Annotated in this window: 83 protein-coding genes, 6 tRNA genes and 2 other RNA genes (1 of these 91 only partly in view); 42 read left to right on the plus strand and 49 right to left on the minus strand. The window is 45.2% G+C overall.

The annotated features are described in order from the left end of the window. The 4 genes from CLV93_RS08590 to CLV93_RS08605 all read right to left on the minus strand — a co-directional run. A protein-coding gene (locus tag CLV93_RS08590; protein ID WP_106541768.1) for a sulfite exporter TauE/SafE family protein crosses the window boundary here: on the minus strand, window positions 1-111 show its 5' portion. Its footprint begins 639 nt before the window's first position; only the first 111 of its 750 coding nucleotides appear in the window; its start codon is at window positions 109-111; its stop codon lies off the left edge, out of view. A gap of 57 nt (window positions 112-168) precedes the next feature. Next, window positions 169-1,449 carry a serine hydroxymethyltransferase gene (gene glyA / locus CLV93_RS08595; protein WP_106541769.1) on the minus strand — a complete coding sequence of 427 codons (1,281 nt, stop codon included), beginning with the start codon at window positions 1,447-1,449 and terminating at the stop codon, window positions 169-171. A gap of 153 nt (window positions 1,450-1,602) precedes the next feature. Then, complete coding sequence (locus CLV93_RS08600) at window positions 1,603-3,375, minus strand: chloride channel protein (protein WP_106541770.1); 1,773 nt, start codon at window positions 3,373-3,375, stop codon at window positions 1,603-1,605. Between the two features lie 75 nt (window positions 3,376-3,450). After that, complete coding sequence (locus CLV93_RS08605) at window positions 3,451-5,151, minus strand: chloride channel protein (RefSeq protein WP_246187275.1); 1,701 nt, start codon at window positions 5,149-5,151, stop codon at window positions 3,451-3,453. A gap of 413 nt (window positions 5,152-5,564) precedes the next feature. Between CLV93_RS08605 and CLV93_RS08610 the strand changes: the two genes are divergently transcribed. Genes CLV93_RS08610 through CLV93_RS08620 form a run of 3 tightly spaced genes read left to right on the plus strand, consistent with a single transcriptional unit; the run spans window position 5,565 to window position 9,055 of the window. Beyond that, complete coding sequence (locus CLV93_RS08610; RefSeq protein WP_106541772.1) at window positions 5,565-6,518, plus strand: NAD(P)H-dependent flavin oxidoreductase; 954 nt, start codon at window positions 5,565-5,567, stop codon at window positions 6,516-6,518. Window positions 6,519-6,527: 9 nt separating this feature from the next. Next, complete coding sequence (locus CLV93_RS08615; RefSeq protein ID WP_106541773.1) at window positions 6,528-7,775, plus strand: M16 family metallopeptidase; 1,248 nt, start codon at window positions 6,528-6,530, stop codon at window positions 7,773-7,775. Beyond that, window positions 7,772-9,055: a M16 family metallopeptidase gene (locus CLV93_RS08620; protein WP_106541774.1), complete on the plus strand. Its 1,284-nt coding sequence runs from the start codon at window positions 7,772-7,774 to the stop codon at window positions 9,053-9,055. The genes CLV93_RS08615 and CLV93_RS08620 overlap by 4 nt, the downstream gene beginning before the upstream one ends. A gap of 44 nt (window positions 9,056-9,099) precedes the next feature. Here the strand turns inward: CLV93_RS08620 and CLV93_RS08625 are convergent, their stop codons facing one another. Together CLV93_RS08625 and CLV93_RS08630 are read right to left on the minus strand one after the other, a co-directional pair. Further along, the gene (locus CLV93_RS08625) at window positions 9,100-10,062 is read right to left on the minus strand and encodes a glycosyltransferase family 2 protein (protein ID WP_106541775.1); all 963 of its coding nucleotides are present in this window, start codon (window positions 10,060-10,062) and stop codon (window positions 9,100-9,102) included. Window positions 10,063-10,083: 21 nt separating this feature from the next. Next, window positions 10,084-10,635 (minus strand): DUF4199 domain-containing protein, encoded by a 552-nt coding sequence (locus CLV93_RS08630; RefSeq protein WP_170108901.1) that lies wholly within the window; start codon window positions 10,633-10,635, stop codon window positions 10,084-10,086. Window positions 10,636-10,834: 199 nt separating this feature from the next. On the opposite strand from CLV93_RS08630, the gene ffs reads away from it, so the two are divergent. The 7 genes from ffs (at window position 10,835) to CLV93_RS08665 (ending at window position 11,798) form a co-directional block, all read left to right on the plus strand. After that, an RNA gene (ffs, locus tag CLV93_RS08635) (signal recognition particle sRNA small type) lies at window positions 10,835-10,928 on the plus strand. Window positions 10,929-10,935: 7 nt separating this feature from the next. Beyond that, window positions 10,936-11,009: transfer RNA gene (locus tag CLV93_RS08640), tRNA-Thr, on the plus strand. Window positions 11,010-11,034: 25 nt separating this feature from the next. Continuing rightward, window positions 11,035-11,117 (plus strand) — tRNA-Tyr (locus tag CLV93_RS08645). A 195-nt stretch (window positions 11,118-11,312) separates the two neighbouring features. Beyond that, window positions 11,313-11,395, plus strand: a tRNA-Tyr gene (locus CLV93_RS08650). A 127-nt stretch (window positions 11,396-11,522) separates the two neighbouring features. Further along, window positions 11,523-11,595 (plus strand) — tRNA-Gly (locus CLV93_RS08655). A gap of 52 nt (window positions 11,596-11,647) precedes the next feature. Next, window positions 11,648-11,720: transfer RNA gene (locus CLV93_RS08660), tRNA-Gly, on the plus strand. A 6-nt stretch (window positions 11,721-11,726) separates the two neighbouring features. Further along, window positions 11,727-11,798: transfer RNA gene (locus CLV93_RS08665), tRNA-Thr, on the plus strand. Between the two features lie 35 nt (window positions 11,799-11,833). On the opposite strand, the gene CLV93_RS08670 is transcribed toward CLV93_RS08665, so the two are convergent. Beyond that, window positions 11,834-12,412, minus strand: a complete 579-nt coding sequence (locus CLV93_RS08670) for a hypothetical protein (protein ID WP_106541777.1) — start codon at window positions 12,410-12,412, stop codon at window positions 11,834-11,836. 19 nt (window positions 12,413-12,431) lie between these two features. Here CLV93_RS08670 and CLV93_RS08675 point away from each other — a divergent pair, with 19 nt between their 5' ends. After that, window positions 12,432-13,226 carry an aminotransferase class IV gene (locus tag CLV93_RS08675; RefSeq protein WP_106541778.1) on the plus strand — a complete coding sequence of 265 codons (795 nt, stop codon included), beginning with the start codon at window positions 12,432-12,434 and terminating at the stop codon, window positions 13,224-13,226. A gap of 85 nt (window positions 13,227-13,311) precedes the next feature. On the opposite strand, the gene CLV93_RS08680 is transcribed toward CLV93_RS08675, so the two are convergent. Both CLV93_RS08680 and CLV93_RS08685 read right to left on the minus strand, forming a co-directional pair. Next, complete coding sequence (locus tag CLV93_RS08680; protein WP_106541779.1) at window positions 13,312-13,968, minus strand: PQLLE family protein; 657 nt, start codon at window positions 13,966-13,968, stop codon at window positions 13,312-13,314. A gap of 285 nt (window positions 13,969-14,253) precedes the next feature. Next, window positions 14,254-15,036, minus strand: coding sequence for an NIPSNAP family protein (locus tag CLV93_RS08685; RefSeq protein WP_106541780.1), 783 nt, complete (start codon window positions 15,034-15,036; stop codon window positions 14,254-14,256). Between the two features lie 163 nt (window positions 15,037-15,199). Here CLV93_RS08685 and CLV93_RS08690 point away from each other — a divergent pair, with 163 nt between their 5' ends. Then, window positions 15,200-16,309 carry an acyltransferase family protein gene (locus tag CLV93_RS08690; RefSeq protein WP_211297783.1) on the plus strand — a complete coding sequence of 370 codons (1,110 nt, stop codon included), beginning with the start codon at window positions 15,200-15,202 and terminating at the stop codon, window positions 16,307-16,309. Between the two features lie 54 nt (window positions 16,310-16,363). Here CLV93_RS08690 and nifJ read toward each other — a convergent pair whose 3' ends face one another. Both nifJ and CLV93_RS08700 read right to left on the minus strand, forming a co-directional pair. Next, window positions 16,364-19,909: a pyruvate:ferredoxin (flavodoxin) oxidoreductase gene (gene nifJ / locus CLV93_RS08695; RefSeq protein WP_106541781.1), complete on the minus strand. Its 3,546-nt coding sequence runs from the start codon at window positions 19,907-19,909 to the stop codon at window positions 16,364-16,366. Between the two features lie 65 nt (window positions 19,910-19,974). Next, window positions 19,975-21,186, minus strand: coding sequence for an AAA family ATPase (locus tag CLV93_RS08700; protein WP_246187276.1), 1,212 nt, complete (start codon window positions 21,184-21,186; stop codon window positions 19,975-19,977). A gap of 442 nt (window positions 21,187-21,628) precedes the next feature. On the opposite strand from CLV93_RS08700, the gene phoB (CLV93_RS08705) reads away from it, so the two are divergent. Further along, complete coding sequence (gene phoB / locus CLV93_RS08705) at window positions 21,629-22,366, plus strand: two-component system response regulator PhoB (RefSeq protein ID WP_211297784.1); 738 nt, start codon at window positions 21,629-21,631, stop codon at window positions 22,364-22,366. A gap of 79 nt (window positions 22,367-22,445) precedes the next feature. Here phoB (CLV93_RS08705) and rho read toward each other — a convergent pair whose 3' ends face one another. After that, window positions 22,446-24,209 (minus strand): transcription termination factor Rho, encoded by a 1,764-nt coding sequence (rho, locus tag CLV93_RS08710; protein ID WP_106541783.1) that lies wholly within the window; start codon window positions 24,207-24,209, stop codon window positions 22,446-22,448. Between the two features lie 458 nt (window positions 24,210-24,667). Here rho and CLV93_RS08715 point away from each other — a divergent pair, with 458 nt between their 5' ends. From CLV93_RS08715 to ssrA, 3 genes are all read left to right on the plus strand, one after another. Further along, on the plus strand, window positions 24,668-25,537 hold the full coding sequence (locus tag CLV93_RS08715; protein ID WP_106541784.1) for a sigma-70 family RNA polymerase sigma factor: 870 nt from the start codon (window positions 24,668-24,670) through the stop codon (window positions 25,535-25,537). A gap of 162 nt (window positions 25,538-25,699) precedes the next feature. Then, complete coding sequence (gene rpe / locus CLV93_RS08720) at window positions 25,700-26,350, plus strand: ribulose-phosphate 3-epimerase (protein ID WP_106541867.1); 651 nt, start codon at window positions 25,700-25,702, stop codon at window positions 26,348-26,350. A 77-nt stretch (window positions 26,351-26,427) separates the two neighbouring features. After that, window positions 26,428-26,824: a transfer-messenger RNA gene (gene ssrA / locus CLV93_RS08725) on the plus strand. A gap of 54 nt (window positions 26,825-26,878) precedes the next feature. Here the strand turns inward: ssrA and cfa are convergent. From cfa to CLV93_RS08740, 3 genes are all read right to left on the minus strand, one after another. Next, the gene (gene cfa, locus CLV93_RS08730; RefSeq protein WP_106541785.1) at window positions 26,879-28,039 is read right to left on the minus strand and encodes a cyclopropane fatty acyl phospholipid synthase; all 1,161 of its coding nucleotides are present in this window, start codon (window positions 28,037-28,039) and stop codon (window positions 26,879-26,881) included. Between the two features lie 54 nt (window positions 28,040-28,093). After that, window positions 28,094-28,456 carry an Mth938-like domain-containing protein gene (locus CLV93_RS08735; RefSeq protein WP_106541786.1) on the minus strand — a complete coding sequence of 121 codons (363 nt, stop codon included), beginning with the start codon at window positions 28,454-28,456 and terminating at the stop codon, window positions 28,094-28,096. Window positions 28,457-28,544: 88 nt separating this feature from the next. Then, window positions 28,545-29,213, minus strand: coding sequence for a PP2C family protein-serine/threonine phosphatase (locus CLV93_RS08740; protein ID WP_170108902.1), 669 nt, complete (start codon window positions 29,211-29,213; stop codon window positions 28,545-28,547). A gap of 895 nt (window positions 29,214-30,108) precedes the next feature. Here CLV93_RS08740 and CLV93_RS08745 point away from each other — a divergent pair. Further along, entirely contained in the window at window positions 30,109-30,591 is a 483-nt protein-coding gene (locus CLV93_RS08745; protein ID WP_106541788.1) for an aminoacyl-tRNA deacylase, read from the plus strand. Between the two features lie 84 nt (window positions 30,592-30,675). On the opposite strand, the gene CLV93_RS08750 is transcribed toward CLV93_RS08745, so the two are convergent. Continuing rightward, complete coding sequence (locus tag CLV93_RS08750) at window positions 30,676-32,856, minus strand: hypothetical protein (protein WP_106541789.1); 2,181 nt, start codon at window positions 32,854-32,856, stop codon at window positions 30,676-30,678. A gap of 430 nt (window positions 32,857-33,286) precedes the next feature. On the opposite strand from CLV93_RS08750, the gene CLV93_RS08755 reads away from it, so the two are divergent. From CLV93_RS08755 to CLV93_RS08770, 4 genes are read left to right on the plus strand one after another with little or no spacing between them, the layout of a single operon-like run. Then, the gene (locus tag CLV93_RS08755) at window positions 33,287-34,552 is read left to right on the plus strand and encodes a KamA family radical SAM protein (protein WP_211297785.1); all 1,266 of its coding nucleotides are present in this window, start codon (window positions 33,287-33,289) and stop codon (window positions 34,550-34,552) included. Window positions 34,553-34,573: 21 nt separating this feature from the next. Continuing rightward, window positions 34,574-35,605, plus strand: a complete 1,032-nt coding sequence (locus CLV93_RS08760; protein WP_211297786.1) for a D-alanine--D-alanine ligase family protein — start codon at window positions 34,574-34,576, stop codon at window positions 35,603-35,605. Next, entirely contained in the window at window positions 35,565-36,524 is a 960-nt protein-coding gene (locus CLV93_RS08765; protein WP_106541790.1) for a D-alanine--D-alanine ligase family protein, read from the plus strand. The genes CLV93_RS08760 and CLV93_RS08765 overlap by 41 nt, the downstream gene beginning before the upstream one ends. Then, a complete protein-coding gene (locus CLV93_RS08770) occupies window positions 36,505-37,002 on the plus strand; it encodes a GNAT family N-acetyltransferase (RefSeq protein WP_106541791.1) in 498 nt (165 codons plus the stop codon). Before CLV93_RS08765 ends, CLV93_RS08770 begins: the two co-directional genes overlap by 20 nt. 38 nt (window positions 37,003-37,040) lie before the next feature. On the opposite strand, the gene CLV93_RS08775 is transcribed toward CLV93_RS08770, so the two are convergent. Next, a complete protein-coding gene (locus CLV93_RS08775) occupies window positions 37,041-39,356 on the minus strand; it encodes a GH92 family glycosyl hydrolase (protein ID WP_106541792.1) in 2,316 nt (771 codons plus the stop codon). Window positions 39,357-39,536: 180 nt separating this feature from the next. Next, window positions 39,537-40,115 carry an HdeD family acid-resistance protein gene (locus CLV93_RS08780; protein ID WP_106541793.1) on the minus strand — a complete coding sequence of 193 codons (579 nt, stop codon included), beginning with the start codon at window positions 40,113-40,115 and terminating at the stop codon, window positions 39,537-39,539. 180 nt (window positions 40,116-40,295) lie between these two features. On the opposite strand from CLV93_RS08780, the gene CLV93_RS08785 reads away from it, so the two are divergent. Beyond that, window positions 40,296-41,282, plus strand: a complete 987-nt coding sequence (locus CLV93_RS08785; RefSeq protein ID WP_106541794.1) for an isoaspartyl peptidase/L-asparaginase family protein — start codon at window positions 40,296-40,298, stop codon at window positions 41,280-41,282. Between the two features lie 67 nt (window positions 41,283-41,349). Here the strand turns inward: CLV93_RS08785 and CLV93_RS08790 are convergent, their stop codons facing one another. Then, window positions 41,350-42,444 carry a glycoside hydrolase family protein gene (locus CLV93_RS08790; RefSeq protein WP_106541795.1) on the minus strand — a complete coding sequence of 365 codons (1,095 nt, stop codon included), beginning with the start codon at window positions 42,442-42,444 and terminating at the stop codon, window positions 41,350-41,352. A gap of 17 nt (window positions 42,445-42,461) precedes the next feature. After that, complete coding sequence (locus tag CLV93_RS08795) at window positions 42,462-43,589, minus strand: carbohydrate-binding family 9-like protein (protein ID WP_211297787.1); 1,128 nt, start codon at window positions 43,587-43,589, stop codon at window positions 42,462-42,464. 301 nt (window positions 43,590-43,890) lie between these two features. Between CLV93_RS08795 and CLV93_RS08800 the strand changes: the two genes are divergently transcribed. The 7 genes from CLV93_RS08800 to CLV93_RS08830 all read left to right on the plus strand — a co-directional run bounded on the left by CLV93_RS08800 (window position 43,891) and on the right by CLV93_RS08830 (window position 56,906). Next, on the plus strand, window positions 43,891-44,409 hold the full coding sequence (locus CLV93_RS08800; protein WP_106541796.1) for a DUF4251 domain-containing protein: 519 nt from the start codon (window positions 43,891-43,893) through the stop codon (window positions 44,407-44,409). 310 nt (window positions 44,410-44,719) lie between these two features. Then, complete coding sequence (gene queC, locus CLV93_RS08805; RefSeq protein WP_106541871.1) at window positions 44,720-45,391, plus strand: 7-cyano-7-deazaguanine synthase QueC; 672 nt, start codon at window positions 44,720-44,722, stop codon at window positions 45,389-45,391. 14 nt (window positions 45,392-45,405) lie between these two features. Further along, entirely contained in the window at window positions 45,406-45,978 is a 573-nt protein-coding gene (locus CLV93_RS08810) for a 6-pyruvoyl trahydropterin synthase family protein (protein WP_106541797.1), read from the plus strand. A 6-nt stretch (window positions 45,979-45,984) separates the two neighbouring features. Continuing rightward, on the plus strand, window positions 45,985-46,854 hold the full coding sequence (locus tag CLV93_RS08815) for a 7-carboxy-7-deazaguanine synthase QueE (protein ID WP_106541798.1): 870 nt from the start codon (window positions 45,985-45,987) through the stop codon (window positions 46,852-46,854). Between the two features lie 29 nt (window positions 46,855-46,883). Next, window positions 46,884-47,771 (plus strand): NADPH-dependent 7-cyano-7-deazaguanine reductase QueF, encoded by an 888-nt coding sequence (locus tag CLV93_RS08820; protein WP_106541799.1) that lies wholly within the window; start codon window positions 46,884-46,886, stop codon window positions 47,769-47,771. A 107-nt stretch (window positions 47,772-47,878) separates the two neighbouring features. After that, window positions 47,879-52,681: an OmpH family outer membrane protein gene (locus CLV93_RS08825; RefSeq protein ID WP_106541800.1), complete on the plus strand. Its 4,803-nt coding sequence runs from the start codon at window positions 47,879-47,881 to the stop codon at window positions 52,679-52,681. Window positions 52,682-52,700: 19 nt separating this feature from the next. Beyond that, the gene (locus tag CLV93_RS08830; RefSeq protein ID WP_106541801.1) at window positions 52,701-56,906 is read left to right on the plus strand and encodes a hypothetical protein; all 4,206 of its coding nucleotides are present in this window, start codon (window positions 52,701-52,703) and stop codon (window positions 56,904-56,906) included. Window positions 56,907-56,918: 12 nt separating this feature from the next. Here CLV93_RS08830 and CLV93_RS08835 read toward each other — a convergent pair whose 3' ends face one another. Beyond that, window positions 56,919-59,351, minus strand: a complete 2,433-nt coding sequence (locus tag CLV93_RS08835) for a TonB-dependent receptor (RefSeq protein ID WP_170108903.1) — start codon at window positions 59,349-59,351, stop codon at window positions 56,919-56,921. A 419-nt stretch (window positions 59,352-59,770) separates the two neighbouring features. On the opposite strand from CLV93_RS08835, the gene CLV93_RS08840 reads away from it, so the two are divergent. The 3 genes from CLV93_RS08840 (at window position 59,771) to CLV93_RS08850 (ending at window position 61,870) form a co-directional block, all read left to right on the plus strand. Next, a complete protein-coding gene (locus CLV93_RS08840) occupies window positions 59,771-60,352 on the plus strand; it encodes a TetR/AcrR family transcriptional regulator (protein ID WP_106541803.1) in 582 nt (193 codons plus the stop codon). A gap of 27 nt (window positions 60,353-60,379) precedes the next feature. Next, window positions 60,380-61,330: a 3-oxoacyl-ACP synthase III family protein gene (locus tag CLV93_RS08845; protein ID WP_211297788.1), complete on the plus strand. Its 951-nt coding sequence runs from the start codon at window positions 60,380-60,382 to the stop codon at window positions 61,328-61,330. Window positions 61,331-61,573: 243 nt separating this feature from the next. Next, entirely contained in the window at window positions 61,574-61,870 is a 297-nt protein-coding gene (locus tag CLV93_RS08850) for an RNA recognition motif domain-containing protein (RefSeq protein ID WP_106541805.1), read from the plus strand. A 79-nt stretch (window positions 61,871-61,949) separates the two neighbouring features. Here the strand turns inward: CLV93_RS08850 and CLV93_RS08855 are convergent, their stop codons facing one another. Beyond that, on the minus strand, window positions 61,950-62,963 hold the full coding sequence (locus CLV93_RS08855) for an aldo/keto reductase (RefSeq protein ID WP_106541806.1): 1,014 nt from the start codon (window positions 62,961-62,963) through the stop codon (window positions 61,950-61,952). Between the two features lie 242 nt (window positions 62,964-63,205). Here CLV93_RS08855 and CLV93_RS08860 point away from each other — a divergent pair, with 242 nt between their 5' ends. Next, window positions 63,206-64,315 (plus strand): TlpA disulfide reductase family protein, encoded by a 1,110-nt coding sequence (locus CLV93_RS08860; protein WP_146141988.1) that lies wholly within the window; start codon window positions 63,206-63,208, stop codon window positions 64,313-64,315. 73 nt (window positions 64,316-64,388) lie between these two features. On the opposite strand, the gene CLV93_RS08865 is transcribed toward CLV93_RS08860, so the two are convergent. From CLV93_RS08865 to CLV93_RS08920, 12 genes are all read right to left on the minus strand, one after another. Next, the gene (locus CLV93_RS08865; protein ID WP_106541808.1) at window positions 64,389-65,579 is read right to left on the minus strand and encodes a hypothetical protein; all 1,191 of its coding nucleotides are present in this window, start codon (window positions 65,577-65,579) and stop codon (window positions 64,389-64,391) included. A gap of 171 nt (window positions 65,580-65,750) precedes the next feature. Further along, window positions 65,751-66,824: a 3-isopropylmalate dehydrogenase gene (leuB, locus tag CLV93_RS08870; RefSeq protein WP_106541809.1), complete on the minus strand. Its 1,074-nt coding sequence runs from the start codon at window positions 66,822-66,824 to the stop codon at window positions 65,751-65,753. A gap of 32 nt (window positions 66,825-66,856) precedes the next feature. After that, entirely contained in the window at window positions 66,857-68,365 is a 1,509-nt protein-coding gene (locus tag CLV93_RS08875) for an alpha-isopropylmalate synthase regulatory domain-containing protein (RefSeq protein ID WP_246187277.1), read from the minus strand. Window positions 68,366-68,412: 47 nt separating this feature from the next. Beyond that, window positions 68,413-69,006, minus strand: coding sequence for a 3-isopropylmalate dehydratase small subunit (leuD, locus tag CLV93_RS08880; RefSeq protein ID WP_106541811.1), 594 nt, complete (start codon window positions 69,004-69,006; stop codon window positions 68,413-68,415). A gap of 23 nt (window positions 69,007-69,029) precedes the next feature. Further along, window positions 69,030-70,436: a 3-isopropylmalate dehydratase large subunit gene (gene leuC, locus CLV93_RS08885; protein WP_106541872.1), complete on the minus strand. Its 1,407-nt coding sequence runs from the start codon at window positions 70,434-70,436 to the stop codon at window positions 69,030-69,032. Between the two features lie 38 nt (window positions 70,437-70,474). After that, a complete protein-coding gene (locus CLV93_RS08890) occupies window positions 70,475-71,992 on the minus strand; it encodes a 2-isopropylmalate synthase (protein WP_106541812.1) in 1,518 nt (505 codons plus the stop codon). A 110-nt stretch (window positions 71,993-72,102) separates the two neighbouring features. Beyond that, the gene (gene ilvC, locus CLV93_RS08895; RefSeq protein WP_106541813.1) at window positions 72,103-73,152 is read right to left on the minus strand and encodes a ketol-acid reductoisomerase; all 1,050 of its coding nucleotides are present in this window, start codon (window positions 73,150-73,152) and stop codon (window positions 72,103-72,105) included. A 43-nt stretch (window positions 73,153-73,195) separates the two neighbouring features. Next, on the minus strand, window positions 73,196-73,750 hold the full coding sequence (gene ilvN, locus CLV93_RS08900; protein ID WP_170108904.1) for an acetolactate synthase small subunit: 555 nt from the start codon (window positions 73,748-73,750) through the stop codon (window positions 73,196-73,198). 67 nt (window positions 73,751-73,817) lie between these two features. Continuing rightward, window positions 73,818-75,557: a biosynthetic-type acetolactate synthase large subunit gene (gene ilvB / locus CLV93_RS08905; protein ID WP_246187278.1), complete on the minus strand. Its 1,740-nt coding sequence runs from the start codon at window positions 75,555-75,557 to the stop codon at window positions 73,818-73,820. An 18-nt stretch (window positions 75,558-75,575) separates the two neighbouring features. Then, on the minus strand, window positions 75,576-77,408 hold the full coding sequence (ilvD, locus tag CLV93_RS08910; RefSeq protein WP_106541815.1) for a dihydroxy-acid dehydratase: 1,833 nt from the start codon (window positions 77,406-77,408) through the stop codon (window positions 75,576-75,578). Window positions 77,409-77,895: 487 nt separating this feature from the next. After that, a complete protein-coding gene (gene dacB / locus CLV93_RS08915) occupies window positions 77,896-79,320 on the minus strand; it encodes a D-alanyl-D-alanine carboxypeptidase/D-alanyl-D-alanine endopeptidase (protein ID WP_106541816.1) in 1,425 nt (474 codons plus the stop codon). A gap of 86 nt (window positions 79,321-79,406) precedes the next feature. Continuing rightward, window positions 79,407-81,599, minus strand: coding sequence for a patatin-like phospholipase family protein (locus CLV93_RS08920; RefSeq protein WP_170108905.1), 2,193 nt, complete (start codon window positions 81,597-81,599; stop codon window positions 79,407-79,409). A gap of 227 nt (window positions 81,600-81,826) precedes the next feature. Here CLV93_RS08920 and crcB point away from each other — a divergent pair, with 227 nt between their 5' ends. The 4 genes from crcB (at window position 81,827) to CLV93_RS08940 (ending at window position 85,005) form a co-directional block, all read left to right on the plus strand. Beyond that, window positions 81,827-82,207 carry a fluoride efflux transporter CrcB gene (gene crcB, locus CLV93_RS08925; RefSeq protein ID WP_106541818.1) on the plus strand — a complete coding sequence of 127 codons (381 nt, stop codon included), beginning with the start codon at window positions 81,827-81,829 and terminating at the stop codon, window positions 82,205-82,207. Window positions 82,208-82,244: 37 nt separating this feature from the next. Next, entirely contained in the window at window positions 82,245-82,610 is a 366-nt protein-coding gene (locus tag CLV93_RS08930; RefSeq protein WP_106541819.1) for a DUF190 domain-containing protein, read from the plus strand. 256 nt (window positions 82,611-82,866) lie between these two features. Then, window positions 82,867-84,168 (plus strand): phosphopyruvate hydratase, encoded by a 1,302-nt coding sequence (eno, locus tag CLV93_RS08935; protein WP_106541820.1) that lies wholly within the window; start codon window positions 82,867-82,869, stop codon window positions 84,166-84,168. A gap of 135 nt (window positions 84,169-84,303) precedes the next feature. After that, the gene (locus CLV93_RS08940; RefSeq protein WP_106541821.1) at window positions 84,304-85,005 is read left to right on the plus strand and encodes a YiaD family glycine zipper/OmpA-like lipoprotein; all 702 of its coding nucleotides are present in this window, start codon (window positions 84,304-84,306) and stop codon (window positions 85,003-85,005) included. 63 nt (window positions 85,006-85,068) lie between these two features. Here CLV93_RS08940 and CLV93_RS08945 read toward each other — a convergent pair whose 3' ends face one another. Then, complete coding sequence (locus tag CLV93_RS08945; protein WP_106541822.1) at window positions 85,069-86,427, minus strand: NAD-dependent succinate-semialdehyde dehydrogenase; 1,359 nt, start codon at window positions 86,425-86,427, stop codon at window positions 85,069-85,071. A 22-nt stretch (window positions 86,428-86,449) separates the two neighbouring features. Between CLV93_RS08945 and CLV93_RS08950 the strand changes: the two genes are divergently transcribed. Further along, entirely contained in the window at window positions 86,450-87,040 is a 591-nt protein-coding gene (locus CLV93_RS08950) for a DUF4268 domain-containing protein (RefSeq protein ID WP_211297789.1), read from the plus strand. A 25-nt stretch (window positions 87,041-87,065) separates the two neighbouring features. Here the strand turns inward: CLV93_RS08950 and CLV93_RS08955 are convergent, their stop codons facing one another. Then, window positions 87,066-87,452, minus strand: a complete 387-nt coding sequence (locus CLV93_RS08955) for a hypothetical protein (protein ID WP_106541823.1) — start codon at window positions 87,450-87,452, stop codon at window positions 87,066-87,068. Between the two features lie 275 nt (window positions 87,453-87,727). Here CLV93_RS08955 and CLV93_RS08960 point away from each other — a divergent pair, with 275 nt between their 5' ends. Further along, window positions 87,728-89,065, plus strand: a complete 1,338-nt coding sequence (locus CLV93_RS08960) for an alpha-L-fucosidase (protein WP_106541824.1) — start codon at window positions 87,728-87,730, stop codon at window positions 89,063-89,065. A 67-nt stretch (window positions 89,066-89,132) separates the two neighbouring features. On the opposite strand, the gene CLV93_RS08965 is transcribed toward CLV93_RS08960, so the two are convergent. The 13 genes from CLV93_RS08965 to CLV93_RS09025 all read right to left on the minus strand — a co-directional run bounded on the left by CLV93_RS08965 (window position 89,133) and on the right by CLV93_RS09025 (window position 107,099). Further along, on the minus strand, window positions 89,133-89,585 hold the full coding sequence (locus tag CLV93_RS08965) for an Hsp20/alpha crystallin family protein (RefSeq protein ID WP_106541825.1): 453 nt from the start codon (window positions 89,583-89,585) through the stop codon (window positions 89,133-89,135). A gap of 317 nt (window positions 89,586-89,902) precedes the next feature. Next, entirely contained in the window at window positions 89,903-91,684 is a 1,782-nt protein-coding gene (phoR, locus tag CLV93_RS08970) for a sensor histidine kinase (protein WP_106541826.1), read from the minus strand. 24 nt (window positions 91,685-91,708) lie between these two features. Then, window positions 91,709-92,395 (minus strand): two-component system response regulator PhoB, encoded by a 687-nt coding sequence (gene phoB / locus CLV93_RS08975; protein WP_106541827.1) that lies wholly within the window; start codon window positions 92,393-92,395, stop codon window positions 91,709-91,711. Window positions 92,396-92,451: 56 nt separating this feature from the next. Beyond that, the gene (gene phoU, locus CLV93_RS08980) at window positions 92,452-93,153 is read right to left on the minus strand and encodes a phosphate signaling complex protein PhoU (RefSeq protein ID WP_106541828.1); all 702 of its coding nucleotides are present in this window, start codon (window positions 93,151-93,153) and stop codon (window positions 92,452-92,454) included. An 88-nt stretch (window positions 93,154-93,241) separates the two neighbouring features. Next, window positions 93,242-94,027 (minus strand): phosphate ABC transporter ATP-binding protein PstB, encoded by a 786-nt coding sequence (gene pstB / locus CLV93_RS08985; protein WP_174821595.1) that lies wholly within the window; start codon window positions 94,025-94,027, stop codon window positions 93,242-93,244. Between the two features lie 92 nt (window positions 94,028-94,119). Next, window positions 94,120-95,004, minus strand: coding sequence for a phosphate ABC transporter permease PstA (gene pstA, locus CLV93_RS08990; RefSeq protein WP_106541829.1), 885 nt, complete (start codon window positions 95,002-95,004; stop codon window positions 94,120-94,122). Window positions 95,005-95,033: 29 nt separating this feature from the next. Further along, window positions 95,034-95,888, minus strand: a complete 855-nt coding sequence (gene pstC, locus CLV93_RS08995; RefSeq protein ID WP_106541830.1) for a phosphate ABC transporter permease subunit PstC — start codon at window positions 95,886-95,888, stop codon at window positions 95,034-95,036. A 20-nt stretch (window positions 95,889-95,908) separates the two neighbouring features. Continuing rightward, a complete protein-coding gene (pstS, locus tag CLV93_RS09000; protein ID WP_106541831.1) occupies window positions 95,909-96,982 on the minus strand; it encodes a phosphate ABC transporter substrate-binding protein PstS in 1,074 nt (357 codons plus the stop codon). Between the two features lie 57 nt (window positions 96,983-97,039). After that, on the minus strand, window positions 97,040-97,762 hold the full coding sequence (locus tag CLV93_RS09005; RefSeq protein ID WP_106541832.1) for a hypothetical protein: 723 nt from the start codon (window positions 97,760-97,762) through the stop codon (window positions 97,040-97,042). A gap of 690 nt (window positions 97,763-98,452) precedes the next feature. Then, a complete protein-coding gene (locus CLV93_RS09010; RefSeq protein ID WP_106541833.1) occupies window positions 98,453-98,881 on the minus strand; it encodes an RrF2 family transcriptional regulator in 429 nt (142 codons plus the stop codon). Beyond that, a complete protein-coding gene (locus CLV93_RS09015; RefSeq protein WP_106541834.1) occupies window positions 98,878-99,498 on the minus strand; it encodes a YceI family protein in 621 nt (206 codons plus the stop codon). The genes CLV93_RS09010 and CLV93_RS09015 overlap by 4 nt, the downstream gene beginning before the upstream one ends. A 165-nt stretch (window positions 99,499-99,663) precedes the next feature. Beyond that, window positions 99,664-100,800 carry a hypothetical protein gene (locus CLV93_RS09020; RefSeq protein WP_146141989.1) on the minus strand — a complete coding sequence of 379 codons (1,137 nt, stop codon included), beginning with the start codon at window positions 100,798-100,800 and terminating at the stop codon, window positions 99,664-99,666. Between the two features lie 470 nt (window positions 100,801-101,270). Next, window positions 101,271-107,099: an alpha-2-macroglobulin family protein gene (locus CLV93_RS09025; protein ID WP_106541836.1), complete on the minus strand. Its 5,829-nt coding sequence runs from the start codon at window positions 107,097-107,099 to the stop codon at window positions 101,271-101,273. 265 nt (window positions 107,100-107,364) lie between these two features. Between CLV93_RS09025 and CLV93_RS09030 the strand changes: the two genes are divergently transcribed. Genes CLV93_RS09030 through nadD form a run of 3 tightly spaced genes read left to right on the plus strand, consistent with a single transcriptional unit; the run spans window position 107,365 to window position 109,416 of the window. Beyond that, window positions 107,365-108,240 carry a YicC/YloC family endoribonuclease gene (locus CLV93_RS09030; protein WP_025863531.1) on the plus strand — a complete coding sequence of 292 codons (876 nt, stop codon included), beginning with the start codon at window positions 107,365-107,367 and terminating at the stop codon, window positions 108,238-108,240. A gap of 27 nt (window positions 108,241-108,267) precedes the next feature. Beyond that, window positions 108,268-108,837: a guanylate kinase gene (gene gmk, locus CLV93_RS09035; RefSeq protein WP_106541837.1), complete on the plus strand. Its 570-nt coding sequence runs from the start codon at window positions 108,268-108,270 to the stop codon at window positions 108,835-108,837. 9 nt (window positions 108,838-108,846) lie between these two features. Further along, window positions 108,847-109,416: a nicotinate (nicotinamide) nucleotide adenylyltransferase gene (nadD, locus tag CLV93_RS09040; RefSeq protein WP_106541838.1), complete on the plus strand. Its 570-nt coding sequence runs from the start codon at window positions 108,847-108,849 to the stop codon at window positions 109,414-109,416. Window positions 109,417-109,516: the final 100 nt, after the last annotated feature.

Genomic DNA, 109,516 nt, shown 5'->3' on the forward strand with positions numbered 1-109,516 from the left:
CAGAAACATCAGCATCGGGAGGGTTAGCATGGAACCGCCACCTGCAAGCGTATTCACAAATCCGGCTAGAAATCCGACACCAATTAAACCTGCGATTAAATACCATTCCATAAAAAAGGGGCTGTTAAAATCAGCCCCTAATTTCGAAAAAATATTTTAAGTCCCCGTTTACCAGGCGAAAATCGGGAAGTTTTTCATCATCTCATTCACTTTTCCGCGAACGCGTGTAATGGTCGCTTCGTCATCGATGTTGCTAATCACTTCATCAATCAGGTCAACGATTAATGGCATGTGCTCTTCTTTCAAACCACGGGTAGTAACAGCAGGAGTACCTACACGCAAACCGGAAGTCTGGAAAGGAGAACGGCTGTCGAACGGCACCATGTTTTTGTTGATAGTAATGTCGGCCAGTACCAGCGTATTTTCGACTTTCTTACCGGTAATTTCCGGGAATTTCGTTCGCAGGTCAATCAACATCGAGTGATTATCGGTTCCACCGGAAATCACTTTGTAGCCTTTGTCGATGAATGCCTGAGCCATCACTTTGGCGTTTTTCTGCACCTGCCCCTGATATTCCTTGTATTCCGGTTTCAGTGCTTCGCCAAATGAAACGGCTTTCGCTGCAATAACATGCTCCAGCGGTCCCCCCTGAATACCCGGGAATACAGCTGAATTAAGCAACGCCGACATCATCCGTACTTCACCTTTCTTCGTGGTAATACCCCACGGATTTTCAAAATCTTTTCCCATCAGGATGATACCACCACGCGGGCCACGCAGCGTTTTATGCGTAGTTGAAGTAACAATGTGCGCATATTTTACCGGGTTATCCAACAGTCCGGCAGCAATCAATCCAGCCGGGTGTGCCATGTCGACCATGTAAATAGCGCCAATCTTGTCGGCAATTTCGCGCATCCGTTTGTAATCCCACTCACGTGAGTAAGCCGAAGCACCGCCGATGATCAATTTCGGTTTTTCTTTCAGCGCCAGTTCTTCCATCTGGTCGTAATCAACCATACCGGTGTCTTCTTTCACTTTGTAGGCAATCGGATTGTAAAGAAGACCAGAAGAGTTCACGGGCGATCCGTGAGAAAGGTGACCGCCGTGTGCCAGGTCAAGTCCCATGAATGTATCGCCAGGTTTCAGAACCGTCATCAAAACCGCCATATTGGCCTGTGCGCCTGAGTGCGGTTGAACGTTGGCATATTCAGCATCAAACAGCTCTTTAATCCGGTCGATGGCCAGTTGCTCCACTTCGTCAACATGCTGACACCCGCCGTAATAACGGTGTCCGGGATAACCCTCCGCATATTTGTTAGTCAGGCACGAGCCCATAGCTTCCATTACCTCCTCCGAAACAAAGTTCTCCGAAGCAATCAATTCAATTCCGTTCCGCTGTCGCTGGTTCTCTTTTTCGATGATTTCAAAAACCTGGGTATCTTTTTTCATGGTAAAAATTTAATCTGTTTTGTGTTGGCCAAAGGTACAATTTTTCGTCCCTTGTTCAGTCGCGCCAAGATGTCACGAAATGCAAATTTAAACTATGGATAATCTCATGATTTCTCGGGCAACCTTATGTTCTATAATAGCTTTTATCGTTGATTATTCCGAAAAGTGAACGAGCACGTTGCGGTATGCATTAAAAATGGTCGCTTTCGAAATAAATCCAATGTATTTCCCATCTTCCAGAACCGGCAGGTTCCATGCACCTGTTTCATGAAACTTCTTCATCACACTTTCCATTCGTTCATCTTTCGAAACAGTCGCCGGCGGCATCGTCATCACATCCGTCACAAATGTCTTATCGTACATTTCGTTATTGAACATGATTTCCCGGATATCATCCAGCAAAACAATACCTTCGAACCGGTTATTTTTATCCACTACCGGGAAAATATTCCGATTCGATTTGGAAATCACTTTCACTAACTCCCCCAGGGTCGCATCTACCGAAACTGTTTGTAAGTCTGTTTCGATAACGTTTCGAAGTTTCAGCAATGTCAGAATTGCTTTGTCTTTGTCATGCGTAATCAGCTCTCCCCGCTGTGCCAGCCGTATGTGATAAATGGAATGCTGCTCAAATGGCATAATGGTGAGGTACGAAACGGCACTGGTTATCATGAGCGGGACGAACAAACTGAAGCCCCCGGTGATTTCAGCAATAAGAAAGATAGCCGTCATCGGCGCGTGCATGACTCCCGCCATGGCGCCGGCCATACCAACCAACGCGAAGTTACGTGCCGGCACCGAGATGTTTCCAAAGAGTAGCAACTGCGCCAGCAGAAAACCGGCCATTCCTCCCATAAACAAGGTCGGTGCGAAAATACCGCCAATTCCGCCGGCTCCGGTTGTAGCCGCCGAAGCAACCACTTTCATCACCAATATCACAGCAATGATTACCAAAAATAAAATTTGATCATTCTGCAACCCAACGAAGATGGAGTTCTTCAGAAGCTCAGCACTATGTTCATTCAGGATAGCATCGATGGAAAAATAACCTTCACCCCAAAGGGAAGGAAACAGGAAAACCAGAATTCCCAGGATACCGCCGCCAATCAACACTTTCATCAGCGGATTTTGAATCTTGTGGAATTTCCCCTCGATGTACATCGTTCCCCGGGTAAAGAGCAACGAAATAAAACCGGTGAAAACGCCCAGCAAAATATACCACGGTACGTTTGCAATGTCGAATGATTCGACCAGCTTAAAGGTGAAGTGATATCCCTGCCCCATGAAAAAGAAGGTGAGCGTGGCCGAAGTAACGGCAGATATCAATAACGGAATCAACGACGACATCGTCAGGTCGAGCATCAGTACTTCGATGGCGAACAGCAAACCGGCCAACGGCGCCTTGAAAATTCCCGCAATGGCACCGGCAGCACCACAACCAACCATCAACGTCATCATCCGGTAGTTGAGACGGAACATCCTGGCGATGTTCGAACCGATAGAAGAACCCGTCAGGACAACCGGCGCCTCAGCTCCCACCGAACCACCGAAGCCAATGGTAATTACACTGGCTATTATTGAAGTGAACGTGTTGTGGACCCGGATAATGCTTTTTTTGTTCGATATAGCAAACAGAATCTTGGATACACCGTGCCCGATATCATCCTTCACCACGTACTTTACAAACAGCATGGTAAACAGAATACCAATAAACGGATAGGCCAGATACTGGTAGCTCTGTCCATACGAAGAAAAATCATGCGTCAAATAATGATTGGCGAGATGAATAGCATTTTTTAGAAGAATGGCTGCCAGACCGCTCAATAAGCCAACGGTCAGACTAAGCAGAATGGTTAATTGTTGCTCGTTTAAGTGTTTTAGCCGCCATTCCCGAATACTAACCGGTATATCAGCTAATCTTTTCATGATGCGCAAAAGTAGGTTTAATTCATGTTACGCAACATGAATTTACGGTAATCTTTGTATTAATAAAAAACGGACTTAGTCGTGTGAAAAATGACGCAACATTTTCTGGTAAGCGGAGAAAACACGAGCTCTCGAAATGAATCCAACGTATTTGCCTTCATCAATTACCGCCAAATTATAACGCCCGCAGGAGTGAAACTTGTCCGCCACTTCCTGCATCGAGTCATTGCTCGACACGTAAAACTCCGGCATGTACATCAAATCCTTCACCTTGATCTTGTCGTATTTATCGGGTCGGAAAATCAAATGTCGCACGTCATCCATTTTCAGCATACCGCGCATGTTGTTTTCGTCATCTACGATAGGGAAAATATTTCGATGCGAAACTTCGATAATCTTTACCAAATCGCCCAGGCTGGCATCCGCGTGCACCGGCTTAAAATCAGTTTCGATGAGCTTGTTTACCCGCATCATCGACAGAACTGCTTTGTTTTTATCGTGCGTAAACAACTCTTTCCGTTGAGCGAGCTGATAGGTATAAACCGAATTTTTCACGAACAAGCGAACCGTCAGATACGATACCGATGCCACAATCATTAGCGGGACAAACATCTTGTATCCTCCGGTTATCTCTGCAATCAGAAATATCCCGGTTAAGGGAGCATGCAGCACCCCGGCAATCAATCCCGCCATCGCGATAAGCGCAAAGGTATTCTCATTCACCACATGGATTCCCGTGGTATTGAGGAAGAGCGCAAACAGCATCCCGGTGTGCACTCCCATGAACAAAGTCGGTGCGAAGATACCTCCTACACCACCGGCCCCGAAGGTAATACTGGTAGCAAAAATCTTCACCAGAATCAGCAAAATGATGAAAATAAATACGGTGTAGATATTTCCCCGCATGAAGTCGAATAGCGAATTGTCATACAAATAGCCCAGATGGCCTTGTAAACAACTGTTGATTGGGTTATAGCCTTCTCCGAACAAAGGAGGGAAAAGGAAAACAATCAGTCCCAACAGCACACCTCCGATCAACAATCGCTTCCACTCGTTCGACATTCCATCGAACCATTTACTGATAAGCCGGTAAATTTTGGAAAAGTAAGCTGAAACCAAACCTGTCACAACGCCCAGCAAAATATACCAGGGAAGATCTCCATGAGTAAAGGTTGCCTGAAACTTAAAAGGATACAACACATCCTGTCCCAGGAAGAAATAAGATGTGATCACCGCTGTTATGGATGAAACCAACAACGGAATCAGTGAAAAAGAGGTTAAATCAATCATGATCACCTCAACCGCAAAAACGATGGCCGTGATGGGAGCTTTGAAGATAGCCGCCATGGCAGCTGCCGACGCACATCCCAGCATCAGCATAATCTGTTTGTACTCGAGGTGAAAAAGGATGGCCAAATTAGAACCGATGGCGGCACCGGTTGCTACAGTTGGTCCCTCCAATCCAACCGAACCACCAAATCCCACCGTCAACGAACTGGTGATAATAGACGAAAACATGTTGTGCCGCCTGATTTTCCCGTTACGTTGCGAGAGGGAATAAAGTACATTGGGAATCCCGTGTCGAACAGGACGCTTGACCACATATTTGATGATGAATACCGTAAGCGAAAGACCGAAGATGGGAAATATGAAATTGAAATAGGAATGTATCTTTTCAGGAATGTAGGTATCAAGCAGCCCATCGATGAACCAAACCGAATTTTTAATGATTACTGCTGAAAAACCACCGCCAATGCCCACCAAAATACTGAGCATGATAATAAAGGTTCCCGGTTTTATATGAGTTAGCCTCCATTTATGAAATCGGGCCAATGGGGTATTCACGTACGACATGCTATTCCTATCTGCTATATTTTCCTTTTCTGAAAGCGCCATAAAATTAAGAAAAAACGAGTACGTTCAACATTTTAACCGGATTCGTACAACCTCCTGACTGTCATACACGACGACAAAAACTGTCTGCGGATTTGCCTCATTCATCTCCTTTTCCCCATCTCCGAGTAGCAATATTCAGCTCCGAGTTGAAAGATCAAGTTACAAAAACAAAAACTTTCGTGCCGAAAATGTGTCGCTATGGATTCGCCCCTCATATTACTTTTCACAACTAATTTACCATACATTTGAGGGAGGTTTGAATAAGCTATCTTTACCTTTTATTCAAGTAAAATATGGCACAAAATAAAATATGCGAACTCTTCAATATTGAGTTTCCCATCATTCAGGCAGGCATGGTTTGGTGCTCCGGTTGGCGTCTGGCTTCCGCAGTAAGTAACCATGGCGGATTAGGCATCATCGGAGCTGGATCAATGCACCCCGAGACATTGGAAGAACATATCCGGAAAAACCGAAAAGCCACGTCAAAACCATTTGGTGTAAATGTTCCGTTGCTCTATCCCGAGATGGATAAAGTAATGGACATACTGGTGCGTGAGAAAGTGGAAATTGTTTTTACCTCGGCAGGAAATCCGAAAAAATGGACTCCTTTCCTCAAGGAACACGGTATGACAGTCGTTCATGTGGTATCCTCGGCCAAATTTGCCTTGAAGGCGGAAGAAGCCGGAGTAGATGCAGTGGTTGCTGAAGGTTTTGAAGCGGGTGGTCACAATGGTCGCGAGGAAACCACCACCATGACCTTGATTCCTGCGGTTCGGAGAGCGACCAAACTTCCATTAATTGCAGCAGGAGGAATTGGAACCGGGCCAGCAATGTTTGCCGCTATGGCATTGGGTGCCGATGGCGTTCAAATTGGTTCGCGTTTCGCTGTAGCGGAAGAATCCTCAGCCCATCAAATGTTTAAACAACGCGTGGTCGATGCTGTTGAAGGAGACACGAAGCTGATGTTGAAAAAGCTGGCACCTGTGCGTTTAATGAAAAACCACTTTTTCGAAATGGTTTCGCAGGCTGAAGAGCGTTGTGACGATGCTGATGCCCTGAGAACGCTTCTTGGTAAAGGACGTTCCAAGAAAGGAATTTTCGAAGGTGATATGGAAGAAGGTGAACTGGAAATCGGGCAGGTTTCTTCTATCATCGACCGTATTCAGCCTGTATCCGAAATCATGGAAGAGCTGATAACTGATTACCGGAAAACGCTCATAACGCTTCAGCAACATTCACCTTTTTAATAACTGTATATGATTTCATTTGAAAAACATACACTCCCCAATGGCCTCAAAGTCATTGTCCATCAGGATAAAGTAACACCATTTGCGGCCGTTAACGTGGCATATAATGTGGGGTCCAAGCATGAAACCCCGGACAGAACCGGTTTTGCGCACCTGTTCGAACACCTCACGTTTGGCGGAAGCCGGCATGTACCCGACTTCGACACACCAGTGCAGCAGGCAGGAGGTTCGAACAACGCCTTCACCACGGTCGATCTCACTAATTACTACATCACACTTCCGGCCCAAAATATCGAAACAGCCATGTGGATCGAATCAGATCGGATACTGGAACCGGCCTTTACAAACGAAATACTGAGTAGAGAGAAAAAAGTGGTCATCGAAGAATTTAACCAGCGTTACCTCAACCAGCCATACGGTGATGTATGGCATTTGATTCGTGACCTGGCTTACAAAGTGCATCCCTACCGCTGGCCAACCATTGGCAGCACGCCCGACCATGTTGCTCAGGCTACCCTGGATGAAGTGAAACAGTTCTTTTACAATCACTACGCTCCCAACAATGCAGTACTGGTTCTTTCCGGCAATCTTGTTCCCGATAAGGCTTTCCGACTCGCCGAAAAATGGTTCAGCGAAATTCCCTTCCGTGAATTGATGAATCCTCCGCGTGAACCGGAGCCAGTGCAAACAGAAAACAGGGAGATAACCGTAGAGCGTGATGTTCCGATGGATGCTTTTTATATCGGATGGCATATGGGAGCTCGCGATGCCGACGACTTTTTTGCAGCTGATTTGCTTTCTGATATTCTTTCGAACGGAAAATCTTCGCGATTCCAGCAAAGGTTGGTGAAGGAGAAAAAACTTTTCAACGAACTGGATGCTTTCCTTTCGGGAGAAAATGACCCCGGCCTTTTCACGGTAGTGGGTCGGGTAAATCCGGGAATTGGTTTTGAAAAGGCCAAAAAGGCCGTACTCGATGAAATACAGAAAACGGTTCAGGAAAAACCGCTGGACTATGAGTTGGAGAAAGTGAAGAACAAAGTGGAAGCACATTTGCTTTACCACGAAGTCGGATATCTCGACAACGCCATCCAGCTGGCTAATTACGAACTACTGGGCGGCGCTGCCCAAATTAACGAACAGGTAGAGCACTACCGCAAAGTTACGCCAGACGATATCCTTCGTGTCGCCGGGAAAATATTCCGGGAAGGAAACATGAATACACTGAACTACTTATCGAAGAAAGACGGAAAATGATAAATCCCGATAGAAATCAACAACCGGATATTTCTCCGGTAGGAAAAATAAACTTTCTGGAACCGGAAAAACATCAGCTGAGCAACGGTTCATCGGTTTACCTGATGCATGGCGGTGAGCAGGAGATTGTGAAACTCGATTTTCTATTCCGCGCCGGCAGTTGGTACGATAAACGCAAGCTAGATAGCGTAATGGCGGCATCGATGCTGCACGAAGGCACTTCGTCAAGAACCGCAGCGCAGTTAGCAGATACGTTCGATTTTTACGGAGCGCAGTTCAATGCCAGTCCATATTACGACAACAGCTACGTTTCGTTCCTTAGCCTGAAAAAACATCTGCCAACGTTACTTCCGGTGGTGTCGGATATTCTCCGGGATTCAGTATTTCCGGAAAACGAATTTGAGATTCTGCGGCAAAAGCGGAAACAAAAAGCGCTGGTCGACTCGAAAACCGTTGGGATAACCGCCCAACGCACTTTTCTGCGCAAGGTTATGGGAAATCATCATCCTTATGCGCCCATCAGTTCATTCGATTTGTACGATAAGGTCACCCGCGATCATGCTCACGAATTCTATCGGAATCACTACACCTCGGAGCGAATGAATATCATTGCCTCCGGACTTGTGGATAAGGAAACATTGGCAATTCTGGAAGAATCGTTTGGTACACCATGGGGAGGTTCGACAAATGATGCCCCCGACATAAGCCTTTTACAGCTTCCGGCTCCCGAAAAGGTCGATATCCATAAAAAGGGAGCTTCGCAAAATGCCATTGCCATTGGCCGACTGATGCCCACACTAAATCATCCGGATTATCCTGCATTGAAAGTGCTGATTACCCTACTTGGGGGTTTCTACGGCTCGCGCCTGATGAAGAATCTCCGGGAAGACAAGGGATATACGTATTCGGTGCACACTTCGTCTATACCGTTTTTACACCAGGGCATTTTTCTGACTTTCTCGGAAGTGGGAACGGAAGTTTCAGCGGACGCCGTAAAACAAATTTATCATGAAATGGAACGGTTGCAAAATGAACTGGTTCCGGAAGATGAACTGGAAATGGTCCGCAGTTACATGATGGGACGTGTTTTGCGCGAATTCGATGGCCCCTTTGCCATGTCGCAAAGCTTTGAAACCATCTTTGAGTTTGGATTAACTTACGGATACTATGAAAGGCTTATCGAGACGATCCGGAATATTACCCCTACCGAAATTCAGAATTTGGCTCAGCAATATTTATCGCCCGATTCGATGACGCAAGTAGTTGCGGGACATCTATAAAAAAAGGGGCTCAAAAGCCCCTTTCCTATTTATTATCAAAGTAGTTATTCTTTCAGATCATCCGTTTTTGTTTCGATGAGATATACATTTCGTTCGGAGGCACTGCGGGAAATCAGTTCGCCCAAAAAGCCAGCGAGGAAAAGCTGTGTTCCCATCAGCATGAACGAAAGCGCCAGATAGAAATAGGGACTCTCCGTTACTTTGGCAGCATGAATGTCATTCGCCACACAATACAGTTTGTAACCGCCCAACCATAACGATGCCAGGAAACCGATGACAAACATAAAAGTGCCCAGCGTTCCGAACAAATGCATCGGTCGTTTTCCAAAGCGGGAAATGAAATAGATGGACATCAAATCGAGGTAGCCGTAAATAAACCGGCTCAATCCAAATTTGGTCTTACCATATTTCCGGGCACGGTGTTGTACGACCTTCTCTCCAATCTGAGTAAAACCAGCCTGCTTGGCAATGTATGGAATGTACCGGTGCATCTCACCGTACACTTCAATACTCTTCACTACCTTTTTCCGGTAAGCTTTCAAACCACAGTTAAAATCGTGCAGTTTGATTCCCGTTACTTTGCTCGCAGTGAAGTTATAGAGTTTGCTAGGTAGTGTTTTGGAAATCGGATCGTACCGCTTTTTCTTCCATCCCGATACTAAATCATATCCGCCTTCAATGACCATACGGTACAATTCCGGAATTTCATCGGGGCTATCCTGTAAATCGGCGTCCATGGTAATTACCACATCCCCTTTCACTTCTTCGAAAGCAGTATGTAACGCTGCCGATTTTCCGTAGTTGCGACGAAAACGAACGCCTCGGGCATGTTCATCTTCCCGGGCTTTTTGCTCAATCCATTTCCACGAACCATCGTTACTGCCATCATCCACATACACTACTTCGAATGAGAAGCCATTTTCGTTCATCACCCTCGTGATCCACTCGTGCAGTTCAGGCAGCGACTCTTCCTCATTAAATAAGGGTACTACAACCGATATATCCATCTGGTAAAAAGCTCTTTCTTTTTAATTCTGTTCTTCCTCGTTCACGACTTCACCGAAAGGATCTTCGGGATTTCGTTTAAAGAAAATTGCAAGAATCAAAGAAAAGATAAATCCGATTAAGGTCAAAGAAAAGACAGTCGATAATCCCATCGTCAGAGGCGACGTAAACTTCTTCATGAAATCCATAGTTGCTTCAACTTTATCTTCGGACATTCCGCTTTCCAAAGATTTTTGCTCCATGAATATGAAGTATTTATCCATCAACCCGCTATCAATAAATTTGTAAAGGATGAAAATAAAGAATCCCAATAAAATAGAGGCAAAAAAAGCTTGCGCCGTCCCCAGTCCCAGTGCTCTTCCGTAAGGCATTCCCTCAGCTCCACTTTTTTCACGGAATAAATACATGCCCCAGGCAATGCCTCCCAAAATAATGGCATAGGAAATATATCCACCGATTTGAGAGAATGGATTTCCACTGACGTAGAATATCACCTGCGATAATATAAGCGCAAGTCCCAAATACAATCCATAGGACATGGCAGAACTGAATACCGAATTACGTTGATTTTCCATGATCATGATTTTTCAATAAACATAAAACAAAGATACCCTTTTTAAACGAACGGGACAGCATCCAGTAAAAAGTTGCATCAAAAATTTGCAACAGATACAGAGCTGAAAATAAATTTCTTATTCTGTACAGCGAAAAAAAAACATACCCAATCCCCCCATTTTGTTTGGTGCGAATGCTTTTTTTTCTACTTTTGCCGCCGGGTAAGTCCTACGCGACCAGCTCCTGCTGAATTCCCCCAGGGTCGGAAGGCAGCAAGGGTAGGCGGTTGTAGCGGTGCGACGTAGATCGCTTACCCACTTGCCGGATTAGCTCAGTTGGCCAGAGCACGTGATTTGTAATCTCGGGGTCGTCAGTTCGAATCTGACATCCGGCTCAGAAAAGTTCTTTAAACGATTGTTGGGGAGATACCAAAGTGGCCAACTGGGGCAGACTGTAAATCTGCTGGCGTACGCCTTCGTAGGTTCGAATCCTGCTCTCCCCACACAGATGATGTTTCGATGTCGACAACGATTCATCATGATGTGCATAATGTAAGCCTATTTTCGAAGTGAAAGTAAGGCTTTTTTTTACGCCCTATTTGTGGCATTATGTTCTTAATTTTTTTGTCGGTATTGTTTTATTTATTTGCTTTGCATTCCGTTAAAAACGTGGCTTGACGAATAATTAATGCATCAACGGGGAGATACCAAAGTGGCCAACTGGGGCAGACTGTAAATCTGCTGGCTTATGCCTTCGTAGGTTCGAATCCTGCTCTCCCCACCGAAGCTCAGCAATTTACTGCTGAACGTTCATTTAATTGTTGTTTTCCGGAGAGTTGAAAAAAGGAAGTTTTCTCAACTGATTTCACCCGCCACAGGCTTATGAAAGCCTGGTAAAATATGTATCTGCGGGAGTAGCTCAGCTGATAGAGCATCAGCCTTCCAAGCTGAGGGTCGCGGGTTTGAATCCCGTCTCCCGCTCAATTTCTGCCAATGGAGCAGAATAGGGTAAATCATCCGGAAAACGACTTTTGCGGGAGTAGCTCAGCTGATAGAGCATCAGCCTTCCAAGCTGAGGGTCGCGGGTTTGAATCCCGTCTCCCGCTCAATTTGCCGATGTAGCTCAGGGGTAGAGCGCTTCCTTGGTAAGGAAGAGGTCACGAGTTCAATTCTCGTCATCGGCTCACGAAGCCTGGTTCAACCGACCGGGCTTTTTTGTTTATACCATCTGCATCAATCGCCCGATCCCCTTATTCCGCACAATGCGCTTCACCGGCGACAAACCAAGCAGCGACGAACGTATCTCATTTACAAAATCGACATTAAACCAATTTCCCGGCTGATCAGCACCTTTTATTTTTACCGCAATTACGGTGCGTAGTGTAGAACCACGTACCCGGAAAGCATGCTCGCTGTATTTTGCCGGATGAAAATGAATGTACCGGTCCGTATTTCTTCCTTCCAGTAATATCCATTTCGACGCATCAGGAAGTACCATAAAACGATATTTCTTCTCATTATTCAACCATTCCCGGTAGGATGACAAGTTGAACGTTTTTTTCTCCAAAAGTTCGGTTGAAACCGTGTCCAATATTTCCTGCACAGATAACGTCCCCAAATAAATATCGGTCATGGGAGCACCAATTCCCGAAAGGATTTCCTCTAATTCACTATCGCCTGGTTTGAGGTTGACTGCATCGGTAATGAATTGGCGAATGTAGCCTAGATGATGTTTCAGTGGATTGAAAATAAGCGGAGGCGGAACATCAAAATAATTATGTACTTTTAAACTTCCCATTTCAATAAATGTAAGCAATATGACGCAAATGCGATCGGAGGAGCATCAAATGTCATCCAAATTCCCGGTGGAGCTTTACGAGGTAATTCGTGTTATCCGAAAAGTACCGCTTTTACTGGAAGAGCACCTAAACCGGTTATATCAATCGGCCCGGTTGGCTGAGGTATATCATTTGCCCGGTCCGGTCGCACTGGAGGAAAAGTTGACTTCGTTTTTGCGCAACAGTGAGGTTACGGAAGGAAATATCCGGTTATCGTTAACCGTTCATTCGGAAGAAGATGTACCGGAGCCAACACTGGCATTTATTCCGCACCGTTATCCGGGAGACAAGGAGTATAATGAAGGAGTTCGATTAAGAACACTGATGGCTCAGCGTGAATTGCCTAATGCGAAAATCTATCGCCCGGTTTTACGTCAACGAACCGATGAAATCATCGCCGAAGGGAAATATTATGAGGTATTGCTGGTAAATCACGAAGGATACATCACCGAAGGAAGTCGTTCCAATGTATTTTTTATCAAAGGAAACCGGTTGTACACTCCTCCCACACAGCAAGTGTTGCCCGGTATTACCCGAAAAGTTATTCTTCGTTTATGCATCGAAAACGACATCCTGATAAGTGAAGAACCAATTAAACTGTTGGAACTGGACACTTTCGATGCGGTATTTATTTCGGGAACATCCGTCAAGGTTTTGGCCGTTTCCCATATCGATGACCACCATTTTGACAACGGGAATATGCTCGTAAAAAGAATCGGTCGCCTGTACGACGAACAGATTGAATCTTACATCCGAAATAAAATTATGCCTTGATTATTTTGGAGGCGATATTCAGCACAGCATAAAAAAGGTCCGCCTGAATTAGGCGAACCTTATGTTTGGTTATTAGTTACATTCTTTAATTCATCGCAACAGGAATACCCAGTATTTCGAGAGTCTGAGGCTCTGCTTCAAAAGCAATCCGGTTGATCTCTACAAACCGGTTGTACCAGTTCTCCAGGTCGCGAATTTTTTTCTCCAAATCCACCACCTCTTTTATTTCCGACCCCTTTTGCTTTCGGTATTCCCTGAAAACCTGTCGCATGACATCAATTAGATTACGTGCCTGTATTAATTCACTTTCCGGCACATTAACTTTCAGCATGGCTTCTTTTATTGACTCGTTTTCCAGTAACGAGCTATAAAAAATGTCGGCCTGTGAAAGCCATTTCTCATAGTCAGGATGTTCCGGATAAGTACGACTCCAGATACCCTTTGCTTTTGCATCTTCCATTTCCTGCACTAGCTGACGGTGCCGGTTATAGAAGTTTTCAAAATCGGTTTTAACTGTTTTAAATGACTCAAGTAATAAACGTTCTTTCCCGTTGTAATCATCCGGTAAGCGATTTAACCGGATAACTTCTTCCAGAAGATTACGTGCAGAATGCATCGCACCAAAATCGTAACCGTAATTTGCCAACCGCGTCATGATTTCGGGTTCACTCAGAATACGGTAAATAGAATTCTCAATTCTGGCCAGTGTAGTAGCCATTCTTTTGTCTCGGTTTGTAATCATAATGGGAAGTTTTTTGGGATGGATAACTAAACTTCAATGCGATCAAGTTACGCAATATATCATATGTAGTATGTCATTCTGTTAAGCACTTAACAATTGTTTCAATTTTTTTACATCCGATGAGCATTCTTGCCACATACCTATTTCGAATGGTTTATTCAATTGAATCTTAACTAACACCGCTCGTGTTTTTATTCTTACTTGAAATGCCACAAAAGGATACAAAAAAGAGGAAGTTTTTGTACCTCCTCTCTGTATTTTCATTCTTACTTGAATCTGCCGTCTCTATATCTGGGAATAACTCATCCGCTCATAATATCGGTTGACAACGTACGAAACACTGTTGGCATATTCGGGTTTGTCTTTCATTACTTGCCACTCTTCACTTTCATCAAATTTTTTCCACCGATTGTCGCGTTCTTCCATATTGTTAAAACTGAGCATATAGGTTAACGACGGCATGGTATCGCCCGCCAGCACTTTGGCAAAAAACAACGGAGAAAGTCCAACCTCGTTGAATAGTCCCAGTTCTTCATTATTGAACATCTCTATCTTTCTTTTCGCAGCGTCTTCGCTGTAACTTTGATAATTGCGCAATTCAAACACATTCTGTTCCCGGGAGGGAATTTTCAGTTCCGGAAAACCGGAAATAGCTTCCAGCAAATAGGTTGTATAGCGCGTATAAACAGAATCCTCAAGTGAAAGAGAATTATACTTCTTCGATGCTTCCTGGAATATCTTATTTTCGGCCAACTCTTCCTTTACCTTAAAAAAGTCTTTGCCAGAATCGTAGGGAATAAGCAACAACATCCGGCCAGGATACCTGGCTTTCATCTCTCTGAAAACACCTACAGGTTCGGCACCGGCCCTGTTTAATGCGGGAATCAATGCATACCTAAAATACTGGTCAAGGAATTCCTGTCTATTGAGACGAACCAGTTCATATTCCCGTAATTCGTAAAACTGCTTATGAGAAGAAGAGGCTTTTCCTGCTCCAAAAACACTCGTTGATACAGCCGTACCTACAGTTCCCAGCATGGCGGAACGAAGAAAGTTGCGACGTTTCATGGTTGTTTTATCAGTTTGGTTAATAGACTTATTAAGTTACACAGTTTGAAGAAGGATAGCAACTTTACTTTGTTTTCCAGCTTTTCACTTTTTGAAAATGAGAGTTTTATCTATCTTCAGGAATGCTTTTCTTCCTGAAAACTGACTAACTAACCGTAACACCATGAATCGACAAACAGCTACTACGCTGAAGACCGATCGCATTTTTGCTATCGATTTTTTCCGCGGGATCACCATGTTCCTGCTCATTGGCGAATCAACTCATTTGTATCATTACCTGGTTGCTCCGTCACTGGATGAAACCATTATCTCTGCCATTGGCACACAATTACATCATCATCCGTGGAATGGATTGCGCTTTTGGGATTTAATCCAACCATTTTTCATGTTTATTGTTGGCGTGTCCATGCCTTTCTCCTTCGGGAAGCGATGGCAACGTGGCGACAGTTGGAACCTGACCTTCCGCCATGCCCTAAAACGCTCATTCCTTCTGCTCTTTTTCGGCTGGGCCTTATACTGTATTGGTCCGGGAAAACTGACTTTCGAGTTATGGAATGTATTGGCGCAACTGTCATTTACCTATCTGGTCGCGTTTCTTTTGATGCGAAAATCAATTCCCACCCAAATCATCGTCACGTTTCTGTTTTTAATTGGATCAGAATTACTGTATCGCTTATTTTGGGTATCCGGATTCGACCAACCTTTTACACCCGATCACAATTTTGGCTCGTGGGTCGATTTGCAACTAATGGGGAAACTTTCGGGCGGACATTGGGTGGCCTTTAATGCTGTGCCCACCACCGCCCATACGATGTGGGGCGTATTGGCCGGCATGGTCTTGAAAAGCAGCCGTACCAACCGAAAGAAAATTCAAATACTGCTACTTGCCGGTATAATTGGAATTATCATAGGCTATGCGCTTAATCCGGTTACTCCGGTTATCAAGCGTATCTGCACCAGCTCTTTTGTTCTTGCCAGCGGAGGCTGGAGTTTCATCGCTTTGGCACTCTCCTTCTGGCTCATCGATGTAGTTGGTTTTAAAAAGGTACCTGCTTTTTTTGCCATTGTCGGGATGAATCCATTATTCATCTACTTACTGACCAATACCGGTGGTTCCCGATGGCTTTGGGGAATCGTCAAACCGTTTAGCTTTGGCATTTTCAGCTGGATGGGAGAAGTCCCGTCAGAAATAATCACCGCATCTATCGTTTGGTTTTTACTTTGGTATATCTGTTATTTCCTATACAAAAGGAAGATTTTTATTCGTATTTAAATCCATAAAAAAAGCCACCCGAAGGTGGCCTTTTTTATTATAATGAGCTTCAAATTATTCTTCAAGAGCCCAGTCCATGGCAGCCATACGTTGGTATGACCGGTAGCGCCATTTAGCATTAGCTTCGGCAGCTTTGAAAAGCTGATCGGCTTCAGCCGGGAACGACTTCTTCAGTGCTGTATAACGTACCTCACCGTTCAGGAAATCCTGGAATTTGCTCCAATCCGGTTCTTTCGAATCAAGCTGGAACGGATTCTTGCCTTCGTCCTCAAGTTGAGGATTAAAGCGGAACAGGCTCCAGTAACCGCTTTCAACGGCACGTTTTTCTTCTTCCTGTGAGCGTCCCATCGAGCTACGCAATCCGTGAGCAATACATGGTGCGTAAGCGATAATCAAGGATGGTCCGGGATAAGCTTCAGCTTCACGCAATGCTTTGAGGTATTGAGACTGACTTGAGCCCATTGCCACCTGAGCAACATATACGTAACCGTAACTCATGGCCATAGCTCCGAGGTCTTTTTTCCGGATTTTCTTACCAGAAGCAGCAAACTTGGCTACAGCACCAACCGGAGTTGATTTCGAAGCCTGTCCACCGGTATTCGAGTAAACCTCGGTATCGAGTACCAATACATTCACATCTTCACCTGATGCCAACACGTGGTCCAAACCTCCGTAACCGATATCGTATGCCCATCCGTCACCACCGAAAATCCACATCGACTTCTTCACAAGATATTGCTTCAGCGACTCGATTTCACGAGCATAACCGGCATCTTTTCCTTTGATGGCTTCAAGCACTTTCGCGGTAGCTTCTTCTGATTTCTCAGCATTAGCCATACCTTCCAACCATTCGGTGAAAGCTTCACGTTCTGCATCGTCAATACCATTATTGAGTGCTTTGCTCATCACATTGGCCAGACGCTCACGCTGTGCGTTCACACCTTCAGCCATACCGAAACCATATTCGGCGTTGTCTTCGAAGAGTGAGTTTGCCCATGCAGGTCCTTGTCCGCTTTCGTTGTTAGAGCAGTATGGAGTTGCCGGAGCTGAACCACCATAAATGGAAGAACAACCCGTAGCATTGGCAATCATCATGCGCTCACCGAAGAGCTGAGTTGTCAATTTTACGTAAGGAGTTTCACCACAACCGGCGCAAGCACCAGAGAATTCGAAGAGAGGTTGTGCAAACTGCGAGTTCTTCACTGTTTTGTTCTTGTCAACCAGCTTGTCTTTGTACGATACATTGGCGGCAAAGTAATCCCAACGCTCTACTTCCGGTTCCTGAGTTCCCAGCGGTTTCATCACCAGAGCTTTTTCCTTGGCAGGACAAACGTCAGCACAGTTACCACAACCGGTACAATCGAGCGGAGCAACCTGAATACGGAACTGTAATCCGGCGAATTGTTTTCCATTGGCTTTGATGGTTTCGGTTCCTTCTGGAACACCAGCCATTTCTTCCTCATTTACCAGGAATGGACGAATGGCAGCGTGAGGACAAACATAAGCACACTGGTTACACTGAATACAATTTTCCGGCACCCATTCCGGTACATCAACAGCAATACCACGTTTTTCAAAAGCAGTTGTTCCGGCAGGGAACGTACCATCTTCGATTCCTTTGAAGGTAGAAACCGGGAGGTCATCACCCTTTTGTGCATTGATAACGTCTACCACATTCTTGATGAAATCGGGACGATTTTCGGCATTGGCTTCACCATTTTTGCCCAGCTTGGCCCATTCAGCAGGAACTTCAATTTTCTGCACGTTTTTACCACCGGCATCAACGGCTGCAAAGTTCATGTTGACAATGGTTTCACCTTTCATACCATACGATTTCACAATCGCTTTCTTCATCTCGTCAACAGCCATTTCGTAAGGAATGACTTCGGTAATTTTAAAGAAGGCTGACTGCATGATGGTATTGGTACGGTTACCCAAACCAATTTCGGTAGCCAGTTTCGTACCATTGATGATGTAGAAACTAATGTTGTTCTCTGCCATGTAACGCTTCATGTGATCTGGCAGACGTTTCTTCGTTTCTTCTTCATCCCAGATGGTATTCAACAGGAAGGAACCACCTTTTTTCAAACCTTTCAATACTTCGTACTGATTCAGATAAGCCGGTACGTGACAGGCCACGAAGTCAGGAGTAGTAATTAGATAGGTCGAACGAATTGGTTCGTCACCGAAACGCAGGTGCGATGCGGTAAAACCACCGGATTTTTTCGAGTCGTAAGCAAAATATGCCTGACAGTATTTGTCGGTTGAACCACCAATGATTTTGATGGAGTTTTTGTTTGCACCAACTGTACCATCCGATCCAAGACCGTAGAATTTAGCTTCATACAATCCATCAGGAGATACTTTTACTTCAGGAAGCAACGGCAGCGACTTGAAGGTCACGTCGTCTTCGATACCAACGGTAAATTGATTTTTTGGTTCGGGCAATTCCAGGTTGTTGTAAACCGAAATGATTTGCGCAGGTGTAGTATCTTTTGATCCTAATCCGTAACGTCCACCAACTACCAGCGGGGCATCTTTCTGTCCGTAATAAATTTCGCGAACGTCCAGGTACAATGGTTCACCGTTGGCTCCCGGTTCTTTGGTACGGTCGAGTACAGCAATACGCTTAACTGATTTCGGCATTACATTGAGCAGGTATTTAGCTGAGAACGGACGATACAGGTGTACGGTAACCAAACCTACTTTTTTGCCTTGAGCAGCTAAATAGTCGATGGTTTCGCGAATGGTTTCGGTAACCGACCCCATGGCGATGATAATATTTTCAGCATCAGCTGCACCGTAGTAAGTGAATGGATGATATTCACGACCGGTAATTTTGCTGATCTCTTTCATGTAGTTCTCAACGATATCCGGAACGTCATCGTAGAAAACGTTAGAAGCTTCCTTAGCCTGGAAGAAAATGTCGGGGTTCTGGGCAGTACCGCGGGTTACAGGATGCTCCGGATTCAACGCACGATCGCGGAATTCCTGCAAAGCTTCCATGTCAACTAGTGGTGCCATATCTTCATTTTCGAGTACTTCAATTTTCTGAATCTCGTGAGAAGTGCGGAACCCATCGAAGAAGTGTACGAAAGGCACACGGCTTTTGATGGTTGACAGGTGAGCGATACCAGCCAAATCCATTGCTTCCTGAACGGAACCGGAAGCCAGCATTGCAAAACCGGTCTGACGGGCGGCGTAAACGTCACTGTGATCACCAAAGATTGACAGTGCATGTGTCGCCAGGGCACGGGCACTTACGTGGAATACTGTGGGTAAAAGCTCACCCGCAATCTTGTACATATTGGGGATCATCAGCAAGAGGCCTTGCGATGCGGTATACGTTGAAGTTAATGCACCCGACTGCAATGCTCCGTGAACAGCACCGGAAGCTCCACCCTCACTTTGCATCTCTGCCAGACGAACCGGTTGTCCGAAAATGTTTTCACGGCCTTTAGCCGCCCATTCATCTACACTTTCCGCCATGGGAGATGACGGCGTAATGGGATAAATACAAGCCACTTCGCTAAACATATAGCTGACGTGTGAAGCAGCGTAGTTACCATCACAGGTTATGAACTTCTTTTTGTTTGCCATTTGATTTTGACTTTAATAGTATAATAATCGTTTGTCGTATAATTAGTTGAATCGTAAATCCTTTTTCAATATAAAAAACCGAATAACCATAGTGGAATAATATTGCCGTCTCCTATTTCAATCATGTCGGCGGCACCGTATTGTCCCTGTTTTTCGGGCTGTGTATATTTTCCCCCTACCCAGAAATCGTATTTCCCGTTTACCCGGAAATCCGCTTCAGTAGTCGAGGTTAGTTTATGCTGGTATCCAACCTGATTGTAGAAAAATGTCTGCCTCAGGTTACGGTTGTTGATGTTCTCAGGAGCAATGGCATGCAGCAGGTTGGTATTGTGCAGGTATACCAAATCGGGTTTCTTCAGCTGACCGTTGTTACCATTGGGAAAAAGCAGGTTGATAAGCCGTGCATTTTTCAGGTAACGGAGGTAATTCAGAACGGTTGCCCGTGATGTCTCCACTTCGGAGCTCAATTTACTCACATTTGGCGCCAAAGGCATCTGAGCACTGATGATCTGCAACAGCTTTCGCAGTTTTGGCAGATATTTCAGCTCGATTTGGTTGAGATAAGTAACATCAATTTCCAAAGCGAGGTTCACGTGTTTCAACAGATTTTCCGTATAAAAAACCTGATTATTGATAAAGTACGGATAATAACCGAACTTCAGGTAATCGGGAAAATAAGCTAAAGGCCTCACTGAACTGATGATATCGCGGGCGATTTCCTCGTGACGGTTAATAATATCATCCAGGGTAACTTTCGTGAAATTTTTCCCTGTACGGTAATTCAAATACTCACGAAACGAAAGGCCTTCGAGATGATAAACACGGGCAATGTCTTTTAATGCTTCGTTACCTTCTATTACCCTAAGAACCGGTGAACCGCTGAAAATTACTTTCAACCCGGGCAATTCATCGTAACACTGCCGCAACTCTGTTGCCCATTCCGGGTACTTATGCACCTGATCGAGAATCAGAACTTTCCCTCCCCGCTTGTAAAATTCATCGGCAAATGAAAAAATACGGCGACGGGTGAAATAGAAATGATTCATGTTGACATACAGACAACTCTTGTCTTCGCCAAAATAATCTCTTACATACTGCAGCAGAAAGGTGGTCTTCCCCACTCCTCTGAATCCCTTAATACCAATCAGGCGATGTTCCCAATCAATATCCTTGACCAGCTCCCGGTGAATCAAATCATTTGACTCACGGACTAAATAGCGATGTGTGTTAAGAAAGTATTCCACCTTTAGTAAAGTATTTTCAACAAAAATAAACATTCACATCACCATTTTGCTATCTGTAGATTACAATTTCACCTTTCAGATGCAATTTATATCTGGTAAAAATAAATACAAGATTTCTTCTAGCTGAAAATTATGATATTCAACAAGGTAGAATTTTGAATTTCATCTGTCTCACTTTTCTCTCCGCACACTCGCTATTGCCTAAAATCAAACACGTTACACCTACCACCCTGATTTGTAATACAAATGATACATCTTTTTATCCTCAATGAAACAACATCATATTATTCTTGCTAATGGAAACTAACCGCACCGGTAGAAGATTCTGAAACGGAAATTCCTCATAGAAACAAACCTTCCGGAAAGACGCTCTTTAGCTTATAGTGTGTCGCGTGATTTTACAGGACAATGCGGTATAACTGAAACAATCACAGTTTCGAACAGCCCGGCTTCGGGTACCAATGACATTCAATGTATGAAAACAACAACAATTGAGCACCCCGTATCAATGAGACCTGACCTGATAAAAGCCAGCCACATATTAGTCGTCGATGATGAACCCGATCTGTGTGAAATTCTCCAGTTCAACCTGGAAAGCGAAGGTTTTAACGTGGATATTGCTTTCTCAGCAGAAGAGGCTCTTGAACTACCAATCGAAAAATATGACCTGATTTTACTGGATGTGATGATGGGCGAAATTTCCGGTTTTAAGCTGGCCAACATACTGAGGAAGGATGAAAGGCTTAAGGATATTCCCGTTATTTTTGTTACCGCTAAAACCACTGAAAACGATACTCTGACCGGATTTAATCTTGGGGCTGAAGATTACATTTCCAAACCCTTCTCGGTAAAAGAAGTCATCGCCCGTGTAAAAGTCGCACTCAGGCATGTAAAGGACCAGCGTGGGAAAAAACCTTCTGTTATCAGCATCAGTAATTTGAACATATTTCCGGAAGAAAAAAAATTGGTCATCAATGGTCACACCATTAACCTGACCAAAAAAGAATTTGAAATTTTACTGCTGCTTTGCAAACATCCCGGAAAGGTTTTCACCCGGGAAGAAATACTAACCCAGATTTGGGAGCAGGAATCTTATATTCTGGATCGAACTGTTGATGTAAATATTACGCGCTTGCGGAAAAAAATCGGAAACGACAGCAAGAAGATTGTAACCCGTCAGGGATACGGTTATTGTTTTGAACCAGACCGTTAAAAACGGAAATATACAGCGAAAAGAAAAAGGCGAATTCAACATCTGAATCCGCCTTTTATTATATCTGAAAAATCTTTGATTAGCTATCGTTCATCGACACCAGGAATTCTTCATTAGTCGATGTTTTCTGGAGACGATCTTTGAGGAATTGCATTGCCTCAACAGAATTCATGTCGGTGAGGTAATTCCGCAGAATCCAGATTTTATCCAGTGCATATTTGTCAAGCAGCAAATCTTCGCGACGTGTGCTGGACGCAGTAATATCCACTGCCGGGAAAATACGACGGTTCGACAGTTTCCGGTCGAGCTGAAGTTCCATGTTACCGGTTCCCTTGAACTCTTCGAAAATCACATCGTCCATCTTCGAGCCCGTTTCGGTAAGTGCAGTTGCCAGAATCGTCAGCGAACCACCTTCTTCAATGTTACGGGCCGCACCGAAGAAACGCTTCGGTTTGTGCAGTGCGTTGGCATCAACACCACCCGATAATACTTTACCTGATGCCGGCGCTACCGTGTTGTAAGCACGGGCCAGACGGGTTATCGAGTCAAGCAGAATTACCACATCGTGGCCACATTCCACCATTCGCTTTGCTTTTTCGAGTACCATATTGGCTACACGCACGTGGCGTTCAGCCGGCTCATCAAATGTCGATGAAATCACCTCGGCATTTACACTGCGGGCCATATCGGTTACCTCTTCCGGACGCTCATCAATCAGCAAAACAATCATGTAAACTTCCGGATGATTACCGGCAATCGCGTTGGCAATCTCTTTCAGTAATACGGTTTTACCGGTTTTCGGCTGAGCTACAATCAAACCACGCTGTCCTTTACCGATAGGTGAGAACATATCTACTACCCGGCTCGACAGACTTGAATAACCTTTTCCGGTAATATTGAATTTTTCATCCGGGAAAAGCGGTGTCAGGTGATCAAACGGAACCCGGTCACGAATGAATTCGGGACTGCGGCCGTTGATCTCAACCACTTTAATCAGCGGAAAATATTTTTCTCCCTCTTTCGGAGGACGAATCGCTCCCGTCACATTATCACCGGTTTTCAAACCGAAGAGTTTGATCTGCGACTGGGAAACGTAAATATCGTCTGGTGAATTCAGGTAGTTATAGTCTGAAGAACGAAGGAAGCCGTAACCATCCTGCATGATTTCAAGTACACCTGAGGCCTGGATAATTCCGTCGAACTCAAATGTTTTTTCGTTGTCACGCTGGCGTCCTTGCTGGTTTTGATTGTTGCGATGTTGTGCAGGCGCCTGGTGTTGTTGTTGCTGTCCCTGATGCTGATATTTTGGCTGTCTGCCTTGATCGCGGTCACCACGCTCCCTGCGGGAATCATCCCTTCGTGAATCGTCTCTGCGAGAGTCATCTCTGCGTCCTCTGGGAGAATCTGATGGCCCCGAAAAACGATTGTCCTGCGGTCTCGAACTTTCAGTCTGTCTTTTATCCGCCGGAGCTCCATTTTCCTGATCTTTGCTTACCCTTGGGCGACGCGAACGACGACGGTCATTTTTATCGTCATTTGATTTTGAACGTGGTCCTTCTGTAGCCGCAGGCGCAGCTTTCTTAGCCGGAGGAGTAGTTTCAGCCGGTTTTTCTACAGGTGTAACTTTTTTCTCTGCTTCAACCTTATCTGTCTTGGGACTCTTTTTGGGGGCGGGTTTCTTTTCAGCCTTCTTGCCTTCTGAAGCAATGATGGCCTGTGTATCCAGTATTTTGTAGATAAGGTCTTGCTTCTTAAATGACTCAACTCTTTTAATTTTCAACTCCTTAGCAATATCCCGCAACTCGGGAACCAGTTTCTTGCTAAGCTCAAGAATGTCGTACATGTTATTATGATTTAACTTAACATAAAGCCCTGATTTCCCACTGAGTATATATTTTGGGAAAGTGGCACATTAAAATTTCCTTATTGATTTATTGGAAGAAGAAAAAGGGACTTGTTTAGTAAAACGAATATCGAATTTTCTGCAATTATAAGTAAATGCTTTAAATTCACAAAGGTTCACGGAGTTTTTTTCAATTATGAGCTACTATTCATCCATTTAAAAAAGTTTACTTCTTCGTACATGCTCTTAAACAGCACAACAGGAAGCCAACGATTACGTTATAAGTTAAGAAATAAATTGCAATATGAATGACAATCTTTGATGAAAATCATTTTTTTGTATAAATTCACGTTCAATAACTTTAAACATCAACCGCTATAACCCTTTAGGCTTAATTGCCGTATATATTCTAAAAAAACCAAAACTGAAATTGTTTCGTCAAAGTCTTACATTCACCTATGAGGCAGCTAAAAATAACAAAACAAGTAACCAACCGCGAAGCGTTATCGCTCGATAAGTACCTCCATGAGATAGGAAAGGTAGAATTACTAACAGCCGAAGAAGAAGTAACCCTGGCTAAACGTATCAAAAAAGGTGACCGAAAAGCACTGGAAAGACTCGTGAATGCCAACCTCCGATTCGTCGTTTCGGTATCTAAACAATACCAGAATCAGGGACTTAGCCTCCCCGATTTAATTAACGAAGGTAACCTCGGCCTCATTAAAGCCGCGCAGCGTTTTGATGAAACCAGGGGATTTAAATTCATTTCCTATGCTGTTTGGTGGATACGTCAATCTATCCTTCAGGCATTAGCCGAACAGTCGCGAATCGTGCGCCTGCCGCTGAACAAGATCGGTTCGATTAACAAGATTAATAAAACGTTTGCTCAGCTCGAGCAAGAGTTTCAGCGTGAACCATCGCCTGAAGAAGTAGCTAAAATTCTCGATTTACATCCCAAAGTTGTGGAAGATTCCATGAATGCCAGCAGCCATCATGTATCAATGGATGCTCCGCTGAAAGAGGATGAAGATACCGGCAATAACCTTTACGACATCATGTTCAGCCAGGACTCACCAAGTCCGGACAACAAGCTTGTCAGCGAATCGCTGCGCGAAGAGATTGAACGTTCTCTGGCAACGTTGGGTGAACGCGAAGCAGAGGTGCTCCGTTACTATTTTGGCTTGAACGGATACCGTCCGCACACGTTGGAAGAGATTGGACAGGAGTTCGATTTAACACGTGAGCGGGTAAGGCAAATCAAGGAAAAAGCCATTAAGAAATTGAAGAATCAGTACCGAAACCGGTTACTGAAATCCTATCTGGGGTAACCCGAAAATATGTTGAAAGCCGGTACTTACCGGCTTTTTTATTTCCCTGCAGATTTCAACTATATTTGTGATGCTTTCGAATTGCTCGTTGGCTCTTCAACGTCTGCGAACAATCATGCAAAAAAACCGTTAGCTACCATAGAAATTATTATTGAAAACTACATGGAAAAACTGATAGCACCTTCCATTTTGGCTTCCGATTTCACCCGTCTGGGAAAAGAAATTGAAATGTTGAACCAAAGCGACGCCGACTACATTCATTGCGATGTAATGGATGGTGTTTTTGTGCCCAATATCTCTTTCGGAATTCCGGTTATCGGGCAGGTTAACCAAATTGCCCAAAAGCCTCTGGATGTTCATTTGATGATTGTCGACCCTGACCGGTACATCAGCGCATTTAAAAAAGCAGGTGCCGATATCCTTACGGTTCATTACGAAGCGTGCACACACCTGCACCGGACCGTTCAGGCCATTAAGGACGAAGGAATGCGGGCCAGTGTTTGCCTGAATCCGCACACGCCGGTTCATTTGTTGGAAGACATTGTCCACGAACTCGACATGGTTCTGTTGATGTCGGTAAATCCGGGGTTCGGTGGACAAAAATTCATTGAACACACCTACCATAAAGTGGCGGAACTGCGGCAACTGATCGAAAAAAGGAACGCCGATACGTTGATTGAAGTAGACGGTGGTGTGAACTACGAAACCGGTAAGAAGCTATTCGAAGCAGGTGCCAACGTATTGGTGGCCGGAAGCTTTGTTTTTGGTTCCGACAATCCGGCGGAAACCATTCACAACCTGAAAAAATTATAGGCCGGATTTCCTTTTTCTTTTCACGCGAACAAGGTTGACATCTGTGTAATATTTTGTAATTTTGTGTCCCGCATCTCGGGGCTGACTGGTTTTGACAGCGGGATGAAGAGGTGCGTAAGCATGCCGAGCATTGGAGGTTGGCTCGTAAATATCAATTTCCACACTCTTAATTGGCGAAAACAATTACGCTCTCGCAGCCTAATCGAAGCATAGTAGATAGGCATTTTCCGGCATAAGATGCCGGAACGAGACATCTCCCGGGTGCTAAAGTCCTGAGGCGGCCCGAACCGGAGGTGCAGAAAAATCGGGAATAGTAGGTGGCTCGCTCCGCGCTGCCTGCGAAATTAAGGGAGCTAAGGTGCCGGTTGGTGGCTTTGATCCTGCCGACACTCGAAAATCAAGTCAGAGCTAAGCATGTAGAAAGCGTATTGCTTCCTCGTTTGGACCGGGGTTCGATTCCCCGCAGCTCCACGAACAATTAACTGGGTATCCCGATTGGGGTACCTCTTTTTTTGCCCTATTTTTCGATTATCTTATTTTCTGTTCCAGCTCCATTTCCGATTTTCCCCGGTAACGGGGAGCCACATATCCGCCTTTGATGCCTTCCGGCGAAAGGACTACCTGCCACAGCTGGTTACTGCGAGCCCGAAAAGCTCCGGCACACATTAACAGGTAGTAGCGCCACATCCGGTAAAAACGTTCATCGTAATGTTCTTTTAACAGCGGCCAGCCTTTTTCAAAATTGTGATACCACGCCAGCAAGGTTTTATCGTAATCGTCTCCGAAATTGTGCCAGTCCTCCATCACAAATAAATCTTCTGCCGCGGCTGTTATTTGTCTGGCTGAGGGCAACATGGAATTCGGGAAAATATATTTGGCAATCCACGGATCATTCCGGGTCACCGAGCTGTTTCCGCCAATGGTGTGCAACAGGAACAATCCCTCCGGCTTGAGCAGTTCCCGCACCTTTTTCATGTAAGTCCGGTAATTCTTGTAGCCCACATGTTCAAACATCCCGATAGAAAAAATCCGGTCGAATTTTTCATTCATATCGCGGTAATCCTGTAGCCGGATGTCTACCGGTAAGCCCCGACAATACTCCTGTGCAAAATTGGCCTGCTGTTCCGATACAGTTATGCCGACCACCTCAACACTATACCGTTCGGCAGCAAAGCGGGCGGCACCACCCCAACCACAACCGATGTCCAGCACCTTCATTCCGGGTTTCAATTGCAACTTCCGGCAAACCAAATCGAGTTTGGCTTCCTGGGCCTCATCCACCGACGAAGCATCGGCCCAATAACCACAGCTGTATATCATGCGCTCATCCAACATGATTCGAAACAGATCATTTCCCGTATCGTAGTGACGCTTGCCGATCTGAAAGGCCCGCGAAGGTTTCTGCAAATTAAATATCCGTGCCACCAGTGCATCCCACCACCAGTCCCGTGCTTTGATTTTCTCATCGAGGCGGGAGCGTAACAACCGTTCAAACAGTTCGTCCAATGCCTCACAGTCCCACCAACCATCCATATAAGCCTCTCCGGCTGCGAGCGAACCACCGGCCCAAATCCGGCGGTAGAAACGCTCATCGTGGACCTGAATGTCCCATGCGCGACCACCATTTAACTTCACATTGGCCGCTTGCAACAATTCATTTAGTTTTTCCTGAAATCCTTTTCCAGCCATAAACTTCCTCCATCTTTCGTTGAAAATTATTCCAGTTCATTCGACCCATTAGGATTAACAAGTTGTATGAAACATACCGCAGGCCGGCTTGTCATATTTATTCCAATACTTTATGGCTTCCGGTGTAGGTAATACGATAAGCAAACAACCTTTATCACTCAGAAAACGAATGGCATCCTCCGAGAAGGTCACCTGATCGTATTGCCCTGAACCGACCACCATCCGTTCGGCTCCTTCCTCATAAATTTCGTGGGCTTCTTCGAGTGATATCCGGTGCGAAGTTCCATATTTCTCTTTCGATAGCTTCTTTTTCCGCTTCTCGATAGTTCCGTCGAGGCGGATGACCACATCATGTTCGTAACGTTGTCCGTTAATAGCGATGCAGCCAAATTCTGTGTAGTCAATAACAGGCTTCATTTCAGGTTGTAATTTTCGTTTGAGTCACTGTCAATGCGGTCTGTTGCATTAGGGGCATGCCGGGTTTTTAGGATTCCGGCTTCAGCTTCTATCCTATTCTTACTAGAATATATGAGGCGTCATCGCTGTTATTTCCTTCTACTAAGCGATGCAATTCTTCCTTCGTTTTGTCCAGTTCCGGTAACTTCAGTGCATGGTAAAAAGTTTCACTGTTTTGTTCCATCACTCCATAGAAGCCATCGGAACAGAGCAGGAACTGTTTGTCATATGCGACCTCTTCAGGTCTGAAGTCTTCTGCCGACAAATAGTCGTGTCCCACCCAGCGGGTAAGTATATTGGGCATTTCCGGCACATTATCGTCTTCAGTCAGGCTTACCATATTTTTCTTGCGGAAAGCATAAACGCGCGAATCTCCGATGCTAACCATCTCGGGCAGATGAGTTGTGTTTGGAATGAAAAGTGCTGAAATAGTTGTACTGCCCGCAATGAATGTTTTGCGGCAATGCAAGTAAGCCAGGTAAAGCAACTGTCCCAAGCCTTCCTTTTCATTATCGAGCCACTCATGGTGGTGCCCGTCCAGAAACTCCATAAATGTTTCGATATAGCGATAACTCTCCGGGTAGGAACTAACACCATCGAAAATCACAAACATTTGGTATCCCGGTTCGTCCAGCACATATACACGATCCTGATTCCGTTCGCGCTGTTTCCCCTTTACCGAGCCGGAGATGTATAAAAGCTTTCTTCCTCTGTCCAAACTTTTATGTTTTACTGACTTTCCCATTAGTACAAGTTACGGAGGCTTGGGGATACGACGCAACTCTGCCAGCCTGAAACTTCAATGATTTAATGTCATTTAACAGCATAAAAAATTTAATTAGTACAGATACACGATTCAATTTTTCCACCTAAATTTGATGAAGCCGGCCAGACAGATTATCACGGAACACCGGCAGATGATACCATCAACTATTATTCAAGCATTTTAATTTTGGATAACCATGGTAAAAGAAAAAGCTCCGGACAAAAACCGACTTTCTAGGAAAGAACCGGAAATGAACCTTAAGGAAAAACGCAGGGCGAAAAAGGCCAAACGCGAGAAAAAGGATTTCTAACCGCTTTATCAGCTGGTTCTCCACCGGTTGAACCAACAAAAAAACCGCCCCGTTGCCAAATGGCTCCGGGGCGGCACATTTGAAGCATACAGCTTCGACTAACCTGTTGTTTAAAAAGTTAAAAACTGAGTTTCATGACTTCCAATACTCTGAATACCAGATTAAATCAAAAAGAACTCAAACATTTTATTTCATTAAATTTAGTATGTAATAACGATAGATGATATTTATAAAAAAGTTAAGGCATTTTAGAGTAAAATACAATACATAATTTTCAATATTACTCTTTAGCATTTTCCCTTCGTCCGGTAGTTCCATCAGTTGCCTCGAAACCAGTTTTTTTCGTAACTTAACCTTGCACTCAACGCAAACCAACTAACCAGCCCAAATACTCAAAACCATCCTTCAATCCCGGCACGTGCGACATGTACTTCCCTCTTTAGTTCGCACCCGGATGTAGCAGGCAGGTTCGCCTAAAAAGAGCCGAACCCGACATTAAGGACATCTAAATTACCAATCAATAAAGGAGGATTCATCATGCCTGCAAAAAAGTTAAAAGAGTACCTCGACAGCCACCACATCCATTACGAGACCATCAGCCATTCCATGGCATTCAACGCCCAACGGGTGGCCGCAACCACCCACATTCCCGGAAAGGAGATGGCCAAAACCGTAGTGGTAAAAGTCGATGGCGAAATGTCAATGGCCGTGCTGCCCGCATCGTTTAAGATCGACCTCGACCAGCTGAAAATTGCCACAGGAGCCCGCCTGGTTGAACTGGCATCGGAAATGGAATTCAAAAGCCGTTTCCCCGACTGCGAACCGGGCGCTATGCCTCCGTTTGGCAACCTCTACGACATGCGCGTTTATGTAGCACACAGCCTTTCGGAAGATAAAATGATTGCGTTCAATGCCGGAACGCACATCGAACTGATTCGGATGGCTTACCGCGATTTCGACCGGCTGGTACACCCCACCGTGTTGAAATTCTCGAAACGTCCGATGGCTCATCATGCCTGACTTCGCTTTCCAAACAACCGAAAAAAAGCCCTGCCGTTTCCGGCAGGGCTTTCGTTACTAAATTAACCACCAACAGACAGCGAACTAATCGCTTGCCTGAAGTTTCTTCAGTTGCTTTTGCGGATAGGTTTCATCCGGTTTCAACTGCAAGGCCTTCTGATAATAAAACCTTGCCACGGTAGGATTTTGTTGATGAAACGCGGTATCCGCTTTGCGAATTTCTTCGTTGTATAAATTGTCGATGCTGCTTTGGCGCGCCCCGGCAATAATGGAGGCAATTTCCTTTAAACGATCGTCAGCCACGGTATCGGCTTTAATACCAGCCGCCCGCCTGTAATAGAAACGTGCCACTGCATATTCACCCTTATCAAAAGCATCATCGGCTTTTTCGATAGCAGCAGTAAACTGCCGGCGCTGTTCATCCGATTGCCAGTCCTGCATGGCCCGGTCAATCGCCTCGAGCTTCCGACGCGGATACTTTTCCCACGATTTAATATCCAACGCTTTCCTGTAATTCAACCTTGCGTTGGCATAATTTTCCTGCTGAAAACTTTTGTCACCATTGGAAATAAAAGCCAGGTATTTCTCCTGCATGTCGGCAGTGATGTGAGCAGCAATCAATTTATCGCATTCGTTCACGCGTTCTCCGGCATACGTGTCGCCGGGCTTTTCCTTCAGAGCCTCGAAGTAATAGAAACGGGCTCCCGACCACTCACCTCGCTTAAAGGCCTGGTCTGCCTGAGCAATCTGCTTCTGGTAATCGGCAGAAACGTGCGTCGGCTTTGAGGCAACAGTGCGAACGACCGATTGTGCAGAAGGCTGAGAGGCTGAAGCCAGTTGTTGCTGATTCAGCATGTGCTGTGCTTTCAAACCTTTTTCCCGGGCAACCGAATCTTTTTTCAGACTATAGGCCTGACCGAAGAAATTAACAGCCTGTTCGTAGCTGCCAGCAGCGAATGCCTGGTCTCCCTGCTCCATCAAACTACGAAAATGCTCTTCTTTCGCTCTGGCCTCGGCCAATGCACGCCGTTGCTCCTGCTGATTTTTCAACAGCACCGAAGCCGAATCGCGTAGCGCAGTCACAGTCGCGTCGTCTGGTTTCATGTTCAGTGCTTCGTTAAAAATATCGACTGCCGAGCGGTAATTCTTTGCATCCAGCTGTTGATTTCCCCTGGAAACTGCATCAGAAAAAGCTGCAGCCAAAGAAGCATTTCGGGCAATCAAACGGTTGATCTCGGCAATCTGCTGCTGCGGTTTTTCACTATTGGGTAAAATCGTCAGCGCCTGCTGGTAAGCCAGCTTTGCATCGGGATATTTCTTCAGACCCAAAAGACTGTCGGCTTTGCTCATCGCCTGACTGAACGCTTTGTCTTTTGCTGCCGCTTCGGCGAACAACCGGGCTTTCTCATCAGCTATCGCCTGCAAACGCTCATCTACCAACTTAATCTTGGCTTGCGCCAACGAATCACCAGGAATCAGATTTAACGCTTTCTGATAAGCATTTTTGGCGTCGTCGAACGATTTTGCGTTGAACCGGGTATCACCTTCGCTGATAAACATAGCATACTGCTGCCTGGCTACATCCGGTTTCTTTTCATTTGATTTCACCTCTTTTTCAGCCTCACGAATCTTCTTTTTCAAATCGGAATCGCGCGGATCGAGATTTTTAGCCCGCTCGATAGCTGCCATCGCCAGCGCCCATTGTCCCTCGGTCTGGTATTCCTCGGCCTGCGACAACTGCTCATTAACTTTGCGCTCCACATTTTCAGCGACAGCTTTTTCAATCTGATGATGAATTTTTTTATCGCTGTAAATTGCTTCTGCCATAAATCCATCTTCGTCTTTCGAGTAATGAATTTTAGCAATAGGCTTCCGACTGAATTCGGGATGTAATCCCTCGACAGCCGGATGGAGTGTTACCTGAAACCGGAATGGTTTGAAGTAGGGGTCAACCGACCAAACCTCTTCAGGCACAATCGTCGAGACTTCGAAAATTTTGGTGAAATAGCCTTCATCCTGAAAGCCAACTAAGTACTTCTTCTGATAAGAGAGTGTGATGTGAAAATACCCACGGTCATCGAGGTCAATTCCGGGCAGGGCTTTATTATCCGTTTCATTAAAAATGGTAATACGGATACCCTCCGAAACATTCCTATCCGTGGAGGCTCGTCCATCCAGAACAAATAAGTTCTTTTTCTGCGCTGTGGCTGTAGGGGGACCAAACAGGCATAGGACGGCCAACAAGATTAGTAAACGGGGTGTCATAAATCAGGTTTTTTAGCCGTATCCAAAAAGGAAAAAGCAAATTCACTTATACGAAGATACGACTTTCCGATAACTTATACTGATTTTAAACAATAACAAGTCATATTTCCCGTTACGGAAGAAGCATTTCCAGAGGCTCATCTTCTTAAAAATTCCAACCAACAGACGTTGGATTTTATAAAAAAAGATAAGTTATTACCCTCGACCAGCATCAAAACCAACAAACAGCTAATAACCAACACAATAACGCCTCACAAAAAAGTGATGCCTCCCCTCAAAATATTACCCCGAAATTGTACATCCAATTGAATTTTGCCATAGCTTTGTTTTGATAATCAAGGCCGCTGTCAGGCCCGTAACGAATTTAAATTGTGAGCAATGAATATACGACAGACACAAAAAACAACACTCAAGAAAATTATTTTTATCCATGAAATCAGAAATGACCACTGCAAGGAGTACTGCTTCTGGTGAGAATACTCAGGTCGACTCACCGGACGCACCTGTCCCGCTCGTCGTAGCAGGACAACACCCAGACCAACTGGAAAGAATGAGCATCGTCCCAAACTTTCCCTACGACGAATCTGTAACTCGATTTATCAACCAATTTTATCCCACTGCTACCATCCGTGACTGGAACAACTGGATCTGGCAACTAAAAAACAGCATCCACACAACACAACAGTTAACGGATATTTTGGGAAAAACAGAAGGAGAACTGATCTCCTCCCTCCCCGAAAATCATCTGCCTTTTCAGATTACACCTTATTTCGCCAGTTTGCTAAGCAGATTACCTGGCAGGCATCCGCTTTACCGGACCGTCATTCCTACGAAGGAAGAGCTAATTGTGAGTCCGGGTGAAGTTGCCGACCCACTCAACGAGACAGGTGATTCACCTACCCGACTGATCGTTCACCGCTATCCCGACCGGGTATTGTTCCTGGTCACTGGCTTTTGCTCGGCATATTGTCGTTATTGCACCCGCAGTCATATGGTTGGCAAACAGCATAAAAGCCACGCCTCAACCCGCGAATGGGATATGGGCATTGAATACATTGCTCAAAACAAGCAGATACGTGACGTGCTGATTTCCGGAGGTGACCCCCTCACCTTACCAGACTTCCGACTGGAATATCTGCTGTCAAAACTTCGGGCTATTCCGCATGTGGAAATTATCCGAATCGGAACCAAAGTTCCGGTCGTGCTTCCTATGCGCGTCACCAACTCGCTTACGCGGATGCTGAAAAAATACCATCCGCTGATGATGAGCGTTCACTTTGCACATCCTGACGAGCTTTCAGTCGAAACACAGGAAGCCTGCAATCGTTTGGCCGACGCCGGCATTCCGCTGGGTAGCCAGACGGTCTTGCTGAAAGGGATTAACGATGAAGTGGAAACCTTCAAAAAATTGAACCAGGGATTGCTGAAAGTCCGTGTTCGCCCGTACTATATCTACCAGTGTGACCCGATTCCCGGTTCGCTGCATTTCCGGACTCCGGTAAGTAAGGGACTGGAAATCATACAGGGATTACGAGGTTACACCTCTGGGTATGCAGTACCTCATTTTGTTATCGATGCCCCCGGGGGAGGCGGTAAAATTCCGTTGCTTCCCAATTATTTACAGAGTATCGAAAACGGAGAAGTGATACTGAAAAACTACGAAGGGAATACATATACCTATCCTGACATTGCTTAACACATCCGATAACGATCGAAAATGATTACTGTTGGTTTAACCTTCGATTTGAAGGATGATTACCGGCGCCTGGGATATTCAGAAGAAGCCATCGCCGAATTCGATGCAATCGAAACGATCGAAGCAATCGAGGAGAATCTGCGTGCGCTGGGTTATCATACACTTCGCATCGGGAACCTATTCGCCCTGGTACAATTTCTGGCCTCAGGCGAACGGTGTGACATGGTTTTCAATATCGCCGAAGGAATGCACGGCATTGCCCGGGAGTCCCAGATACCGGCACTTCTGGATGCCTACCAAATTCCTCATGTGTTCAGCAGTGCCACGGTAATGAACCTGACACTAGACAAAGCACTGACCAAAATGGTGATTCGGGAGGCTGGCATCCCAACAGCTCCTTTCACAGTGATTCACCATGTAGAGGAGCTCGACGATGTGAATTTGCCTTTCCCGTTGTTTGTCAAACCGGTGGCTGAAGGCACCAGTAAAGGCATCGATGGTTACTCACTAATTGACACGCGGGAAAAATTACATTCGAGCTGCGCATTTTTGCTAAATGCTTTCCATCAGCCGGTATTGCTGGAGACTTTCCTTCCTGGAAGAGAATTCACGGTAGGCATTGTTGGTTCGGGTAAGAAAGCACGTGCACTGGGTGTAATGGAGATTGTTTTCAATGACGCCTGCCCGGATAAAATCTATTCCTATTCGGTAAAAAAAGAATACGAAAAGTATGTGACTTACCGGCTTGCCAACGACAAACTGGCGAGACAATGTGCCAAACTGGCTTTAGCCGCATGGAACGAAATTGACGGTAAAGATGCCGGACGAGTTGATTTTCGCACCGACCGAATTGGCGTCCCGAACTTTGTGGAAGTAAACCCGTTGGCCGGACTCAATCCGACCTATTCGGATTTACCGATCCTGGCGCGGCTAAGCAATTATTCTTACCGGGAATTAATAGGAGAAATCATGCAATCGGCTCTTAAAAGAGCTGGCCTAAAGGAGGAAGCAAATGATGAATCAGGATACCAAACAAGTCATTATTCTGCATAATCCGCTTTCGCCCAATCCTACCGAAGATGAACGGGATGTATTGGATCAGGCTCATTTGGTAAAAGAAGCGCTGAAAGAACTTGGGTACCATTCACAACGGATGGAATTCAATTTGAATATTCCGTGGTTCATCGATGGTATTCGTAAAGTCGATCCGGCATTCATCTTCAACCTGGTAGAAACTGTTGATGGAAGAGGAAAGTTGAGTTTTATGGCACCCGCAATTCTGGAATCCAGAGATATTCGTTTCTCCGGTTCAGGTTCTACAGCCATGTTTCTGACCACGGATAAAGTGACGACCAAGAAAATTTTACGTTCAGAGCATATCGCCACTCCCAATTGGGCAACAACCAGCGAAGCCATCGAACCGGCAAAGGAATATATTCTGAAGCCAATTTCGGAAGATGGTTCTGTTGGTATTACCGATGAGCTCATATACATGGGAAACCGGATTGAACACATCCCGGAAGATTGGTTTGCTGAAGAATTTATTCAGGGAAGAGAATTCAATGTCTCGGTTTTAGCCGGAACAAGAGGCCCGGAAGTTCTTCCGCCGGCCGAAATGCGCTTCAGGAATTATACCGAGGATCGGCCACGTATATTAGGTTACAAAGCCAAATGGGATTCCGATTCATTCGAATATAAAAACACGGTACGCTCTTTCGCTTTTGAAGCGAAAGATGCTTCGTTGCTGGCCGAACTGAAACGCATCAGCGCGCAGTGCTGGTCCGCTTTCGGACTGATAGGTTATGCTCGGGTTGATTTTCGGATTTCGAATGAAGGAATTCCTTATGTCATCGAAATCAATGCCAACCCATGTATTTCGCCAGACAGTGGTTTTATCGCCGCCTGTGAGCAGGCCGGACTTGGAAATACTGAAGTGATTAAACGAATTATAGATGATATTGACCGAAAATAAGACAATTACCTTCCGGCAGGAAGTTCGCCCTTCGGATTACGATGCAGTGAAACGTATCTTGGCGTCAACGGGCTTTTTCCGTCCCGATGAGGTGGATGTGGCACTGGAACTCGTTCAGGAATATCTTACGAGAGGAGACGAAAGCGGCTATCATTTTTTCTTTGTGGATGTGGATGCCGAAACGGTTGGGTATACTTGTTATGGCGAAATTCCCTGTACCATAAAAAACTATGATTTATACTGGATTGCCATCGATTCGAGCCATCGCCGAGGCGGACTGGGGAGACAATTGCTTCATAAAACAGAAGACGCCATCCGGACATCCGGAGGGCGTTTTATCTACATCGAAACATCGGGACGTGCATTGTACCAGCCCACGGTAGAGTTTTATCTCCGCATGGGTTATGAATTGGTAGCTGAACTCAAAGATTATTATGATCGAAATGACAGCAAACTGATTTTCAATAAACAATTATAAAGCTGTGAAGTCGGGAACTTCCGATTAGATATCGTGTGTTATCTTTCCAACGAAAAGGGACGGTCCTCCGGGGCCGTTCCCCATTTCTTGTTGGGTTTGTCTCCCAACTTCATCTCCAGCACGCCGCCTTTTAAGATATCGGAATGCCGGATATAATTCTTATGGTATTTTTTCCCGTTCAACTTCACCGACTGAATATACAGCTTACCAGATGACGCACCCGGTGCCAGAATAGTAAACTTATTTCCGTTTTCGAGATTTAATGTGATTTTATCAAAAGCCGGGGTAAAAATCACATACTCCGGAACCGACGGACAAACCTGGTACAATCCCATGCAACTGAAAACATACCAGGCCGATATCTGACCGGCATCGTCATTTCCACTTAAACCACCGGGTCCGTTGCTGTATTCATTGTGCCGGATTTCTGCCACATGCTCTTGTGTTTTCCACGGTTCCCCGGAATAATTGTACAAGAACGGAATCTGATGTCCCGGTTCATTTCCATGCCAGTACTGACCTTTGGCAAAAAATTCATCGAGTTGCTGATTGAATGCCGCTTCACCGCCCATCAGCTTAATCAAACCACCAATATCCTGCGGAACGAACCAGGTATATTGCCAGGGCGTTCCTTCCGAGATGAACGAAGCACTCTTTTCGCGGTCAAAATCCTTACTCCAGGAACCATCGGCATGGCGCCCACGAACACTTTTTACCGTCGGATCGAATACGTTTTTATAATTCATTGATCGTTGCCGGAAAAGATTTTGGTCCTTCTTTTCACCCAACAAACCCGCGACCTGGCTCAGTGCAAAATCGTCGTAAGCATATTCCAGTGTTCGCGAAACCTGTTCGCGGTGATGATACGCATCTTTCACTTCATCTTCCAACGGAATGTAGCCATATTTCAAATAACTGGTCAGTGCCCGGCGACCTTTCCCGTTGACATAGTCAGCCGAATCAGCCGGCGTTTCCATCGCGTTCTTGCGAAGAAGCTCATAATCATCATCCGTTAAGTCAATGATGCCCTTCATGGCTGCATCGGCCAAAGTTGCCACAGCATGGTCGCCAATCATCTCGGACGTATAATTGTTCCAGGCCGGAAAAATCGGTAACCACCCACCACTGTATCCTTTTTCCAGTAATGATTTCATCATATCATAACTCCGACCGGGTTGCAGTAAATCGAGCAACGGATGTTCCGCCCGGAACGTATCCCACATCGAAAAGTCTCCATAATAAACAAAAGTCTTATCAGTCTCTATCTGATACTGCTTATCGAACTTCGGGAATGTGCCACCGTCATCGGAAAACTGGCGTGGCAACAACATACTGTGGTATAACGCGGTATAAAACTTCTCTTTGTCTTCGTCGGTACCGCCGCCCACATCGACCCGCTGCAGCACGTGATTCCAGATTTGGCGGCCTTCCTTCCGGACATAATCAAAATCATGGTCACCAATTTCCATCTCCAGGTTATCTTCTGCTGCAGCAAAAGAAGTAAAAGATGCTCCTATTTTCAGACTAACCGGGTCGCCTGCCGGCTGTGATAATTTTATCCAGACACCAATATTCTTTTCATCTTTCACGGTAGTAACCCCCGAAAGAACTGAGTCGCCTTTCCACACGCCAAAATCAGTAATCTTTTCAGGAAGTTTTACTATAAACCAACCGTTAAAACCGGCCGGTTCTCCCAATCCCTGGTAGATACGGTGAACCGGGTTGTAACATCGGATTTCGTTCTTTACCGTATCCACTTCAACAAAGCCTTGACCTTCGTCGGAGTTGGGATTAAACAGAATGTACTTGGCAGAGTCGGTCATCCAGGTAAATCGCAAAACAGACGAGTGATTTTCGGCTGTCAGTTCTGCATTCACTTTGTAGTCGTCGAGAAATACCTGGTAGTAATTAGCTTTGGCTGTTTCACGTTCGTGCGAAAAAGAAGAAGCTCTTTCTTTCACGTCCGGAATCACCTTTCCTGACAGGGGCATAATGGTCATGCTGCCATAATCCTGCGTACAGGAGCCACTCATCCAGTGAGTACCCGGAAATCCCTGTATTTTGGCATCAGCATAATAATACGGAGCCAGACAATGCGCCTCTGAAACACGCGTCTGTGGAGTCCATTGCGTCATCCCGAAAGGAAATCCAACACCGGGAATTACTTGTGCATGACTGGAATTACCACCACCAAATTTTTTTGAAGAGGGAGTTGTGGCATCGCCTGTTCCGATTAACGGGTTGACAAAGGCAGTCAGGTTGCCATGTTCCTCTTCAACAGCGTCATACGAAGGAGAGTGACAGGCAGTCATTAAAAACAATGGCAGGTATGCCAGTACACGAGCAAGAATCATGGCGTTTCAGAAATAGGATTAGAGAATCAATTATTAAGCACTTTCAGCGTCTGAATATAGCGAATTTCGCCTGAAACGCCTTAATTTCCTGATGGTTTCCTACTCTCTCCTCACTTAAAATTTCCTTAAGCTTTCACGGAAGGCAATTTGAAAAATAAAATTTAGTTGGTTTTCTGACAGTTACAGCTCCTCAAAATGTGTATCTGTCACCTCCTTTCCATGGTACGTTTTCGGTTGGCGACTTAGTTTCCATGACATGTACAACTCAGCTAGTCCGTAGATTAACAACAAAACTCCAATGAAAGTCAGAATGGTTTCTGCACTGCTAAAAGGATTGGCCAGCATAACGCCTCCTGCAATTATCACTAAAACTGAGATAATAAAGTAAATCCACGACCAGCCGTATTCGTGCCGCGCATTCAGCGCTCCCATCAACTGGAAAATACCGATAAACAGGAATCCAATTCCGAGTACAATCACAAATATTTTCACCATCGTTGCCGGAAGGGCCACAAACAGAATTCCAATGATCAGGTTGAAAACAGCCTGCGTCATGAGCATATTGCGGCCGGAAGGATTCTTGCTCCTGAGTGCAAATAACAACGACACCAATCCTCCCAACAGGATAAGCAAACCGATATATACAACAATACTTTGCAATGTGATATTCGGCACAAACACCGCCAATCCACCGGCAATCACGGCAATAACTCCGCGGACAAGCGCACCTCTGTAACTGGTAAACATACGGTTCTGCATACTTCACATATTTTGGTTACTAAACGCTTTTTGATTTAAAAAAATAACAATTTATTTTCACGAAGACCAATATCTACAGTAGAATCAATAAAAAGTACCCATAATTCCTTTTTAAAATTCATCTACTTTAGAAAAATTCTATATAAGTTGCCATTCGAATCTAAAATTGAAGGACAACTTATGATATCACGAAGGAAATTTTTAGCGGGTTCGGTAGTAGCAACGTCCGGATTACTTCTCAACCAGAAGGTTTCCGCTGCAGCGGAAAAAGTGGCTCCCACAACACCGTTGAAAGGAAAACCCATCATCATTTCAACATGGCGACACGGCTTGCCGGCCAATGAAGTGGCAGCTAAAATCCTGGTAGAAGGTGGTCGTTCGCTGGATGCTGTAGAAGCGGGTGCGCGTGTTCCCGAAGCCGATCCGAACATCATGACAGTTGGTTTGGGTGGTTATCCCGATCGTGACGGCTATGTTACGCTGGATGCCTGCATCATGGATGAAAAAGGCAATGCCGGTTCGGTTACGTTTCTGCAAGACATTGTACATCCTGTTTCGGTGGCCCGGAAAGTGATGGAAGATACGCCTCACGTGATGCTTTCGGGCGAAGGCGCTCTTCAGTTTGCACTGGAGAAAGGATTCAAAAAACAAAATCTTCTTACCGATAAAGCGAAGGAAGCCTGGGAAGAGTGGAAAAAGAAATCGAAATACGAGCCGGTCATTAACATCGAGAACCACGATACCATATCCATGCTGGCCATTGATGCCAACGGCGACCTTTCCGGAGCCTGCACCACCAGTGGAGCAGCATTCAAGATGCATGGCCGCGTAGGCGATTCACCCATCATCGGAGCCGGTCTGTTCTGCGACAACGAAGTGGGTGGAGCTGCCTCGACCGGTATGGGCGAACTGGTCATGAAAACCGTCGGTAGTTTTCTTGTAGTGGAACTGATGCGAAACGGGATGAGTCCTCAAAAGGCATGTGAAGAAGCCGTCCACCGAATCGCGAAAAAGATTCCGGGATACCAGAAGTTCCAAATCGGGTACATCGCCATTAACAAAGCAGGCGAAACAGGAGCCTATTGCATTCATCCGGGTTTCAACTATGCCTTGTGGAAAGATGGGCAAAACACCCTGACCGATGCAGAAAGTCTTTTTAAAAAATAAAAAATTAGCGGCACTGTATGCTCATCCAGTGCCGCTTTTGTTACTGCAATAAACGTATATAAACGGGTTAACTCAGGGTCTTTAATAAATTCCAGTGATTGTCCTTCATTCCATTATAATCGAATATGGCGATGCCGGCAGCCCCATTCTTTTTTGCAAAATGAATGGCACTTTCCATTTCTGCATCTGTTTTAAAAGCCGGTAGAAAAAGACCGGAAATTAACTCTGCATTTCCTTTCAAATCACGTACACCTTTTCGCGTGGCTTTCCCCACCCAACGTGCATCTTCATTATAGAAATTATTATAAATCATTGGGAAGAACATATCCAGATTCCAATCGTTCCACGACTGCCGGCAAATGGTACGAGCCAAATCCGGATAAGGAAAAACGGCTGCCGAAATCTTTTTCCCCTCCTGATGCACTTTTTCTGTCAACCGATTCACCAGGCGGGTTATTCTATCGTAACGGAACTGCCGCCAGTCTTTGCTCTTCGTCGGATCTTCCATCTCGTCCAAATCCTGGCCGTACTCATCTTTGAACTTTTGCTTGCAGGTATCGCAATAGCAGTAATCATACTCCGGGAATTCGTGATCCTGAACCAAATTGTATTTGGGCTGCAAACCGATCGGCAGAATTACATCCGGGTAACGGATATAATCGAGATGAACTGCGTCGACGCCATCAATTGCTGCCCGTGCCATCACCTGACTTTCGATATACTGATAAACCGCTTCCTGAGAAGGACACAGCCACTGGTAGTAATCAACGTACGGCCGTTTTTCCAGGCATGAATATCCTTCGCGGCTTACCTGGTACCATTCCGGATGTTTCTGCGCTTCCTTATCTCCGGGATGATTCATCGTTACATACCAAGCATGAAGCTGAAGTCCCAGCGACTTGGTAATCGGAGCTAGTCGTTCGAAATACTCCAAATCACCATTGGAACACACACCATCAAAACCATATTCCTTGATTTTAGCATAAGTGTCCTTGATCTGCTCGTCAGTCCAGTCACTCTTGCCTCCAATCCAAAGCCAAAGCTGATTTCCGTCTGCTTTCCTATGCTTAGGTTCAAAATTCCCGGCCAGCAATTGGTTACCCGAAAAGGTGACACCAGCTGCTACAGCCCCGATGGTTTTCAGAAAAGTTCGTTTGTCCATAGTTTATCGTTGGTTGGTTAATTGTCACTCCATGTTCTTCCTTCCTGGTTAATGTGCCAATTCTTTCCCGAAAAGGGTGATTGAATAATCGCTTCGTACATTTCGGGAGTCCTATATATTTTCACATTTAAAGAATCGGGCACTTCCCGAAGATCTGCAAGCTGGTTGACATCTGATGCATAACGATGATTGGTTGAGACATACCGTCGTTGCGCATAGTAAACCTGTCGCAAAGCCCATTTTACATCTTCATCACGGTTCCATTTGAAGGACGTTTTCCCTCCTCCGGAAGGAATATCCGAAAACTGCACAAAGCCCCACATTTCCGGCAGGTGCATATTAACTACTCCCTGTGGCGACCACACCCAATTATCTTCCGGGTACGAAAAACCTGTTGCCGGATTTATTTTCTTATGATATTTTCCATTAACTTTTTCAATCTGCCATTCCACGCGCGAGAAATTGACCCGCCATTGCACACCGCCAGCCGGCTTGCTTTTCAATTCGGCGTAAGCACTTAAAGGGAAAGCAATTTCGACTGTCCATTTTTTATCCCTATCAAACGGATTGTTCAATGTTCCGTCTACCGAAACGGCCGAAACGAGGCCTTTCAAATCGTAGTTATTTAGTACAAAATTCCGATCGCGGTACGGCTGTTCCAGCAGCAAATCCCAAACTGTATTGAGCGCATTCATTTCATACTCGGTGTAGTTGTGCGTGTCGCCATCCGGGTCGATGAATACCTCGAAATCATTATCATGAAAAATCACGGCATCCCGCTGTTTGATTGTTGCCCAGACGTCGGGTTCTTCTATCTCGGCTGCCACGTAAAAGAACTTGTCATCCCAAAGCATTTTGGCCCGGGTACGAAACCGTGGTACCGGCCGTGAACCACCTTCAATATCCTGAAAATCGTCCGTCCATTTGGCATGCTGCCAGGCTTCCTCATTCAGTTTTCCATCGATTACAATGGGCTCTGACGCACGATAGCAAACATATTCCTTAGGATGAAACGAACGAACAGGACTCATGAGCCGGCTTTTTCGCTCCTCTCTTGATTTGTTTCCGGCCAAAACATTACTGACGATGAGCAAAATCATCCCCACTCCTACCACATATCGAATCACCTTGATGTCACTGTCCATACCAAATATTCTCACCTGTTTTCTGGAAAATGGTTCATATTCACTCAAATTTACGTCAGGATTTTAATGAAATGGAAACTTTTAAAAAGTTTAATTGCAAGAATATTTACTTCTTTAATTTTAATAAGAAGTATTGTTTATTTCCACCCGTGAGATGAAGGATTAAAACGACGTTTTTCGTAACTTATAAGTTGCGTTCCTTAATTCTTTCAATTAATTCATAATTAGTGTTATAAATCAAAAACATGGCATGTCATTTGGAATATAAACGAAAGAACATGATGAATTAAAAACTTACATAATGATGAAAGGAAGAATCGTAGCATTATTGATGACATTAGCGTTGCTTGGAGCATCGGTTTATGCAGCAGAGAATCCTTCGAAACAGGATAAAAAGCAAAAACAGAAACAGCAAACAGAAAAGCTGGTGAACTCAAAACATTTTCAGTTTATTGCCAGACAAGCCATGCCTCTCGGCGGCAGAACCATGGACCTGACGACTAATCCCAATTTTGTCAGGTTTTATCCCGACAGTATTCAGGCAGATATGCCGTTCTTTGGACGAGCTTACAACGTGCCTTATGGTGGATCGGGAGGAATAAAATTTGACGGTAAGCCCAAAAAATTTACTATCACACCACAGAAAAAGGGCAAAGGATACCTGGTAGAGGCAACCGTTAACGATATAAGCGATAGTTATTCGATGACACTTTCGGTAAGCAACAATGGTTACGGTACGCTTACCATAAACAGCAACAACCGCAATTCAATCAGTTATTACGGACATATCAGTGCGCTGGAAAATAAGGAGAGCGAGTAGCCCCTTGAAACAGGTAACCTAATGGGCCGCGAAGAAATGTCGCTTCTTTACGGCCCATTTTTCATGCTGTTTGTTAAAAAAAGAAGCTTGCGGTAAGCCAAATGTTTCCTAACTTTGCGACGTTGATTACGTCAGCAGACAGTTCGAAACCATCCTGTCTATAAACAAAACTAGGGCCCATCGAGAGAGAAGATTTTCCCCTCCCTCTTCGAACTTTATGTTCGGATGTTACCTCGTATGTTTATTGCTTTTTCAGGAATACGGTTTCTCACTTCTGATGATTTTGGAAATATCTTATTTGTATCAGAATATGAAAAAAGCAATTGTCCTTTTATCCGGCGGCCTTGATTCATCGGTAGCTTTACACCTGGCCAAATCAAAGGGATTTGATGTTTATGCGCTTTCGTTCGACTATGGCCAGCGCCACGAACGTGAGTTGCAAAGTGCCCGCGAAACAGCCCAAAGTGCCGGGGTAAAAGAACATCACATTGTCAATATGCGACTGGATTTATGGGGAGGCTCTGCGCTGACCGATCAATCCATCGAAGTTGAAAACGGCGACGTTACCCGCACCGATATTCCGGTTACTTATGTTCCGGCCCGGAACATGGTCTTTTTGTCGGTTGCAGCATCGTACGCCGAAGCTATTGGCGCCCGTGATATTTTTATCGGGGTTAGCCAGGTGGATTATTCCGGTTACGTCGACTGCCGCCAGGAATTCATCGATGCTATGGAAGCCGCCATTAATAAAGGGACGGTTTGCGGTGCCGAGATGGACGATCCCATTCATGTACATGCTCCGTTTATCGACAAAACCAAAGCTGACGAAATCCGTCTCGGAATGGAATTGGGAGTTGATTTTGGCCTCACCTGGTCATGCTACCGGGGTGGCGAAAAACCGTGTGGAACGTGTGACAGCTGTCTGCTTCGCGCGAAAGCATTCGAAGAAGCCGGCTATACCGATCCGTTGTTGGAAAAATAAAAAAGCAGAGAGAGATGATTATCAGAAAAAAATTCCGGTTCGAAGGAGCCCATATTGTGCGCAATTGTTCATCGAAGTTGTGCCGCGAAAACATTCATGGCCATTCGTATGAAGTAGAAGTATTCATTAAATCGAACAAGCTGGACAAAGGATTTATGGTTCTCGATTTCATCCTGCTGAGTAAGGTGGGTGAATTCATCAACAGTTTCGATCACGCCTACTCGCTTTGGCAGGGAGAAAAGCCGGAAATCAAGGATGCCGTGTATCAAATCAACCAGAGAGTTGCTGAGATTCCTGTTTCGCCTTCGGCGGAAGGCTATGCTTTGATGTTTTTGTACGTGATTGACAAAATCATTCGAAACACTGAACGAAAAAACGGTGAAGGTGATATTCAGCTTCAATCGGTACGGGTTCACGAAACACAGACCGGTTATGCCGAAGCATTCACTGAAGATTTCGCACTGGTTGATTTTACGCTGGATGACATCAAGCTGAGTGAAGGCATCAGAACCGAATGGGACGACATGGATTGGTGGGAGGAATTGAAACAACAGAAAATTTTCAAAAACACTCATCTCGAAAATTAATTTCGCATGGCTGCGTCACTTCTTTTGGTCAATAACGGCATTTTCCCAATTACCCGGGATGCTGAAGGCAAGTTACTGACAGATGTGCCGGCCACCGGTCTGCAACATCCGGGAACCATACAGGGTGAAGGGAAATTGGTGGGCACGGCCTCGCTTTTCATTCGTTTATCGGGATGCAACCTCCGCTGCATGTGGAATATTCCGGGAGGCGGAGTAAGCGCTTGCGATACGCCGGACTCCTCGTTCGACGTGAGCAAAAACCAGCTGTGGAAAGTTGACGAAATCATCGAAACGGTAAGGCACAACCTGGGCGATATGTGCCATGTCGTGATTACTGGTGGAGAACCGACCATTCAGCATCGTTCCCTCAAAGAACTTTGCCGTCGGCTAAAAGAAGAATTTGACGTTCTCATTACCATCGAAACCAACGGCACCCTGTTCGATGAAGAGCTGGCCCGTCATATCGACCTGTTCAGTATTTCGCCAAAGCTCAGCGATTCGCTGGTGACCGAAGAGAAGCTGAAGCAGCTTCCTCAACAACTGGCTGAAAAAGTAGCTGCAGCTCCTTCTCAGAAAACACCATGCCCGGACGTCATTCAGCAGTACATCGATGTGTGCCTGAATTCCAATGGAGAAAAGGATTTCCAACTGAAGTTTGTGATGAGCGGATCCGAAAACACCGAATCTATTCACGAAGAAGTTCTGAATCATATTTCCGGCTGGAAACCTTCCGATATTCTGGCTATGCCGCTGGGAGGTAATCATCAGACGCTGGGGAAAACCAGCCTCCGGGTGCTCGAAACAGCCATTCAACATGGCTGGCGTTATTGTCCGCGCATTCACATCGATTTGTTTGGCGACAAACCGGGTGTTTAATTCCAAAATTTCCTGAGCAAACTATTACCATGAAAAATACGATCTCGACCGAAGATAAACTACTGGGCAAAAAAGTCGATTATCCAAAACAGTATGCGCCCGAAGTACTAGTTGCGGTTCCCCGCAAGGTAAACCGCGAACAATACGGTATCAGCGAACCGCCGACGGAGTTTATCGGACTGGATACCTGGCATGCTTATGAGGTCGGATTTCTAACAGAAAACGGTTTGCCTGTTACGGGTCTACTCAAGTTGGTTTATCCGTTCGATAGTCCGTTTCTGGTAGAAAGTAAGTCGCTAAAATTGTACCTGAACTCGTTCAATATGTCATCCTATGGAAATGATCCAAAATCAGGTATCGAACAGGTTACAGATATCATCAAAAAGGACCTGGAAGCGTTGCTAAAATGCGAAGTAAAGCTGGCATTTTTTGATAAAGAACCGGAAGTTGCAGCTCATGATTTTCAGGATTTCATGGTAATGGAAGAGGAGCTGGAACTGGGAAATATCCAGTTTAACGATTTCACAGAAAACCCGGAATTACTGAAATCAGCAAAATCAAACGAGAAGCAGTTAAAACTGGCGACGCATCTTCTGCGCAGCAATTGTAAAGTGACCCACCAGCCCGACTGGGGAAGTGCTTTTGTCCACATCAAAGGAGAAACATTGCCGGAACCAACAGGATTGCTCGAATACATTGTCTCCTTCCGGAATGAAAATCATTTTCATGAAGAAATTTGTGAAATGCTGTACAAACGGCTCTGGGACAAATTCCAACCTGAAAAACTGATGGTTACCTGTATTTACACCCGCCGCGGAGGAATTGACATTTGCCCGTCGAGAGTCAGTCACCCTGAGCTTTTGCCCTCAAATCTGACTTCCCCTGAGAAACTTTCGTCTAAATTACTGAGGCAATAATCTCAATATTTTAAGGTATTTCAACGTAAGGGAAGGCTATCTATTCTAAATCAACATATTGACATCTTGTACATAATCTCATATCTTTAATTGAAATAATTACAGATATGGGGACAGAAAAGATTGCTTTTTCCTCGCTTCGGTCCCTGATTCTAACCTCGAAAGAAAGCAGGCTACGAAGCAACAGCCGGCGCAATATGCTGAAAAAATTAGGCATTACGCTGGTTTCATGGAACCCGGCCGTCGACCTGATTAACGACACTCTCCACCAGAGACCGGTCCTCCACCATTCTCTTCACAAGCTCACCATCGCTTACAACCATCACAACTGGACCATTGACAAATCGTTGTTGGGGGGCCGTCCGCGTTATCGCGTTCAACAGAACGAAAAGGAAATCAGGATTCGTTTAAAGGGAAGCCGCTTCCCGGGACTCCAACTATCGCCTGATTTCACTGCCACCCTCAAATCTGGCACCTGGGGCTGGCAGCTTCATATCCGGTTCGATAAGCTGGGAATTGACCAACAGCTTTCGCTCGACGAGTGGCTGAATGGAAAAACCGTTCGCGGCAGTATTCCGATAGATGAAGTTATTAGGCTAGACCACTCCGATTCGATTTCCATTCGCTCGCTGGCAAATGTCGAAATCAGCTGCGACTGGCAACTTCATGCTCGCCTGCATTCCAAAATGAAACTGACGTTCTCCGGAGAATCACTCCAGTTTTCGGGATTTGAACTCTCCCCCAATCTTCAGGATACGAAACTAAAAAGCCCGGTTTCATTTTTGAATTTTACCCTTCCGGGAAAAGGGACCAGCAGACCTGTTCCTATCAATTCTGACAGGATATCGAATTCTTCAGAAAAAACAAGTCAGCAAATAAACGCGCTCCTGTTTGACAGAGAAAAATCGTATTATCAAAATACATTGCTGGCCTACTGTGGTAAAGAAAATAGCCCGGCTTACTACTATCATCCTTTCAGGAATGAGGCTTCGCTTCCACTAATCGAATCCATCGTCTCCGTTCATTACGGAGAGAGAAAATCGATCGAACTTCAGGGGAAGGTAGGCCATTCACCTTCTTGGATAAACATACCTGGTGCAGCCTTGTGCCTGCACGACGAACCGGAAGTCGACGATAATTTCCAGCTGACAATCGGCGATAATGGAAATGAATTGATTGCCTGTGCCGTTCCTTTGGCAGGAACCCGCATCGGCATTGAGGGTGCCGTGAGCCTGCCGGTACAATCGCTTCCGCAACAAATTATTCTTTCCGGCGAGGCGAATTCGAGTCCGAATATTCAAATCAATCCGCAGGTCAGATATACGCGACTCCAACTTGATGTCCCGATTCGTCTCTCGATGCTACGGGCTGAAGATTTAGTCGAACTATCATTCGAATTTTATAATTGTCGCTATACCAATAAGCAACAGCAATCCTATATCGAGTTGCGCGATGCCGGTAAGCCCGGATACATGGTGGTTTATTTTCCGCCACAACATGTTCTTGAGGAGGCTTTTTTCCGCACCAGCGAATTAAAGACCAACGAACCGGGTGCCAACGCAACAGGCAGTAATCAACCGGTAGCTCTTCCGGCTAAGTTTGAAACAGCAGGGAAAAGCCGGCTTGTTTTTGAGCTTTCCAAAGAATTCGAGGGCATGCCGCTAATAGTCAATCAACTGCTTAGTTGGGAACGCTTTAAGCTACGTATCAATCCCAGGGCCTGGCTTTTTACCGGACTGAATACCACACGGATGATCATTCCGGCCAATATCAGTCGTTTCAGGCAACCAGCGCAGATTTCCATTCCTAAAAATATGAAGCCTCTCAATATTTCCATTATCAGAAATACAGAGAAAGCCACGGAATCGGAAATTCGCATTGCGGCGCATTCGCGAAAGCAAGAGGTCTCTGAGCAACGCTATGAGGAGCAGAATGCCGGCAAGTTTCTTCCGGCACAGGTTCCCACGCTGACGCAGCTCAGGCAAATGAACTTTGTCAATATGCGACCTGTCAACTTCTTTGCTCCTCCCACCGGCATGGAAACATCGCTCGAAATCCCCGGAAGGTTGTTCATTTCACCTAACCAACTGGCAGGCTTCCGTCATATTCTCCAAATAATCAACTCGTATGACGACAGCTACCGACCAAAGACTTCGATACAATTAAAACCGATGATGGCCATGCGGCGAATCGGTTCATCGGCTAACTCTGAAGCGACACAGGAAGTTCCTTACCAGAATCAGATTTTCGAGTTGTGGCATACCCGTATGGGAGTTCAACTGAAAAGCGGTGAAGTCTCCGAAGAAGTTTTCAAAAACCTGAGCACGATACGGGCGATCTGGTCCAGGGATGTTTATAACGGCAAAAATCTTCAATATCCCGGGAACAATGTAGAAATTCCATTCAGAGCCTCACTCAATGCCAAAGACCGAAATGATTTGGTGCATCAAACTTCGCACTATGGAGCAGATTTCACGCCGAGAGCGGTGGCTGTAAACCGACTGATGCTTTCTGCGTTGGGAGGCTGGCTCGATGCTCACGGTAATTTTGATTATAAGGATATTCAGGATGCCGGATTCTCCCTCATCGACTGGAAACACCTGGCCACATTGGGTCGCGACCAATTTGTCAGGGTCGTTCGACGCGGCTACCTTTTCCCGTTCGGGCATGAAGCAGCACTCATTAAGATTACGCAGCGTGAATTCGATGAACCCACCCGTTCGGCAGCCGATATTCAGCGGATGTTCGTCGTGGTGAGAGAACCGGAGTTCTTCTATGACCCGTACACTGCGAATAATCAATTCAACGCCTTTCCATTCCAGTCCATTCGTCTGGTAAGTTTGGTTACACCTGCCATCGATTTGCCCACATCTCTGGTCAGTTCACCGGCACAGAACTTCCTGATTAATGTGGGCAGCAGTCCTTTCCGGTTTAAAATGGAAGCGGTTGATAAAGAAGGCACCACCATTCATTTCCGCTGCCCGATGGTGTTCATTGAGGATTATGCTGACTTTCTGGGACAACATATCAACGATGTCATAAAAATTTATAATCAAACAGATGAAAACAACAATAGTCAGGACGATATATATCAAAAGGTAAGAACCACGGAGTTAAACGGGCAGCAAATTGCTTATGCTGACAGTATTTTACCGGATGATACAAGCCTTGAGACCGTTACTCTGCGATTTAAAGCCAAACCTTACTCCTATCCGGGTACCCGCATGAATTTTTACCCGGAAATCGATTATGCGGAAGTTCTGGTTAAAGCCGCCGAAGAATTTACCGGTCAAAAACAACCTGTCAAAATTGAGTTGTATGACGACCGCAACGAAGGAACCGTTTGGTCGAAAATGTGGAAAGACGAAAAACTTCCCATCGATTTCAACGGTGGTGCCGATAAAACCGGAGGTTTTCTCTCCCCCAACATTTCGGTAAGTGGATTATCCAAGATTTTCGGCCCTGTTTCCGGAGACGTTAATTACATCGCCGGACTGAGCTTTGAGCCAGATAAATTTTTTCCAGATACACCGGACATTCCCGGATTCAACCTTCCTAAAATTTTTGGGGCTTTGCCACTGGGAAAACTCCTCAATCAGGTCAACCTGGGAGCAAGTGCGTTTAATCAGCTAAAAAATCAACTTTCCTCCTACCGGGAACAGATTGATGAAGTCAGAAAACAAATCCTACTGAAACAGGCCGAACTGGAGAAAGCCATTGCCGAAAATAAAACCGAGGATATTGCAAAGCTTAAAAATGAAATAGCCACAAAAACCAATGACTTACAGAGTCTCGCCAACCAGGTACGAGACTTCATGAACGGTCAGACGCCACGTATTCCAAATTTAAAAACCTACCGGGTAGGGAATTCATTTGTGGCCGAATACCGGTGGCAGCCCGAATTTAATAAAACGACTACGGTTTTCGACGGTTTTATCGCGCTCAATGCTGATGATCCGAATAATACGCTAACCATCAACAACCGGATGGTTAAGTCGATCGATGCACAAACGCCACCACAGGTCGAAGTGATGGCCAGCATGCAAAATTTCAATGTCTCGATTGGTGGTATGATAGCCGTTGATTTCCGGAAACTGACATTCAAAGCAGGAACACAAACCAAGAAAGATGTCAAAGTTCAGTTGGGTACAGTTCCGTTGCGTTTCCTCGGACCACTTTCGTTTGTTAACGGCTTGCAACAAATTATTCCGGCCGAGGGCTTTGGCGAGGGTGTCACCATCAAACTGGAAGGTGCTGGCATTCGTGCGGGATACGATTTGAAGATTCCACCCATCGAAGTCGGAATTTTCTCATTGGCCAACGTGTCGCTCGGAGCTTCGCTTTATCTTCCCTTTACAGGCGATCCGTTGACACTTGGATTTAATTTCTGCACCCGGCAAAATCCCTTCCTGTTAAGGGTTAGTCTCTTTGGCGGCGGAGGATTCTTCGCTTTGCAGACCTCGATTGCCGGATTGACCAAACTGGAAGCGGCCTTCGAGTTTTCTGCAGGCTTATCGCTCAATGTGGGTGTTGCCAGTGGCGGCGTACAGGTGGCCGGCGGCTTCTATTACAGCATCGAGTACGAAAACGACCAGTCAATCTCGAAACTCTCCGGTTACCTGCGTATCAACGGTAACTTATCGATATTGGGCATTATCACCCTGAGCATGGAGTTTTACCTGTCGCTGAACGCGATTATCGTCAACAAAATGATTAATGGCGAGACGGTAAAGAAAGTCGAAAAGATGATCGGTGAGGCCAGCGTCAAGGTAAAAATAGAGGTGCTCTTCTTCAGCAAAAGCGTTACCGTAAAAGTAAGACGCGAACTTCGGGCTGCTGATGCCGACCCATTATTCTCTGATACGATTCCGGAGCCGGCCTGGCTCGATTACTGCAAAGCATTTGCCTAACCCCTAATCCGAGCAAATCATGAAACAATCCATTCTTTTCACAGCGCTTCCTAACGGACGTACCAGCCAAAATGGTCAGGATTACCTGCGCTTGTCTTTGGCTATTGCCATTCAACTGGCGGGTTCGGGCAAATTAAAACTCAAGAATTTTCCTGATATACTGAAATGGCACGACGAGCTGAATGCAATGCAGTTTTCACTGAATATGGACGGTAAAGAAAGTGTCATTCAACCGGTTCAGGATAGACTCGATCCATTTCTTTGGAGTGATCTTTTCCACGAAGATATCAAGGTGGAGAGCTATAAAAAAGAAGACTATACGCTTTCGCGGATACACAGCTACCAGGTGGCGTCAATGAAAACCTTTCTGCTGAAAACGTACACGCAATTCGGAACAAAATCGCCGGAGATAGTTGTTCGCGGAAAAGTTCTATTGGAAAATACCGAGGTGAAGAACATCGGCCGTTTCAGACCTTTGCAGGAAACCCAAATCAGGCAATTCCAGCGACAACCCATCACCAACATCCGACCAATGGTTACCCGCGAACTAGTCAAAAATAACATGTTGGAAGAAGACCACAGTAAACTTCTCTCTGCCAGGAATTATAAAGAATTGAAATTACAGGCGAAGGTACCGGCATACAATTTTGTTCAGTTGCGTGATTTTCACAAGTACAAAATGAAAATGCTGCAAGCTCCCTTGCTAAAGATTGAAAAGCCGGAATTTGAGTTTCACGATATTCTGGCCGCTTTGGGAAGCTATCCGCAATTGCAACGGAAATTCGGGCTGGTACTCGATTTTCTCGTCCCGATTCCTGAAAATGTTGCCCCGGAAAGTACACTCAAGATCTATCCGTCGGTGACCGACTGGGAAGTAGAAACCGAAATTTCGACTCCCCGAACGGCTTATCGACTGACCAGTGACGGATTCTACGCCCGCGAAAAGAACGATGCGTTCCTGCACAACGGCTTTGTCAAAATCAACACTCCGGAATTCTCAGCTAACCAGATTGACACCGACGGAACAGCCGTCCAGCTATCTGAAATGGTCGACAACCAAATTGAAAAGAATTCCATCAGGCAGATTCAGGTTACGGAACAAAGTCAGCAAATCGAGCGCATGACCATCACCAATCTGGCACTGAATCTGGCACACGAAAAAGACGAGGAAGAAGATGACGAAGGGATGCCGCCCATGCGCAGTGCCGGAATTGGCATTATCAAAAACGACATCGATGTGTTTGTCGACCATCGGTTTCAGATCACACAAAAGCTCCAGGCCGATTTTTCCGCTACGCATTACCGAAAAAGAGAGCACAATATCATTGCGCCAGAAGAGATACTTTACGCTGAAGACGTAACGCTGGGATACCGGATGGACATCGCTTACAGCGAGCAACCGGATAAATGGTATTCGCTTCACCGGAAACAGGACAGGGTAAACTATTACGACGAAAACAACAATCCCACCGAGATAAGTGATATAGAGCCTGACGAAGGTTTTCTGCAGATGGCAGCCAGTCAGGATCCGGAAAACCCTGACGACTTTTTTGTCAGTGAAACACTCTTTCGCTGGGAAGGCTGGAGTCTTGCTGTTCCACGTCCCGGGTTGGCCATTAACGAAGCAGACGACTCGTCGCCCGACAAAAGTCATGATTACGTTCACCGGACCATGGCTGACGAACAAAAAAAGTTTGCGTTCGACCCAACATTGGATTTCAAATTGAATGTTCAGTCAGAAATCATTCCGGGTACGCTTCCGCGACTGCGTTTTGGAAAATCATACAATATTAGGGTTCGCACCGTTGACCTTGCAGGGAATAGTGTAGCATTGAAAAGCGAGACTGATAGTTCGGATAAATGCATCATTTCCGGATTTGTTTACCAGCGTTACGAACCGGTTTCCAATCCGCTGCTTCTGCTGGCAAACGCTTTGCGGCAGGGAGAAACACCTGAATCGCTGGTAATCCGGAGTAATTTTGACCAAACCGCCGAGGCATACGAACAAGCCGAGGGTACTGGAAATGGAACAACTGCCCGTCATTTGCTTCCGCCGGAAAACAGCCAGCTAATGGCCGAAACTCATGGACGCTTCGACAAAGCATTTGACGATAATCCAGACGCCGCACGTGAGATGTATCAGCTCATCGTGGGCCGGGAGAAATCACCGGAAGTGATGGCTGACGGGAAAGACAAAATCTACTCCGAATCGGAAGCTTCGATCCAATATATCCCCGATCCGGCTGCAGCCGGTGTAGCCATTTTCCTGGCTGACGGTTATGAAAAAACGCACGAAAAGACATTCGACCCACGCTATTTCAGCTTTTTCTCTTCCAGTGAACTCAATCCAACTAACAACACGGAAGGCGAAGGCGACTGGTTGAAATATCGCTCATTACGCATTCAGCTGGCTGAAGGTGACTTCGGGACAACCTGGAGTTCGGGCAACCGGATGTTGACCGTTCGTTTGCCGAAGGGCTACCGCCTGAAACTGAAATTCACCTCTTTCTGGCGCTCCACCGATTTGCAGTCGCTGTCGGGCGTTTGGAAGATGTTGAAAGAAGAATCACCCGGAGACCAGAAACTGAGACAACTAGCTTTCACCGGCAGGCACTGGATGCTCAGTCCCGGCCGTGAACTGGAACTGGTTCATGCCGTTCAACAACCGGTAGAAGAGCCGAAAATCGATGTAATACAACCAGCCAGAGATTTTGGCTCGACGGATGCCGATTTGAATACGAAGCTGAAAATTCATGCCCGCAGTACGGAAGAAATGTATGTCGAAGCACGTTGGAAAGACATGGACGACAATCCCTTATTGACGGAACCCAAAGAGGTAGATGCCAATTCACAACTCGACCAGTTTGTAGTTGGTTATCACGAATCCGAAAAGCAGTTTGGGTATATCAGTACCGCCAAAGAAAAGCCACAGATGAAACTGAGAATCGCCGGCCCCATGATCAAAAAAATAGAGCCCGATCAGAAGCCTGTCCAATTGTTCCGGATGAAACCTGATGTTACGTTCAAAACCATTACCTATCGTGGGTTTGTTTTGGCAATTCCCCCGTTGGTACATCGGTTCAACGATACCAAACACCGTTGGGTCGATTATCGCCCGGTAGGAACTTCGCGCTATGCGGAAATGTTTGTCCGCGAAAGCGACGAAACACCTAAACCGGTAAAACGCGAAGGTCCCTGGTTTGAGAAGGTGAATATTCTTTCCACCGCCAGGCCGGCTATTCCGAAAGTAGAATATGTTCTGCCTCTGATGCACTGGGAAAAATCGGATGGTAACAAAGTGATGATTCACAAACGAAATGGTGGTGGATTGCGTGTTTACATGGACCGTCCGTGGTTTTCATCCGGCGAAGGAGAGAAACTGGCCATCCTTTTAATGCCGCAAGGCAACAAAGATAAAACCGCCATGATGCGGGCGGCTCAGCGTTACAATCCCAACTTCACCATGTGGGGAATCGACCCGATTCATCCATCGACAAAACCCGATAAAACCGGGCCATTACCCGATGATTTTGGTTTCAATGCAGAAACCGTTCGAAATCTGGAGCACCCGGGAGTTAAAAATATCCGTACGGATGCGGTTATTTATCCGGTTCGGTTTGACAAGCAGCGGAAAAAATGGTACGCCGATATCAGCATTAGTACGCAGCGGATGTATTTCCCGTTCATCCGGTTGATCCTGGCTCGTTATCAGGAAAACTCACTGAAGGAAGGAAATCACGATGTTTGTCTTAGTGAACCTGTTACCGCTGATTTCATGCAATTACTTCCCGACAGGCGCACGCATATCGAATTCAACAACGACGCTAATAACTCGCGGTTTAGAATCACCATTTCCGGTTTGGTTTCTCATGTTTACCCCAACCATCCGGGTAGTTATTTCGAAATTACTTTTATCGACCCGGAACTGGCGCAACCCATTGATGCAATTTTAGATGATGACCGCACAGACAAAGCGCTTTCGCGATACAACTACACGATAGCGGTTTCAGAAAAAAACGTAAACAACGGATATTTTCGGTTGGTAAAAGACTTTAACTTGCCCGGAAAATACCGCTCCACTCCCTTCGAGATTATCATCCGGGAGTATGAGCGTTCCGGCGAGCAGTTAAAAACAACTCTTCGGCAACGAGGCGATGGACTTCCGCCCAACAACGAACCGCGTCTTGTTTATGCCGACGTCTTCAAAATCAATGTAAAAAAATAGACCGTTTTAGTGTTAATCCATATTCACTGTGGTCGCCTGTTTCCGCTTGTCGCGCTTGTAATTGTTGATACGATACGAGAGCGTTAAGCGGATGGGGTAATTGGGTTTCATAGACGTGGTTTGGTAAAAATTTGGCTCATCTATTTTTGTTACAATATCCGTTGTATGGAAAATATCGTAAGCCATCAACGTCAACGACAGTCTTTTTTTCAGGAACTGCTGGCGAAAAGATATGTAGGTGTAAAAAACATGCTCGTTACTACCCTGTGGTCTCTTCACGCCGGTTCCGTAGGTTGGCATGATCTGGAAAAAGGTATTATCACTGATTCTGAATGAATTCGACCAACGGATATTTACTCCTGCATCACCACGCGTGCCATAAATTGGAGCGAGTTCTCCCACCGTCTTCACCCTGAACTTATAAAAATTGAAGATGGGCATCATTGTCCAAAAGCTATTCATCTTAAAATTGAACGTGGCGTCCAATCCCAGCGCATCTTCATCTCCCACATTTTCGAATTTGTAATTAACAACGGTTCCAGCGTAAATGCTTTGCACTTTGAAAATATGGTTTTTATAATAATCATAATACCCTTTCAATGTGATGCTGTTACTCTTGAAGGAATTGGAATAAGTCAACGACAACGAGTTGTTATATTCGTTATCGAGGAATGGATTTCCTGATTGAACGTAGTCAAAATCAAACCACCTGGGATTGGCCTCCATTTGAATAGTCGTCAACCGATCAATTCTTCGCGAAAAAGCAAGATTCATCGTTTGCTTATGAGGCAAATGATAATTCAGAAAGAAAGATGGAAATAAATCCCACTTGTCGACTTTTTTCTGCCAGTTATCGGTCACACTGTTCAGCAATCGCGACGTATGCTCGGCTCGCAGTCCCAGCTGCAGTTCCATTTTCTCCCAGTTCTTCCGGTACTGGCTGTAGAACGCATGAATCTCACGACTTAAACTGCTCTTTGAGTCCCTAACTGAAAAAACAGACAACTCTGTACCCGCCTGAGATAAATCTGCCGTATACACTGATGATTCATTCTCTTTGCGGAACTGATACCCGGCTTCGAACTTACTTTTGTCGCCCAACGGCAAAGAATAATCCAGATTAATCCGACTATCATCATCGTTGCGCGAATCCTTCGTCTTCATCCAGTTGGTCAGTTTTCCGGCTTCGTCTTTCAACTCATTATGCATCCGGTTGTCAAACGAAGTATTGTTCCACTGCCCGGTGATTTCCAGTTTATGCCCTTTATTGTTAAACGCATGGGAATAGGATAACGAGGCTCCCCGGTAATCTCCGGGTCTCCGGTTTTCACCAACACTCATACGTTTTATATCATAGGAATCCGGACCGTTGGAAGAATAGGTCATATCGAAATCGGCATGATTCAATACATAATAAGTTCCGGCAGTTGCCGACAGTAACAGGTCATCTTTTTTCGATGGAGCAAATTCAATACCTCCTCTAACGCCTGTATTTTTTCGGTAAGAATAACGTCTGCCGTCCTGGTTACTCTGAAGCAAATAACCATTTTGGTAGTTCTTCACTACAGACGTCGCATCTCCTTCCATATTCCGCTTATTATGGTCGGCTCCCACGAAGAAGCTGAGTTTCCCGGCTTTATGATTGATGATAAAATCGGAAGCATAACCGCCTATCTGGTCATGGGCAAGCGTGACGTTACCATCCCAGCCTTCGCCGCGGCCTTTCTTCGTGATGATATTTAAGATGCCGGCTGTTCCATCCGAATCATATTTGGCGGATGGATTGGTAATTACCTCGACCTTTTGCACGTTGTCGCTGGGGATACTTTTTAATGCGTTATTGCCTTTCAGCGGAGATGGCTTTCCGTCAATCAGTACCAGAAAATTTTCGCTTCCCTTCAATGTCAGGTTACCGCCGGGCGTTACATTAACCGATGGAACACGCTGCAACAAGTCAACCACGGTTCCTCCGGCTCCTTCCATCCGGTTAGCAACGTTCACCACTGTTTTATCCAATTTGGTACTGACACCCCCGGTACGCTCAACAACATCGACCTCGCCAAGTTGCTTCACATCCGGCTCCAGAAATAAATCTCCCAGAATAAACGGATTTCGTTGTTGGGCAAGTTCTACATTCGTCATCACCCGCGGCGAATACCCCATAAAACGAATTTTCATGAAATATTTCCCGTAAGGAATATTCTTTAGCACAAACGAGCCGTTTCTTGCCGACGCTGTTCCGTTAATCAACACTGAATCAACTGAACGGAATAAGGCGATATTAGCATACTCAATCGGTTGTTTTGATTTCATATCGAGGATTCTTCCCCGAAGCTCTCCCGACTCATCATCTTTATCACTCTGTCCGAATAAGTATTGAAACGGGGTTAGTGCGAAGATAAAAAGTGCTAACAGAAACACTTGTTTCTTGCTTAAACGCCCCATAAATATTTTGGTCTTTGTTTTTAACTTCTGCGAATTTAACATTAAGTAACAATTTATCAATAATAAATTATTGCTTATTTACATGCCCTATAACCTAATCATCACACATCACCAATAAATACGGCATATTTAAAACATTTGCCCAGTCTAAATAATGATGAATATTTTTTAAAACTAGAAATAGCATTTATAACTTTCTTCTTAACATTTTATGGATAATATCGCACTTTTTAGCTCTCAGGTATTTTTTTAAATAATAATACATCATACAGCATTGTTAAATAACAACTTACCACCCCCCGATCGGAAAACACAACATTATCCCGTGATTATCAATGAATATTTGAGTATTAAATAACATCGGTCAACCGACAAATCACTACTTTTGCACACAGGAGACCAATGTGTGCATTTTTATTATGAAAGAAAAAACACGGTGCAATATATTGAATGTAGCCAGGAAACTTTTTGCCAACAAAGGCATCGGCAAAACCACGATGTTAGATGTGGCTCGTGCTTCCGGATTGGGGAGAAGAACGCTCTACATGTACTACAAAACCCGCGACGACCTATACCAGGCCGTTGTCAGAAGTGAAATTGAATTAATTGTCAAGCGCCTGCACAAGGTCGTAAAATCCAGCTTATCGCCAGAAAAAAAGTTTCTGCATTTTGTGGCTGTACGGATGCAAGCGCTGGAAGACCTCGTCAAAAGAAACCGTTCTCTTCGTTCCGATTTTCTGAATAACCAACCCCGAATTGAGGAAATAAGAAAAGAATTGGATATCCGGGAAAAAGCTTACCTGGCTGAAATTATTCGGGAAGGAAACAACTCGGGCTCTTTCAGTATCGAAAATCCCGATCTCACAGCAGATATTGCACATACTACCATCAAAGGTTTTGAACCCAAATTCATCAAAGACGATTTCGGCTCTAAATATCAAACTACGCTAAACCTTTGCACCAAAATTCTGTTTCAGGGAATCAAACCACAGACCAGATAGATATTTATTATATACCATCATCATAAAATGAAAATGTTTCTAAACACTGTATCACACTATTTACCCAAGGAAAGGGTTCCCAATGAATATTTCAAAGAGGTAAATGGTTTATCTGACTCCTGGATTTTTGAACGGACCGGAATCAAAACCCGTTCAAAGGCTGGGAAAGATGAAAACACCAACACCATGGCGGTGGAAGCCGTCAAAAATGCATTGCCTTCTCTCCCGTTCGATATCCGCGATGTTGATTTGATTGTCGGCGCCTCGTATTCTCCATACGACACGGTGGCCACCATGGGACACGTTGTTCAACGGGAATTTCATATCAAAGACGCACAGGTGGTATATATTTCATCGGCTTGTTCTTCTTTAGTCAATGCCCTCGAAATTGTCGAAGGGTACTTCGCCATGGGAAAATCGAAGCAGGCTTTGGTTATTGCTTCAGAGCACAACACCGCTTTCAGCGATGAAACCTGTGAAAAAAGCGGCCACTTATGGGGCGATGGGGCTACCGCCCTTTTCATCAGCGATGAGCCACTGGGCGATAAGCCTGCCGAAATCCTCAGCATCTACAGCCGCGGATTGGGCCACATCAGTAAAGGTCCGGAGGCGGTCTACCTGACGCCGGGACGCGACGGACTGCAAATGCCCGATGGCAGGGACGTTTTCATCCAGGCGTGCCAGTACATGCGCATTGCACTGGAAGAAGCTTCGGAACAATGCGGCTTGTCGGTCGACAATCTCGACTGGATTGTTCCCCATCAGGCCAATCACCGCATTATCAAAAACCTGGCAGGTCAGCTTTCGCTAAATGAAGACAAAATATTTACCAATATCCGTGAACTCGGTAATACAGGTTCAGCCAGTACCGGTATCTGTCTTTCACAAAATATGGACACCATTCAAAAGGATGCCCTTTTAGGAATCACCGTTTTTGGTGGTGGATATTCCGCCGGCGCAGCCATTCTTCGATTTTAACGATTTATTTAGAATAGTAGAAAACGCCGGATAATCCGGCGTTTATTTTTTATCTCAGCGGTATCACACCTGTATGAGGTCGGGTTGTCATATAAATATTTCCTTCAGAAAGTAACTGTAAAACATTTTAAATCAGAACAAAATTCATTAATTTTAAAGTTACGCGCTCTATTTAAACAAGTAGCTCCCGACAGTTTAGATTAATCTTATAACATAGCCTATACCAATCTTAAATACCTTGTTATGATGCTTTATGTAGGAAATCTTGATTACCGAATATCTGAAGAAGACTTGTACGAGCTTTTTTCAGAATACGGACATGTTACTTCTGTTAGAATTGTACGCGACAGAGGCTCGCACCGAAGTAAAGGATTTGGTTTTGTGGAGATGGAGCACGATTATGAAGCCAACAGGGCTGTCGACAATGCAAATGGTTTAATCATCGCCGACCGGAAAATGGTGGTTCGATTTGGGCACCAGGCCAGTGGAACCCGTTCTGAAAAAAGAATGAAAGCACCATCACGCCATTCTTACCAATAGAAAATACACTTAAAAACAGAAATGCCAATCGGTAACCAAGGTATTCCGATTGGCATTTTCTTTACCACTAATTTCAGACTCAAATCTTCTTATAGTATTCCACTTTACCTTCCTCTGCCAAATCAGCTACTTTATCCGCTAAATTCTTTCTGGTTGTTTCATCCATTTCCTGAAAAGCTTTAGCCAAAGCAATTTTTTCTTTAATGAAATCGGCATTCTCGGCTCCCGTAATCAAAACACTGATGGGCATCGACCAGGAGAAGAAAAGAGCATCCCGCATCGATATTCTTCCCGGGACAACCGGATCATCTGATTGCCAAACCTCATTTCCATTCATTACTTTCTTGCCGAAGAAACGGCCGTCTGCCAAAGTCTTCATGGCCAACACAGCCAGCCTATTGTCGATGGCTTTTGGTATTACTTTCCTGACAAAGGAATGTTCCGATGCAAAATCGACGAGGTTGACCGGGAACTGACTGGTGCTGAACAACTCCATTCCCCCAGTTTTCTCCAACATACGAAGATGTGCGTACGGATTCTGATGCCCGGTAAATCCGATATGCCTTGCTTTCCCCGATTCTTTAGCTTCCCGGACAACATCCAGCAAACCGTTGGCAATGCGAGTATCGACATCCTCAGGCGATTGCAGCGAGTGAATTTGCCACAAGTCGAGATGGTCAGTATTCAACCTACGCAATGAACCTTCGAGGTGCTCACGCGCTGTTTTAGCATCCTGCGTAAAGGTTTTCGTCATCAGGAAAATATCATCACGGTATTTGGGTACCAGGTATTTTCCGTATCGCCGCTCACTTTCGCCATCGGCATACGATTCGGCTGTGTCGAAAAACCGGATGCCTCCCTCCATAGCAGCTTCGATTACTTCCTGTGCGTCGCGCTCGGTCGTCCAACCAACATGGTAACCACCAACGCCCAACATTGTAACATTTTCTCCGGTAGTACCGAGTTTTCGTTTCGGTAAGATTTCGCCCCACTTATCGTTCGCCGAAAAATTGTTCCCCAGGCTCGGATAGGGAAGCATCATGCCGGCAGTTAAACCCAGCATGGTTTGGATAAATTCTCTTCTTTTTTTCATAGTCTAATCTGGTTCGTCAGTATTCACTATCGAAACACTCGTTTTTATAAATAGTTCACAATCTTTCCGTTTACTAAAGATTGTTAAACAATGATAATCAACACACAATCGATCAAACCATCAAAAATCGCAGTTGTTTACATGATAGTTTATAGTTAAGTTTAGACAAATTTTTAATATAAAATTACCCGAACAACATAGTGGCTGTGCCGGGTTTTTTCAAGAAATTAAATCGTTTCGTTATGAAGAAGCTAATTTATTTATTCGCCCTGGCGGCAATCGTCGCATCCTGTTCTACAAATCCGGCCTTTATGGTTGATGGAAGTATAAAAGGATGGAAAGATGGCCCGGTAACTTTAAAGAAAAGAATTGACGGGAACTGGATCACCGTTGATTCAACCCAAATGAAAAAGGGAAAATTCAGTTTCTCGGGCACGGTTGATGTACCCGGAATGTACTACGTTATACCGCCTTCCGGCCGGAAAGATGCAATTCCTTTCTTCCTGGAAAACAGCAATATTGAAATTACAGGTAATAGTGATGACCCGAAAGACGTGGAAGTACATGGGTCTGCGGCACAAGATGAATTCAGAAATTTCTACGACCGCGTTGACAGTATCAACAACCAAATGAGCTCGTATTACGAAAAATACGCGAAAGCCCGTTCGGAAAACGATACAACCACATCTGCCCACATCGAGAAGGAACTAAATGACTTGTACAAAATAGAGAACGATATTCAGAAAGCTTTTGTCCTGGACAATCCCAACTCGTTTGTCGCTCCCTACATCTTGCTACAAATCCAATACGGTATGGATGCCTCCGAGTTGAACAGCTACGTTGAAAATTTCTCTGCTGACGTGATGAAAACACCCAGTGCTCAAACGCTGAGCATGCGAATCAAAAAGCTGGAGAAGGTAGCCGTCGGACAACAGGCACCCGATTTTACAATGAATGATGCCGATGGGAAGCCGGTTAAGCTATCAGACGTTTACAAGCAACACAAGTACTTATTAGTCGATTTCTGGGCTTCCTGGTGTGCTCCCTGTCGTCAGGAAAATCCAAATGTGGTTGCCGTTTGGCAAAAATATCACAACGACGGATTTGGCGTCATGGGTGTATCACTCGATGCTAAAAAAGATGCATGGATGAAGGCAGTAAAAGACGACAACCTGACCTGGACCCAGGTATCGGATTTGGAAGGCTGGAAAAACTCAGCAGCCGACTTGTATGGTGTCAATTCCATTCCGTCTAATATCCTATTGGACCAGACGGGAAAAATCATTGCACACAACCTGCGCGGAGACGATTTGCAGAATGAAATCTCTGCCTTGCTGAATAATAAAAAGTAAGTCAATACGCTATTGCATAAAAAGGGTGTCTGAAAAATGCAGACACCCTTTTTTTATTTTCTATCTCATCAGACTAGTTATGAGCCCATCGGAAACGGTAACCGATAGACCACTCAACAAATTCGGCCTGCGAGAACTCCGATGCCCGCAACCGGACGCCGGCAAACATATCGTTATTCAGATGATACCTTACTCCTATCCGCTGATATAATCTCGGCTCGGCTTTAGGGACATCCTTATTCAACAGAAAAACGCCTAAATCACCCACAAGACTGATGCGATCCATTGAATACTCGATGGTTCCAAACGTTCCCAACATGAAATAATCGGAACCTTCAACGGTTACCGGTTTTTCAACGTCATTGTCGACCATCATTTCTGCTTTTATCGAAGCATCATAGCCCATATCAAATCCAAGTCCTGCTTTCAACGAATGACTCATGCCACTCAACCACGCAGCTGAGAAAGTTCCGACAAAGAAGTTCTTTCCCCAGTATTGCTCTGCCAACGACCGCGTATATCGCATCTGCTTGGCGCCGGCCGAAAAAGCCACAACCAATTCATCTTCGCCCTTAAATTTCTTCTTCTGCACAGGAACCATCACGGGTCGTGAATCGGACAAATGATAACGTAACTCAACTTTGGGGGCAAACATGTTCAGTCCTCTAGAAAGGACCGCTAACGTGGGATTGGAGTAATGTGTATATCCAATACCTGCTGCCACATCAAACCGCTGGCTCAGTTGGTACGCATATTCAAAACCCAAATGCATGTATATATTCTTCCGGGCCCCAATAATCTGTTCCCACGTACTGGCCGTATTGGAATCGAAATTGGATGATAATCCCATTCTCCACTCATAATTTATACCGCTGCGTTTCCATCTTTTGATATTCCCTCCATAGAAAAAGTAAAGGGCCGCAGGCTTTCCTACCTGGTATACATCGTCAAACAACGTAGCAGAAGTCAATCCAACTCCATAGTACGGATAGTTAGACAGTCCATGCCATACTTTAGAACCATTGGTCTGCCATCCCAGCCGGATATCTGCAGCATTATAATTAAAAAAACCATTTCCGGCCGGATATGAGTTATTCAGCTTGAATACTGTTCCGGCTTCGTAACTTGCGCCAATCCAGGCCTTATACTTTTTCTTTGCCCCTGTCGTGTCTATAACGGTCGAGGCTTCCTGCGCCACCACTTCAATTGAGAAGAGCAGCACAAATACAAGGGAGAGAACGGAGAAGGTTAGAGATTTGTACATGTTTTATGATTTTGGATGATTTATATGCCGATTGCACATTTTCCTGATAAGTATTATCACCAAAAGTCTGTAAAACTTTAATACTTTTGATTACTGTTAACTAATATACGAAAAAAGCGGGATAATCAATAGTTATGATTACCCCGCTATTATTATCGTTAAACGGAAATGTTATTTCTTCCGGATATACTCGACAATCCAATCTCCGACTTCGTCTGTACCTAATGCTTTCCCGCCTTCTCCAGCTAAATCTTCAGAAACGGCTTTCGCTTCAATCGAAGCGTTTACTGCCTCCGTTATAAGAGCAGCCTCGTCCTGTAGTTTGAACGCATATTCGAACATCATGGCCGCCGAAAGAATCGTAGCACACGGGTTAGCAATATTTTTGCCCGCTGCCTGCGGATAAGAACCATGAATCGGCTCGAACACCGATGTGTGAACCCCCATGGAAGCCGATGGCAACAATCCAAGTGAACCGGATATTACGCTGGCCTCATCGGTCAGGATATCACCGAACATGTTTTCAGTTACCATCACATCGAAACGTTTAGGCCACTGAATAATCTGCATGGCGGCATTGTCAACGAACATGTACTCGACTTCCACTTCAGGGTACTTCGGAGCCATCTCTTGTGAGATGGTCCGCCACAAACGAGAAGTAGCCAAAACGTTCGCCTTGTCGACAATCGTTAGTTTTTTGCGGCGCTGCATGGCAAATTCAAAGGCCAGCTTCAAAATCCGCTCAATTTCTTCACGAGTGTAAATGCTGGTATCGTACGCCGTATTTCCGTCTTCGGAACGTCCCTGCGGTTGACCGAAGTAGATACCGCCAGTCAATTCGCGGATAGCGACAAAATCGGCACCTTCGATGCGGTCGCGACGCAGCGGAGACATATCCAACAGCGACGGGAACGTGATGGTCGGACGAATGTTGGCATACAGCCCCAATTTCTTCCGCATAGCGAGAAGTCCCTGTTCGGGGCGCACTTTTGCCGACGGATCGTTGTCAAAACGCGGATGGCCGATTGCGCCAAACAACACAGCGTCAGAATCCATGCAAAGCTGGTGTGTTTCTTCCGGATACGGATTACCGGTTTCATCGATAGCAACCGCTCCCACCAAACCTGTTTTGGTGATTAGTTCGTGTCCGAAACGAGCGCAAATGGCATTGGTTACTTTGAGCGCCTGCTCAACTATTTCCGGACCAATTCCATCGCCGGGTAACACTGCAACGTTCAATTTCATATTATATCAATTCAAATTTTTCGGAATCCGAATCAGAAAACCTGATTGTCGTTTTCCACGATGTTTAACATTTTCATTGTCGCCTTGATGGCGGCAGCCGTTTGGTCAGGATCCAAACCACGTGTTTTGAACTCTCTTCCCATGCGCCAGGTAATCAACGTTTCGACCAGCGCATCGGTATTTCCACCAGGAGGAATGGTTACCGTATAATCGGACAATGCCGGAAAAGGCTTGTTCAGTTTATGGAAAATCCGGCGCAATGCATTCATAAATGCGTCGTACTGACCATCGCCGGAAGTAGCTTCTTCGTATTCATTTCCATCGATGGAGATGCGTACTGTTGCCATCGGACGAAGGCCCAATGCATGAGAAATAGCGTAATTCTTCAGCTCGATATGCTGAATAATGGACTCACTTTTCAAGACATCCGAAAGAATATAAGGCAAATCTTCTGCAGTAACGCTCTCTTTCCGGTCGCCCAGTTCGATGATCTTTTCGGTTACTTTCTTCAAATCATCCGGGTCGAGATGAACTCCCATCTCTTCCAGATTTTTCGCGATGTTGGCTTTGCCGGATGTTTTCCCTAAAGCATACTTCCGGGTACGGCCAAACCGCTCGGGAAGTAACTCGTTGAAGTACAACTGGTCCTTTTTATCGCCATCGGCATGGATACCGCTGGTTTGCGTAAAGACGTTCTCACCAATAACCGGTTTGTTCGTTGGAATCCGAACCCCCGAGAAACTCTCCACCAAACGGCTGACCATCGCTAACTTACGCTCGTTAACCGAGTTCGGTCGCTTCAGATGGTCGTTAAGCAGTGCAATCACACTGGCTAACGGGGCATTTCCGGCCCGCTCACCCAAACCATTCACGGTAGTGTGAACACAATTAATGCCGGCGCGTATCGCAGCCTCGACATTGGCTACCGAAAGATCGTAATCGTTGTGGGCATGAAAATCGAAATTCATTTTCGGGAATTTCTCAATCATCATACGGCAAAACTCGAACGTCTCCAGCGGCGACAAAATTCCAAGCGTATCAGGTAGCATGATGCGCTGAATTGGTTCATCTTTCAGTCCGTCGAGCAACTTCTCCACGTAATCGGGGGAATGGCGCATTCCGTTCGACCAGTCTTCCAGGTATATGTTTACCCGAATCCCCATCTCACCAGCACGACTAACGGTTTCCCGAATATCCTGAATGTGCTGCTCCGTCGATTTTTTCAATTGCTGAGTTAAATGGCGGTGCGAACCTTTGGTCAAAAGATTCATCACTTCGCCCCCAGCATCCTTAATCCAGTTGAGCGATGTCTCTCCATCGACAAAGCCAAGAATTTCGATTCTATCACGATAACCGGCTTTTGAAGCCCATTCGATAACTTTTTGAGCAGCCCGGAACTCCCCCTCAGAAACACGAGCCGACGCAATTTCGAGATAGTCAATTTTGACCTCTTCGAGTAGAATTTTTGCGATGTTCAGTTTCTCGATTTCCGAGAAAGAAACCCCCGAGGTCTGCTCGCCATCCCTCAGGGTTGTATCCATGATATAAACTTTTTTTGCCATAGCTCTGCTCATCAGTCACACTTGTTTTATCGTAGAGATTCTTCGAACCTGGCTACTTTGTCTTTTAGCGTAACCAGAAAATCGATATCGTCATAGCCATTCAACAGGCACTTTTTCTTGTAGGCATTGATTTCGTAATCCGTTGTTTCGCCGGTTTCGAGATTGGTGAAAGTCTGTGATTCCAGATCCACTTCAAACTCGGCATTCGGATTCGCTTCAATGGTTTCGAACAATTTCTCGAGGTATTCAGGCGAAACCTGTACCGGTAATAACCCGTTATTCAGCGCATTGTTCTTAAAAATATCGGCGAAGAAGCTCGATACAACTACGCGAAATCCGTAATCGTAAATTGCCCAGGCAGCATGTTCGCGGCTCGAACCACTTCCGAAGTTTTTTCCTGCCACCAGGATTTTTCCGCTGTAGCGGGATTCGTTCAGAACAAAATCAGGATTTGGCGTATCGCCACTTTTGTAGCGCCAGTCACGGAAAAGGTTATCACCAAAACCCTTGCGCTCTACCGCTTTCAGGAAGCGGGCCGGGATAATCTGGTCGGTGTCCACATTTTCAATAGGCAGTGGAACTGCCGGACTCCGAAATTTTACAAATTTATCGATAGGCATAATCAATCCATTCAAAGTTCACATTATAAAAATTCACGCGGATCGGTCACACGACCGGTAACGGCAGCTGCTGCAGCCATGATCGGGCTGGCCAGCATCGTACGGGCTCCAGGGCCCTGACGCCCTTCGAAATTTCGGTTCGAAGTAGAAACGGCGTATTTGCCTGCCGGGATTTTGTCTTCGTTCATGGCCAGGCAAGCTGAACAACCGGGCTGACGTAATTCGAAACCGGCTTCTTCCAGAATTTCGACCAGGCCTTCTTTCCGAATCTGGGCTTCAACCTGGTGAGAACCCGGTACCAGCCATGCCGTGATATTATCGGCTTTCTTCTTTCCCTTCACAAAATCTGTGAAGGTCCGGAAATCCTCGATTCGGCCGTTGGTACAACTTCCGATGAAAACATAGTCGACCTGCTTGCCCAGCATTTTGTCACCGGGATGGAATCCCATGTATTCCAACGATTTGTTGAAAGTAAAGCGGTCGCTTTTTCCCATGTCCTCGCCGGTAGGAATGGCTCCGTCAACACCAATGCCCATTCCGGGATTGGTTCCGTAAGTAATCATGGGAGAAATGTCAGCGGCATCGTACGTATATTCCAAATCGAAAACCGCATCGTCATCTGATTTCAGCGTCTTCCAGTAAGCCAGCTGCTTTTCCCACTCTTCACCTTTCGGCGCAAATTCACGTCCTTTGATATATTCGAAAGTCACCTCATCCGGGGCAATCATTCCACCACGGGCACCGCTTTCAATACTCATGTTGCAAAGGGTCATGCGCCCTTCCATGGATAAGCTCCGGATCGCTGAACCGGCATACTCGATAAAGTGCCCGGTACCACCCGAAGTGGAAATCTTGGAAATAATGTAAAGGGCAATATCCTTGGCTGTAACGCCTTTATGCAATTCTCCCTCAACATTGATCCGCATCTTCTTCGGTTTGGGCTGAAGAATACACTGGCTGGCCAGTACCATCTCCACCTCGCTGGTTCCAATTCCGAAAGCTATGCTACCGAATGCGCCGTGAGTCGAGGTATGACTGTCACCACAAACAATGGTCATTCCGGGCTTAGTGATTCCCAGCTCGGGACCAATCACATGGACAATACCATGGAAAGGGTGATTCAGGCCATAAAGGCCAATGTTGTGCTTTTCGCAATTCGCAGTAAGCGTATCGACCTGCTTACGCGAGAGCAATTCCTGAATCGGAAGTTCCTGTCCTTCAGTCGGAACGTTATGGTCGGGAGTTGCCACGGTTTTTTCCGGACGGAAAACTTTCAAACCGCGACGTTCCAAACCACCAAATGCAACTGGGCTGGTTACTTCGTGGATAAAGTGGCGGTCGATGTAAAAAACATCGGGGCCACCGTCCACATGCTCAACCACATGAGCATCCCATATTTTGTCAAAAAGTGTTTTTGGTGCTGAACTCATTTGAATATCATTCAAAATTAATACTGCTAAAAACTGAATCAGATTTTATTTCCTGAACCGTTTCCGATTTTGTTAATCGCATCGATAAAAGCTTCAACCGAAGCGGTTACAATGTCGGTGTGAGCGCCAAAGCCGTTGTAAATAACGCCGTCAGCTTCAACCTGCATGTGCACTTTACCAATATCGTCACTTCCGCGGGTAATCGCCTGGATAAGGAATTCTTCCAGAATTACCTTACGGTGAATAATATCTTTAACAGCTGAAATCGCCGCATCGACAGGACCATTACCCGATTCGGTGGCTGTGAATTTCTCGCCGGCAATATCCAGCTTCACGGTAGCCATCGGAACCATATTCTTTCCGGTCACCACCTGCAGGAAGTCAAGCTTAATCCGACGTTCTCCTTTACCCAATTCGCCGAGCAGTACCAACAGATCGTCGTCCTTGATCTGTTTCTTCTTATCGGCCAGTTTCAGGAAGTCTTCGTAAACTTCGTCCACCTTTTCTTTGTCCAGTTTGTATCCCAGAACTTCGAGACGGTGCTTCAATGCGGCACGACCACTACGGGCCGTCAGCAGGATAGAAGATTCGTTGATACCCACTTCTGCCGGATCGATGATCTCATAGTTTTCGCGGTGTTTCAACACACCATCCTGGTGAATACCACTCGAGTGAGCGAATGCATTCCGACCAACAATCGCTTTGTTCGGTTGCACCGGCATGTTCATCAAACTGGAAACCAGGCGGCTGGTTTTATAAATATTTTTGGTATTGATATTGGTATGCAGATCCAACTCCTTGTGAGAACGAAGCGTCATCACCACTTCTTCCAGCGAAGTGTTTCCGGCACGCTCACCGATACCATTGATAGTCACCTCTACCTGGCGGGCACCGTTCATAATGCCGGATACGGTATTCGCGGTAGCCATACCCAAGTCGTTATGACAGTGAGTCGAGATAATGGCTTTATCGATTCCTTTTACATTCTCTTTCAGGAAACGAATTTTTTCACCGAACTCATTCGGAAGACAGTACCCGGTTGTATCCGGAATATTCACAACTGTCGCACCAGCTTTAATCACAGCTTCGATTACTTTGGCCAGATAAACATTGTCGGTTCGGCCTGCATCTTCGGCATAAAACTCTACGTCTTCAACATACTTCTTGGCATATTTTACAGCAGCCACCGCACGTTCAAGAATTTCGTCCTGGTTGGAATTCAGTTTATATTTAATGTGATATGGTGATGTACCAATACCGGTATGAATTCGTCCACGCTTAGCATATTTCAGCGCATCGGCAGCTACATCGATATCTTTCTCCACCGCACGGGTCAGGGCACAAATGGTTGGCCAGGTAACCGCTTTCGACAGTTCGACCACCGAATGAAAATCGCCCGGGCTGGAAATAGGAAAGCCGGCTTCAATCACGTCGACCCCTAGCAGTTCCAGGGCCTTGGCTACTTCGATTTTCTCAATCGTATTCAGCTGGCAACCCGGTACCTGCTCTCCATCTCGCAGTGTGGTATCAAATACATATACCCTGTTATCATCCATGATTTTCTGTATTGAATTTTCTTAATCTACTTTTTCAAACTATTCCCGGCTTTGTTCTATTATGAAGAATGGAAAGAACCACGTTCTCTCCATTCACATATTGTTCGGTATTAGCCGTTATTTTCGGGACGCAATTGGCGCACGGTGGCACCTGCTTTCCACATTTCAGAATCGTGCAATTCCTTCAATTCCCCTTCCAACTTGACTCGATAGTCAGACTTGCTGTTGGAATCGATCGAACGTTGCGCTTCATTTCCGGCAGCGACTTCGCTGTACAGTTCTTCAAAGACCGGCTGGGTTGCATCGCGAAATTTCTTCCACCAATCCAACGCACCACGCTGAGCGGTAGTCGAACAATTGGCATACATCCAGTCCATTCCGTTTTCAGCCACCAAAGGCATCAAACTCTGGGTCAACTCCTCAACAGTTTCGTTGAAAGCCTCGGAAGGTGTATGTCCGTTTTTACGCAGCACTTCGTACTGAGCTGCAAAAATTCCCTGAATAGCGCCCATCAGCGTCCCACGCTCTCCTGTCAAATCGGAGTAAACTTCGCGTTTGAAAGTGGTTTCGAACAGGTAACCTGAACCAACGCCAATTCCCAGTGCAACAACGCGGTCTTTGGCTTTTCCAGTAGCGTCCTGGAAAATTGCGAAGCTGGAGTTCAGTCCACGACCTTCGAGGAACATACGACGCAAGCTGGTACCCGAACCTTTCGGGGCAACCAGAATTACATCCACATCTTCCGGAGGTATAATACCGGTACGTTCTTTATATGTTACCGCAAATCCATGAGAAAAGTAAAGCGCTTTCCCGGGAGTTAAATGCTTTTTCACGGTAGGCCACAAAGAAATCTGGCCGGCATCGGATAGCAGGTATTGAATAATTGTTGCTTTTTCGCAAGCCTCTTCCAGTTCGAAAAGAGTTTCACCGGGTACCCACCCGTCAGCGACAGCTTTATCCCACGATTTGGAATTTTTCCGCTGACCGACAATGACATTAAATCCGTTATCACGAAGATTTAGTGCCTGACCGGGTCCCTGTACACCGTAACCAAGTACGGCGATGGTTTCATCTTTGAGTGTTTCCTGCGCTTTCGCAAGGGGAAATTCTTCGCGGGTCACCACATTTTCTTCGACGCCGCCAAAATTCATTTTAGCCATTTTGATCTGATTTTTTAAAAGGTGTTGTTATAAGACTTTTTATTTAATTCGATTTCATTTCGATACTTGCCAGGAGTGCATCCCGCTCGGCAAGGAATTCCGAAAGACGCTCGTTTGCAGAGCGGGTAATGGCCACACGACCGGAACGAATAAATTGCAGAACTCCAAACTTATTGAGTCCTTCGAAGAGTTCCTGCGTCTCTTCCTTGTGACCGGTTTTTTCGATGACCGTGTAATCCTTGGTAATTTCAAGGATACGGGCATTGTGTTTCCGCACCATCCGTTCAATCTGGTCCGATTCCATCAGTGCCTGGGTAGGAACTTTGTACAAAGCAATTTCCTGAAAGATCATCTCCTCATTGGTGTGAAAATAGGCCTTCAGTACATCCACCTGTTTTTCAATTTGTTTCACAATGTTCTCCACTCTCGAACGCTCTTCACGCACCACGATGGTGAATTTGGAAATTCCACTCAGCGCCGACTCCGAAACGGTCAGACTCTCGATGTTGACTTTCCGGCGAGTGAATATAATGGTGATCCGGTTCAGCAAACCGATGTGGTTTTCGCTGTATGCCGATATGATAAATTCTTCTTTCATTTTCATGTGTTTTATTCTATTGCCTTTCCTTGTCCGCTTTCACGGAACCAGGAACAGTCAACAGAGATTATTCTTCAGCCGACAACAAAATATCTGAAACGGATGCGCCGGTTGGTACCATCGGGAAAATGTTGTCTTCTTTTTCCACCAAAACATCCAACAGGAACGGTCCGGGATTGTCAATCATCTCTTTCATCGCCACTTTCAATTCTTCACGGGTGGTTACCTGCTTACCAGGAATTCCAAAACCCTCGGCAATCTTCACGAAATCAGGGTTCACCATTTCGGTGAACGAATAACGGCGCTCGAAGAAGAGTTGCTGCCACTGACGCACCATTCCGAGGAAATGGTTATTCAAAACAACCAGCTTAACAGGAAGATTTTCCTGAGCAATGGTTCCCAATTCCTGAATGGTCATCTGCAATCCGCCATCGCCGACAAACGCAACCACTTCGCGATCGGGAGCACCTATTTTGGCACCAATCGCTGCCGGGAGACCAAATCCCATCGTTCCCAAACCTCCGGAGCTAATGTGACTGCGCGTTTTCGAAAATTTGGAGTAACGGGCAGCTGCCATCTGGTTTTGGCCTACATCGGCTACCACAACAGACTGGTTATTGGTTAGCTCGGATGACATCCGAACCACTTCGCCCATCGTTAATCCCGGTTTAACCGGGAAAAGGTCTTTCTGAATCACCTTTTCATTTTCAATATCGGCAGCCTGATGGAATTCATTCACCCAATCGGTATGCTCCTGCTTTTTCACCAGGCGAGTCAGCATTCGCAGTGATTTCTTGGCATCACCGAGGACGGCTACATCCGCTTTGATGATTTTATTAATTTCGGAAGGATCAATTTCCAGGTGAATTACTTTTGCCTGACGGGCATAACGTTTTACATCACCGGTCACCCGGTCGTCGAAACGCATTCCTACGGCAATCAATACATCACACTCATTGGTTTTGATGTTGGGACCGTAGTTTCCATGCATTCCCAGCATTCCGGTATTTAGTTCATGCTCGGAATCCAAAGCGGATAAACCAAGTAAAGTTCCTGCTGCCGGTATACCTGCCTTTTCTATGAATTCCTGTAATTCACGCTCAGCACCGGAAAGAACCACTCCCTGTCCGAAAAGCAGGAAAGGTTTCTTCGCACTGTTAATCAGGTCTGCTGCACTTTTCAAACTCTCTTTATCGAGCGGATATTCCGGAACATAGCTTCGGATCTTTTCACAGCGCTTGTAAGTGAAATCCACTTTACCAAACTGAGCGTCTTTGGTCAAATCGAGCACTACCGGTCCCGGACGGCCGCTACGAGCAATGTAGAACGCCTGTGCAATCGCAGTTGGAATTTCCTCCGGCGTCGTGATCTGGTAATTCCACTTGGTTACCGGCATGGAGATACCCACGACATCGGACTCCTGGAACGCATCGGTTCCCAAAAGCGGCGATGCGACTTGACCGGTGATACACACGAGAGGTGTGGAATCGATCATTGCATCAGCAATGCCGGTAATTAGGTTGGTGGCACCCGGTCCGGACGTGGCGAAACAAACACCTACATCTCCGGTCACACGGGCATATCCCTGTGCCGCATGAACAGCTCCCTGCTCATGTCTTGTCAGAATGTGCCGTACCTGCTTGTCGAAATCGTACAAGGCATCGTAAACCGGCATAATCGCCCCGCCAGGGTAGCCAAATATGGTTTCAACTCCTTCTTCCAGCAATGAACGGATAACTGCTTCAGCTCCCGTAATCTGCATGGCCTTCTGTTTCATTTCCATAAATTCTTTTGATGGTGCCGTCATGGCTATCTGGATTTAGTGTTAATCAATTAATCTTACTGCTCCTTCGTCAGCTGACGAAACAAGACTTGCATAGGCTTTCAGCGCCCGGCTTACCTGCCGATCACGGCTTTGCGGAGTGTAGGCTTGTGCTCCTCGCGTTTCTTCATCAACACGGCGTTTTTCAAGCTCTTCCTCTGAGACCATTAACTCAATCCGGCGAGCCGGAATATCGATTTCGATGGGATCTCCATCCCTGACCAGCGCTATTTCACCTCCGGCAGCTGCTTCGGGTGAAACGTGTCCAATAGACAGTCCTGAAGTTCCTCCGGAAAAGCGACCATCGGTTACCAATGCACATTGTTTATCGAGTCGAACTGATTTCAGGTAGGAGGTTGGGTATAGCATTTCCTGCATTCCGGGTCCACCTTTGGGACCTTCGTAACGGATGATAACCACATCGCCGGCCTGGACCGCATCGCCAAGGATTCCGCGAATAGCGTCATCCTGCGATTCAAAGACCCGGGCCGTTCCCTTGAATTGAAAAACAGAAGGATCAACTCCCGCTGTTTTTATGATACATCCTTTTCGTGCTATATTTCCGAACAGTACAGCCAATCCACCTTCCCTGGTGTAAGCGTGCTCTATATCGCGAATACAGCCCTCTTCCCGATCCAAATCGAGTTTTCCATAATGCATCTGCTGTGAGCCCATCACCAGGTTACGACCAATATTTCCGGGCGCAGCTGAATAAAGTTCCCGAGCTTCCGCATCAGCCGTATCGCGCAAGACATCCCACTTATCAATGGCTTCGCCCAGCGTATTATCCGAAACCCGGCTAACTGATCGATTGAGCAATCCACCGCGATCCAACTCACCGAGAATGCCGAGAATACCTCCAGCCCTGTTCACATCCTGAATATGGTAATGCGAATTGGGAGCCACTTTACAAATACAGGGAACTCTCCTCGACAGCTCATCCATATCTTTCATGGTAAAATCAACACCAGCTTCACGGGCAATGGCCAATAAGTGCAGTACGGTATTGGTCGAACCGCCCATCGCAATGTCCAGGGTCATCGCATTCATAAATGCCTCACGAGAGCCGATACTGCGGGGTAGTACTTTTTCGTTGCCGTTCTTATAATAATCGTAGGTCAGATCGACGATGGCTTCTGCTCCTTTAACGAACAATTCTTTCCGGCGGGCATGTGTTGCCACCACGGTTCCGTTTCCCGGAAGGGAAAGTCCCAGTGCCTCGGTCAGACAGTTCATCGAATTCGCCGTAAACATTCCGGAACAGGAGCCACAGGTAGGACACGCGTTCTGCTCGACATCCAACAGCACACTGTCGCTCACCGAATCGTCGGCAGCCATGACCATGGCATCAACCAGATCAAACTGGCGGCCCTGCGCCTCTCCAGCTTCCATGGGACCACCGGATACAAAAATGGCCGGAATGTTCAAACGCATTGCGGCCATTAACATCCCCGGAGTAATTTTATCGCAATTGGAGATGCAAATCATAGCGTCCGCTTTATGCGCGTTAACCATGTACTCAACACTATCGGCTATTATTTCCCTCGACGGCAATGAATACAACATTCCGTCATGTCCCATGGCAATACCATCGTCAACTGCAATGGTGTTAAATTCTGCAGCGAAGCAGCCCAGTTTTTCAATCTCCTTTTTCACCATCTGCCCAACGTCATGCAAATGCGCATGACCGGGCACGAACTGGGTGAACGAGTTGACAACAGCAATCAGCGGCTTGCCAAAATGTTCCTCTTTCATCCCATTCGCCCTCCACAGGCTTCGGGCACCTGCCATACGACGCCCGCGGGTTGTTGTTTCGCTTCTCAGTTTTTTTTCCATGCCTGGATTTACGTTTAAAAAAAAGCCTTTCTCGTTTTCTTGAGAAAGGCTTGTTCGTTTCGATTTATGCAATAGTCAACCTTTCTCAACTGGTACCGACGAGAATAATAATGTCCACGAGAAGAAGGTTATCGACTATTGTACGCATCATATCTAATTTTTTCTTTTATAATCTGAAAGAAAACCATTCTCCGAGAGAATGGTTATCATGGGGTTGATTACAAAAATACCGCTCAATGTCCGCAATAAAATTTCCTTAATCAATTATCGCTTATGAACTACAAAGGCAAATGTAGAAATAAACACAAAAAGACAAAACGAAAATGTAAGTATTTACACTGATTTAATAAATAATTAAAAGTAGAATTGACCCTGTAGTATAAAACAGAAGCATATAATTCTAACAAACTACATTTTTGTTCGAAAAATCAATCCTCTGTAAGCATCTAAAAATCGATAACTTACAGACGCTTTAATTAGAATTAGTCTAATAAAAAGTAAGCAACCAGGGCTCTAATTGCTTTCCCATTTCATAAGAAGAACCTGAGAAATTATTTACAATTACTGCAAAAAATAGTTGGTGTCCGTTACGATTTGTAAATTCCCCTGCGAAACTTCTCACCCGTTCCATCGATCCGGTTTTTGCCCGCAACGTTCCTTCAAGCGGAGTTCCCTGAAAAAAGTACTTCAAGGTGCCTTCTTTGCCAGCCAACGGGAGAGAATTAAAGAATATCTGGTCATCACCAGGCGTTCTGTACATATTCAACATCACCTCAACCAACGTTCTCGTACAGACAGCATTCGACCGGGACAGCCCACTGCCGTCGGTCTGATAAAAACCCTGCAAATAAACGCCCCGATCCTGCCAGTATGATTTCAAATCTTTCAATCCTTCGTCCAAAGTCGGCTTACCAGATACCTTCCGTCCAATTTCCCGAAGAAGGTGCTCAGCAAACAAATTGACACTTTCATGATTGGTTGTGTCAATGATATCTTTCAGTTTGGGCGATTTTTCTACGGCCATCTGACGGAACTCACCATCTTCGCCTGTAAAAACGGCCTTTGCCTGACCAGTGATTTCAATTCCTAACTTATTTACCACTTTTCGTAACGAATCGGCAGCTTCGAGCGGAGGATTCGGCATGGCGCCTTTCACTACAAAATCATTTCTCCCTTTCGGAATTTCGCCCGTAATCATCTGATGTTGCGCATATGGAGCGCCATACACATACGATTGATCGCTGTTTTTATTGGAAGAAACCACCCGGTTATCCAGTGAAAAACCCGGAGTTTCCGGTTGTACATACTTCACACGGGTTGGTTCTCCCGCCTCAGCCGGCGATTGAAAATGTATCCGGTACATGTTGTCAGCAAATGTGAGCCCGTAAATTCCTGCGCCGTAATAATTTCCCATGTCTTCCCAAATCCATCCGCCGGGAATGGCAGTATCGTCCAGTGCCGAGGCATCGCCAATAACGTCGCCATCTACTTGTTTTATTCCGAGTTGCTTTAATTGGTATGCCCACTGTTCAAAAACTCCTAAATAATGGGTTTTAAAGTATTCGGAATAAAAAGCCGGATCAGCTCCTCCTCTAATAATTAAATCGCCTTTCAATGTACCGGTCTTGTGATCGATTTTTCCGATGTAGCCAAACCGGGTCTTAAACCGAAAGTCCGGCCCGAGCAAACGCATGGCAGTCGCCGTTGTCACCACTTTTAATACCGAAGCCGGCGTCAGGCTCTTTTGCGGCGACTGGGCTACAACCTGTCCCGTTGTAGCATCATATACATAAAAACTGTATTCGGCTGTCTGCAATTCCGGCAAATATGGTAACGCAGAAAGTGTATCAGGTTGTGATTTAACTTGTGTAGAAACGAAAAGGAGAAATAATGCAATAATTAATCTGTTCATGAGAAAACATAGTTTTACTGATTACCCGAACTTTTAAGGTAACCATATATAAATGAAACAAAGATTGATTGACGAAAACAAGCCAACTAGAACCAATATCCAAGAGACAAAAAGACCGAAGGATCGTTCGATATATTCGAACTGCTCACCATTAACTCGACAGGTCCAACCATACTATCATACGACAATGTAACACCTCCACCAGCCAGAACATCACCTTTGGTCAGAAAGTCATTATCATTTCCGTAGAACCCAAGGTTTGTATTCAATGTCAAATAAATACTTTCCCAAAAGCGAAAGCGGAAGTCCATTTCACCGACAGCCACATTGCGGGTCATCAACTCCATCCGGCGTAAACCGATAAACGGAACCTGTGCATTCAAATAGTCGGTTTGCTCAACGCCTCCCACAAAGGATTTATAATATACCGGCTCTCCGGAACCAATAATGATTCTTCCTTTCGCTGACGGCAGTATTGTAAAACGGGAACCAAAGGATTTAGCAAACTGGATGTTCAATTTTACCGGCATAAATGGATTCCCTTCATTCAATAACCAACCGTTATCAGTCACTATTTTGGCTTCGCCTAATAATTTCCATCCCACCGTTGGGAAGTAAGCCCGGTTCATTTGATCCAGGTCAATCTGGGCATAATAATTTAAGAGCGTTTGATTACTAAGATTAACATCAGCAGGTATGGCACCAATCACCGATTCCACATTGAAATGCTCCAGTTCCGCACCTAACGAAACCCTAAATGCATCGAAATAAACCGAGTGGGTAGCCAACTGTGCCTTGTATAACTGGAGGTTGACCAGCGACGATTTGTCTCCGTTTACATACTGCGAGATAGTTTCGTCGTGGATACTGGCTCCGGCAAAAAGCCCCGGCTTCCAACCATTATCAACTGTATAGCGCACAGCAAATGCCGGGTTAGTTGCCAGAATTGCATCCATTGACAACTTCGCTCCGGTCTTCCGGCTATTTTTAAATGTAGTATTGATTAACAAAGCTGCTTTCCGGTCAGTGTCATAGTGAATTCCCAGGTTCAGGCGATCGTGAACCCGTTCTTTCACTGTCAGATGCAGCGTTTTGTTTTGATCCCCAAGTAAACGATAGCGAACGTAATCGAAGTTTCCGGAGCCATAAATCCGTTTAATTCCTTCACGCAGTTGACGAACCGTCATCACTTGCGGTGGATCAAGGTCCAATAACCCGAGGAAATAATTCAATCCCTGATTTTTGGCACCGTCAACTGTCACCCGTTCGATAGTCAAATTGCGGTCCAGACTTGGAATCTTCTCTGGCTTAATGGGATTCGGTTTCAGATGCAGTGAGTCGCGCAGATGAATCAGTTGTGGAAGAATCTTCCGGGCAGCTTCCTCTCCCCTTTTTATCAACTCATCGGCCGATGCGGCATCAAAACTGGAAGCGGAGTATCCTTTGATGTCGGGCTTAATGTAATAGTCAACCAGCTTCTTATTTTCTTCCGACTTCCGGTAGGACATCAGGTTAACCAACTGGTTCACCACATCCGGGATGGATTGTAGTTCTTTCTTATCCCGCAGCCCATATTGGATATCCACACCGATAATAATATCAGCGCCCATCTCTTTACAACGGTTCACCGGGAAGTTATTGATAATGCCGCCATCCACCAGCAGGCGCCCATCCACATCAACCGGAGAGAATGCCGTAGGAACTGACATGCTGGCCCGAATCGCCAACGGGAGATACCCGTGCTTCAGAACCACTTCTTTTCCCGTTTCGATATCGGCCGCCACACAAAGGAAAGAACGCGGAAGCTTTGAAAAGTCAGTTACATTTTGATAGTCGAGTGCCAAATAAGAGAATAGATCCTGAACATTCTGACCGCTCAAAGCTCCCGAGGGTAAACTAACACGTTTCGAACGTATAGGAAAACTCAGGTTGTAACGATCCAGCTCATGCTTGTCAAAAACCGGAATATAACGCCTATCTACCTGATCACTCAGGAGCGTGGTCCAATCCTGGCTCTTCACTATTTTTTCCAGCGTATTGGCATCATAGCCCATTGCATAAAATCCTCCGACGATGCTTCCAATACTGGTACCAGCAATATAGTCAATCGGTATTCCAGCTTCTTCCAGCACTTTCAATACCCCAACATGAGCAAAACCTTTCGCCCCGCCACCACTTAAAACCAATCCGATTTTAGGGCGATGATTTGTTTCCTGGGCATGAAGTGAATACCCTGGAAAAATCAAAAAGATAAGTAGTAATATTTCTCTTATTCTCATGCTCGGTTTAGTCTGTCGGAAAATTATCATCTCCGGAATAAAGTAATTTTTAAATAAGGCTCACGGAAGCTTTTGAATGGTTCAAGATAATTCTTTTCATGACTTGTTTTATTACTTTTACCAATGATTATTGTTATGTAAACGTAAAATAGTAAAGGCCGAAATAATTCAACTTGACAGAGTCGGCTGATTACAATCATTTTATCTGGTGACCGATTGAATAAGTTATGTGGAAAGAAGCATTAATTGTAGGTTTAGGAGGAGGTTTGGGAAGCATTTCCCGTTTTCTTTCGCAAAAAGGAGTTGAACGGTTTATGGATAGTTCCTTTCCAATGGGAACATTCGTAGTCAATATTGTTGGTAGTCTTATCATTGGTATTGTTTACGAAATGGCCAGCAGAGGCAACCTGCTAAGTCCCGAAGCCCGCCTTTTCCTTGCAGTAGGGTTTTGTGGCGGCTTTACCACTTTCTCATCATTTGCCTATAACAATCTCACGCTGATCAACGAAAAACTGTGGCAATACCTGTTCCTGAACGTCGGCGGAAGTCTCTTTACAGGAATATTGGCTGTTTATTTGGGAATTGTTCTGGTCAGAGTTATTTTCTGATCAACAAGTCTGTCGTTAAACCGAAAAATTCAATCATATGGAACTGTACGGAAAAGCTCTCAACCTCCGTATTCAATGCGGAGAAACCGATAAATACGAAAGTCAGCCATTGTACGAAGCCATTATATATGCCGCCCGGAAAGAAGGTATGGCCGGCGCTACGGCCTTTCGCGGTGTTATGTCGTTCGGTGCCAGCCACTCCATCCACACCATGAAAATATTCGCGTTGGGAGGCGACCTTCCTATATTAATTGACATTACCGATAACGAAGAACGAGTAAAGAAATTTATCCCTATCGTAGAAGAGATGATGGAGAAATCGGGCAAGGGGGGAATGATTACCACACACGAGGTAGAAGTTCATCGTTACCTTCCGGGGAAAAAGCACCGGAATGAATCGTGATTTGCTAGCCCGTGATATCTATTTTTCTATATATTAAAATACCCTGATTCCGAAAATTCACGATCGGAAAATACCAGTAAAATCAAGCCATTCGGTTCTTTATTAACTTAACTACAAATTTCATTTCTCCCCGATAAAAGGTAGACGTAATTCACAGGGAATGTTTATCTTTGTCAGGATTTATTACGCATAAAAATTATTGCTTGGCTGTCGTCCTGACAGCTAAAAATGTTGAACATAAAAACAGCAAAAAACAATGTTGATTTACAAAGTAGTCGGAAGAGAAATTCTGGATTCCCGCGGGAACCCAACCGTTGAAGTCGAAGTTACCCTCGAAAGCGGTGTTGTAGGTCGCGCTGCTGTACCGTCAGGTGCATCAACCGGCGAAAACGAAGCACTCGAACTTCGTGATGGTGACAAAGGCCGTTACCTCGGTAAAGGCGTACTGAAAGCTGTTGAAAACGTAAATAACGTGATTGCCGAAGAAGTTATTGGCATGAGCGCTCTCGATCAGGTTGCCCTCGACAAGAAATTGCTCGAACTCGACGGAACCAAAACCAAGTCTAAACTGGGTGCTAACGCCATGTTGGGTGTTTCGCTGGCCGTAGCTAAAGCTGCTGCTGCTTACCTCGATATGCCGCTGTATCGCTACATCGGTGGAACCAACGCCAAAACCCTGCCCGTTCCGATGATGAACATCATCAACGGTGGTTCTCACTCCGATGCTCCGATTGCTTTCCAGGAATTCATGATTCGCCCCGTTGGTGCTCCGTCTTTCCGCGAAGGACTGCGCATGGGTGCTGAAGTTTTCCATCACCTGAAGAAAGTGCTTAGCAAACGTAACCTCAGCACCGCGGTTGGTGACGAAGGTGGTTTTGCTCCGGCACTCGATGGTACCGAAGATGCTTTGAACAGCATCATCGAAGCTATTAAAAACGCAGGTTACAAACCAGGTCGTTTGGAAGAAGGTGGCGATGTTTCTATCGCTCTCGACTGTGCTTCTTCTGAATTCTACAGCGACGGAGTTTACGACTATTCCAAATTTGAAGGTGGTAACGGTGCAAAACGCAGCCGCGAAGAGCAGGTGAACTACCTGGCTGAACTGGTTGAAAAATTCCCGATTGATTCTATCGAGGACGGTTGCGACGAAGGCGACTGGGATGGTTGGGTAATGCTCAACAAAAAACTGGGTGACAAGTGCCAGTTGGTTGGTGACGACCTGTTCGTAACCAACGTTGAATACCTGCAGAAAGGTATCGAACTGGATGCTGCCAACTCTATCCTGATTAAAGTGAACCAGATTGGTACGCTCACCGAAACACTCGACGCTATCGAAATGGCTCACCGTGCAGGTTATACCAGCGTAACTTCTCACCGTTCAGGTGAAACCGAAGATTCAACCATCGCTGACATCGCGGTAGCAACCAACAGTGGCCAGATTAAAACCGGTTCTCTGAGCCGTTCTGACCGTATGGCTAAATACAACCAGCTGCTTCGCATTGAAGAAGAACTGGGTAAAAATGCCATCTATGGTTACAAAAAAGTGAAAAAAGCCTGATCCACTCAGGATTTTATCATACCCGAACCTCGCCTTGTAAGGCGGGGTTTTTTTATGTTCCGGAATAGGAATTTTTCTCGTTTTACTGTTATAGATTCTAGAAATATGATTCACCCATATTAAAAGAACAAGACCATGAACAATCAAAAATTATTTATCCCGAAAGGGAAGAAGTATGCAATCTTTATCCTTCTCCTCACCTTTCTTTTTACCGGATGTAAAACACTGAACAATGCCGAAAAAGGTGCCATGATTGGAACCGGAACCGGCGCTGCGGTAGGCGCCGGAATTGGAAAGCTGGCCGGAAATACAGCTATCGGAGCCATTATTGGTGCAGGAGTTGGTGGAGCAACCGGCGCTGTTATCGGTAATTACATGGACAAGCAGGCTGCCGAAATGCAGAAAGATTTGGAAGGTGCCAAAGTGGAACGTGTTGGTGAAGGAATCAAAATTACGTTCGATTCCGGTATTCTATTCGCACTCAACTCCAGTGCGCTGAATCAGCAGTCCAAAGACCAGCTTGCCAAACTCTCTCAGATTCTGAATAAATATGGTGATACCAATATTTTGGTAGAGGGTCACACCGACAATACCGGGACAGCGGAGTACAACCTGAAATTGTCGGAACGGCGGGCTGAAAGTGTAGCAACGTACCTGGAAGGACACAATGTGGCCTACTCCCGTATTACCACCAAGGGATACGGCGAGGAGCAACCCATTGTGGCTAACGATACGCCGGCACACCGGGCACTGAATCGCCGGGTGGAAATTGCCATTTTCGCTAACAAAAAACTGAAGAGGGCAGCCGAGAAAGGAACCATTCCGATTAACAACTAACAATCGAATGACATAAAAAAAGCGGTCTTCTCCAGACCGCTTTTCTTTTCAGTACGCTTTCAGCTATTTAATCCAAACTGTTTTGATATTCACAAACTCTTTTATCCCGTAACCGGAAAGCTCTCTTCCGTATCCGGAATTCTTGATTCCGCCAAAAGGCAGCCGCGGGTCCGATTTCACCAGGCCATTAACGAAGACAGCCCCGGCCTCAATCTTTCTCGCCAACTCCTCTCCTTTCTTCAAATCCGATGTCCAGAGCGAAGCCCCTAGTCCGTACAAACTATCGTTCGCCACTTCAATTGCCTCTTTTTCATCTTCTACCGGAAGTACAACTGCCACAGGCCCGAAGGTTTCTTCCATGTAAACAGGCATCCCTCGGCTTACATTCGTTAAGATGGTGGGAGAATAATAGTTGCCAATTCCTTCCACCCGGCTTCCGCCGGAAATAATCTGGGCTCCCTGCTCCACCGATTTCTTCACCTGGTTGTCGATATCGTCGACCAAATCGGGGCGGGCCAACGGAGCCAGCGACGTTTCCTCTTTCCCCGGGTCGCCTGGTTCATATGCTTCCATCAAGGCTTTCACTTTCTCAAGAAACGGTGCGGCAACATGCTGCTCCACGATGAACCGCTTTGCTGCGATACAGGTCTGCCCCGAGGTTATCATACGGGAGCCAACCGCTACTTTTGCAGCTTTCTCCAAATCGGCATCCGCCAGAACAATAAATGGATCGGAACCGCCCAGCTCGAGCACCGACTTCTTCAGGTATTTACCTGCCAGCGAGGCCACCTGACTACCGGCATATTCACTTCCCGTAAGGGTAACAGCTTTCACAGCCGGATGAGCAATGACAGCCTCCACTTTGGAAGAGGAAATTACCAACGTGCGAAAAATATTTTCCGGGAAACCGGCATCCCTGAACACCTCCTCGATGGCCAGAGCACAGCCCTGAACATTTGACGCATGTTTCAACAGGCCGGCATTGCCTGCCATAAGTGCTGGTGCCGCAAAGCGAAATACTTGCCAAAACGGAAAGTTCCACGGCATAACCGCCAGAACCGGTCCCAACGGATTGAAAACGGCCATGCTCTTCGTTGCGTCCGATTCCATCAGCTCATCCACCAGCATTTGCTCAGCGTTTTCCGCATAATATTCACAAACCCAGGCACACTTCTCTACTTCCGAATACGACTCTGCAATGCGCTTGCCCATCTCCGCGGTAATCAACCGCGCATATTCCTCCCTTCGGCTTCGCAACAATTCTGCAGCCTTCTGCATCCATTGCGAACGCTGGGCAAAACTTGTTTCGCGATAGCCCTTCCATGCTTCAAAGTTCAGGTCAACAACTTCCTTCACCTGTCCTTCACTCATTTCGGAATATTCCTTTATCAACTCTCCTGTTGCCGGATTTATAGATTTCATAACTCACTATTTTTTCCATTAAATGTACAAAATCATCAGTGCAACGCATAAGAAGAAGCCGCCTAATCCGGCCGGTTTCGTCAAATACTTGCGGAACATTATCTTTGCGGAAACTTTCCACACCCACATGTATACGAAAGAGGAGAAGAAAGAGTTAGTTAAACGTTTTTGGACCGAATTTGATGGCTACTGCAGCCAGCTTCCGGAACTGGCCGTAATGAAGAAGAAATGGGTTCTGCACCGAACTAAAATCAGCAATGTAGTCTTGAAATTTGAGGTCGGCCGGGAATTTGCCGATGTGATTCTGGAAATCAGCCATAAGAATGAAGCCCGCAGACTGGAAGTTTACGAACTGCTTGAGAAGTACCGGTTGCTGCTGGAAGACGGTTTCCCGGAAGGATTAATTTGGGATTTTGCTTTTGAGCGCGACAACGGACAGGAAGTTTGCCGCATTTACGAGCGAAAAACGGGATTTGACATGCACCGTCAAAAGCAGTGGAATGAAATATTCGCCTTCTTCGCTGAGAACATGTTGCGGCTGCAAAACAATTTCCTCGATTTCAGAGACGTCCTGAAGGAGGAAATCCTGGCGTTAAACCGTAGAGAACAATAACAATTCGAATACTCAAAATATCCAACTACAATACCTGCCGAACCGTGTCCCTCGGCTCCTCGTGCTGCCGGTAAAAATCACCGCGGTAGTCAGGCGAATACCAGCCGTCGTTGTTTTTAGGCTGATAAATCTTTAGGTGGTAAAATTCCTTCATTTCTTCAGGAACCAAAATCGGCATCGGGGCCCTGATGTCGCCAGGTTCCCAAATCATCGGATTGCGCGAAACAGATGAACGATCGGGCATATCCACTTTCAATGTATCGGCCATCAGTTTATGTGCCCAGTCCGGGAAATTCTCAATTTCGCCCGGGATTGGTGTTCCTACGATGCCCGACACGCTCCTCTCCGTCCGGCAGGAAGTTCCCAGCCAGATCAACCACAAAGCAAGGAAAATGAATTTCAGCCTGTACATGACTCGATATTTAAACCTAATGCGAATCAGAAAGCATCACACACGAGAGAGGAAAATCCCCCGGAAGTAAGAGGTACCTGTTTGCCGGTGTTCAACCTCAGATTGCCTCAGCAACCTGAACATCAACGTTAAAGTTAATAATATTATCACGATTCTTCATATAGTGCTACCAGTAATAAAATTCATATTCTCAACAAACTTTGTAAAAGTTTTTAAAAAGATTTGCCAATACCGTAAATTGCTTTCAATAATTGGACGACTAAACCATTTGTGCAATGAATCGCATTCTTCCGGTATTTTTACTTCTGTTTCTACTCGTTGGTTTCAAGGTAAAAGCTCAAAACACTGAGACTTCGCAGGAAAAAGCAAAACGAATGGCCTGGTTCAAAGATGCGAAGCTGGGCATCTTCATCCACTGGGGCATTTATGCGGTAAACGGAATAGACGAAAGCTGGTCATTTTACAACGGATATATTTCCTATCCCGATTACATGAAGCAGCTCAAAGGCTTTACGGCCGCCAATTACCATCCCGAAGAATGGGCTAAATTGATCAAAGAGAGTGGAGCGAAATATACGGTGTTAACCACGAAGCATCACGATGGTGTTGCCTTGTGGGATACAGAGTGTAGCGATTTGAACGTGGTAAAGAAAACACCAGCCGGTCGCGATTTGGTCGCTCCATTTGTTAAAGCTGCCCGAAAAGAAGGATTGAAAGTTGGCCTTTATTACTCCCTGCTCGACTGGAGCAACCCGAATTATCCGAATTGGACCCGTGAAAAGAAACGATACACCAACGATTCAGTCCGCTGGAACCGCTTTGTTAAATTCAATTTTTGCCAACTGGAAGAACTTTCTAAAAAATTTCATCCCGCTCTGTTTTGGTTTGATGGTGACTGGGAACAATCCGCTGAAAAGTGGCATGCTAAAGAACTGGCTGCCGATTTGAGAAAATACAACAAGAACGTCATCCTGAATTCCCGCATTCAGGGCTATGGCGATTATGAAACCCCCGAGCAAGGACTTCCGGTTACGAAACCCGAAAGTAAATACTGGGAACTGTGCATGACCATGAATGATTCGTGGGGATACCAGCCCAACGACACCAATTACAAGTCGGCCAATCAAATCATCCGGATGCTGGTGGAATGCATCTGCATGGGCGGCAATTTGCTACTGGACATTGGGCCGAAAGCTGACGGGACCATTCCCCAACAACAAGTTGATATTTTAAAAGAACTGGGGCGTTGGACATCGAAACACAAGGAAGCGATTTACGGAACCCGCGCAGGCATTCCACCCGAACATTTTTACGGTCCAACAGCGCTCAACCAAAAGGGAGACATTCTGTATCTGTACCTGCCATATAAACCGGTAGGACCGTTAATGATAAAAGGATTGAAAAACAAAATAAACCGAATCTGGGTCGTTGGCAACGGTACCAAACTCAACTGGAAAGTAATTGGGAAACAATACTGGAGTAGCGTGCCGGGCATCGTTTATATCGATGTTCCTGAAAGAGTGCTTGACCCGCAGGTTACGGTGATTGCTGTTCTGCTTGACGGGAAGATTGATTTGTACCGGGAGAAAGGACAGGTAATCGAAAGTAATTAGTTGTAAACCAAACATGCATTACCCGTATGAAAAAAGGCCGTCGATGACTGACGGCCTTTTGCATGTTTTATGAAATCTTGATTTGCTTGGCAGGTTTCGGCTTTATTTCTTCCCGTTTGGGAAGCGTAACGCACAAAATTCCATCTTTGTACTTAGCGGCGATCTTATCGCTGTCTACTACATTTCCAGACAGATGGAATGTGCGCTGGAAAGCCTGATACCTGAATTCGCGCTGCGTATATTTGCCCTCTTCGTCTGTCTTGTTTTCTTCCTGCTTTTCGGAAGAAATAGTCAAACGGTTATTATCCAAATCGATTTTAAAATCATCTTTGGACAATCCAGGAGCAGCGACTTCAATTACATAGTCATCATCCGATTCCTTGACATTAACAGCAGGCAACGTACTGTCCATGTCTGCGAAATTGGAGTTTGTCCAATCCATCCAATCCCTTGAGAAAAAGTTATCGAAGAAAGAAGGGACAGACGGGAACATTCGGTTGTTAGCTTTTACAATTGCCATAATAAACCCTCCTAACTTTTTAGTTCAACATTCAAGTTCTTACTTCTTATTTCAATTAGCAAATTCACTCAGTAAAAAAACAAGTAATATGCCACGCCAAACCAACTTCCCTTTTACCTGCGACCATATTTAGCAAGTCGATTGATTTACAATAATTTCTTCTTTTCATTCCTTTTCAGGAAGAAAAACACAACTGACAAAAACACATATAAACAACTTCAAGCTAAGTCATTATGTCATTTTAAACTGTAATTTTGTCGTTAAAAAGAAAGGCCATCCCGTTACCGGGACAGCCTTTACCTGAATGATGATATGAATTATTTCTTTTCGATGAACCTAGGTAACGAGAACAGGAATTCGAGTCCTCCTTCTTTTCGGTTTCTCACCGTTATTTCGCCCTTCTGGTAAACCACAGCGTGCTTCACGATGGCTAGTCCCAAACCGGTTCCTCCCAACTTGCGTGAACGTCCTGAATCGATTCGGTAGAAGCGTTCAAAAATGCGTGATAAGTGCTCTTCTGCTATACCGATTCCATTATCAGAGAAAGCAAAATAATGGAACTTGTCGTCTTCGAGGTAGTGATTAATGGTTATGGTAATATTTTCACCGGCGTAGTTCAATGCATTTTCCATCAAGTTCTGGAAAATAGAGAATACCAGGGAGTAATTTCCTTTCACCGCCAAATCATAATCAGCGTCGACCTCAACCACCACACTCTTGCGGTTAATCATGGTCTGAAAACTATCGACTACTTCCGAAATCAACTTCCCAACCGTCACTTTCTCAATAGTATAATACTCTCCAGCCTCTTCTATCTTATTCAACAGAGCGATGTCACCAACTAATTTGGTCAAACGGTTTACCTGGCTGTTTGCCTTTTCGATAAAATGACGTTGTTTTTCGGAATCGAGACCAGGCGACTCCAGGATTGTTTCCAGATAACCTTTTGCCGAAGCAATGGGCGTTTTCAACTCGTGTGCGATGTTCGAAGTCATCTGCTGTTTCATCAAACGCTGCTTCACCAGCTTGGTATTGTCGGTAATAATGATCTCGAATGTTTTATCCTGAAACACGATGCACTGTACATGGAAATACCGTCCACCAACCTGAACATTCATTTCTGTTCTCGGCAAATCATGCAGGAAAAACTCCGTCTCCGATTGCAGAATTTCATCCAGAAAAAGGTTAATAGCGTCAAACGCTTTTACCTGGAATACCTGCTCGGCAGAAATGGTTGACTCCTCGGAAATAATGTTGATGAACTGAATAAAGTGATTGTTCGAGAGCATGGTTTTCTTTTCGGACGAAAAGAATGCCACTCCTTCGTTCAACACAAAAAGGTGACTGAACAACTTCTCTTTCTCCTGGGTTAACTCATCCTTGGTTCTACGCAGCTGCTTGTAAAGCTTGATGATCTCGTGACTAATAACTCCAAGCTCATCATCGGGGAATTGAATGTTGCGATCGTATGTGCCTCCACGACGAATGGTTACCGCAAAATCCTTCAGCTTATTGATACTGTCACCCATGCGGCGCGACACGATGCGCAGAACGAGCCAGATGACGAAGAACAGGAAAAGAATAAATATGATAAATGTCTTTTCGGCCTGCAGAAAATGCTGAATCTGCATGTTGTAAACCGCTGCTGCCCGAACAAAATAATCCTGGTAGAAACGAGCAAAGTAATAGTAATCTTTTCCGGTGGTATGTGATTTCCGAAGGTTGGCACCAAAGTCGGAATAAATAGATTTCTGTACTTCAGGTCGCTGCAAATGGTTTTCCATGTGCGCGTAATCTTTCACCGAAGTATCATACAGAACTTTGCCATCGTGATTAATGACCGTAATTCGAACTTCATTGGTCGGAATCAACGATTTTAATGAATCGAGTTTGGCAAAATTGCTACTGGAATAAATTCCTTCGTGCCGGATGTATTGATCCGTCAGATTGGTATAGCTTTCAAGCGAGGCATCCAATTGTCCTTTCCGGTAGTCCTTTTCGCGTTGATACTGATATATCAGGATCGACATCGTAAATACCACAAAAAGAGAGAAGTAATAGACGAATAATTTCCGTTGAAAGCTGTCTTTTGTAAACATCGTTGTATCTAAATTTTGTCAGTGTTAAACCTCAAAATAATAGCCAAAACCTGATTTATTCCGGATGCACTTTCCGTACTCTCCCAATTTCTTGCGCAACCGCGTAATGTTTACATCAACGGTTCGGTCGGTCACCACCACATCATCACTCCAAACACGGCTCAAAATGTCTTCCCGAGGAAAGATTCGTCCTTCGTTTTCCATCAATAACCGCATCACTTCAAACTCCTTGCGTGTTAGCTCAATTTTTTTATCGCCAATCAGCAAGCGCTTTATTTCGGTATCCAGTTTAAATTTACCGGAAGTAATTACCGGCTCTACATGCTGTATTTCACCACTGCTGCGGCGCATTACAGCCTTTACCCGAACGACCACTTCTTTTATCGAAAATGGCTTTGGAATATAATCGTCGGCTCCAATATTAAAGCCGGTCACCACATCGTTTTCGGTATCTTTTGCTGTAAGAAAAATGATTGGAACGGTCAGGCTCATGTCTTTCCGAATCTTTTCGGCCAAACGAAAACCAGACATTTTGCCCATCATCACATCCAGCAAAATCAGGTTGTACTTCTTAAGCTTTTTGGTCATTGCATCTTCAGCCGAAAGCGCAACATCTGTTTCGAAACCTTCACTTTCGAGGTTAAACTGAAGGATTTCGCAAATGTCCTCTTCGTCGTCAACAATTAAAATACGAGGTTTGTCTTTTGCCATTTTTCATAAGTTTTACATCGACCAAGCTCCTTCACCACCATCAAGCTGCCGTTCCGCTATAACTCATCACCATCCAGATCAATCTGTTTATGGCGAATGTCTGTACCCTCGAGCGAATAAATAGATGCTTCTGCTACGTTAGTTGCATGGTCAGCAATGCGTTCAATATTCGAAATAATACTGTTGATATTGATAAAGCTGAGCAACATATCCTGAGTTTCCTTAGGTAGTTTACTCTTTTTAACGGTTTTCTTTATGAGTTTATGATTCAGTTCGTCAATTACCGAGTCATTTTTGATGGTCCAAATTGCATACTCCTTATCGTTATTGATAAACGAAAGAATTGATTTTCGAACCATGTTCACACTTGAAATCAACATATTGGAAATAACATCCGACAAACGCTCGAATACCGCCTCATCCTTAATCCTGGGAATCGAACCGGCAATATTGGTCACCAAATCGCCTATGCGTTCCAAATCGCCAACCATCTGGTAAATAGCCATCATCTGACGCAAATCAGAAGCTACCGGCTTCTGCAGCACGATGGTGTTGACAATCTTTTCACCAATTTTCACATCCAGTTTATCGATTTTCTTCTCGTTGCTGGCAATTTCCTTTGCAATGTTTGCCGGAACTTCTGTTTCTCCCTGGCTCATTACTTCCTCTATCAAGTCGAGTTGACGAAGAATGGTGTTGGCCATATCCTCGAAACGTGAGAGAATATCCTGTATCGCGTTTTCCTTGTTTATACTCATTTGTTCGTTCGATTTAAGGAAAGTAGAACTTTCGTTTGGTTAAGTTGGTTGCAATTATTTACTATTCCGTGATCCAATTGCTTACAAATTACCCAAATTCTCCGGTAAGGTAGCCTTCGGTACGCGAATCCTTCGGATTCGTAAACATCGTTTTCGTTTTATCGTACTCCACCAATTCTCCAAGATACATAAACATGGCGTTATCTGAAATACGAGCCGCCTGAGACATGTTATGCGTCACCAGGACAATGGTGTAATTCTTTTTCAATTCAACCAACAAATCTTCAACTCGTGCTGTCGCTACCGGGTCGAGAGCCGATGTAGGCTCGTCCAGAAGAATTACATCTGGTTTAAACGCCAACGCGCGCGCAATACACAACCGTTGCTGTTGTCCGCCTGAAAGAAACGTTCCCTTCTTAAAGAGTGATTCTCGTACCTCATCCCACAAAGCCACATCCCTAAGCGAAGTTTCAACAATTTCTTCCCTCTCGCTTTTTTTCAATCGAATTCCGTTGAGTTTGTATCCGGCAATCACATTATCGAAAATACTCATGGTCGGGAACGGATTGGGTCGTTGAAAAACCATTCCAATCTTCCGCCTGAGTTTTATAGTCGACATCCCGTACACATCTTCATCGTTCAACAGGATTTTCCCTTCGGTAACAATGTTCGGGTACAACTCGTGCATCCTGTTAATGGCTCTCAGCAAGGTGCTTTTACCACACCCCGAGGGTCCCATTATTGCAGTAATAGAGTCACGTTTTACGTCAACCGAAACGTCCTTTACGGCATACTTACCTCCCTTGTCGTATGCTATCGACAAGTTCTGAATAGACAATACAGGGTTTTTAACTTCAATAATATTTTCGTTCATCGATATTGTTCGATTTAAGCCGGAAATGCTTTTCTGTTCAAAATTTCGTTTTTTCGTCACGTCTGCCAACCGGCAGTATCTTTTCTGCTAAGTTAATGAATACTGTGCTTTGCCGAAATTCGCTTTGAAATGATGTTCAACGTGAGTACAAATCCCATCAGGAAGAGCGAAGAACTCCAAATCAATTCCACCATATTCGGGTCGTTATAGAATTGCCAGATCAACAGCGGTACAGCACTGGTCGGGTGTGTTATATCCCAGTTAATCCGAGGGTTCCCAAGCGTTGTCAACATAAGCGGTGCGGTTTCACCAAGTATTCGCGAAATAGAAATCAAAATACCGGTGAGCAATCCGCTGAAACTTGAAGGGATTAGAACGCGAAGAATAATCTTATGATAAGGTACACCAAGAGCAACTGCAGCTTCTTTGAGTGTTCCGGGGATCATTTTGAGCGTTTCTTCCGTTGAGCGAATAATTAAAGGCAACATCATAATGGCCAATGATACACTTCCGGCCAAAGCCGAATAGCTATGGGTAATATATTTCACAACCCACAGGTAAACGATGAGGCCCAGCACAATAGACGGAACCCCTTGCAGTATATCAGCGATATCACGAATGATGTTGGAATAACGTTTGCCGGGAGTCTCGTAAAGATAAATCCCTGTAATAATTCCAAACGGGATGGCCATCACCGCGGCTAAAACCACAATAAGGATGGAACCTGTAATACCGTTGGCAATACCACCGGGAATGGTTTCTCCATTGGCTTTGGCGACCATAGCCTGGAGCGTGTCAGGAGCAGCTTCAGTAAAAAACGAAAGATTAATCTGTCCAATTCCCTTAACAACTAATTCTCCTACAATCAGAATAATGGGCAAAATGGTTAACAAAGAGAAAAAGATGACAATCCCCAGAAAGATCTTGTTCTTTGTGTTGCGGCTGTTTGAATTATCACGGATAGCAATCGCTTTCATTTCGTTGCGGTTTGAAAATAGTTAATCCGTTAGGACAATTTTTTGATGATAAATTTGCCGGCGGTATTCACCAGTGCTGTTATGACAAAAAGTAAAAGGCCAATGGCTATCAGTGAACTTAACTTCAGTCCATCTGCTTCACCAAATTGATTGGCAATAACACTGGCCATCGTATTGCCGGTGTCGAATAAACTATGAGGTACCTTATTCGCATTACCAATCAACATCGTAACTGCCATGGTTTCACCTAAAGCACGTCCAAAAGCCAAAATATAACTAGCCACAATTCCGGAACGGGCATTAGGCACAATCACATTGAAAATAACCTCCATCCGGGTGGCTCCCAGCGAATACGCTGCTTCCTTCAGCTCATTGGGCACCATCACAATGATTTCATTACTTAGGGAGGTCGCATAAGGTATAATCATGATCGCCAGGATGATTCCCGAAGTAAAAACTCCAAAGCCCTGCGGACTAAGTCCGAGATGCATAATAACCGGACGTAGGGTGTAAAAGCCCCAGAGGCCATATACGATGGAAGGAATCCCCGCAAGTAAATCCACCAGTGTACTTAAAACTGATGCGACTGGGGTTTTACGGAAATATTCCGACACAAACAACGAGGTCGAAAATGCCATTGGTATCGAAATCAGCAAAGCCAGCACTGAAGTAATCATCGTACCGGCAATAAAGGGCATTGCTCCGTAACTTTCCCGTCCTTCAGTGGGATTCCAGTTCGTTGAAGTGATAAAATGCCAACCAAATTTATGAAAAGCCGGTATGGCCCCCCCAACAAGGGAGTAGACCATACCGCCTGCAACAATCAGAATCAAAAATGATCCTGCAAATAAAAAGTATTTTGTAATCTTATCGCTATTATTCATTGAAGTGAATTAGAAGCATTCTATTTGAGTATCGGTTTTCCATTGTAAGTCACCGTCCGTAAAATAGCTTTGTCAATTTGCACTACTTTATCAGGCAGCGGTGCATATTTCAACTCTTTAGCAATTCCCTGTGCAGCAGGATCCAGCATCCAGTCGATCAGTTTCACGGTAGCCTGAGCCTGTTCCAGTGAGCGGCCGTTATATGCTTGTTCTTTGTAAAGAATAATCCAGGTAAATCCACTGATTGGATAAGCATCAGGAGCTGTTGAGTTGGTTTCCATTATACGGGTATCAGCAGGCATATCGCCTTTACCAGCAGCACTAACAGCAGCGATGGTCGGAGCAATATAGTTTCCGGCAGCATTTTTCAGCAGAGCGAAAGAAATTTTCTGTGCAAATGCATAATCAGAACCGATGTATCCGATAGAACCGACAGTTGAGCTGATGATTCCGGCAACGCCAGGATTTCCTTTGGCGCCCATACCAACAGGCCAGTTCAGTGATTTTCCAACGCCAATTTGATCTTTCCACTCCTTGCTAATCTTTGACATGTAGTCACTGAAAATGAAGGTCGTACCACTACCGTCTGAACGGTGAACCACGGAGATAGCCAGGTCGGGGAATTTAACACCAGGGTTGATTGCTTTCAGTTTGGCATCATTCCAGTTAGTGATTTTTCCAAGGAAAATATCAGCCAATACTTCTTGATCCAGTTTGATTGAATCGATTCCGGGTACGTTGAAAGCAATATCAACAGCACCGCTACAAGTAGCTACGTGAACAACCGGTGCAGGCATTTGAGCTGCTTCAGTATCGCTTAAGAAAGCATCGCTTCCACAGAAGTCAACTACGCGATCCTTCAGGCTGCGGATACCAGCACCCGATCCGGTCAGACCATAAGATGTTTGAACACCGGTTAAATCGAAATACTTTTTGAAAGCAGTTTTGTAGAAAGGTCCAGCGAAAGTAGAACCTGCTGCACTCAATGAAATTTCAGTCTTGGCCGACTTCTCATCAGTACCTTTTTTCTTACTGCCGCTTTTGCATGCTGTAAACGCTGTTACGACAGCCAATAAAATTAGGATCTTTTTCATTTTGAAAAGGTTTTATAATTCAACTATTAAAAAGCTGTTTCAAGAATTATGGAAGAATTAAAATTTCATTTCGAGGCTGAGATAGAAACCTGTTTCGGCACTGCTTCCGCTCTGAGACGGACTCCACACGCGGAAGTTTGGCGCCACTTTTACTCCTTTAACAGGATTGAGTTCAACACCTGCTAAGAACAGACTACCGTCTTTGGCTACATTCCATCCATCTGTTGCTCCGTTAATTTTCTTTGATGTCAGGTTGTCGTAACGAACAAAGACATCCGATTTTTTTGCAACATTCACGGTCGTATACAACGATAAACCTGATAAATTGTGGTCGGTTACATTACCATGTCCCTGCTGGTAGTTGTATTCAGCACCAGCAATAAAATCATCGCCCTTGTATCCCAAAAATGCGGCATATGTACTCTGAGCAACAGTTTTTTTCATGTAATCAACATATAGGCGGGCATAAAGGTTTTTAACAGGTTTCAAGGTTATACCTGCTGTGTACATCAAAACACTGTCTTTCTGAAGATGCTTGTACCCTTCACCGTTCAGTACCGAAACATCCAAACTTGCCACCGAGGCCAATTTCAACACTGCCGAAGCACCCAAATCAGCACTCGGATCGTAACCATGCTGATCCATGAACGATTTGTACAGGTAACGATGTCCCCACATGCTTTCCTGAAGATTAAATGCCTTGGTCCCAATCAAACCAAAATTAAATTTCAGGTTGTCGTTGGCGTACTGTAAATAAGCATTTTTCAAGTTGGCTGTCATCTGCAGACCTCCAACACCAGGGTTTCCGATATCGAAATTAACCTTACCGGAAAACTGCTGACTAAATGCATATTCGTACCCGAAATAAGCCCGGGAAATTTCGAATGCCGGTTGATTTTGTTCATACTTAAAATCACTGAAAACTTTAACAAAAGCTTTCAGTGTGGTTTGAAATCAGCATTGCCCGTTTCCGTTTTTGCTGACTGCGCAAACAGGCTACCACTGATCATGATCAGCAACAAGCTGAATTGAATTTTTCTCATTGTTAGATAACTTAAAGTAACTTTCCACTGGCAAATGTGGTACGAGGTTGTTACACCGCGGTTAAGGAAAAATTACAATATTGTTACAAGACATGATTCTTTCGTCACACGAAAACAACAGCGCGAACCCCACTGTAAACACATAACTAACAACGCCTTGATACTTATCTGGAAAAATTCAACTTACTGGATATTCGCTTTACATCTATGGAAATGTATCCGGGTGGATAATGATGAAAACATTTTTGTAACACACCCATGGTCCTCTTTTGTAACAGGACTTGTGCAATTATCAAATACAAAAACTTCTCAATTTTTTCTCGGGCAGGAAAATACCAAAGCGCCAAAACATGATCCGGTGAGGATATTGACGTCTCCTTGGTGAAGTATTTTGGAATAATGGATAAAATGAATTAAGAAATAGCTCTTAATCAATTGGTTCATGCCGACTTCTGACATCAGCAACCAATGTCTCCAACGTCATACTTTTGAAATGATCGACAATCTTTTGATTTAATACATCCCAAAAATCACGGGCTGTGCAACTACTCGCTTTATCACACTCGAAGTTTTTTGAAAGGCAATCGACGATGCAAATCCCGGGTTCAAAGGCCCGGTGTATATCGTAAATGGTAATTTGAGAGGGATCGCGACCAAGAATGTATCCACTCTTTCGGCCACGTAAGTTGGCAACAAGTCCGGCTGCTTTTAACGAAGCAATAATCTGGTCGAGGTACTTTACTGACAAGTCTTGATTTTGGGCAATATCCTTCTGAAATATGCCATCGGGATCTCCGTTTAATGCTATCTCAATCATTACACGCATCCCATATCTGGTTTTCGTATTGAATTTCACGGCGAATTGGCTTTTTGGGTGATTAGTTTGATCTCAAAATTAATAAATACTTCATCTTTTACCCGAATCATTCCCAGGAAACGACGTGGAGGAGAAATGTTGTAATCCGTCAATTGAATGCGGGTTCTTCCTCTAACGACAAGCTGATTTTCCTCGTTATTAACCACTTCAATGGGCGAAACGTAATCATTTGTCATGCCCGCGATAGTTATATTCAGTGGGATATTCTTTACATCCCTTGAGGTAAAAATATGCAGCAACTCAGCGTCACTAATGGTAATTTTGATTTCCGGATACTTCGATGCCTTCAATAATTCCTTGAAATCATCAAACATAGCTGGATTACTGGCATCAATATGCTCAATGGGGATGAAAAACGAAAGAGAGTCAAGGGAGTTGGAACCAGCAGGAAGCACTGCTAATGAAAAGTCTTCCGTCAATACGTGACGATAATAAAAGTGGAATTGGTTGACATTTGTGGAACCGTCAATACGCACTTTGGCAAGTTGACACACTCCACTGTAACGGGCATTTTTTGCCCATCCGCTTGAATTCAGCAGGAATACAAGAAGAATAACCTGAAATAATACCTTCCCTATGTAACCGCTTCTTCTCATTTTGTTTCCCGGTTATAGTTAAGTAAACCCGAATTGGAACTCTTTTGTTCCAAACTGCCACGGAACTTATGTGAAATTACATCACTAGCTGAAAAAACAGAACCTTCCCCCGCAGGGGGGAAGGCCTTTACTAAACAATATATAATGGATGTAACCTGGATGAACTTAGAAAGAAATTCCAGCTTCGAACATAATACCTTTGAATCCAGCCTTAGTTCCGGCTTGGTATCCAGCACTTGTAGTATAATTACCGTTAAAGTTATTGTAGTTCTGGTTTACATACTCCAATTTGGCCAGAATGTTCTTAGTCATGTGCCATCCTCCGGCAATCTGTACACGGTCAATGTTCATGTCATTGCTGTTCTTCACTTTGTTGTAGCGAGTACCCAGATAGAACTGCTCCTGTCCACCAAAGTGGTAAATACCTTCGATTGCGAACTGGTTGAAATCAAAATCACCACCAAACGCGCCTGTGCCTTTTGCTTTCTCGTATGTTCCGAACATTTCAAAACCATAGTATTTTGCAAATAAGTTAACCATGGTAGAATTGTCTTTGTTGGTGAAACCCGGGCCCCAACGACCAGTTGTGTGATCTGAAGAAATATCTACGTCATCAGCACTTCCGGTTTGCGGCTTCATTACCAAATAGTAGCGAGAACCGGTACGGTCACCATAATAAAGCGAACCGAAGTGGTTTTTAGCACAGCTGTAAAGTGACACAGTTGTACGCAGACGGAAGTTTTCACTCAGCTGTTTATCAAAACCAACCTTACCATAGAAGGCCAACTCATCCGCAGTATTATAGGTTGTATAAGAATTACTTCTTGCACTGTAAGCAGCGATTGCAGGCTTCAACGTACCATTGGAAACGGCACCCATTGCCAACCAACCATTGTTGCGGTACATAAGCTCAGCACCTCCAGCAGTAGTGAAGGCATCCATGATGTAGTTACCGACAAATGCATTACGACTAATATTTCCGTTATCGGAACGACGGAAGTGCTCATCACCATAGTTGAGTTCCATCATACCAACTTTAAGGGTCAGTTTCTGCATCAGTTTGTCAATAGCATCCGAGTTCAGGAAGGGAAGCTGATCCATCAGCAAATATCCACCCTTAACCCAGGTTTCCTCGTGGTGACGAGATGACAAATAAGTAGTCAGGTGAACCTGTACTCCGGGGGCCAAATCGGCATAGATTTTCATATTGGCAGTAGGCAGGTTCAATCCTTTACCCAGCGGAGTTAATGGTGTAGTACCATTATGGGTGGCGCTGGTCTCATTGTAGCTGACGTGGTTCAAAATCTACCGGGAATTCCCTGGGCTCATTCCTACAATGCACTGATTCCGTTCGGAATTGTATTGGTCTTTGTTTCGGTTGGCTTCATTATTTACTTCTTTATTGCCAACAAACGGAAAATATAAAACAACTGCGGAACGTGACGGGCTACTATCGTTAGCTGCATCACGTTCCGTTTTTCTTTTCCTACCAAAGTAGCTTTTCCATCCCGCTCCCGACCTCATTTTCCCAAGTCCGTACCCATTTTATTCTGGTCCAGACCTGTTTTTTCGGGCTCCCGACTCTTTCTCCCCTGCTCCCGAGCATCTCTGTCACGGTACCGATCTTTTTTCCTTAGGTCCTGCCTCTTTCTACTCAACTCAGCACCACCTTTGTCCCATAATCGGGCCTTACTTTCACGGTCCGGCCCCTTTCTACCTGGTTACCAAACCTCCCGCACCGCGAACCGGCTTTTTCCCCGCTGGCCCTCCACCTATTTTTCGATGATAACCTCTCCTGCCGTATCGGATGCATTGAATGCCGGTGCAAATTGGCACTGAATGGTTACCCGACCTGAGCTAAAATCACCACGGTGACTTACCCTTACCGGATATTCCAACAGATAATCGCCTTGTTTTAACTCCTGAATAAAGAAGCGGGTTTGCTCGTCGGTATTTACCCGATAGTACCACAAGCGACCACTCGATTCGTAGCCGGAAAGCTGCTTCACGGGTTCTGTACCAGCCGGGCGTGCATCTGAAATGGAAACAAATCCCAAATCGCGATGGGTGTGAATACGTAACCGGACCATAATTAAGTCACCTGGTTTGAGTCCTTTCAAATCGGATGAGAGAGATTCTCCACCATTTCGGCGAATAACGCGGTACAACGATTTGGTCACTTTTATTCCGTTCCCAGTTGACAACGAACTATCAACCGGAGCAAAGAACTGGTGATACAACGCGCCAAAGCCTGTCGTCTTTCCGTTATTCCGAAGCTCCAACGTTGAGTTTTCGGGCAATCCCGAAGGCAATGTGTATTTGAAATATCCTTTCGGTGTGCCCGAAATCGAGCTCGTCAATGGCTTTCCATTCAATAATACCGTCGGTCCGGATGTTTCCATATTGGCCCCACTTCCTGCCAACAGCAACGCCTCAACCGCTTTCACCGTTTCGTCCGGAGTTGACCATGCATGTGTCCGCTTTTGTTGCAACAACCATAGCTTCATGGCCGCCAAATCCGTTTCCGGGGCACCGGTCTTCTCAAACAACTGCATCATGATGGCCTGCAACGAAAGTGAAGACTCGCGGTAGAACCAGGGTGAATTGTTCGTTCGCCAATGCATGCCCAACTTTTTACTCTTCGCTGCCCGTTCTTTCAACGACTCGATGATCGTTTGAGCTGTTTTCCGGTCATTTGTCAGCCACAAAATCGAGGCGCTTTGTGCTTGCTGATACAGGCTCAGTTTCATCCAGTTTTTGGAAACCGACTGAATGAAGAACCGATAGGCAGCCATTACTTCCTTCCCGGCAGGTTTTATTTTCGAACCTGAACAGACATATAAATAATCGACGATATTGGCTGAAGGAATATATTGTACGCGCTGTTTTTCCGTCAATCGCTTATAGGTTGCCAACATTTCTGTTTCGAGGTAGTGCATGGCTTTTACCAGCATTGTATCTACAAGCGTTTTTTCTTCTCCTTTTAAAGCATTCGCTTTCTCGAGTGCGGAAAGCTGATCAACTACTTGCATCGTAATCCATGGGCTGGCTTTCATCTCCGGATACCAGGAAAAACCTCCATCCTCATGCTGCATTGCCTTGAGACGCGACAAATCATCGGTAATATTTACGGCAATTGTATCGGGCACGAAAAGTTGCAATTGTTTTTTCGCCCGAATCGCATCATCGAGCCAGGGGGTTTCGTTCAACTGAATATTCGCCAAATCATCATTCTGCTCCATCCGGGTTTTGAATGAATCGGGGTTATTCAACAATTTGGCTCGTTGTTTGGCCAGTTCTGCTGCGATTTCGGGGTGGCGGGCCAGTATTTGCTGAACCGTTGCATAAGCATACAGCCGGTTGGCCAGCCCCGTTGCACTTTGTGGCCGGGAACTCAATACTGATGGTAATGCTTCGATGGCTTGCCAAACCGGATTTCCCATCCACTCCAGCGTCCATTTGTCGTTCACCTGTCCTCCTTCCGGGAATAAGGGACTCCAAACCTTCACTCCTCCCGGTTTCACCTGAAACGTTTCCGACTGTACCATCCATTGCTTAGCGGGAAGAACCTGAATAGTTTTTTCGTAACCATCACTCAGGTTTCCGGCTGAGCCAACTACCTGAATCCGGTACAATCCCGCTTTTTCGGGTGCCTGCACCAACCATTTCACCACTCCCGATTCTCCATTCTCCAAGCCGATGTGACGCGGCTCAAATCCGGGTTCCAACGTATCATTCGAGTCAACTGCAATCAGATTCAAATGAATATCAGCTTCCAGTTCTTTTCCCGAAAGGTTGGTTACTTTCACCGGTAACTCCACCTGGTCGCCGGCCACCAGGAAACGAACCGGGTACGGCTCGACCATCAACGGTTTTTGACTAACAAACGAGGTGTCGGTCGTGCCGGTTTTCCCGTTAACGGTATGTGCCAATGCCATGAATTTCCATTTCGTCAAAGCATCGGGCATACGGAAATGAACGGTAGCCATTCCGTTCGCATCGGTTTTCAACTGCGGCCCAAACCAAGCTGTTTCGCGGAAATCACTTCGAATTTTCGGTTCTTCAACCTTCGGTGCAGCACTAGCTCCCCGGATTCTGATACTCTCGTTTGCCGCCTGCTCTCCCACAGGAACTTTCTCATCTGCAACGAAAAAAACAGCTCCTCCCGGAGAAGTGTTAACCCATTTTGGAAGTCCCAATTCCGGAACCATCTCTGTTTCCACTTTTTGAAGGGGCGTATTCGGACTATGGGCGTAATCAGTTTGCACCGGACGAATCATCAGCGGCATTTGCCGAACATAAAACCAATGATTGAAAAGGCTCAAACTCCAGTTATGCATTCGAATGTCGTCCAGCGATGCATCATATACAACGCCTGCCACTTCTGCCTGTGCAGGTTTGCCTCTTTCGTCGGTTACACGGATTTTCCAGCTGACCTCTTTTCCGGGTTCTGCCGTTGAAGGAAAATCAACTGCAGTAACCTGTAGTTTTTTATTTGGCTGCATCACATTGATCCGGAAAAGCTTCCGGAAGGACCGACCATGCTGGATAGTCGATACACGAACTGCAAATCCGTTTGCCATATCGGACGTTACCGGGATAACCACTTGTTGACGGCTCTTTTTCGTTTTCACTGCCGGAAGCTGAATCAATGTATCCGGCTCTTCCAGCGCTACTTGCCAGAAAGCTTCACCGGCAGTACCAAGTTCCAGTTTCAGATCATCACCGGGTTTTACCGTAGTTTTGTTCAGGTTGACATGAAATGGGTCTGCGAACGGATATTTCCGGCATTTGGACCTGAATACCCGGATAACCCGCTCACCGGTAACATTCTGACCAAATGCATCCTCTGTTTCAACGGTGACCTTGTAATAGCCGGGCTTCAGTTTTTTCCCCGGAAGGAAACACCACGAACGTTCGGCCGTGTTGAATTTTTGGGTCGATAAAACTTTCTCCACCGGAAAATCTTCCGGCTTCACTTCATCGCCATACACATTTCCGGGATACTGCTTTTCCCATTGCTCCTTCGTATAGATTGGCCGATCAGGAGCTTTCCATACCCGCTCTCTTACCGCTTGGTCAGGAGTTTGAAGCCTGGCAAATGTGACCGTTCCCTTAACCGGAACCACCTGATTGGCTGAGTTATTGAATTTCACCCCCACTTTTATTCCTTTTCCCTTCCGGATACCTTTATCGGAAGCATCAACTTGCCCGGGCGCGCTGAGTTGAGCAAACAGCGCCTTTTGGGAGATGCTCAATGACTGTTCCGTCGTCTGCGTCTCTCCGCTGATATCTGTTACTTCTGTTTCGATCTGATAGCTTAAACCATAATCATTTTCGGTAGACTTTGGTGTGAACGTGAAGCGAAAGCGACCATCTGTATCGGTGGTAAACATACCCGAAATAACATCTTCCGAATTGTTCCCCGAGCGCTCGAACCATAAAGTATGCCGGGTTATTTTATACATTCCGGGTACGCCAGCCAACGGAACACCGTTAAACGATTTGACTCTTCCGGTTACGGTAACCGGATGACCCGCCTCGTACTGACCGTCGAATTTATCGAATGTAATATGAAATCCGGGCCGCCGGTAAGCTTCCACCCGAAATGACTGATATCCTTCGGATGTTCTCAGCGTAAAGTTGCCCGCCAAACTACCGGCGGGTAAACGAAACTGACCGGTAGTACTACCGAACCGGTCAGTCAGGATTCTCAGCGAATCGATCACCTGGTTATGCGCATCTCGCAGAAAAACCACCATCGGTTTGCCTGCAACGGCACGAGCTGTATCGCCATGAGTTTTGAACGTAATGGCTTTGAATAAAACCACCTGTCCCGGCCGGTAGATGGACCGATCGGTGAAGAACCAGGTCTTCTCTTTTGTCGTCTCGGTTTGTTTACCGTAATACGGCTTACGCCAACGCAGACTTAACGTGTCAGTAGACGAACTAATCTGCACCAAATTGCCGTCACCCGACCAGAAGGCCCGCCCCTTATCGTTCGTTTTGAGAGACGTTTTATTGAGTTTCTTACCATTTAAATTTCGAATACTCAATTCGGCACCTGCGACAGCTTCCCCGTTCGATTGCCGGCGGACCGAAAAAATGGTTCCGGCATCAACTCGTTCCTGTTCTATATATATCCGGGAAACCGCCAGCGGGAAGAGACTTTCACAGCCGTCGCCATCAATCTGCAGCACATACACTCCAGCCTCTAATGGTTTCAGGAGCAACTCGGTGCTATGCGAACGCAAATCACTATCAGGTACGAGCGTATATTTTTCTCGCTGAATAACCGGACTGCCAAGTAGCTTCGAGGAATCTTCACGGCTTTTCAACTGCCCGTATTGCAGAAAATAGGTTCGGAAAAGTTTCTGATTGATTTTGTGGATGGAAACCTTCACACTTTTCAGATTCTGGTAATCCAATTTTATGGCAAATGGGAAACCGGGCCTCACCACTGCTTCCGATTGTGTGGATAGCTGCGGCCGTTTTAGTTGCTGAAGACTATTAAAACTTCTCTTGCCTGCTTCTGTTTTAGGGAATTTCTCCCAGGTATTTTCATACAACCTGGCCGCTTTCAGCCAATCCAATCGGTGCTCAGCTGTTTGCGGGACATTTTCCCGAAACTCTCCTCCCCGCATTTGATAGAAATCCGCTTCCGCTTCCCAAACATCGGCTAACAGGTAGGAGTGAGCAACGGTCTTTTCCAGTCCGTGAATTTCATCCAAAAACAAACGGTCAGCATTTTCGAGCGATGATTCCCCGTAGGTAAATTTAATCCGATTGAGCCGGGCATAGAACAACGCCACAGAATCTCCGTCTTGTTGATGGTATCTTTCGAGTAGCCGGTACAGGATGATTGAATGATCATAAAAATTCAACGGCGTTTTCCGGTCAATGATCACTCCCCCCGGTTTCCTTAAGCTCAATGCAGCATTCTGAAGAGATGGTGATGGCCGGCGAACCGGCTGGGTAAACAGACTGCCGTCCTGATAAAAGTTCAGTGCTTTTCGAACGATTAGATCGAGTAGTGTCGGAGTCCGCTCCCAGGCCACCTTTTTATCAATGACAAGTGACTGCCAGTTTTTGGCAGGAATTTTCGACAGGCTGTCGGGATGCTGCAATGCCTCGTTAAAACACCGATGAATTTGCTCGACGAAATAACCGGCATCCCACGTATTTATATCGGTTGAATCAACTCCTCCACTGGCACGGTCAAGAATTTTCCAACGATTATCCCGATATATTTGAAGCAGGTATGAACCTTCGTATGCCTTCACTACCGCTCTTCCCGGCACGTTCAATTTCTCATATTCGTTTTGCCAGATTGGCACCGGATTTTTCGGAAGAGAATCTTTCACCGCAAAAAATTGAAGCGCTGTAAATGCTTTCACCCTTTGCGGAATATTGTTCTCTTTCGTTGCCCGTGCGACAATTTGCTTTATCACCTTCTTAACCGATTCAGGCTTTCGAATGTGTGCCAGCGAATCTGCTTCGGCCCATTTTTCCCGGTAGGAAAATTGCGGTATTGCAGCCTGAGTTGTTGAAAAAAGAGAGAAGAGCAATAAAGCAAGGAGTAATCGGCAGATCATTTTCATTGGTTACATTATTTTGGTTGAATGGATTCTTTTTCTGCTACACCAAACAAATTTGGTACCACAAAAGCTCATTTCTATTCGTCTCCGCAAATATGTATTAAGCTTTTATTCTGATTTGCAATTATAAATAAGCTAAATCATCTGTCATTTTGCAGTAAATTAAAACGTAATTTACCAGTAATTTCAATTAAACATACTCATTCGGCACTCACTTTTTTAGAATGCCGTTGGAAAAGCCTAATTTTGTGAACAAAATTTTTCGTCCATGATGAAATCGATGACTGGCTATGGTAAAGCCGAATGCGAACTGCCTAACAAGAAAATTACCATCGAGGTAAAATCGCTGAACAGCAAGCAACTTGATATTAACACCCGCATGCCGGGGATTTATAAAGAGAAAGATATTTCCATCCGGAAATTAATATCTGACATATTGGGCCGCGGGAAAGTGGAATACAGCATGTACCTCGAATCGCTTGGTGAAGAGAGCAATGCAACCATTAATGGCGCTGTGGTACGCGATTATTACCAACAACTTAATTCGGTCCGAAAAGAACTTGGGATTGATGAAAATCAGTCGTTGCTCGACATTATTATGCGCCTTCCGGATACGGTTAAAACGGAGCGTGAAGAGCTGGATGAAGAAGAATGGAAACAAATTATCGCTAAAGTAAAAGAAGCACTCCTCCATCTCGATGAATTCAGAGTTCAGGAAGGTGACGCCTTGTACAAAGATATTGAGTCGAATATTCAGCGTATTCAAGATTTACTTCCGGAAGTGGAACCATTCGAAAAAGAGCGCCTGGACAAAGTGAAAGAGCGCATCATGGACAACATGAAGGAGCTGGAAGCCTCAGATTCTGTCGATAACAACCGTCTGGAGCAAGAAATGATTTATTACCTGGAAAAACTGGACATCAACGAAGAGAAGGTCCGATTGGCCAACCATTGCACCTATTTCCTGGAAACCATGAGACTAAACGAGCAGGTAGGGAAAAAGCTGGGATTTATTGCACAGGAAATCGGGCGCGAAATCAATACCATGGGCTCCAAAGCCAACCACGCCGAAATTCAGAAAATTGTCATTCAGATGAAAGACGCACTCGAAAGAGTGAAAGAACAAACACTGAATGTATTATAACTTCCGGAAGAGCGATTATTTGTAGAAATGAAGAAAGGCAAACTGATTATATTCTCGGCACCGTCCGGTTCGGGTAAGACAACCATTGTTAAGCACCTCCTGACCTGCCCTTTCGACTTTGAATTTTCGATATCAGCAACAACACGAAAGCCCAGAAATGGAGAAACCGATGGCAAAGATTATTATTTTCTGTCGGTTGACGAGTTCAAGTCGAGATTGGAGGCTGATGAATTTTTGGAATGGGAAGAAGTTTACGCCGGCAGTTATTACGGTACCCTGAAAAGTGAAGTGGAACGCATTCGCGAGAAAGGACAGCATGTGCTGTTCGATGTGGACGTAGTAGGCGGGACGAACATTAAAAAGTTTTACGGCGACGAAGCCCTGGCCGTGTTTGTCAAACCTCCAGGCATCGAAGAACTGGAGAAAAGGCTTATTGCCCGCTCAACCGATAGTCCCGAAGTAATTGCTCAACGCGTAGCCAAGGCCAAACGTGAATTGACTTACGCCAAGTATTTCGATTATGTTTTGGTGAACGATGACTTGCAAACTGCACTGAAAGAAGCAGAAGAGACGGTTAAAGCTTTTCTGGAAAAATAAACCGGGGTAATGAAAATTACACTCTACTTTGGCTCCTTCAGTCCAATTCACAACGGACATTTGGCCATTGCACACAATGTGCTAAGAGAGAAATTGTCCGATGAATTGTGGCTGGTTGTTTCACCTCAGAATCCGTTGAAAGAGGAAGAAATGCTTTGGCCCGAAGCAGATCGGTTGGCCATGGTTCAACTGGCTATTGAAGGAAAAGAGGGAATTAAAGCCTCGGACTATGAATTCCACTTGCCTCGTCCATCGTACACCTACCAGACCCTTTTGCGTTTGAAACAAGATTTTCCTCAACACTCGTTTAACGTACTGATTGGTGGAGATAACCTTCAAGCGTTTGATCATTGGCGTGATCACCGGAAAATTCTCGATGAATTTGGGCTAATCGTCTATCCCCGGCCGGGCTACGAAAATGAAGAACTGGCAAACCACCCGAACGTAACCCTATTGAATGCTCCACTTCTGGATATTTCTTCTACCGAAATCAGGGAGCGTTTGAGCAAAGGACTATCGCTGGTTCCGCTGGTTCCGCAAAAAGTTGCAGATTATATTCATACCAAAAATTTCAGTTAAAGAAAAAGAGGCTGTCCAAAAAGTAAAATTGGACAGCCTTTGTTTTTGTTGTCGCTTTAAGGTTTGTATCTTAAAGGTGCTAATGACAACACGATCAAAC

This window comes from Prolixibacter denitrificans, from assembly GCF_003014495.1.
In the GTDB taxonomy this organism is placed as follows: domain Bacteria; phylum Bacteroidota; class Bacteroidia; order Bacteroidales; family Prolixibacteraceae; genus Prolixibacter; species Prolixibacter denitrificans.

Excerpts from the sequence above, each read along its gene's own strand:
- pstC (WP_106541830.1), bottom strand. The coding sequence starts at position 95,888 with ATGAATAATAGCGATAAGATTACAAAATACTTTTTATTTGCAGGATCA.
- nifJ (WP_106541781.1), bottom strand. The coding sequence starts at position 19,909 with ATGGCAAACAAAAAGAAGTTCATAACCTGTGATGGTAACTACGCTGCT.
- rho (WP_106541783.1), bottom strand. The coding sequence starts at position 24,209 with ATGTACGACATTCTTGAGCTTAGCAAGAAACTGGTTCCCGAGTTGCGG.
- pstB (WP_174821595.1), bottom strand. The coding sequence starts at position 94,027 with ATGAACGAAAATATTATTGAAGTTAAAAACCCTGTATTGTCTATTCAG.
- crcB (WP_106541818.1), top strand. The coding sequence starts at position 81,827 with ATGTGGAAAGAAGCATTAATTGTAGGTTTAGGAGGAGGTTTGGGAAGC.
- CLV93_RS08615 (WP_106541773.1), top strand. The coding sequence starts at position 6,528 with ATGATTTCATTTGAAAAACATACACTCCCCAATGGCCTCAAAGTCATT.
- CLV93_RS08810 (WP_106541797.1), top strand. The coding sequence starts at position 45,406 with ATGATTATCAGAAAAAAATTCCGGTTCGAAGGAGCCCATATTGTGCGC.
- CLV93_RS08765 (WP_106541790.1), top strand. The coding sequence starts at position 35,565 with ATGATGAATCAGGATACCAAACAAGTCATTATTCTGCATAATCCGCTT.
- CLV93_RS08835 (WP_170108903.1), bottom strand. The coding sequence starts at position 59,351 with ATGGGGCGTTTAAGCAAGAAACAAGTGTTTCTGTTAGCACTTTTTATC.
- CLV93_RS08760 (WP_211297786.1), top strand. The coding sequence starts at position 34,574 with ATGATTACTGTTGGTTTAACCTTCGATTTGAAGGATGATTACCGGCGC.
- CLV93_RS08920 (WP_170108905.1), bottom strand. The coding sequence starts at position 81,599 with ATGAGAATAAGAGAAATATTACTACTTATCTTTTTGATTTTTCCAGGG.
- CLV93_RS08855 (WP_106541806.1), bottom strand. The coding sequence starts at position 62,963 with ATGAAAAAAAGAAGAGAATTTATCCAAACCATGCTGGGTTTAACTGCC.
- CLV93_RS08860 (WP_146141988.1), top strand. The coding sequence starts at position 63,206 with ATGAAGAAGCTAATTTATTTATTCGCCCTGGCGGCAATCGTCGCATCC.
- CLV93_RS08625 (WP_106541775.1), bottom strand. The coding sequence starts at position 10,062 with ATGGATATATCGGTTGTAGTACCCTTATTTAATGAGGAAGAGTCGCTG.
- CLV93_RS08940 (WP_106541821.1), top strand. The coding sequence starts at position 84,304 with ATGAACAATCAAAAATTATTTATCCCGAAAGGGAAGAAGTATGCAATC.
- CLV93_RS08845 (WP_211297788.1), top strand. The coding sequence starts at position 60,380 with ATGAAAATGTTTCTAAACACTGTATCACACTATTTACCCAAGGAAAGG.
- ilvD (WP_106541815.1), bottom strand. The coding sequence starts at position 77,408 with ATGGAAAAAAAACTGAGAAGCGAAACAACAACCCGCGGGCGTCGTATG.
- CLV93_RS08620 (WP_106541774.1), top strand. The coding sequence starts at position 7,772 with ATGATAAATCCCGATAGAAATCAACAACCGGATATTTCTCCGGTAGGA.
- CLV93_RS08780 (WP_106541793.1), bottom strand. The coding sequence starts at position 40,115 with ATGCAGAACCGTATGTTTACCAGTTACAGAGGTGCGCTTGTCCGCGGA.
- CLV93_RS08610 (WP_106541772.1), top strand. The coding sequence starts at position 5,565 with ATGGCACAAAATAAAATATGCGAACTCTTCAATATTGAGTTTCCCATC.
- CLV93_RS08955 (WP_106541823.1), bottom strand. The coding sequence starts at position 87,452 with ATGTACAGGCTGAAATTCATTTTCCTTGCTTTGTGGTTGATCTGGCTG.
- CLV93_RS08965 (WP_106541825.1), bottom strand. The coding sequence starts at position 89,585 with ATGGCAATTGTAAAAGCTAACAACCGAATGTTCCCGTCTGTCCCTTCT.
- phoU (WP_106541828.1), bottom strand. The coding sequence starts at position 93,153 with ATGAGTATAAACAAGGAAAACGCGATACAGGATATTCTCTCACGTTTC.
- CLV93_RS08950 (WP_211297789.1), top strand. The coding sequence starts at position 86,450 with ATGTACAAAATCATCAGTGCAACGCATAAGAAGAAGCCGCCTAATCCG.
- CLV93_RS08945 (WP_106541822.1), bottom strand. The coding sequence starts at position 86,427 with ATGAAATCTATAAATCCGGCAACAGGAGAGTTGATAAAGGAATATTCC.
- CLV93_RS08800 (WP_106541796.1), top strand. The coding sequence starts at position 43,891 with ATGATGAAAGGAAGAATCGTAGCATTATTGATGACATTAGCGTTGCTT.
- gmk (WP_106541837.1), top strand. The coding sequence starts at position 108,268 with ATGAAGAAAGGCAAACTGATTATATTCTCGGCACCGTCCGGTTCGGGT.
- CLV93_RS08630 (WP_170108901.1), bottom strand. The coding sequence starts at position 10,635 with ATGGAAAATCAACGTAATTCGGTATTCAGTTCTGCCATGTCCTATGGA.
- CLV93_RS08775 (WP_106541792.1), bottom strand. The coding sequence starts at position 39,356 with ATGATTCTTGCTCGTGTACTGGCATACCTGCCATTGTTTTTAATGACT.
- leuC (WP_106541872.1), bottom strand. The coding sequence starts at position 70,436 with ATGAGTTCAGCACCAAAAACACTTTTTGACAAAATATGGGATGCTCAT.
- CLV93_RS08820 (WP_106541799.1), top strand. The coding sequence starts at position 46,884 with ATGAAAAATACGATCTCGACCGAAGATAAACTACTGGGCAAAAAAGTC.
- CLV93_RS08770 (WP_106541791.1), top strand. The coding sequence starts at position 36,505 with ATGATATTGACCGAAAATAAGACAATTACCTTCCGGCAGGAAGTTCGC.
- phoR (WP_106541826.1), bottom strand. The coding sequence starts at position 91,684 with ATGTTTACAAAAGACAGCTTTCAACGGAAATTATTCGTCTATTACTTC.
- ilvC (WP_106541813.1), bottom strand. The coding sequence starts at position 73,152 with ATGGCTAAAATGAATTTTGGCGGCGTCGAAGAAAATGTGGTGACCCGC.
- CLV93_RS08750 (WP_106541789.1), bottom strand. The coding sequence starts at position 32,856 with ATGACACCCCGTTTACTAATCTTGTTGGCCGTCCTATGCCTGTTTGGT.
- CLV93_RS09015 (WP_106541834.1), bottom strand. The coding sequence starts at position 99,498 with ATGAGAAGAAGCGGTTACATAGGGAAGGTATTATTTCAGGTTATTCTT.
- queC (WP_106541871.1), top strand. The coding sequence starts at position 44,720 with ATGAAAAAAGCAATTGTCCTTTTATCCGGCGGCCTTGATTCATCGGTA.
- ilvN (WP_170108904.1), bottom strand. The coding sequence starts at position 73,750 with ATGAAAGAAGAATTTATCATATCGGCATACAGCGAAAACCACATCGGT.
- phoB (WP_106541827.1), bottom strand. The coding sequence starts at position 92,395 with ATGGCAAAAGACAAACCTCGTATTTTAATTGTTGACGACGAAGAGGAC.
- CLV93_RS08675 (WP_106541778.1), top strand. The coding sequence starts at position 12,432 with ATGACGCAAATGCGATCGGAGGAGCATCAAATGTCATCCAAATTCCCG.
- CLV93_RS08850 (WP_106541805.1), top strand. The coding sequence starts at position 61,574 with ATGATGCTTTATGTAGGAAATCTTGATTACCGAATATCTGAAGAAGAC.
- CLV93_RS08930 (WP_106541819.1), top strand. The coding sequence starts at position 82,245 with ATGGAACTGTACGGAAAAGCTCTCAACCTCCGTATTCAATGCGGAGAA.
- CLV93_RS08865 (WP_106541808.1), bottom strand. The coding sequence starts at position 65,579 with ATGTACAAATCTCTAACCTTCTCCGTTCTCTCCCTTGTATTTGTGCTG.
- phoB (WP_211297784.1), top strand. The coding sequence starts at position 21,629 with ATGAAAACAACAACAATTGAGCACCCCGTATCAATGAGACCTGACCTG.
- CLV93_RS08755 (WP_211297785.1), top strand. The coding sequence starts at position 33,287 with ATGAAATCAGAAATGACCACTGCAAGGAGTACTGCTTCTGGTGAGAAT.
- CLV93_RS08670 (WP_106541777.1), bottom strand. The coding sequence starts at position 12,412 with ATGGGAAGTTTAAAAGTACATAATTATTTTGATGTTCCGCCTCCGCTT.
- CLV93_RS08715 (WP_106541784.1), top strand. The coding sequence starts at position 24,668 with ATGAGGCAGCTAAAAATAACAAAACAAGTAACCAACCGCGAAGCGTTA.
- CLV93_RS08875 (WP_246187277.1), bottom strand. The coding sequence starts at position 68,365 with ATGGATACAACCCTGAGGGATGGCGAGCAGACCTCGGGGGTTTCTTTC.
- leuB (WP_106541809.1), bottom strand. The coding sequence starts at position 66,824 with ATGAAATTGAACGTTGCAGTGTTACCCGGCGATGGAATTGGTCCGGAA.
- CLV93_RS08745 (WP_106541788.1), top strand. The coding sequence starts at position 30,109 with ATGCCTGCAAAAAAGTTAAAAGAGTACCTCGACAGCCACCACATCCAT.
- glyA (WP_106541769.1), bottom strand. The coding sequence starts at position 1,449 with ATGAAAAAAGATACCCAGGTTTTTGAAATCATCGAAAAAGAGAACCAG.
- leuD (WP_106541811.1), bottom strand. The coding sequence starts at position 69,006 with ATGCCTATCGATAAATTTGTAAAATTTCGGAGTCCGGCAGTTCCACTG.
- CLV93_RS08815 (WP_106541798.1), top strand. The coding sequence starts at position 45,985 with ATGGCTGCGTCACTTCTTTTGGTCAATAACGGCATTTTCCCAATTACC.
- CLV93_RS08790 (WP_106541795.1), bottom strand. The coding sequence starts at position 42,444 with ATGGACAAACGAACTTTTCTGAAAACCATCGGGGCTGTAGCAGCTGGT.
- CLV93_RS08785 (WP_106541794.1), top strand. The coding sequence starts at position 40,296 with ATGATATCACGAAGGAAATTTTTAGCGGGTTCGGTAGTAGCAACGTCC.
- CLV93_RS08795 (WP_211297787.1), bottom strand. The coding sequence starts at position 43,589 with ATGGACAGTGACATCAAGGTGATTCGATATGTGGTAGGAGTGGGGATG.
- CLV93_RS08960 (WP_106541824.1), top strand. The coding sequence starts at position 87,728 with ATGAATCGCATTCTTCCGGTATTTTTACTTCTGTTTCTACTCGTTGGT.
- nadD (WP_106541838.1), top strand. The coding sequence starts at position 108,847 with ATGAAAATTACACTCTACTTTGGCTCCTTCAGTCCAATTCACAACGGA.
- eno (WP_106541820.1), top strand. The coding sequence starts at position 82,867 with ATGTTGATTTACAAAGTAGTCGGAAGAGAAATTCTGGATTCCCGCGGG.
- CLV93_RS08830 (WP_106541801.1), top strand. The coding sequence starts at position 52,701 with ATGAAACAATCCATTCTTTTCACAGCGCTTCCTAACGGACGTACCAGC.
- CLV93_RS08600 (WP_106541770.1), bottom strand. The coding sequence starts at position 3,375 with ATGAAAAGATTAGCTGATATACCGGTTAGTATTCGGGAATGGCGGCTA.
- cfa (WP_106541785.1), bottom strand. The coding sequence starts at position 28,039 with ATGGCTGGAAAAGGATTTCAGGAAAAACTAAATGAATTGTTGCAAGCG.
- CLV93_RS09030 (WP_025863531.1), top strand. The coding sequence starts at position 107,365 with ATGATGAAATCGATGACTGGCTATGGTAAAGCCGAATGCGAACTGCCT.
- ilvB (WP_246187278.1), bottom strand. The coding sequence starts at position 75,557 with ATGACGGCACCATCAAAAGAATTTATGGAAATGAAACAGAAGGCCATG.
- CLV93_RS08735 (WP_106541786.1), bottom strand. The coding sequence starts at position 28,456 with ATGAAGCCTGTTATTGACTACACAGAATTTGGCTGCATCGCTATTAAC.
- CLV93_RS08680 (WP_106541779.1), bottom strand. The coding sequence starts at position 13,968 with ATGATTACAAACCGAGACAAAAGAATGGCTACTACACTGGCCAGAATT.
- CLV93_RS08890 (WP_106541812.1), bottom strand. The coding sequence starts at position 71,992 with ATGGATGATAACAGGGTATATGTATTTGATACCACACTGCGAGATGGA.
- CLV93_RS09025 (WP_106541836.1), bottom strand. The coding sequence starts at position 107,099 with ATGAAAATGATCTGCCGATTACTCCTTGCTTTATTGCTCTTCTCTCTT.
- rpe (WP_106541867.1), top strand. The coding sequence starts at position 25,700 with ATGGAAAAACTGATAGCACCTTCCATTTTGGCTTCCGATTTCACCCGT.
- CLV93_RS08605 (WP_246187275.1), bottom strand. The coding sequence starts at position 5,151 with ATGCTCAGTATTTTGGTGGGCATTGGCGGTGGTTTTTCAGCAGTAATC.
- CLV93_RS09005 (WP_106541832.1), bottom strand. The coding sequence starts at position 97,762 with ATGACAGCCAACTTGAAAAATGCTTATTTACAGTACGCCAACGACAAC.
- pstS (WP_106541831.1), bottom strand. The coding sequence starts at position 96,982 with ATGAAAAAGATCCTAATTTTATTGGCTGTCGTAACAGCGTTTACAGCA.
- CLV93_RS08685 (WP_106541780.1), bottom strand. The coding sequence starts at position 15,036 with ATGAAACGTCGCAACTTTCTTCGTTCCGCCATGCTGGGAACTGTAGGT.
- CLV93_RS08840 (WP_106541803.1), top strand. The coding sequence starts at position 59,771 with ATGAAAGAAAAAACACGGTGCAATATATTGAATGTAGCCAGGAAACTT.
- dacB (WP_106541816.1), bottom strand. The coding sequence starts at position 79,320 with ATGAACAGATTAATTATTGCATTATTTCTCCTTTTCGTTTCTACACAA.
- CLV93_RS08700 (WP_246187276.1), bottom strand. The coding sequence starts at position 21,186 with ATGTTTATTTTTGTTGAAAATACTTTACTAAAGGTGGAATACTTTCTT.
- pstA (WP_106541829.1), bottom strand. The coding sequence starts at position 95,004 with ATGAAAGCGATTGCTATCCGTGATAATTCAAACAGCCGCAACACAAAG.
- CLV93_RS08825 (WP_106541800.1), top strand. The coding sequence starts at position 47,879 with ATGGGGACAGAAAAGATTGCTTTTTCCTCGCTTCGGTCCCTGATTCTA.
- CLV93_RS08690 (WP_211297783.1), top strand. The coding sequence starts at position 15,200 with ATGAATCGACAAACAGCTACTACGCTGAAGACCGATCGCATTTTTGCT.